Below are 115343 nucleotides of genomic sequence, written 5' to 3'. Positions count from 1 at the left end.
TCGTCAGGGTTGATTGAGTGGTCTGGTTCCTTCCCAGTAAGTTCCTTAACCATTTCTTGAACTGCTGGGATACGAGTAGAACCACCGTTTAAGATAACCTTGTCAATGTCGCCAAAGCTCAAGTCAGCATCGCTCAAGGCGTTCATGACTGGTTGCTTTGTCTTTTCAACCAGGTCGTTAGTCAGCTGGTTGAACTTAGCACGGGTCAAAGTGGTATTCAGGTGAACGGGACCTTGAGTAGCCGGATCCTGGGCAATAAATGGCAGACTAATATCGGCTTGCTGAGAACTTGACAGTTCCTTCTTAGCCTTTTCAGCAGCGTCCTTCAACCGTTGCAGGGCCATCTTGTCCTTGCTCAGGTCAATGTTGTGTTCCTGCTTAAAGTCGTCCATCAGCCAGTTCATAATCTTCTGGTCAAAGTCGTCACCACCAAGGTGGGTGTCACCGTTGGTTGACAGTACTTGGAAGACACCATCGCCGAGTTCAAGGATGGAAACATCGAAAGTCCCACCGCCAAGGTCGTAAACCAAGATCTTTTCGTCAGTGTCATCCTTATCCAGACCATAAGCCAATGAAGATGCCGTTGGTTCGTTGATAATCCGCTTGACATCCAGACCAGCAATCTTGCCGGCGTCCTTAGTAGCTTGACGCTGTGCATCGTTAAAGTAGGCTGGGACGGTAATAACCGCCTTGTCCACTGTGTCACCAATGTAGTCTTCAGCGTACTTCTTCAGATATTGAAGAATCAGTGCCGAGATTTCTTGTGGCGTGTACTTCTTACCTTCAACTTCAACCGTGTAACCTGCTTCGCCCATGTGGCTCTTGATAGAAGTAATGGTGTTAGGGTTAGTAATTGCCTGACGCTTTGCCACGTCACCAACTTGAGTTTCGCCATTCTTGAACGAAACTACTGACGGTGTCGTCCGTCCACCATCGGGGTTGGTAATGATTTTCGGTTCGTTGCCTTCCATTACAGCAACAGCAGAGTTCGTAGTCCCTAAGTCAATCCCAATAATCTTATTGCTTGCCATATTAATCCCTCTTTTTTAATTAATTAACTGTCTTTATTATTGCGCAACAACAACCATCGCTGGTCGTAAGACGCGATCCTTCAGCTGATAACCAGCCTGGTAAACCTGAACAACGGTGTCCGGCTTTTGATCTCCAGTCACCGCAGTTGTAGAAACTGCTTGGTGAACGGTCGGATCAAACGGCTTATTCAATGCTTCAATTTCACTGACACCGTGGCTGGCCAAGGCTTTTTCCAGGTGATCATGAACCATTTGGATACCGTCGTGCAGCTGCTTGCCCTGGTCGTCCTCTACCTTAATTGACAACGCCCGCTTTAAGTTATCGAGGACCGGTAAGATCTCCTTGATCAAATCCTGACCCTCGTACTTTAACAAGTCGCCGCGTTCCTTCTTAAAGTGGTTGGTCATATTTTGAATTTCTGCTTCAGCTCGTAAGTACTGGTCATCCTTCTTGGCTAACTGTTCTTTTAAGTCAGCCACCTGCTTAGTCAAAGCAGCCACTTGATCGTCCTTAGCCGGCTTTTTTTGTACGTCAGCTGCAGGTTTATTAGGTTGCTTCGCTGCATCCTGCTTGGCCTTTTTTTCTTCAGCCATTCCGGTTCCTCCTTTACTGGTTATAGAATCTGTGGTAATAATCCAACAACCGCTGCGCAAGTTCACGGCGAAAGGCATCAACAATGCCGATTGTCCGTGAATATGGCATCCGCGTTGGCCCCAGAACGGCGATAATTCCCTTACCGTACTGGTCCACATCATAAGTGGCAGTAATTAAACTGTAGTTCTTCATCAAATCGCTGTCAGCAATTTCATTGCCAATCTTGACGCTAATCCCGTTTTTTGGCGAATCAGCATCCAGCAGACTCGACAGACGATCATTTGCGTCAAGCAAACTATACAGCGACTTCATCGCATTCGGGTTTTGGTTGACCGAGTAACCGAGAAGGTTCATCCGGCCACCAACGAAAAAGTGTTCCTGCTTAGCATTGGCGAGGACACTGTCGAACAGGTCTAAGAACCCGTCGGCTCTTTCCAAATACTGGGTAACCTTGGCTGGAATATCAGTTTTCAGTCGACCGACAACTTCCGGCAGTGTTAACCCTGTCAACTGGTCGTTAATCAACCGCACCACCGTTTCCAGACCTTCCGGATCCATCGAACGCGGAATATCAAAGGTCTGACTCTCCACGTTTCCGGAATCCGTCACTAAGATTGCCATCACCTTTTGGTTGCCCAATGGAACCAACCGGAACCCGCTCAAATGCACTTCTGCCTGCTCTGGTTTTAGTGTAAAGGCGGTAAAGGTAGTCAACTGCGACAAGATCTCCGCCGAGTGTGATATCAGTTCGTCGATCTTGCGGAACCCCATTCCTAGCGAGTGCTGAATAACCAACAAGTCGTTATCAGTAACTGCCGCCGGGTTAAGCAGGTGGTCAACGTAGAAACGGTAGCCCCTTTTAGATGGGAGTCGACCAGAAGAAGAATGTTCCTTTTCAATCAGTCCGGCTTTCTCCAGTACCGCCATTTCGTTACGCACGGTCGCTGAACTCACACGATGCGGTAGCTTGTTAACCAGTGCTTTTGACCCGACTGGTTGACCAGTTGCCGTATATTGCCTTACAATTTGTTGCAAAATGTCTTTTTGGCGCTGGGTGAGCATCGATCACCACTTCCTTTTTAGCACTCACCCTTGTTAAGTGCTAAATACATTTTCTAATATAACAATCAACCCCTGAAAAGTCAAGAAACGTCAAACTATTTTTGAAAGGATTCATTATGCCCACTTCAAAACACCGTTACGTCCAACCAACTGGCCCGCTCGACGCCATGAAAATTGTGCAAAAGTTGTTTAATCAATATCGCAACGCCCCGTTGACCGCCGAGTTGATGTCTTACCACCAAGACTTGGTAACCCGCTTGCAAAGCGACATCAAAGAAGCGGTAGAACAAGCAGACGATCCGAACTTAAGCAAGAATTTGGCTTCCATGACCGCCCTTATGCAGAGCTGGACTGCCATCCGTCTCTCTGGACGACCATTCCCTGGTAAAATGCACCACTTTAAGCTCGATACCCAAACAGGTCCCCGCTACAAGGTCAAAAACCATAAGATTGGTCGCGCTGGTGCTCACCGCTCATCTAGACACTAAGAATGAATAACCAGCCTGCTTTTCCGGCTGGTTTTTTATTGATTACCCAATTCCCAAAACGCTAGGGCCGACGCAGCTGCAACGTTCAGCGAGTCAACTCCGGCAGTCATCGGAATTTTAATGGTGAAGTCGCTCTGGTCAATCGTCTTTGCTCTTAAACCAGGGCCTTCTGATCCCAGGATAATTGCCAGCTTGTCGACTCGTGACAGTCGGGGGTTATCGATGGCAATGGTGTTATGACGAAGCGCCATTGCTGCCGTTTGATAACCAAGCTCGTGTAGAAGCTTAATTCCCTTATCCTGCCAGACATGACAATCTAAATAGGTCCAGGGAACTTGAAAGACGGTTCCCATCGAAACACGCGAAGAACGACGGTAAAGCGGGTCAGCAGAATCGCTAGTCACAATGACACCATCGATCCCCAATGCCGCTGCCGACCGAAAAATGGCACCGACATTGGCCGGGTTAACAACGTTTTCCAAGACAGCAATTCGCGGGTGTTCACTAGAAAGCGACGCTAAAAAAGCGGATAACCCGGGCCGTTTTACCCGGTGCATTGCTGCAAGCGCACCCTTTAAGAGGTTGTAGCCAGCCAAGTGCCGGATTAACCCGCTTTTCAGAACGTAAACGGGCGTCTGCTCCCACCGGTGGGTATTATTATTTGTCATTTCTTGATCCAATGCGGTCAAATCATGATCGAGCGCCTTTTCTTCTACTAAAAAGGATGCTGGACGATAACCCGCTCGTAAAGCCCGCTCGATGACCTTTGGACTTTCGGCAATAAAAAGTCCTGGTTGGGATGCATTTGTCTGAACAAGCTGTGCCTCGCTCATCCGTACATAAGGATCCAGGACAGCGTCTGATAAGTCTGTTGGAAAAATTAAGTTATGCATAATACTGAATCGCCTTTTGTGAATTTAACCCTTGCTTGTAAACAGATAGAAGTTAAACGGCCTGGTCAGAAAACCAAGCCGTTTTAGATTTGATATCATTCCCAAAACTCTAACACCATGTAGTATTGGCCATTTTCCGCGGGTGACTAGCCAGGTATGCCTTTGCCGCTTGCTGGTCGACCCTCATCTGGGTCACTAGTTCTTCCACGGAAGCAAACTTTACCCCATCACGTAGGCGGCTGTACCACTCAACAACCACTTCTTCACCATAAACCAGCTGGTGAAAATCAAAGAGGTTAATTTCCACCGTGCGCGGCGCACCGTCGCCAAAGGTTTCGTTGTGACCAATATTTGCCATCCCCCCGTACCAGTGATGGCCAACTTTAACACGGGTAACGTAAACACCCAGGGCCGGGATAACCGTTGAGGATGGTGAATCGATATTGATCGTCGGAAAGCCAATCTGCCTGCCGCGGGCGAAGCCGTGAACCACTAACCCTGTCGTCTGGTAAGGTCGTCCCAACCCCTGGGTGGCTAAGTCTAATTCACCAGCCATAATTTGTCGTCGAATTCGACTGGTCCCAATTTTGCTCAAACCGTTCTCCATGGTGGGTACAGCCACAACCTGGAACCGTTCATTGGCTAAGGACGGTAGGTTGCTCATTGTGGCAGCGACTCCACGACCAAATGTGTGGTCCTCACCTGCCACCGCAACTTCCGGATGAAAGGCCATTAAATAGTTGTCAACAAACTGCTGTGGTGACTGTGCCCCGTACTGGGAAGTGAAGTCAACGACATACATCACACTGACTCCCAGCCGGCTCATCAGCTCGGCCTTCTGGTTAATTGTCGTCAGGTACTTCGCGCCACCTGGAAGGCGGTGATAAACTACTGCCGGACTGTGGTTGTATGTCAGCACTGCAAGGGGCAATCCCCGCTGGTCAGCAATCTTTTTGGCAGTCTTAATAACCAGCTGGTGACCAAGATGTACTCCGTCGAAAAAACCCATTGCCAGCACCACAGGCTGATCAGCAATCAGCTGTTTATTTAGTGGATGATGAATCCGTATTACTTGCACAATGATCCTCCTAGTTAACCGCCAACATTTTCAGTGGTTTATAGTGCTGCTTATCAGCGTGGTAGTAGAGCGCCTTAATCTCGTTATTATAAAAAAGGGCCACTCTTTTTTGACTATCGGCTGGTAATTCATTGATTGTCAACCAACCACCGTTTTTGACAGCGGGCCACTGGTTTGCGGTTAATTCGATCCGTTGCCAATCTTCAAAAGCCACTTCCATGGGCAAAACATAATGACCAATCATTTGATTAGCAACCAGGTCATCAACATCGTGCAAGCTAATAGTCTGGTCAATGGTGAAACCACCACTGGCCACCCGGGTTAGCGAACTCATCACCCCCGGGTATCCCAGCCGCTTGGCCAAATCAACCGCCAGGGTACGGACGTAGGTCCCCTTACTGCACTGAACTTTAAACCGGACGCGTTGTCGACGACTTTGGGCGTCGTACGATGATGACACTAGGCTAAAGTTGCTGATCGTTACCAACCGCTTCGGTCGTTCAACCGTCTCGCCCGCTCGCGCGTATTCGTAAAGATGCTTCCCTTGAACCCTGACCGCTGAATACATGGGCGGGATCTGGGTTAATTTGCCAGTCATTTCTCCCATTATTTTCTGCAAAACATCACCGGTGATGGGCGCAGGTACTTCTTTTTCAGCAATCACTTTGCCGTCAAGGTCTTCGGTCTCCGTTGCTTCACCAATCAATAACTCGCCAACGTAGGTCTTGGGTTGTTCATGAAGAAAGTCTACTACCTTTGTCGCCTTGCCGATACAAATGGGCAAAACACCATCTACATTGGGGTCCAGCGTTCCCGCGTGGCCAATCCGTTTCTCGTGAAGAACGTGACGTAAACGGTTGACGCAGGCAAAACTAGTCATCCCCCGGTCCTTATATAATGCAATAATTCCGTCCATTTCGTCCTCCTTTATTTGTCATGCTTATTATACAGCAAACGGCTCCTGAACTTCGGGTTAGCCGAATTCCAGGAGCCGTTTTTTTGACGAATTTTTAACTTAAAATTCGTGGTCTTTTTTATGCAATTCGTTGAGCAGCTGGTCAATCCGACTACCGTAGGCGATCGATGGGTCCCGTTTAAACGAGATTTCAGGAGTCTTGAAAATATTCAACCGAGCTCCCAGCAAGCTCCGAATCAGACCAGTAGCCTTATCCAAACCGGCTTGCGCCTTTTCACCGTCAGAAGCCTTTTCTGACAAAATACTGTAGTAGATTGTTGCCTGCTGCAAATCGCCAGTGACGTCAACGTCAGTAATTGTGACGCCCTGGACCCGTGGGTCGCGAACACGTTTTAACAAAATGTCGTCGACCTCACGCTTAATCTCTTGTGCCAACCGGTCAACCCGGTAACGTTTGTTTGGCATGGCGTCCTCCTTTGCTTACTTTTGCGGAACAGCCTTCATCTTATAGGCTTCAATGACGTCGCGTTCCTTAATGTCGTTGTAGTTAGCAATCGTCAAACCACATTCGTAGCCCTGCTTAACTTCCTTCACGTCATCCTTGAAGCGCTTCAGTGATCCCAGCTCACCTTCGTAGATAACCACGCCGTCACGGATTAACCGTACTTGAGAATCACGAGTAATCTTGCCGCTCGTGACCATCCCGCCGGCGATCGTGCCGACCTTAGAAGCGCGGTAAAGCTGACGAACTTCAACTTGTCCCAGTACTTCTTCCTTGTAGACTGGCTCAAGCATCCCTTTCATCGCGTCTTCAACTTCTTCAATGGCGTTGTAGATAACCCGGTGCAGACGGATATCGATGTTGTTAGCGTGGGCTTCGGACTGCGCAATTGGCGTTGGCCGAACGTTAAAGCCGATGATGACCGCGTTGGAAGCTTCAGCCAGGGTCACATCGGATTCGGAAATAGCCCCAACGGCCTTGTGAATGATATCAACCCGGACACCATCAACCTTGATCTTTTGCAGTGACTGTGCAAGGGCTTCAACGGATCCCTGGACATCCGCCTTAATGATGATCGGCAGGGTCTTCATTTCACCCTTCTTCATCGTCGCAAAGAGATTATCAAGGGTCACGTGAGAAGTTCGCTGACGTTCTTCTTCCAGTGCTCTCTTGGCACGTTCTTCACCAGCGGCACGGGCCGTCTTTTCATCTTGGAAGACAACGAACCGGTCCCCGGCTTCTGGAACGTCATTGAGCCCTGTGATTTCAACTGGGGTTGATGGTGTTGCCGCTTCAATGGCCTGGCCGTTTTCGTTATTCATTGTCCGGACACGACCAAAGGTATTGCCGACAACAACCGGGTCGCCGACGTGCATGGTGCCTTGCTGAATCAACAATGTTGCCACAGGACCCTTCCCCTGATCAAGCCGTGCTTCAACAACTGAACCGGCAGCGCGTTGGTCAGGGTTGGCCTTCAGTTCCATCATTTCAGCCTGGAGAAGGATCATGTCCAACAGTTCGTCGATGTTCTTACCGAACTTAGCCGAAATTTGGACGTAGATCGTGTCGCCACCCCAGTCTTCCGGAATTAAACCGTATTCTGTCAGTTGCTGGGTAACGTGGTCGGGGTTAGCCCCCGGCTTATCAATCTTGTTCACCGCCACGATAATCGGCGTTTTAGCAGCCTTCGCGTGGTTGATCGCTTCAATCGTCTGTGGCATTACCCCGTCATCGGCGGCAACAACCAAGACCGTGATATCGGTGATGTTAGCACCACGTGCCCGCATTTCGGTAAAGGCCGCGTGCCCTGGCGTGTCCAAGAAAGTAATCATCTTGTCGTTGTACTTTACCTGGTAAGCACCGATGGCCTGAGTAATCCCCCCAGCTTCGTGGGCCGTCACGTGAGAGTGCCGAATCTTATCCAGCAGTGTCGTCTTACCGTGGTCAACGTGTCCCATGACCGTCACTACTGGTGGCCGCGGAACCTGCTTTTCGGTATTTTCTTCACTTTCCTTGAAGAACTGGTCGATGTCAGCTACGTCGACTTGGACCTTTTCCTTTGCTTCAATCCCGTAGTCGGCAGCCAGAATTTCAATCGTGTCCTTGTCGAGTGCCTGGTTCTGGTTAACCATAACCCCGAGCATAAAGAGCTTCTTCACGATTTCGGCAGTTGAACGGTGCAAAATCTTTGAAAGGTCTTGAGCGTTCATGCCGTCCGTGTATTCCAGAACGTCTGGCAGCGGACGGTCCTTCCGCGCTGTTGGTTGCTTGTGCTCAACCTGACGCAAGCGGTGGTTGTTATTGTGTCGGTTCTTTCGCCGATCACGACGGTTTTGCCGACGATTCTTTTTCTTGTTCTTGCCGTTGTTCAGGCTTCCGCCAAAGCGGCCATTACCATTTTGCTGGTTTCCTTGGTGGTTATTCTTTTGCTGATTACGGTTGCTTTGCTGACCATTATTGTTCTGGCCATTATGCTGTTTTTCAGCACGACGTTCCCGCCGTCGTTCAGAGCGGCTTTCGTGTTTTTTCTTGTCAGCAGGACGTTGACGTTGGTTATTTGAACCCTTCTGCTGCTGTTTATGCTTAGTAGTCTGTCCCTGCTTCTTCGCCTTAGCATTGGCAGACTGGTGTTGCTGACCCTGCTTCTTGTCAGCAGCTTGGTGTTGCTTGTTGCCCTGCTTTTTCTGTGACTGCTTGTTTTGCGATTGCCCCTTGGCAATTTTTCTCAACTGAGCCGCCTGGTCGGGTGTAACTGATGACATGTGGCTCTTAATTTTCAAGCCCTGTTCGTTGGCCAGCTTGACCAGTGCCTTACTCGGCATTGATAATTCTTTTGCTAGTTGGTAAATTCGTTCTTTGGCCATACGTCCACGCTCCTTATCTCGGTTAATTAGTTATTTAGTAATGAAGTCATTTTCTTAGCAAACCCTGCTTGGGTAACCGCCAATACCTTTCGTGAAGCCCCAACCGCAATACTGATTTCGTTTGCAGTAAACGCAGTTGTGATTGTCACCTGGTAGTAGCGACACTTGTCGGTAACCTTTTTTGCCGTTGCCGCACCAGCGTCGCTGGCTAACACGACCAATCGTGCTTCATCATTACGAATCGCCTTGACAACGGACGGCTCCCCACTAGTGAGTTGCCCAGCACGTTTAGCAAGCCCCAGTAATTGGAGAACTTGCTGGTGACTATTTCTCATCTTTGAACAGCTCACGACGAGCCTGCTGGTGGTCAGCATACTTAATCAATTCATCATAAAAACTGTCATCCAGTTTTACCTTGAAGACCTGATCAAAGGTGTGCTCAGCCTTCGCCTTTTCTGCGACCGCGACGTCGACTGCGACGTATGCTCCACGACCCGGTTTCTTGCCGGTTGGGTCAAGGCTAACTTCATTTTCCTTGTTGCGAACAACCCGAATTAGCTCACGCTTCGGACGCATCTGGCCGGTCACAACATCTTTCCGCATCGGTATTTTTTTCTTTTTCACTTGTTTCACCCCGCTGCAAATTTATTTTAATTATTCTTCGTCGTCAACATCAGAATCGGCTGACAAATCATCGTCGGCTGCCATTTCACTATCTGGTTTAATATCAATCTTGTAACCCGTCAAGTTGGCAGCTAGCCGTGCATTTTGGCCGTGCTTACCAATTGCCAGTGATAATTGATCGTCAGGAACCACAACGGTGCAAGCCCGCCGTGGACGTTCTTCTGTTTCATCCTCTTCGTTAGGTGTTTCAGCGGCATCACTTGCAGGCACCTCTTCTACCGGTTGTTCATCAAAAATAACGTCTTCAACGTCCGCCGGATTCAGAGCGTTAGCGATAAAGTTGGCGGGGTTTTCGTCGTATTCCACAATATCGATGTTTTCCCCACCTAACTGGTTAACGATGGCTTGTACACGTGAACCGCGTGGTCCAACGCAGGTCCCAACAGCATCCACGTTCGGGTCCGTTGAGTAAACTGCCACCTTCGCGCGGTCGCCGGGTTCTCTGACGATCTTCTTAATCTCTACCGGACCGTCAGCAAATTCCGGCACTTCTTTTTCAAACAGCCGCCGCAGCAAGTCAGGGGCAGTTCGGGAAACAAAGACCTGTGGTCCCCGCATCCGTTCGCCTTCCTTAACGTCCTTGACCCGGGTAATGTAAACCTGTAGGTGGTCATGAACGTGGTACTCTTCATTTGGCATCCGGTCATGCTTATTCATTGCGGCTTCGGTCCCGTCCGGCAGTTCCACGTATACGTAACGGCTGTCTTCTCGAGAAACGATGGCATCAACAATGTCGTTTTCCAACTTGTGATAACGGTCAGCAACCACTTGCCGTTCCGCATTCTTAAGTTGCTGGAGAACAACACCCTTCCCCGCCTGGGCAGCAATCCGACCAAAGTTAGCAGGGGTTACTTCCTGGTCAATCTCGTCGCCCAGCTCATAACCATGGCTAATCTGGTAAGCATCTTTCAGACTGATTTCTTCTTGAGGATTGGTAACCTCATCGACAACCGTCTTCTTAGCATAAACCTTGAAGGCCCCGGTGTCGGGGTCAATAGAAACCTTAACGTTGGCCTTGTTCTGCTTGTAGTTATTCTTATAAGCAGTGGCCAGGGCGTCGGTCAGGACCTTAATAATCGTGTCCTTTTTTACGCCCTTTTCCTTCTCCAACACATTCATTGCAGAAAGAAGTTCCTGGTTTTGTTTTTTGGTACTCATTGGCAGATACTCCTTTAAAACTTAATTGCTAAGCGCGCCTGGGCCACCTGCTTGCGAGGCAGTTCAATCGTTTTCTTTCTTGTCTTATCCATGTACTCAACGGTCAGGGTGTCCTCATCCACGTTAGTTAGCGTTCCTTCGTAAACCTTCTTCCCGTGTTGGCCCTTGAGGGGCGCGTACAGTGAAACATGAACGTACTGATTGATTGCTCGCTGGTAGTCCTTGGCTTTCTTCAGTGGACGTTCTGCTCCTGGTGATGAAACTTCCAGGAAGTACTGCTGCGGGATTGGATCCTCTGGTAGTGCATCCAACTTTTCACTAAGTGCGTCGCTAACGTTAGCACAATCCTCAAGGGTAATGCCGCCGTCCTTGTCAATGTAAACGCGCAGGTACCAACTGCCGCCTTCCCGGACAAACTCAACGTCATACAGTTCAAAATGGTATTCATCTAAAATTGGGGCAACCAGCTCGGTCACCGTTTCAACTACTGTCGCCACAATGTCACCTCCGTGTCTCAATTGATTGCAAGAAAAAGAGCGAGCATTGCTGCTCACTCCACGACGAGTTATTAGACATTAGCATTATAACATCACAACCATTGCCGCGCAACAGCTACCACAACCACCTAAAAATCAAAGAGAGAAAGTTGGTTTTGATCCGGCAGTCCATCTAGAACATGTTGATCCGTCATAAAGTCAATCAACGTCTGCGAAACGTGGCCCCGTTTAGCCAGGTCTTCTTTTGATAAGAATTCCTGCTCTTCACGAGCGGCCACAATCTGCTTTGCAGCATTAATTCCCAATCCCGGGATTGCCGAGAACGGAGCAATTAACGAATTGCCATCAATCAGCCACTTCGTCGCATCCGAACGATTGAGGTCAACCATCTTAAAATTAAAACCGCGCTCTAGCATTTCGTTAGCCAAATCGAGCACCGTCTCAAGATTCTTATCCTTGGCCGTTGCGTCATGGTTGCGCTCTTTTTCGACCAGCTCGTTAATCTTGCCCTTAACGGCGTTTTTCCCTTGTGACATGGCAACGACATCGAAATCACTAGCCCGAACGGAGAAGAAGGCGCAGTAATAGATCAACGGGCAGTAAACCTTAAAGTAGGCAATCCGCAACGCCATCAGCACGTAGGCAGCGGCGTGGGCCCGCGGAAACATGTACTTAATCTTACTACACGAATCCATGTACCACTGGGGGACCTTGACCTTCTTCATTTCCGGGAGGTACTTCTCAGGAATCCCCCGGCCGTGACGAACAGATTCCATTACCTGAAAGGCACTTTCTGATTTCAACCCATAGTTAATCAAGTCGGTCATGATGTTATCACGACAACCAATCACGTTAGCAATCGTTGCCACGTGGTTATTAATCAGATCTTCAGCGTTGTTATTCCAAACGTCCGTCCCGTGTGACAGGCCAGAAATCTGCAAGAGTTGTGAATAATTTTGCGGATGAGTTTCTTCCAGCATCCCGCGAACAAACCGCGTCCCAAATTCTGGCAAGCCAAGGGTTCCGGTTTGCGAGTTAATCTGTTCCGGCGTTACTCCTAGTGCTTCTGGGCTAGAAAAGAGGCTCATGACCCCTGGGTCATCCATTGGGATTGTCTTCGGGTCAACCCCTGATAAGTCCTGGAGTTCCCGAATCATGGTCGGGTCATCGTGCCCCAGAATATCCATCTTCAGCAAGTTATCATGAATTGAGTGGAAGTCAAAGTGGGTGGTTTCCCAATCAGCGCTCTGATCGTCGGCTGGGTACTGCACCGGAGTAAAGTCATAGATCTCTTTATCGTCAGGAACAATGATAATTCCGGCAGGGTGTTGCCCGGTAGTCCGTTTAACACCCGTCGCCCCTTTTGCAAGACGGTCTTCTTCCGCTTTTCGGAATTCGCGATCGTTTTCTCGCTCGTAGGCCTTCACGTAGCCGTATGCCGTTTTATCAGCAATCGTCCCGATCGTCCCGGCCCGGTAAACGTTTTTCGAGCCGAAGAGCACTTTCATGTAGTTGTGGGCAATTGGCTGGTAGTCACCAGAAAAGTTCAAGTCGATGTCGGGAACCTTATTCCCTTCAAAGCCTAAAAAGGTTTGGAACGGAATGTTTTGTCCGTCCTTAACCATTAAAGTGCCACATTTTGGACAGTCCTTGTCGGGCAGGTCATAACCGGAACTATATTCCCCCTTAGTGAAGAACTGACTATATTGACACTTTGGACAGCGGTAATGCGGCGGTAGCGGGTTGACTTCGGTAACCCCCGATAAAGTGGCCACCACGCTGGAGCCAACCGACCCCCGTGAACCAACCAGGTACCCATCCTTGTTAGATTTAGCCACTAACCGTTGAGCAATCAGATAGTGGACGGCGAACCCGTTTTTGATAATGGCATCCAGTTCCAACTTGATCCGGTCAGCAACAATTTTCGGCAGCGGGTCTCCATACCATGCCTTTGCCGTGTCGTAAGTCCGTTTGGTAATTTCGTCGTTAGCGCCTTCCATATGAGGCGGGTAAGTTCCTGGTGCCACCGGCGAAATTTTCTCAATCGAATCAGCAATCTCCTGGGTGTTATCGACTACGATCTCTTGCGCCGTTTTCTCGCCGAGAAAAGCAAAATCAGCCAGCATTTCATCGGTAGTGCGGAAGTGGACGTCCGGCCGCTGCGTATGGTTTAGCGGGTTGGCCCCACCCTGCGAGGCAATCAGCACCCGCCGGTAGTCCGCATCTTCTGGGTTAAGGTAGTGAACATCACCCGTGGCCACTACCGGCTTTTTAAGGTCATCACCTAGTTTGACCATGTTCTTGATGATCTCTTCTAGCTTGGCCTGGTCGCTGATTAGTCCTTCTTCGATTAATGGTGCATAGTTGGCCTTGGGTTGCACTTCGATGTAGTCATAGTACTTGGCCTTTTGCTTAGCTGCTTCGTAGCCCTTTTGCATCATCGCGGTGAAAACTTCACCACGGTGGCAAGCCGTTCCCACTAAGATTCCGTCACGTAATTTATCCAGCTGGCGACGTGGAATCCGTGGTACCCGGGAAAAGTAGCGAACGTTTGATAAGGAAATCAGCTTGTAAAGATTCTTCAAGCCTGCCTGGGTCTGCGCCATTAAGATCGCGTGGGATGGCCGTGTGTGACGGTAGGCATCATTATCGCCCATGTGGCTATTCAACTGGCTAGCTTTCGTTACGCCCCACTGCTTTTCTGCATCTTTTAAGAAGAGGTGTAGCAGGTGACCCGTGGCTTCCGCGTCATAGTTGGCACGGTGGTGGTGTTCTAGGGCCACCCCAAACTTCTTACTCAGGGTGTTCAACCGGTAAGACCGCAGGTGGGGGTACAAGACCCGTGCCAGCGGCAAGGTATCAATTACCGGCACATCAATCTCTTTTTCCCCATGACGCCGGTAACCGGTATTCATGAAGCCAAGGTCAAAGGAGACGTTATGTCCGGCAATGAGCGATCCCTTGCAGAATTCCCGAAACAAGTCAAATACTTCTTTTTCGCTTTTGGAACCGCGGACCATATCATCAGTAATGCTGGTAAGGTCAATCGTTTGCTTGGACAGCGGAAATCCTGGGTCGATGAACTCGTCAAAGTGATCTAACACTTCACCGTGGTGCATCTTTGTTGCCGACAATTCGATCACTTTGTCATAAATCGCGGACAGCCCCGTTGTTTCCACGTCAAAGATAACGTAATCAGCATCAAGGAGGTCATGATCGTCCGGGTTATAGACGATTGGCATCCCCTCATCAACCAGGTTGGCTTCCACGCCATAGAGCATCTTGAAATCATCGAGTCCCTTAGCAGCACGAGCGGCTTCCGGGAAGGCTTGAACGTCAGTGTGGTCGGTAATTGCCAAAGCCGGCATCCCCCACTGATGTGCCTGGTTGACGTAATCAGTGATGGTGTTAGTTGCATCCATCTGACTCATCTTGGAATGAAGGTGTAGTTCAACCCGTTTCTTTCCTGCTGGCGCCTTGTCTTCTCGCGAGCGGTGACTAACCTGGTTGATGTCAAAGGCCATCATCGTCAGGTCATGCATATAGGCATCTTCCTGGATTGGTCCCCGAACTTTCACCCAGTCACCCTCAGCCAACTTGGCAAACAGTGCCTTGTCTGTGTCACTGTTAGAAAACTTCTTAATAACAAACGATGAGGTATAGTCCGTCACTTCTAAAACAAGGATCTGCCGGCCGCTCTTGATATCCGTTACTTCCTTGCTAAAGACATATCCTTCCAGGACAACGTTCCGCTCTTCGTCAGTAATGTCTCCCATTCGGGTAACTGGTATTTTGGGATTAATTGGCTTGCCAAGAACTACTGGCCCGGCAGGAGCCGCGCTTTGGTGTTTGGCAGGTTTTTTCGCCAATTCAGCCATTGCTTTTTTGACCAGGTCCTGGTCCTTGGCTGCTTGTTTTTTACGAACCTCTGCCACCCGTTTTTGAGAGGCCTCCTGGTTGACCTTGACCGTCAGCTTAAAGGACGGGAAACCGACACGGGTATACGCATCGCCGAGCTGCTGAACTAGCTTATCTGCAAAGAAATTAGCCGCTTGTTGGCTGCTAACAGTAAGAATAACATGATGTCCATTAACGGTCGGAATACTCTGGGCCGTCATTTCGGCACCAACTGGGGAATCCCCCACTACCTGGTTAGCAACGAGTGGCCAATAGTCAACCAATAATTTTTCGTCTAGCTCATCCGTTGGCGTTGCAATCGTCAGTCGGACTTCTTTAACAATTCCATCAAAGGAATTTTCCAATGCCTCACGAAGTCGCCGGTAAACAGCTACCGGTAGTATCTTGTTAAAGGTCAACTGAAACTCCCAGCTTGAAGACTGCTGATGGACAACTACCGCTTGAATCCGACCATCAGCTAGTGCTGGTTCGTTGGCATCGGCCAGTTGAACCTGCTCTAGTAACTTTTGAAATAATTCCTGCCGACTTAATTCCACGTGGCTCCTCCTTTTCCGCAAAAACTTACTAAGAAAAAGAGACCGTGGCACTAACTTTGTCACAGTCTGTTCTTCGTCTTTCGTTCACTAGTCTTTTTGTTGCTGGTCACTAGCCGCTTGTTTTAAGAGGATGTGAACGTTGTTAACAACTTCTTCCTGCTTAACCTCAATGGTTTCACCGGTCCGGCGAAGTTTAATCTCAACAATTCCGTCCTTGGCCTTCTTGCCGACAGTAATCCGCAGCGGCAGCCCAATCAAGTCGGAATCAGCAAACTTAACGCCTGCCCGTTCTTTCCGGTCATCAATCAAAACTTCATAACCTTCATCTTCTAGGGCAGCTGTAATTTCATTGGCCATCTTCATTTGTTCATCATTCTTAACGTTAACTGGAATAACGTGAACATCAAATGGTGCAATTGATGTTGGCCAAATCAACCCGCGGTCGTCGTTATTCTGCTCGGCAATCGCTGACAGAAGCCGAGAAACACCGATCCCGTAGCAGCCCATCACAATGTCGGTAGCCTTCCCCTGCTTGTTGAGAACCTGGGCCTTGAAAGCACGCGAATAGAGGGTCCCAAGCTTGAAGATATGACCGACTTCAATCCCGTTAGTAAACTTCAATGGGAAGCCATCCGGACCAATCTCGCCTTCCTTGACGTTTCGAACGTCAGCAAATTGGTCAACTGTGAAGTCGCGGTCAAAGTTGGCGTTAATGTAGTGGTAACCATCCTCGTTGGCACCACAGGCCATGTTAACCATCCCTTTGATGTGCTGGTCAGCAATCACCTTCAGCTTCCCTGCAGTACCAACCGGGCCGAGTGAGCCGGCGTGTGCTGGTAAAACGGCCGCAATTTCTTCATCGTTAGCCAGCCGCACGCTATCAACGTCCAACACATCTGTCAGCTTAACCTCATTAACTTCGTCGTTACCACGCATTAAGACCATCACTGGCGACTCGTCCTGACCATCCTTGGCAATGTAAACCATCGCTTTAAGAATCTGGTCCGCGTCAATTTCCAGGCTTTCAGCTGCTTCGTCGACGCTATGAGCACCCGGTGTTCCCTTCTTGGTCAACTCACCTGGCTTACCCAGTTGTTGCTTTTCAGTAAACTTACTGGTTGCCTTCTCCAGGTTGGCAGCATAGCCACCGTCAGTATAAACAATTGTGTCTTCACCAATTGCTGCTGGTGCAGAGAATTCTTGTGACCCCTTGCCACCGATCGTCCCTGAATCAGCCAGGATAACCTTGTAGTTTAAACCGACTTCGTCAAAGATCGCACGGAGAGCCTTTGCCATATGATCGTATTCCACATCGAGGCCTTCGCGGTCAACAGTAAAGGAATAACCATCCCACATAATGAACTCTTTACCACGAAGGAGTCCAAAACGAGGCCGTTCCTCATCACGAAACTTATCAGTAATTTGGTATAGCAGGAGGGGCAGTTTCTTGTACGACTTCAGACTATCGCGAACGATCGTCGTAAAGGTTTCTTCGTGAGTTGGTCCCAGAAGGAAAGGACGCTTTTTGCGGTCTTCAAGCTTGAACAGGTTATCACCGTAAGATTCATAGCGACCTGACTTCTGCCACAAATCAGCTGGCAACAAAATAGGAGCTGTCATTTCAACCCCGTCATACTTGTCCATTTGCTGACGAATTAGTCGGTTGATCTTCGCCAAAATTCGTTGTGCCAGTGGCAAATACGCCCACACACCGGCAGACACCTGGTAGATGTAACCACCACGGACCAGCATTTGATGGCTGATCGCTTCCGCATCGCTTGGTGCTTCCTTCAGCGTTGGAATTAACATTCGTGATTGTTTCATTTTAATTATTTACTCCTCAAATATATTTCACAGTTAGTGAACAAAATAGCGTTGAATGTCATTATATGTGACAAGGATCATCAACAATAGCAGGATGGTGAAACCAATTAATGTCACAACGACTTCGACTTTTTCCGGAATTGGCCGGCGAATAATGGCCTCAACAATGTTTAACAACAGCTTACCACCGTCAAGTGCCGGAATTGGCAAAAGATTGACGATCCCCAGGTTGATTGACAGAGCGGCCAGAAATGCTAATACGCCATTGACACCGTAGTGCGTTGCCTGCGAAGTCCCTGCATACATTGCGACCGGACCCCCAAAGTCGTTCAAGTTAAAGCCGTGGGTAACCATATGTCCCAACACACTAAAGATCAGTGTCCCCGATTGAACGAAGGCATTCCAGCCATATTTTACCCGGGCAGCTGGTGATTTAGACAGTTCTTCTTCAATACCAATCCGTCCCACCTTCTGCTTATTAACAGTGGCAGTGGTCGTCTTTAAGCTAACCGTTTTTTTTCGGTTGCCATGCTCGTATGTCACTTTTACCAACTTGCCAGGCTTGGCACTAACCTGTTGGGAAAGCTCTTGCCAATTTTCTACCCGATGATGGTCGACACTAATAATTCGGTCACCAGTAACTAATCCAGCGCGCGCTGCCGGTCCAGCCGACTGAACATTTCCTAACCGGTTACTCCCAGTCGGTATTCCCGGAAGAGTAAAGCCCAGAATAACAAAGACAACCAACGAGAGTATGAAGTTGTTAAGCGGTCCAGCAAAATTGGTTAACATCCGGTGCCCCAAGCTCGCTGATTGAAAAAGCACATCACGCGGCGCAATTCGTACACTAGTGCCGTCCGGTTCAACAATCACCGCATCATGGTCAACGGAAAAGCGCTTCACTTCAGACTCGTCGCCATTGACATAACCAGCAATAAACAAATCATCCGTCAAGTCGTGATCCACTACCTGCACCGGAATTCCTTGTAGTAACTGGTTATTTTGATTAACATCGATCGTTTTAACTAGTTGGTTGTCATTTAAAGTAATGCTGACAGTGGATCCAGGGCGAAGGTACTCTTCATCGTCATCATCGTCACCAGCGAAACGAACATAGCCCCCCACCGGCAAAATTCTCACCGTGAAGGTGGTCCCGTTTTTTCCCCGGCGCCACCATACCTTGGGTCCCATCCCAATGGAAAATTCGCGAACGAGGATTCCAGCACGAACGGCAAAGTAGTAGTGACCAAATTCGTGAACAAGAACGATCAACCCAAAAACGAGGATGAACGTAATAATTGTGATTAGCAAAAAACCGCCTCACTCAATAGGTATTAGATAATCGCTAGTATTTGCATCAGCGGCATTACCAGCAGCATACTGTCAAACCGGTCCAAAATACCACCGTGTCCCGGGAGAATTTTACCCGAATCTTTAACGCCGTAGTAGCGTTTTAACGATGATTCAATGAGGTCGCCAAACTGCCCCATAATTGATAAGAACAGGGTTGCTAAAAGCATCAGTGGGTAGTTGTCGTACCCTACTGGGAAGAAATAGAGATAAACCGCTGCGATAATGACCGCTGACAGTGTCCCCCCGATAGAACCTTCCCAGGTTTTATTGGGACTTACCTTAGGAGCCAACTTATGCTTGCCGATCTTACGGCCAATAAGGTAGGCGCCACTATCAGTAATCCAAACGATCAGCATTCCATAAAGCAAGGTAGTAAACCCAACACCTCGTGCAGTAATAAAGGCATTAAAGCCAAATCCAATGTACAACATTCCCAGTGTCAGCACACCAGCATCATCGAAGCTAAAGCGTTGCTTAGCAATAACCGTGTATAGCAGCAGGAAGATCACCAGGATGTAAAATGCCTCCCAGCGACTAATTCCCGTTGGTAACCAGGAAAGCCAATTGCTCGGAGCAATCACTAAACAAACACCCAAAAAGCTAACCAAGGCCGGGAACGAAGTGACGAACATCTTTTTCATTGTCGTGATTTCGCCCATCGCAACTACCCCTAAGGCCAGCGCGGCAACAGTTAATGGCCATCCACCAATCAAAATTAGCGGAATGAAAATAGCCAATGCCACAACGGCAGTAATAACACGCGTTTTCAATTCTATTCTCCAATCATTTATTTATTCACCAGGCCGCCAAAACGACGGTGACGGTGTTGGAAAGTACTAATAGCAGCGCGAAGGCTGTCACCATCAAAATCAGGCCAAGCTTGGTCCACAAAAACTAACTCACTGTAAGCAATCTGCCAGAGTAAGAAATTGCTGACCCGTTCCTCACCACTGGTCCGAATCAGTAAGTCTGGATCACTAGCTGACCCCAACGGTGCAGTCATCAAGTGCTGATCAATCAACTGTTCATCAACCTGGCGGGGAGAAATTTCTCCGTCTTTAACGGACTGTGCAATCGATTTCATGGCACAAACTAACTCGTCACGCCCACCATAATTCAAAGCGAAGTTAAGAATCATCCCGTCACATTCAGCCGTATCTGCCATTGCCTTTTTAACAGCCTTCTGAGTCGCAGCGGGCAAACCATCAATGTGCCCCATTACCATCACCCGGACGTTGTGTTTCACTAAGTTAGGGACGAAAGTATTGAAAAAACGAATCGGCAACTTCATCAGATAGCTAACTTCTGATTCCGGACGCTTCCAATTCTCAGTGGAAAAGGCATACAGTGTTAGCACTTTAATTCCTAAGTCACTCGCTGCAATCGCGATCTTTTTGACGGTATTCATCCCGGCTTTGTGACCAGCAATCCGTGGCAGGTGCTGTCTTGTCGCCCACCGGCCGTTACCATCCATTATGATGGCAACATGGGCAGGAATTTTATCCATTTCTAGTTGCGGTGTTGTGTGGCTATTACTTGCTTGTTCCATAAACAGACCGCCTCCCAACTAGCCGGCATCCTACCGGCAGTAATTATGCACAAAATATATTTTAACAGATTTTAACAGAAAAAAAAGCAAGTACAAAACTGACTGTCGTCGTTTGCCTTGCCTTATAAACATCTTATTCGGTCATTAATTCTTTTTCCTTAGCGGATGATATTTCTTCTAGATTCTTAATTCCCGCGTCGGTTTCTTTTTGGACTTGATCTTCCAGGTCATGGAACTGGTCATCATTAAAATCACCATTCTTATGCCCGTCTTTCAACTGGTCCATGGCGTCGCGCCGAACGTTGCGAATGGCCACCTTTGCTTTTTCAGTTTCCGCCTTAACGTTCTTGACCAATTCCTTCCGACGGTCTTCCGTCAGCTGTGGAATCAGGATTCGAATAGCAGCACCCTCGTTTTGCGGGTTCAGGCCAAGGTTGGCCTCGTAGATAGCCCGCTCAATTTCCTCCAGGATACTCTTGTCATACGGAGTAACCAGCAATTGACGCGCTTCTGGGATAGTGATTGAAGCTACTTGGTTAAGCGGCGTCGGAGCACCATAGTAATCAACCTTTACCGGGTTCAGCAGGCTGGCATTAGCCCTTCCCGCACGAATTTCAGCTAGTCGGCGTGATAAAGCTTCGCCAGTTTTCTTCATTTTATCCTTGGCTTCTGCCAAGATCTGTTTTGAACTTGCCATAATTAATCTCCTTCGATTGTCGTCCCGATAGATTCACCCGAGACTGCTTTTAAAATGTTGCCCGCCTTATTAAAGTTAAAGACAACCAGTGGAATATGATTATCCATTGACAATGAACTAGCGGTTGAATCCATTACGTGAAGGTGTTTTTCCAAAACATCCATGTGGGTCAGATGGTCAAACTTCACTGCGGATGCATCCTTGTTCGGGTCTGCTGAGTAGACACCGTCAACCCCGTTCTTACCCATCAGGATTGCATCAGCATTAATCTCAGCAGCTCGCAAGGCAGCAGTTGTATCAGTCGAGAAGTATGGACTCCCAGTCCCACCGGCAAAGATCACAACCCGTCCTTTTTCAAGGTGACGGATTGCACGCCGCCGGATGTATGGTTCAGCAATTTGCCGCATCTCAATCGACGTTTGTACGCGCGTTGGAACACCAACAGATTCAAGGGCATCCTGCAATGAAAGAGCGTTCATAATGGTCCCCAGCATCCCGATATAATCAGCCTGGGCCCGTTCCATACCCAGTTGCTCACCAGTAACACCACGCCACATATTGCCACCGCCAACAACAATGGCTACCTGAACGCCAGATTCATAAACCTGTTTTAGTTCCTTAGCCACCAGCTTGATTTCTGGTGGGTTAATCCCAAACTTCTGATCGCCAGCAAGTGCTTCACCACTCAGTTTAAGAACAATCCGGTGATACTTAACATCAGACATAAGTTGTTCCTCCTTTGCTTATGATCCAGCAAAGGGCGCACCACTTGCTGGTACGCCCCCCCCTTCAAAAATGAACTACTTCAGCTGATCTTGCACTTCTTGTGCGATGTCAGACTGCTTCTTTTCGATCCCTTCACCAACTTCGTAGCGAACGAATGACTTCAGCTTACCATCCTTAGAAGCAACGTATTCAGCAACAGTCTTGTCAGAATCCTTAACAAAGTCCTGATCGGCTAAGCAGATTTCAGACAGAAACTTGTTGAGCCGGCCTTCAACAATCCGGTCAACAATCTTTTCAGGCTTGCCTTCATTCAGCGTTTCCTGCTTGAAGACTTCCTTTTCGTGAGCCAACCGATCAGCTGGCACGTCATCCTTAGTCATGAATTCTGGGTTGATTGCAGCAACGTGCATTGCAACGTCCTTTGCAGTGGCATCATCAGCACCTTCCAAAACAACCAGTGATGCAATCCGGCCACCCTGGTGCAGGTAAGGACCAAAGTGATCCCCATCGTTCTTCTTAACGATTTCAAAGCGGCGAATGCTAATCTTTTCACCAGTTTGTTGGGTCGTGGTTGCCAGTGCCTGCTTAACAGAAGTGCCATCATCAAATGACAGTTCTTCAGCTGTGGCAACGTCAGCCGGTTGCTTTTCCACCAGCAACTTAGCCAGCTTGCTCAGTAACTGCTTGAACGGATCAGATGCAGCTACGAAGTCGGTTTCAGAGTTCAATTCAACGATAACTGCGTTGTTACCCTCAACTTCAATGGCAGTCAGCCCTTCAGCAGCAACCTTGCCACTCTTCTTGGCCGCCTTAGCCATCCCCTTTTCACGCAACAGGTCCATGGCCTTGTCCATGTCGCCATCACTTTCAACAAGGGCCTTCTTAGCAGCCATGATCCCGACACCTGACTTATCACGCAATTGCATTACCAATTTGGCACTAATTTTTGCCATCTTCAATCACTCCTCGTGTTAATTTTAAATTCAGCTAGTAAAAAAGCTGCTTTGCACTCAGGCCCAAAAGGTCATCCTGCAAAACAGCCCAAGCGTTAACTATTTATTCTTAGTCCTTGCCTTCAGCGTGCTTCTTCAGATCCTTCAGTGAATCTTCAGAAACGGTTTGATCAGCATCATCAGCTGCTTCTTCCTTAGCAGCCTTTTGTTCATCCTGACCCTGCTTACCTTCGATGACGGCATCAGCCATCTTTGAAGTAATCAGACGAACGGCACGAATAGCGTCGTCGTTTGATGGGATGATGACATCGATGTCATCTGGATCGGTGTTGGTGTCCACCATGGCAACGATCGGAATATTAAGCTTCTTTGCTTCGTTAACGGCAATTTGTTCCTTGTGTGGGTCTACGATGTAGATCACATCAGGAATCCGTGGCATGTCTTCAATCCCGCCCAGGAAGTGTTCAAGCTTTTCGCGTTGCTTAGTCAGTACCGCAACTTCCTTCTTTGGCAGAACATCGAAAGTGCCATCAGTGGTCATCTTCTTCAGTTCCTTGAGGCGGGCAATCCGTGACTGGATAGTCTTCCAGTTAGTCAGCGTCCCACCAAGCCAACGGTGGTTGACGTAGTAAACGCCGGCACGGGTAGCTTCTTCTTCGATGGAATCCTGAGCCTGCTTCTTCGTTCCAACAAAAAGGATAACACCGTCGTTTGCGGCAACATCCTTCATGTAGTTGTAAGCAGTACCGATCATCTTGACCGTCTTCTGCAGGTCAATGATGTAAATGCCGTTACGTTCAGTAAAGATGTACGGCTTCATCTTTGGGTTCCAACGACGAGTCTGGTGACCGAAGTGAACACCGGCCTCCAGTAATTGCTTCATAGTAACAACAGCCATAATATACCTCCAAATAGTTTATCCTCCCTACCGTTCAGCTGAAACAGGCACCAATTGGCACTTCCCGTTTCATCGCGGTGGGTGTGTGTTTTGTGCAGTAAAGCACCGATTAATAGTATACAAAAACTCCCCGGGCTTCTCAAGTTCTTTTTAACTTTTCGCCCGAAGTTTTTGCAGTTGCCGACGCAAAGTTGCTAGCTTCACACCATGATGACGTAAAAAGGCTAATTTTCGCGTCCGCTGCTGGTGTTTGAAGTGGTACTCGGCGCTTAAGGCATCATGCTTGCTAGCAAATTCTTGGTAATATGCCAACTGAAGCGGGTGCCGGCTCCTTACCCGGGTATACTTTGCCCCCTTATATAGCTGGTGAGTTGCGAAGCGGCGCTGGACGTCATCGGTGAACCCGCCATATAGAGAATCATCAGCACAATATAAAACGTAAAAATAGTATTTCTTAGCCATAGAGCATCTCTTTTACTGCTGGCGAATAACCTTGTCCCTGGTGAACAATCAACGGTGCGTTAACCTTGAGTCCACCTGGTTTGCCGTCCTTAATTGCTTCAATAACAACCATGTTCGCATCACGACCCATTCGCGGGTGAATAAATTGTAACCGTTTCGCAACCAGTCGAGCAGCGGCCAATTTCTCCAGTATTTCCGCTAAGCGACTTGGTCGGTGCACCAGGTAACCATGACCGTTCATCTTAAGCAGACCGCTCATTCTGTTCACAACCGTGCTCAGATTAGTTTTAATTTCATGACGTGCCACCGCTAGATAAGGGTTAGGATTCTTCTCACTTTGTGGTAGGTTGGTAAAGTATGGCGGGTTGCAAACAACAATGTCTGCTGAATCCTTGGGGACTTCCTGGTAAACATTTGCTAAGTCGTCAGTTACTACACGATAACGATCGTCGAGTCCGTTTAAGGTGATGCTTCGCCGGGCCATATCTGCCAGCCGCGGCTGAATTTCAACCTCCGTGAAATGACCCCCGAGCTTTTCATGAAGAAACAAGCCGACCGCGCCATTACCAGCACAGAGATCCACAATCTTCAGCTGATGGCGGTGGTTTGATCGGACAAAGTGCGATAAAATAACCGCGTCAAGCGAAAAGGCAAAGACCTGGTCGCTTTGAATGATCTTAATACCAACAGCAGGGAGTTCATCAATTCGCTCACCGGCTTTTAACAATGTTGATTCCTTTGTCATATATCCCTCCGGGGTTGAAACTTAGGTTAAGATTCGTCATACTGTTGAAAACAATTATTAGGGGAAAAAGAATGTATCGTTTTTTAATCCACTTGGTAAATCCTATTTTAACGCTGATTAATGGACGTGCCCAAATCACGCACAAAGAAAACCTACCGGACGGCAACTACATCTTGGTTGCCCCGCACCGGACATGGATGGACCCGGTTTTACTAGCCATTGCGGCCTACCCAAAAGAGTTTAGTTTTATGGCCAAGGAAGAGCTTTTTGAGAACAAGTTTAACAACTGGTTTCTTCGCAAACTGCATGCCTTCCCAGTCAACCGTAAGCACCCTGGCATGTCCGCCATCAAAAAGCCGGTAAAGTTGCTCAAAGATAGCAACCTCTCAACAATCATCTTTCCGACTGGTTCCCGGTATTCTGCCCAGTTAAAAGGTGGCGCGCTACTAATTGCCAAACTAGCGAACGTGCCGCTCGTTCCCGCCGTTTATCAGGGACCGCTGTCTTTTGGTCAGCTTTGGTCAAGAAAAAAACGACGCATCGCTTTTGGTCAGCCAATCATCCTAGACAGTCACCAGCGACTAACTGATGATTATCAACAGCAGATAGAGCGGCAATTGCAGCAGGCGTTCGACGATTTAGACCACGAACTAGACCCATCATTTAAGTATGTAATGCCACCTAAGCCAAAAGATGATGATTTCTAAAACAGAGCAGAAAGAAAGGAGCCGCAGCAGCGACTCCCTATTTTTTACTTGTTAGCCTTTTTTGCTTGAACCTTCATCATCTGCATCATTTGGTGCAGTTTACGGTTCGATGGCTTTTGGCCCATCTGCATCATCATTGAACGTAACATTTCTTCAGTAATTGGTGGATTGTTGCGCAGGTAGTTTTCCATGTAACGACGTGCGCCAAAAAAGCCAATAACTACCCCGATAATTAGGGCAATGATAATGAAAAGAATTGTTAAACCGGACACTATCTTTTTCCTCCTTGAAATTACGATTCACTCAACTATCTTACACAATCTCTGCGTCATTGAAAAGCCTAATTATCAACTTAGTCCTTTCTTAAACCGCTTTTCCGTTGTGCTTGTCGTAATTTTTCAGGGGTAACCTCTTTCCCTTCTTGGTTGTAAAACTTCGTATGTTCGAGATTACTGCGAAAAGCTGCACGGAAGTTAGCTAGGTACTGTTGACGAAGCTGCTCACGTTCCTTTTTTTCGTCAGCTGTCAGTCCCTCTGCCTTATTTTTCTTTGCTAACTCGTTAATCCGTTTAAGTAGCTTATCCTGTTCATTTTCCTTTGCCATAAGTGCACCTCGTTCATTCATCTAATACCCTAAGTGTACAGAAACGGCTAATTTTTATCAAGAAAACGGACTATCTCTGCGAACATACGTTTGAAGATCGTTTTTTTTATGCTAAAATAAGATTATCAATAAATGAACAACTACGGAGGTTATTATGGCAAAGTCAGGACAAAACAAACAGATGGCAGTGCTGAGTTTTATCTACCAGCAAGTAGAAAACCAGGGCTATCCGCCAACAGTACGTGAAATTTGTGCCGCAGTTGGCCTTTCGTCCACTTCGACGGTGCACGGCCACATTAACCGTCTCATTGCCAAAGGATTTCTCCGTCGTGATCCCGCTAAACCACGTGCGCTCGAAATCACTTCAACCGGGCGGCAAATATTGGGTGTAAAAGCCCATCCAGACAAAATGCCATTACTGGGAACAGTCGCTGCGGGGCAACCAATCCTTGCCGACCAAAATATTACTGACTACTACCCTGTCCCACCAACAATGAACGACCATGACGATCTTTTCATGCTGGAAATTCACGGTAACAGTATGATTAATATGGGAATTCTTAACGGTGACAAAGTTATTGTTAGACGGCAAGAAACCGCGGAAAATGGTGAAGTCGTCATTGCAATGACAGAAGATAATGAAGCCACCTGCAAGCGATTTTTCAAGGAGGATGGTCATTACCGTTTACAACCAGAAAATGATGACATGGCCCCCATTATGCTGAACCACGTTAGCATCCTTGGCAAGGTCATTGGCCTAATGCGTGACACGATTGATTAAGTATCAGCTTGGTCCTTGGATTCAAAAACACCCCGATTCACAACAGAATTAATTTTTTCACAGTAGTTTGCATGAATAAAAGCTGCGAACCTTTCATTATGATGAAGGTTGGCAGCTTTTTGATTTTTACCACCTGACCTATACACAAATTGGTCGTGTCGTTAAAAACAAAAATGAACGAAGCAATGTCAAAATAATGGAATCGCTTCGTCCGATGGTTTTACTTATTAACTTGATACTGCCGCTGGTGACCCACTTGCCCACTTAGCAAGAACGGCGATGGGTCTTTACTGGTTTCAAAACTGACATCACTCTCCGTCAATCCTAACTGACTGTCAAACATCTTTTCGTATTCATCAACAGTCACTTGCTGGCGACTTGCTAGGTCTACAGAAACGTCATTAAGTTGATTGGCAAATCCCGGTTTTAAGACCCCGCTGTAGAATTCACCTTCGGCCCCAGAGCCGTAACTAAACAAACCGAGTCGCTGGCCAGCACTGGCCTGGCCATTCTGCAAGAATGACAGAAGACTCAGGTACAAAGATCCAGTGTAAAGGTTACCGACTTGCCGACAATACAACTGACTGGCAGTTAACGCCGACCGTAAACGACGACTATTTACATCGTTGCAATCCCCTAACAATGCGTCGAGAGCCTTCTTCCCCATCTTGGTAAACGGCAAGTGGAAAAGCAAAGCATCAAAGTCTGCCAAGCGACGGCCGGTCATCTCCTGGTAACGTCTAAAGGTCTGCAAGAAAAAGTCGATGTAGATCTGAGTTGAGTACTTTCCCTCAACCATGGCGTTTTCAGAATAAAGGGGGCGCCAAAAATCCATAATGTCGTCACTAGCCGCCACACTGACCTGGTCTAGTTCTAACAGGCGGGGGTTAGCAGTAATGGTCATTGCGACCGCCCCAGCTCCTTGAGTCACTTCACCCGGGGTGTTAATGCCATAGCGGGCAATATCCGTCCCGATAACTAATATGGCAGACTGTGGATCCATCGCAACCAGTCCCTTGGCCATCATCACACCGGCAGTTGCAGCATAGCAAGCTTCTTTGAGTTCCACCACCCGGGTAAACTTAGGGAGGCCCAGCAGCCGTTTAATGTAAATTGCCGTGGCCTTCGAGTTGTCCACTCCCGACTCAGTCGCAACCAGGACGGTGCTGATCCGCTTTTTTAATTCCGGAGTCATTAGCTTTAAAGCCGCTGCCGCTCCTAAAGTAACCGCATCCTGCGTTGGGGGAACAACAGCCTGCTTTTCCTGACCAATACCAATCAAATACTTATTTGGGTCAACACCACGTTCCTGGGCTAATTCAACCATGTCCAAATAAAACGGCGTTGTTGCAAAACTTAGTTTGTCAATTCCAATCTGCATTTTCATTCACCCTCTGATAAAAAATGTGAAAACCCCGTCGAAGCAAAGCTTGACGGGGTTTAATAACTGTTAATCTTCAACAGTAAGAAAGGAGAGTACAGGAATCGAACCTGCGCGCCGGTTTTACCCGGTTCGTCGGATTTCGAGTCCGATGCATTACCGCTCTGCCAACTCTCCAAAATTGAACAATCCATATTATACCAACAACTTTACTGAAGGTAAAGGCCCATCTGCCAAATGATTGTCACAAAACCCCTTGCTGCGAGAACACTACTGATTAGCGATGTCAAAGGTGGTTTTACCATCCTTCGCGGTATAAAGGGCCTTCGCCTCATCACTTGGGTTAACGAGGGTAATGGAGTACCCGTTGCCCAGGACATTAACCAATTGTGATGACGTTTGCTGGATGGACTTAGTAAACTTTGGCCAGCCCATCTGGTCGGCTTGGTCCGGACTTTGTGCCAGCTGGCTCAGTGCTTGTTTCATCTCGTCGTTTGTTGGTGTCACCTTAAAGGTCTTGTCAGAAGAATCAAACGATACCGTGCCAAGCTTACTGTAAGCCTTCTGCAATTGACGTAAAACTGCCGATTCCTTTTGGTCCTGACTAGCAGTGTTACCACCAGCAATTGACATTTGGTTAGCAAACTGCTGCAAGCTTCCAGAATTAGCAGCTGCACGCTGTTTAGCCGAAGTAGACTGGCTACTGGAAGCAGCATTGTTGCTAGAATGGTGCCAGTACGGCAGCTTAACCACCCCGACCACCGTCATCGCCAAGCTAACGATGACTAGCAGGGTCGCCCACTTCCATTCGTGATATTCCATCCACGAATTAGCTAGGTAAAACCCGCTTAAAATGAGCATGAGGCCACCAAATAATGCAAGAAAAATCATAACGTTCCCCTTCTCTTTCCTGTGTAAACTACTTTAATTATTGTGCTTCATTTCCGGCTTGGATACAATAGGAATAGTCATTTTTTAATAAATCAGTGAAGGGAAATGAATTATGAGTGTATCATCAGCTGCCGTCTACATTATCGGTGCGGCAAGAACCCCTATTGGTAAAATGAACGGCACCCTCGCCGGCCTCTCTGCTGTCCAACTGGGAACCATCGCCTCCAAGGCCGCGATTATGCGTTCAGGAATCAAGCCCGAGCTCATTGATCAAGTCTACTTTGGCAACGCAATTCAGGCCGGCAATGGGCAAAACCCAGCGCGACAAGTCGCGATCAACTCCGGACTCAGCCAGTCCGTTCCGGCAACCACCATAAATGATGTTTGTGCCTCCGGACTGCACAGCATTAACTTGGCTGCACAGCTTATTCGTGCTGGTGAAATGTCCGTTGCTCTCGCTGGCGGCATGGAGAGCATGAGTAACGCCCCCTACCTGTTGCGAAATGCTCGTCGTGGGTACCGTTTGGGTAACGGCAAACTCGTGGATGCACTGCAAAATGATGGGCTAATCGACGCCTTTCATCATTACCATATGGGGCAAACAGCCGAAAACGTTGCCAAGCGATACCAACTGACCAGACAAGAACTCGACCAGTTCGCCCAGAGCAGTCAGAAAAAAGCGGTGGCGGCACAACGAGCCGGTCGCTTTGATGATGAAATTGTTCCGGTAACCGTGCCAATGAAACACGGTCAAACTAAGACCATTACTCTCGATGAAGGGCCCCGCCCTGATTCCTCACTGGACAAACTAGCCCATCTTAAGCCGGCATTTACTCAAAATGGGGTGGTCACTGCCGGCAATTCTTCGGGAATCAACGACGGCGCAGCAGCACTCGTTTTAGCCAGTCAACAACTAGTCGACCAACTAGGAATTGTTCCCCTAGCCCGCTGGGATGAAGGTTCGCTGGTCGGCCTTGATCCTGCTGTGATGGGCTTAGGCCCCATCCCTGCCATCCGTCAACTATTAGCCAAGAGCCGAGTACCTCTTGACCAGGTGGACCTTTTTGAAATTAACGAAGCTTTTGCCGCCCAGTCACTGGCGGTTATCCGTGAGTTAGGGTTGCCAAGTTCGCGGGTCAATCCGAACGGTGGCGCAGTTGCCCTTGGCCATCCCCTAGCAGCATCCGGTGCGCGCATCGCTGTTACACTAGCTTATGAAATGAGTCGGCGTCATAGCAAGTACGGAGTTGCCTCCCTTTGTGTTGGCGGCGGCATGGGGGTTGCGGCATTACTCCATGGCGTCAATAACAGTTAAGACGAATCTTATTTAATTTTATTGCGATAATGTTCGTGATCGTGTAAGATAATGACATCAAGGAGGAATGAATCATGGCACGTATTTACCTTGCTGGACCTTTCTTTAGCGACCAGCAAATTGACCGTATTCACCGCGTTGAAGCAGCATTAAAAGCCAATCCATCTGTCGATAGTTTCTTCTCCCCAATGGAAACAAATACTACCGACGATAATGGACAACAATTTACACCAGAGTGGGCAAAACGCGTCTTTAAGCTGGATACCGAAGAAATTGACAAAGCCGACGTGGTCTGCGCCGTTACCGACTTTGTGCACCAGAATATGGACTCCGGGACCGCTTTTGAAGTTGGTTATGCCTTCTCATCACATACCCCGGTTGTTTGTCTGCAGGAACTTGACGAACCACTCAACCTAATGATTGGCCAGGCACTATGCTTCTACACTAAAGACGTCGAAGAACTGGCAACGTATGACTTTGATAAACTGCCAAAAAGACCTTACACTGGCAAGACCTTTTAGCTGAAAAATAACCATTAATAAGACAATCCCCATCGTACTTGGTCAAGCCAAGTATGACGGGGATTTTTTAGTATTGCATCAGTGTTTTGACATCGTAGCCGGTCAGCTTATCACGACCATGCAGGTCTTTTAACTCAATGATGAAGGCACAACCGACAACTTCACCACCCAACTGGTGAACGAGGTCGATCGTCGCCCCGATCGTCCCGCCCGTGGCTAGCAAGTCGTCAACAACCAGGACCCGCTGTCCTGGTTTGATTGCATCCTTTTCCATCTGCAGTGTTGCTGTCCCGTATTCTAAATTATACGAAGCACTAACTGCTTCACGTGGTAGTTTCCCTTTTTTACGGGCGGCAGCAAAACCAGCGCCTAGTTCATAGGCAATTGGACAGCCAACGATAAATCCACGAGCTTCAGGACCAACGACCATGTCAACCTGCTTATCTTTTGCGTAGTTAACAATCTCGCCAATTGCCTGGTGAAAAGCCTCGCCATTAGCCATCAACGGCATAATGTCGCGGTAAATAATTCCTTTCTCCGGAAAGTCCGGAATACTATCGACAATCTTGTAATAATCAACGGTCATTCGTTCTAAACTCCTTTAATCCATGTGTTTGTCAACTGTTCATAAACCCAGTTAGTCAACCGTCGCTGGTCGCTCTTCAGTAACAGTTTTTCCGCCTGAAGACGGGCCAACCGACGTTGATAAGTTGGCAGCGAACTGAGCGCGACCTTATCAGGTGACGGGTTGAAACTCAGCAAACCATCTTTTATTGTAACAAATCCCCCGTCATAAAACACCTGAATCATAAATTTTAAAGTTGCTGGGGCAATCGTTAACTCAACCGCGAGCTGTTTGATACCTGCAGGCCAGGTGATTTGACGGTGGTTCTTTAACAAGCGGTAAAGAGCCGCAAAATGCTGGCGGTCAGGCACTTCTGCTCTTCCATGGCTCTGCTGTGGCCACAACAGCAGTCGTAGCTTAGCTGGTTGCTGCGAGCTCATCATGTCAGCTGCCAATTCGCCTAAGCTCGGTGGGCAGTCGACAATCGTCACGTTTTGACCAGCAAAGTCTGTTTGGCGGGCCTCCTCGGGACTCAGGACTTTTCCGTTGGCGTTTCCCGCAACATTTTCGCGTAGCTGTTCACCATAGATTATGTAATTGCTCTCTTCACTAAACATCGCTGGCGTCAGGTAACTAGTTCGTGAATCAACTACCTCTGCCGCCGTAAATTGAAGGTCTTTCAGCATGAGTTGAACACTCTGCTTGCCTTTCCACTGGTTAATGTTAAGGGTAACAGCAAAATTGACACTCCCTGCGGGGGCCGCTGTTAACACCGGTGCGAGTTGTCCCTGGTTAAAGGCCACAATGGTCTGACGGCCACTATTTCCAGCAATATTAACCCGGAGATGGTTACCCTCCTTGCCCATGGTCGACACACTAGTAATCTGCGGCTGCTTAATTTCAAAGACTGGTGTTTCGTTACCAGGGCCAAAGGGATCTAAGCGGCGAATCTGCTTAGCCAGGAGAAGATTAATTTCTTCTGGCGATAGCTGGCCGCTAATCATTAATTTTGCCGGCCCCTTGTCTGCCAAGTGCTGGTTAGCGGCCGCCTCTTCCAACGCACTTTGCAGCTTGTCCCCTGCGTCCTGTTGAAAAGACAACCCACAGGCTTGACTGTGTCCTCCAAAGGCAGTCATTAGGTCACGATGACCATCCAATGCCTGGAAGAGGTTGAATCCCGCCGAGCTACGACCGGACCCCTTGTAAAGCTGTCCGCCGTCCGTGCTAGCAACAATGGTTGGTTTACCAGTCGCTTCTACGAGCCGTGAAGCCACGATCCCTAACACGCCCTGGTGCCAGCCATGACCACAGATGAGCAGGGTTTGTCGTTGACAATTAGCCTCTGACTGTGCCTGTTGCGTTGCCTGGGTAGTAATTTGATCAACTAACTGCCGCCGTTGCTGGTTATCATGGTCAACCTTTTCCGCCAATGATTGAGCCTCGGCCGGGTTAAGAGTCGTTAGCAGCCGGACACCATCATTAGCGTTAGCAACACGACCAAGGGCATTCAAACGCGGCGCGATCTGGAACCCGATGTCTTCAGTCGTGACGTTATCTTCGTCAACCCCGGATAGCTGGGCCAGGGCATGCAGTCCCAACCGCTGTTTTTGTTGCATTTTTTGTAATCCCAGACTAATAAGTGTCCTATTCTCACCAGCCACTGAAACCACGTCAGCAATTTCGCCGATCGCGACCAAGTCTAATAGTTCCTCTGGAAATTCTTCCAGTAGTGCCCAGGCCACTTTAAAGGCAACACCAACCCCAGATAGGTCGCCACCGGGATAGTCAACCCCCGGATACTGCGGGTGAACGATTGCGGCTGCCGGTGGCAACTGGTCAGCAAACTGGTGGTGGTCTGTGACTACCACGTCTACTCCCCGTTCATGAGCCAGCGTTAACGCCTCCAAACCTGCCACCCCGTTGTCAACGGTCACGATCAACTTTGTTCCGTCATCAATTAAACGCTGATAAACCGTCGGGTTAGGTCCATAACCATCCTGAAAACGATCAGGAATGTAGTAGTCAGCATTTGCTCCCAGCGTCAACAGCGTTTCATACATCAACGACGTACTCGTGATGCCATCAGCATCGTAGTCCCCATAAACCGTAATCTTTTCGCCAGTTTCTACAGCTTGTTCAATCCGTGTCACTGCCTTGTCCATGTCATGAAGAGCGTCTGGCTTAACAATTGTCGTCAGATCGTCGGGATGAAGGAAGGCCTCCGCTTCTTCTACCGACTGACAACCACGTTGGACCAGGATATTTGCGACCGCTGCGGGTAATTCGTCAGCCTGTTGAATTTGCTTGACCAAAGCAGGATCCACTGCATCCGGATACTGCCACTGGTAATGTGACTTGGCCATTGATTTTCACACTCTTTCTTAAAATAATCGCGGCTGCACCAGCTAACCTGTTGCAGCCACTTTGTTTTTCATTAGCAGTAATAAACGGGAGATTACAGCAGTTCCTTATGCTGTTGAAAATTAAAGAACCGTTTAATCGCCCAGTCACCAAGTCCCGGGATAATCTGGTAAATCCAGCTGAGTGTTCCGGTGTAGCCAGGAACATTGATTTCCCGAGTCTTGTAACCGACATTATCCCAGACCGTCGATGCCAGCTTATCTGCTGAAATCATCATATTATCCGGCAGGTGTGACAGGTAATCACCGCTAGGGTCTGCTCTGTCAAAGAAAGCAGTGTCAACCGGCCCCGGGTTAACCGTTAAGACCTGCACACCATAATCGGCCACTTCCATCCGCAGGACATTACTGAATTGAATAACGCCCGCTTTCGTTGCCGAATAAGCTGCCGCATGGGGTGTTGGAATTTTTCCGGCTAAGGAACCAATATTAATGATTGCTCCGTAGCCCTGATCCATCATCTGCTTGGCAACACAACGACTCAAATACATGGTGGCCAGGAGATTAACGTTCACCATCCGGCTCATCATTGATAACGATTCTTTGACAGCCGCGGTCATATCACCCAACCCAGCAGCGTTGATCAAAACGTCAATGTCGCCAACCTCGTGTCTAATCTTGGTCAGAACCTGGTCAGTCTGGTCAGGATCAGTGACGTCTAGTTGGTAAGCAAACGACGGCCGGCCCGACAACACGAGACAGCGTCGCGACACCTGCTGTAAGAGGTCCAAGTTGCGAGCACAAACGACCACGATTGCTCCCCGGCGAGCAGCTTCCAGTGCTAAAGCCTTCCCAATTCCCTGGGAACCACCAGTAATCAAGACAACTTTATTTTTTAACTTTCGTAGTGATTTCATTCGACTCATCATTTTGTCTGCTCCTCTCCCACAAATGGGATCTTAACCACATCAAGGTCATTGACAACCCACGTCCGCGGGAAAACATCGCGTACCTGGTAAGCGAGCTGATAAGCGGCCTTGCCAACATAACGCGCTGAAATATGTGTCAACAATAATTTGCCAACTCCCGCCTTTTTGGCAATTTTGGCAGCCTGTTCCGAAGTTGAATGATAGTATTTTTTGGCCATGCGTGACTCGCTTTTATCAAATGTTGCCTCGTGAACGAGCACATCTGCATTGTGTGCCAGCTTAACCGTATTGTCTGTTGGCCGCGTGTCACCCATGATAGCAACAATTCGCCCTGGTTGGGCGGGACCTATATAGTGATGACCATCTAGTGTCCGCCCATCCGGAAGGGTGACCGTTTTCCCAGCTTTTAGCTGACCATAGATCGGACCAGAAGGAACATTATCAGCTCGCAGCTTGTCAACTAGTAGTTCTCCTTGGTGATCAGCTTCGACAATGCGGTACCCAAAACAGGCGATGTTATGGTCCAGCTTAGCAGCCGTTACCGTAAAAGTCTTGTCCTGGAAAATAATCCCGCCACGGGTGAGCTCAACAAAGTGCAATGAGTAAGCAAGTCGCGTCCCGCTCACTCGCAGAGCAGTCAAAACAAATTCCCTAATTCCTGCCGGGCCATAAATTGTTAACGGACCACTGCCCCCTTGAAAAGAGCGGGAAGACAGAAGTCCAGGTAAGCCGTAAATGTGGTCACCATGGAGGTGGGTAATAAAAATTTTCTCAATTTTCCGTGGACGGATTGTCGTTTTTAAGATCTGATGCTGGGTTGCTTCACCAACGTCAAACAGCCAAACCGCATTTCGTTCGTCCAGTAACTTCAGGGCCGTGCTGCTAACGTTCCGCAGTTTACTGGGTGAGCCCGCACCCGTTCCCAAAAATTCAAGTTCCATCTAATCGTCAGCCTTTCTGCTTCTCTACTATTGAACAAATTCAAAGGCAAAGTCGCCAATCTGAACCGTTTCTCCGTCCTTGATCCCACGCTTACGAAGTGCCGCATCAACACCCATTCGCCGCAGCTGGCGGGCAAAACGCAACTGGCTGTCCTGGTGGGTTAAGTCGGTCATCGCCAACAAGCGTTCTAATTTCTCTCCGCTGACCAACCAGGTTCCCGCACTATCACGGGTAATCTTAAAGTCCACAGCACGCTTCTGTTGTGGACGGTATTCTACTGTCTCTTCTTCCTGCTCGTCATGACTATTGGCATCAAATGACGGCGTCTTGTCCAGCAAGTCCGCTGCCGCCAGCATCAACTCACGTGTTCCCTGATGGGTCAAGGCGGAAATGGCCATCAGTTGGGGTGTCTCAGGCAAGGTTTCATCAGCCGCCAGTTGTTCCTTAAAGTGTGCAAAGTTATCAGCACTATTCGGCATATCCATCTTCGTTGCCACAACAATTTGTGGTCGCTTCAGCAATTCAGGATCGTATGAAGCTAACTCGTGGTTAATCACGTGGAAACGGGACAGGGCCTGCTCCGGATCTTCACTGCTCATATCAACCAGGTGCAGGAGCACACGAGTCCGTTCGATATGTCGGAGGAACTTCAATCCTAGACCAACACCCTTGGCTGCACCACTAATCAACCCTGGCATATCAGCCATGGCAAAGTCGCGGCCATCGTCAAGCATTACCATCCCCAAGTTTGGAACCAGGGTAGTAAACTCGTAAGCTGCCACTTTAGGCCGAGCACCAGTGACCACCGAGAGGAGTGTGGATTTACCAACAGATGGGAAGCCAACCAGTCCCACGTCAGCAAGCATTTTCAGCTCTAACTCCAGGTAAGAGTCTTCCCCAGGTTCACCATTCTCGGCAATTTCTGGCGCTGGGTTTTTCGGCGTTGCAAAGTGGATATTACCACGTCCACCACGTCCACCATGGGCAATAATTAACTCCTGGCCATCTTCAACCAGATCGCCAATGACCTGACCACTATCAAGGTCCTTAACAGTAGTCCCGGCAGGTACCGCAACAACCGTGTCTTGTGCTGATGCCCCCGTCTTTTGTTTACTACCACCGGCCATTCCGTTCGCTGCCTTAAAAATGCGGTGATAACGAAAATCCATCAGGGTTCGTAAACCGGGATCAACCTTTAAAATAATGCTACCGCCACGGCCACCATCACCGCCTGCGGGGCCCCCATTCGGGACGTATTTTTCGCGGCGGAAAGCAACCATTCCGTTGCCACCCCGACCGGCGTGGGCCTCAATCTTAATTTGATCGACAAAAGTATTCATCTATCTCGTTCCTTTTCCTTGATATTGCTAGTATATTCGATTGTTCGGTAACCGTCAAAATCAATCGTGACTACTTCCGCGGTTAACCTCCGCGTGTTTTTGCAGCGATACTTTAATCAATTGTGCAGTCTTTTGGGGGATCCCAAGCTGGTGGATTTGTTCAACTGGTGCATCGGCAATCGCGTTAATCGACCCAAAGTTCTTCAAGAGCTTATTACGCGTCTTTGAACCAACCCCTTGAATCTGATCCAACCTTGAACTTAGTGAGTGCTTGGTATGTGTCTTCCGGTGGAAGGTAATGGCAAAACGGTGCACTTCGTCTTGAATTCGCTGGACTAGGTAAAAGCCCTGACTGCGTGGGTTTAGGTGAACATGTTGGTCGCCACTGCCATATAACAAGTCCGCCGTCTTGTGCTTGTCATGTTTGACCATCCCCACTACCGGGATATCTAAGTCTAATTCGTTAACCAGCACGTCCTTGACCGCATCCATTTGAATTTCACCACCATCCATGAAAATCATGTCTGGCATTGGCTGCCCCTCTTTGAGCAGCCGTGAATACCGTCGGCGAATCACTTCCCGGGTGCTAGCAGCTTCATCTGCATGGTTGATAACTGTTTTCAACTTATACTTCCGGTAAAGCTTTTTGGCTGGCTTGCCGTCAACGAACACCACCATCGCGCTAACCGGGTCGGCTCCCTGGATATGAGAATGGTCAAATGCTTCAATCTTATGACCAGCTGGCAAGCCAAGCGCATCAGTGATCTCCTTCATTGCACCGGTAGTCTTTTCCGTATCTATCGCCATCAGCCGGAACTTATCATTTAGCGCCAATTCAGCATTTTCTCCAGCTAATTTCATCAACCGCCGTTTTTCACCACGTTGTGGAGTCCGGACAGGCACGCCCAAAATGTCACTGATTTCCTGGTTAGGCAGCCCCGCAGGCAAAAGGATTTCCTTAGGGAGGAGGTTGTTTTTTCGCTGATAGAACTGCAGGATAAAGCTGGTCATTTCTTCTTCAGCAGTGTCGACTACCGGGAAGAGTCTTTTTTCACGCTTCATTAACCGTGCTTGTCGGATAAAAAAGACCTGGATAGACAGCCATCCCTTGTCCAGGTAAAAGTTGATAATGTCACGCGGCGTCTTATCATTACTTATGATTTTCTGTTTTTCGACTGTCACGTCAATGTAGTGCAACTGGTCGCGAATCTCGGCTGCCCGCTCGTACTCCATTTGAGCAGAAGCCGTCTTCATCTTCGCTACCAGGTGTTTTTTAACTTCCCCCGTGTTGCCATTCAAAAACGACTTAATTCGTTCAATTTGCCGGTCATAAGTTTCTTTCGGCACATCCTGAAAACAAGCGCCAAGGCACTGACCAAGGTGATAGTAAAGACATGGTCGCCCCTGGTAACCATTACACCGGCGGAGAGGGTAGACCTTTTGGATAAAACTAACCGTCCCTTCAGCAGCCGTAACGTTTGGGTACGGGCCAAAATAATAGGCCCCATCATGTTCTACCTGGCCGGTGATTTTTATCTGCGGGTCTCGTTCATTAGTAATCTTGATGTACGGGTAACCCGTGGTATGCAGCAGTTTTATATTGTAATACGGTTGGTGTTCCTGGATAAGCGTAATCTCTAGCAGGAATGATTCCTTGTTCGAGTCAGTAACAATGATGTCAAAGTCATGAACCTGAGATACCATTGCCGCCACTTTACCCGTATGACTACTCTTAAAATAGGATCGTACCCGGTTTTTTAAGTTTTTTGCCTTGCCAACGTAGATAATCTTCCCGTTAATGTCTTTCATCATGTAACAGCCTGGCCGATCAGGCAGGAGAGCCAACTTTCGCTCAAGGTGTTCACTGACCATTAGATCTCCTCCTTCCCACAATAATTCAGTATAATATTCTATCTCATTTCAAGCAGCCAGGGCAAAGAAAAAGAAACACCAGTCCTGCAATAAAGACAAGTGTTTCTTGTTAGTTAACATTAAGCCTCTAAAATCTTTTTCATGAACTCCTGTGCCCGCTTGGTTTGCTGGTGGGCAAAAAATTCCTCAGGCGTTCCCGTTTCCTGAATATAGCCATCTGCCATGAACCAGATCTGGTCGGCAACGCTTTTGGCAAATCCCATTTCGTGCGTTACCACCACCATGGTCATCCCGTCGTTAGCCAGCTGCTGCATTACTTTCAGCACTTCCCCCACCATTTCGGGGTCCAACGCACTGGTTGGCTCGTCAAACAGCATTACTTCTGGTTTCATAGCCAGACTCCGAGCAATTGCCACCCGCTGTTGCTGACCACCTGACAGGCTCATCGGGTAAGCATTAGCTTTGTCCCCCATGCCAACCTGTTCCAGCAGTTTCTTGGCCTCGGCCTGTGCCTCTTCTTCTGAAATGTTTTTGACCTTCATTGGTGCTAGTTTGACGTTGTCAATAACCGTCATGTTAGGGAAGAGGTTGAAGCTTTGGAAAACCATTCCCATCTTGGCACGCATCTTTTGAACATCCGCTGCTCCCAGCTTTGTCAGATCGGTTCCTTCAAACAAAATTTTCCCACTCGTGGGTTTTTCCAACAGGTTGAGGCAACGCAAAAAAGTTGACTTCCCAGCCCCAGATGGTCCAATTACGCAAATCACCTGTCCCTTGTTAACCTTCTCACTGATATTTTCCAGAATAACGTTGTCCCCAAAGGCTTTCTTTAACTGTTGGATTTCAATCATAGTCTGTGCTGGCATTTGTGTTCCTCCCGCAATCTTTAATTAATAGCACTATTATAACCTACATGATTTATTATGCAACAGTTTGGCCTAATATTGTTTAATTATTCATCAAATTGAATAATTGCCTCGCTTTTTAATCCATGTTAGCATTAAGAAAAAAACGGAGGTGGCAAAGATGGGACTAGTAACTCGCCAGTCAAAAAAACTCGACGATTTATTTGCCAAACTGGCCAAGGAACCAGCAACCAAGCCGAAAAAGCCTGCTCAAGACGATAAAGAGGAGCAGGACAAGGAAGCCTAAGCGGGTGAACCAACACCAACGATAAAATAGCCGGCAGTGTTTCTGGAAGAAGCGCTGTCGGCTTTTATTGATCCTATTGAATTCCAGTTTGTTTGCTAATCCATTGCCAGGCTTGCTCACTACCCTGCTGCTTAACTGCGGAGAAGGTCAGCAAACTATCGCCATCCTGCAATTGGAGTTTTTTGATAATTGCTCGCTTCATCTTTGTCCGCTGGCTAGCCTTAACCTTATCAATCTTCGTCGCCACTACCAATGTCGGTAGTTGATAATAGTGAAGGTACTGGTACATCATAACATCATCCTCTGTCGGCTGGTGTCGAGCATCAACCAGCATGATGACTCCCCGTAGCTGTTCTCTGCTGGTAAGGTATTGTTCAATCATCTGTCCAAAGCGTTCACGTTCCTTCTTAGACACCTTGGCAAAACCGTACCCTGGAACGTCCACGAAAAACAGCCGGTTGTTAACATGATAAAAATTCAACGTTTGCGTCTTGCCGGGCTGGCTAGAAGTATGAGCAAAGTTGCGACGGTTAATTAAAACATTGGTCAGTGAGGACTTACCAACGTTTGAGCGTCCCACCAGAGCAATTTCTGGATCATTACCCTGGGGGTACTGGGCAGCTTCAACTGCGCTAATAGTTAATTCAACATGGTTTACTTGCATATCATTTCCTCCAAAAAACGGGGCAGTTATCGCTAGCTGCCCCGTTATTGCTATGAAACTTCGTCTTTCAGGATATAACGCGGCTCGGTGTGGTTAGTAACACAGCGCTTATCGATTTCTACCATCGCAACGTCTTGCCGACTTGGCAAGTCGAACATCACGTCACGCATGACATCTTCAATGATGGAACGCAGACCCCGAGCACCTGTGTTGCGCGCAATCGCCTGTTGAGCCATCGCGCGGAGTGCACCAGCAGTGAAGTGCAATTCACTCCCGTCAAGTTTAATTAACTGCTGATACTGCTTAACCAGGGCGTTTTTTGGCTCAGTCAAGATACGGATCAAGTCATCCTCATCAAGCTTTTGTAGAGCCGTTAAAACTGGCAGTCGGCCGATGAACTCAGGAATTAACCCAAATTTGAGCAGGTCTTCCGGAATAACGTGCTGCAGAATATTCTTCTCGGTGACCTTCACAGCATCCTTCGAGTCCGTACCGAAGCCGATTGTCTTGTCACCCAGACGCTCTTTGACAATACTTTCAATGCCGTCAAAGGCCCCGCCAACGATGAAGAGAATATTGGTGGTATCAACCTGGATAAATTGCTGTTGTGGATGTTTACGTCCGCCCTGCGGTGGAACGTTAGCCACTGTCCCTTCCAGAATTTTGAGGAGGGCTTGTTGAACCCCTTCACCAGAAACGTCCCGCGTAATAGAGACGTTTTCACTCTTCTTGGCAATCTTGTCAATTTCATCGATGTAAATAATCCCGTGTTCTGCCCGGTTAACATCAAAATCAGCCGCTTGCAAAAGCTTCAGGATAATATTTTCGACGTCTTCACCGACATAACCTGCTTCGGTTAGCGTGGTTGCGTCGGCAATGGCGAACGGTACATCAAGAATGTGTGCTAGTGACTGTGCCAAATATGTCTTCCCCGAACCGGTCGGCCCAATAATCGCAATATTGCTCTTCTGAAGCTCGGTATCGTTATTTTCTTTTTTGGCCATTGCTGTTACTCGCTTGTAGTGGTTATAAACCGCCACTGCCAAAGTCTTTTTGGCATCTTCCTGACCAATGACGTAGTCATCAAGTTGGTCAACGATTTCCTGCGGAGTTGGCACCTTCATATCCGCAACGGCTGGTGACTCCTGTTCCATTTCCGTGTCAATGATCCGCTTACAGAGGTCGACACACTCGTTACAAATGTATACGCCCGGGCCGGCGACAATCTTTTCGACTTCGTCTTCTGACTTGCCGCAGAAAGAACAGCGAATAACACCATTCATCCCGTTTCCATTGTCATTATCCAATCTGAATCGTCCTCCTGTAGTTAATTGTGTTCATATTTTAGCAGAAAGCCACTCAATTTTAAATTAATTGCTTTCGCCATAAAAAAAGCGGGCCTCTCAAGCGAGAGCCCTGCTTTACGAAACACAGTAACTTAATTACTTGTCACTGTCTTCCTTTTTGTCATCATCGTTGTCAGCAGCCTGCTTTGGTTCCAGAACCTGCTTTGCAGAATCAGCAACCAAGTCAACGGCCTTCTTGATTTCGATGTCGTGAGTCAGCATGTCGCGGCTCAGAACCTTCTTCACTTCATCAGCCTTCATCTGATATTGTTCTGCCAGGTCCTTGATTTCGTTTTCAATGTCTTCATCTGAAGCAGCCAGCTTAGCATCCTTAACGATGGCTTCCAGTACCAAGTTAGTCTTAACCCGGTGCTCAGCTTCGTCGGCAAACTGCTTGCGCAGGTCATCTTCGGTGCTGCCAGTAATCTGGAAGTACATCTTCGGGCTAATCCCTTGTTGCTGCATCCCAGCCAAGTATTGCTGTACCTGACGATTGGTGTCATCATCCATCATTGACTGCGGAATGTCACCAATTTCGGCGTTAGCAACTGCCTTGTCGATCGCTTCTTGTTCAACTTGTGAACGAACGGAATCATCACGCTGCTTTTGCAGTTGCTTCTTAGTCTTTTCCTTTAATTCATCGAGGGTGTCAACATCTTCGTCAACATCCTTAGCGAAGTCATCATCAAGGTCTGGCAACTGCTTTTCCTTAATTTCGTGAATGGTAACAGCAAAGTTAGCATCCTTACCAGCCAGTTCCTTAGCATGGTAGTCTTCTGGGAAAGTAACCTTTACGTCAACCTTGTCGTCAGCATTGTGTCCAACCAACTGGTCTTCAAAGCCAGGAATGAAGGAGTTGGAGCCCAATTCGAGGGAGTAGTTGTCGGCTGACCCGCCATCAAACTTCTTACCATCAACGGTACCAACGTAGTCAATAACGACGGTGTCACCCTTGGCTGCTGGCTTGTCTTCCTTCAGAACCAGCTCAGCTTGTTGCTGCCGCTTGTCTTCCAGTTCACTGTCAACTTCTGCGTCAGAAATCTCAGTGCTGTGCTTGGTAACTTCAAGACCCTTGTAGTCACCCAGCTTAACGTCAGGTTCGATGTTAACAGTAGCCGAAAGCTTCCACGGCTTGCCCTTTTCAAGGCTTTCAATGTTTAACTGTGGCTGGTCAACTGGCTTAATGCCGGCTTCCTTGACAGCTGCTTGGTAAGCTTCCGGAAGAACTTCATTCAATGCATCCTGGTACAGTGATTCTTCACCATACATCTGGTTAAAGATTTGGCGCGGTACGTGACCCTTCCGGAATCCTGGTACCGTAATCTTCTTCTTTGTTTCTTCAAAGGCCTTGTCGATACCCTTTTGAGCAGTTTCGACATCAATTTCAAACGTTAATTTACCGCGGCTCTTGTCGCCTTCGCGTTCCCATTTTGCCATGTTGTTTCCTCCAATATGAGTCATTTTAACGGTCGCCTGCAAAGGGATTTACAGACTTCCACATACTTTAATAGTCTACATTACTGGCAGCCTTATTTCAACCATTTGGGCGAAAACAAACAGCCGGGACGGTCGATTCCGCCCCGGCTAAGATAAAATTCCTACTTATTTTTCATGACTGGTTGGTAAATGAGGTCAATCACTACCGCGACGATTAGTGCAACAACAATCGTCAGTCCCAGGTTAACCAAGCTGATCTGCGTCATTGCCAAACCTAGCAAGGCCAGCACAAAAGTTAAGACAACGTCAATTATCTGAACAAGGCCGACCAATTGCGACGGCATGGACTGCCAGAAGTACTTCTTGGTCCTTGTGATAAGAACAATTAGCATTGCACTGAGCACCAGGTAAACGTAAACCATGGTTGAGACAGTTCCCTGACTCCACCCGTGCAACGTCAAGTAAGCGACGAAAGCAAAACCGGCAAGCGTCCAGCCAAAGGCCAGCGAAAAGGCAATTTTGGCCAGTTTTTTCATGTCCCAGCTTTCCGGTTTGTAGGTAATGTGAGTGTTGTCAGTCCCGATCATCATCGTTACCATGTTGTTCATAATGGTGTAAATAACCATCGCGTTCAAGGCCATTGGCAAGTAGTGAAAGCAAAGATATCCTGCCGTTAGAAGCATTGTTAACTCAGCAGTTCGCGATAGTTTAGTCAGCGACCAGGTGGTCATCCGTTGGTAAACCCGGTGCCCAGCATCAAGAATATGGATGATCGGCGTGAGCCCGTCATCTAACAAAACCATCTTTCCACTACGCTTGGCAACATCGGCTGCATTCGACATGGCAATCCCGACTTCCGCCTGCTTAAGCGCCGGGGCATCGTTGACACCGTCACCGGTCATTCCTACGATATATCCCTTTTTCTGAAAAAATTTTACCATTTGCAGTTTATCTTCTGGTAAAACATCCGCAATCCCAGCCAGTGATTCAACAGGTGTTTGGTCATCAAACGAAGAGTAAGAAATTACCTGCCCAACTAAGCCACCCTGTTTGGCTACTGCTGCAGCGGTTCGCTGGTTATCCCCCGTCAACATAACTGGACGGACTCCCCGCCGTTTCAGCTCGGCCAAGGCCTCTGCAGAATCATCGCGCACCATATCTTGGAGAATAAAAATTCCCGCAAGTCGGTCATCAATCAGTACTGCTACCGACCGGCCAGCAGTAAAGTCCACCTGGTTGGCAGCATCAACTGCTTGTTGGTCAATCTTTGACAACTGTTTAAAGGACCCGAGCTTGACATTATGCGTCCCGCTCGTTGCCATCGAGTAACCAGTATCGGAAGTAAACGGCGTAAACTGGTCCACCTTTGCTGACTTCACCTGTCGTTGCTTTAGATAATGCTCAATTGCCCGGTCAATGATCCCGGAATTTCGCCGATCAATGGCGGCCCCAATAAGTGCTAAGACTTCCTGTTCGTCTAGCTCACCAAAAGCGTTCCAGGAAGCAACTGCCGTCTCATTCTTAGTAATGGTCCCCGTTTTGTCTAACAGTAAAAGGTTCAGGTTAGCTGCGTCTTGGATGCCAGTCAAATCGGACGTCAAAATACCTTCCTTGCTGAGGCGAGTAGCCTCAAACGAGTTGGAAAGCGCAAACGTTGAGGGCATTGCCACCGGAATGGACGCGATAAACATCATCGCTAAAAACGGCAGCATCTCAATGACGTTATCGTGGTAAATGAAGGCCGCAATAACCACAATGAGTGTCAACACAGCGTCCAATAAACACAAGTAATAAATAATTCTCGTCAGCAACTGTTGAAGGTGCCCAGGTGCAGCAGACTTATTAATTAAGTTAATCGTTTTTCCGGACCGCGAATTACGCCCAGTTGCACTAACTTGTGCCAGTGCGTGTCCTTGCTCAACAGTGGTGCCGGAGTATGCAGTTGCCCCTTCCGTTTTGGCAATTGCCTTGGATTCACCAGTAATCGAGCTTTCGTCAAGAGTTAATTGACCGCTGATTAATTTGACATCAGCCGCTAATACGTCGCCCCGCTTGAGGCTAACAACGTCGCCAACCACAATATATTTAGAATTGACTGTTTGCCATTTTCCATCACGCTTAACTGAAACGTTTGGGGTCAATTCATGAGAAATATTGTTGAGCACCCGTCGTGACTTTTTCTTTTGCAGTGCCCCGTTGAATGCTGCAAACAACAACATCAGCAAGACAAAGAGCGACTGGATCCACTTTCCCAGGATGCACTCTAGTAATAAAGCCCCTTCCAAAATCCACGCTGAAAGGTTCCATAGTTTCCCAAGGAACTCCTTACCAAAATTAAATGGGGGCTCAGGAACTTCATTAGGACCATCAACCTTCAGCTGAGCTGCAGCTTGCTTGCTGGTGAGTCCCTTTACTTGCTCGTCCACACCTAACACCTCTTCAATTAATTAATAAAGTTAGTGTACCGCAAAAAAAGTGCAAAAAAAAGAAGCTCGGGAAATCCCGAGCTTCTATCCTTACTTGAAAGTAAGTTAAGTGAGTGACGCTATTAGTCCAGCACGTCAGAAACGACACCAGCACCAACAGTGTGGCCACCTTCACGAATAGTGAACTTCAGACCCTTTTCAAGGGCAACTGGCTTTTGCAGTTCAACAGTGAAGGTAACGTTGTCACCAGGCATAACCATTTCTACACCATCTGGCAATTCGATCGTACCAGTAACGTCAGTAGTGTGGAAGTAGAATTGTGGACGGTAGTTGGAGAAGAATGGCGTGTGACGGCCCCCTTCTTCCTTCGTCATGACATAAACTTCACCCTTGAACTTCTTGTGAGTCTTGATTGAACCTGGTTCAGCCAAAACTTGACCACGTTCAACTTGGTCGTGGTTAATACCACGAAGCAGAACACCAACGTTGTCCCCAGCTTCACCAAGGTCAAGAGTCTTGTGGAACATTTCCAGACCAGTTACGGTTGACTTCAGAACATCTTCAGTCAAACCAACGATTTCAACTTCGTCACCGATCTTAACAGTACCACGGTCGATACGACCAGAAGCAACAGTACCACGACCAGTGATAGTGAAGACGTCTTCGACAGGCATCATGAATGGCTTGTCAGTAGGACGCTTTGGAGTTGGGATGTAGTCGTCAACAACGTCCATCAGGTGCAGAACAACTTTTTCTTGTTCTGGGTCACCCTGAAGAGCCTTCAGAGCTGAACCACGGATAACTGGAACATCGTCACCAGGGAACCCGTATTCGGACAGCAGGTCACGAACTTCCATTTCAACCAAGTCAACCAGTTCGTCATCGTCAACCAGGTCGCACTTGTTCAGGAATACAACGATGTATTCAACACCAACCTGACGAGCAAGCAGAATGTGTTCACGTGTTTGTGGCATAGGACCGTCGTCAGCGGCAACAACCAGGATGGCACCATCCATTTGAGCGGCACCAGTGATCATGTTCTTAACGTAGTCGGCGTGGCCAGGAGCGTCCATGTGTGCGTAGTGGCGCTTCTCAGTTTCGTATTCAACGTGAGCAGTGTTGATAGTGATACCACGTTCCTTTTCTTCTGGAGCAGCATCGATATCTTCAAACTTTTCCTGCTTAGCCAGACCCTTGTCAGCCAGCACCTTAGTGATAGCTGCGGTCAGAGTAGTCTTACCGTGGTCAACGTGACCAATAGTCCCAATGTTTACATGGGGCTTAGTACGTTCATAATGTTCTTTTTCTGCCATTAATGAAACCCTCCTGAAAAATTACAAGTACATGCCAGACAGCGCATTACGCCAGCTGACACACCTTTAAAGAAATTGTACTACTTCGCCAGCGCAAAGAAAAGTAAAACTTTCCGCCAACAAAGAATTCTTAATCATGGTATCAGATGGACCGTTTTTTGTAAATATTTTTGTGCTAACTTTATTGTTTCATTTCCGTTAAAACAACCTTATTAACGCATTTGGTCAACTAACCGTTGAATTTTTTGCTGCCATTTCTGAGCTTTCCCAACTGACTCAGAAGGAGTAACCAGCGTGCCAAAACTAGTCAATGCAGTTACCCAGTCCCGTGGTGAAGTTACTGCTTTACTAATAAAGGGGTATAGAAAAATCATCTGTAACTGCAGTTCATCGGTCATCGCCGCTAACGTAGACGGGTCTGATTGACCGTACTTATCGTTGAGCATTTTCTGCATCGTCGCTACCTCTGCCACCTTTGTCAACGGTTGTAAGTCGCGTAAGTTAAAAGAATACTCGCGCTGATCTATCCATAACATCGTTGCCTGTTGGTTAATCTGGAGCGGTTGCAGTGTTTCTAAAATACTTGATTTAATTAAAGGTTTTGCAAATGGGTCCCTCAGTAAGAAAAGCGCACCGGTAAGGTACATTTTCAGTGGCAACTGTTCAGCATCGATTAGCCGCTGACGCTGTTCTTCGAAAGAACCGTCGCCTAAGTGGTAAAAACTTTTAAGCTGGGCTCTTAACGTCGCCGCCGTTGCAGATTCTGCCTGTTTTTCAGCCTGAGTAATTTCAGCAGTGAGTTGTTGTCCCCACTGAGGGACAAAGGCCGCCTGCCGCCGAGCAGTAATGAACTGCTGACCAGCTATTTCAAGTAAAATGAGCTGCCGTGCCCCGTCCTTACTTCCCAGATAATCGTCGACGTGATCTTCGGCAACTTTAATAGCCAGCTGAACTTGTCCATCATGCTGCAGCGCCTTGACTAACAACCGGTTCACTTCATAATCACCAGTTTCCTCGTTCAATGGTGTTAGTTGACGAACCGCCTGGTGATATTTGTCCTGCCGGATAAGCTGCCGTGCCTTATCCAATTGCCTGATTTGCTCTTCGTTCAACGTGTTCCCTCCCAAGGTAAGAAAACGGTGCGCCGCTAAGCGACCCACCGTTTGATAGTTATGTTTTGCTACTCGTTGTTCTTATTTGACTGATGCTTACGGCCCCGACCACGACCACGGTGTTGGTGCTTACGGTGGTGTTGCTTGGTGTCATTTTCAGTCTGTTTATTATTAACGCTTTTACCGGTCTTTTTCCGTCCCTTGTGCTTTGCATGCTGATTAATTTCCATGATCACCGGCAAGATCACTGGGTGGCGTTTCGTGTGGTCAAACAGGAAGCGGTTGAGTTTTTCCCGTACGTCCTGTTTGAGGTGTGACCAGTCAAATTCCTTTTCATCCAGGTTGCTTTGGACGACCCGTTCAACCAGTTCAGCACTTTGTTCCATTAGTTTGTGATTGGTTTTAACGAACACGAATCCGCGGGACGTGATTTGCGGCTTAGCAACAATCTTCTTTTTCTTACGGTCAATTGTTGCTACTACCACAAAGATCCCGTCTTCGGACAGGACACGCCGGTCACGGAGGACAATATTACCAATGTCTCCTACCCCAATTCCATCGATCATGGTGTTCGACACATCAAGGTGCTCACCCAGGTGGAATTTGCCATGTTCATAGCTTAAAACATCACCCTTGGCGGGGATAAAGATGTGATCAGCTGGAATCCCAACCTCTTCCGCCAGTTCAGCGTGCTTGGCAAGCAAGCGGTATTCACCTTGTACGGGGATGAAGTACTTTGGCTTCATGAAGTTAAGCATCAGTTGCTCATCATTTTGGTTAGCATGGCCCGATGGGTTTAAGTCATCTGAAATAAACTTTACATCAGCTCCCGTCCGGAAGAGCATATCCTTAGTCTTTTGGACTTCTGTTTCCATCGCGTATGACGGGGTCGTAGTAACAAAGACCAGGTCATTATCAGTAAACTTCAGGTGTTTTTCATCACCATTGGCGATTTGCTGGAGGGTCTTAATCGGCTCTCCCATTCGACCAGTAACCAGGATTACCACCTGACTCGGGTCAAGCTGGTTAGCTTCCTTCAGACTGATACGCAATCCCTTTGGCACCTGCAATTGATGTTGCTTAACAGCAGTTTCAATGATCTGTTCGAGGTCTTTGCCAAAGACCACCACCTTCCGTTCAGTCAGTTCCGCTGCACGAAGGATCTGCTGAATTCTCATGATATTAGAAGCAACACTGGCCACGACGATACGACCACTCGTGTAAAGGAACGTTTGGCTAATATAGGCCCCAATATCTTTTTCGCGGGTGCTGACCCCGGTAATAGCTGAGCCAGCGGAATCGCTAAGTAATGCGAGCACACCTTGCTGACCAAGTGCGGCAAGCCGGGCAAGATCAGTCCGGTAACCATCGACAGCCGTTTGGTCGAACTTAAAGTCACCGGTGTAGACAATATTACCCTCATCCGTTTCCAAAACAATTCCCAGCGTGTCCGGCACGGTGTGAGTTGTCGGGAAGAAGGAAACCGTCACGTCATCAAAGTCAATCTCCGTGTTGGCATCGACAACGTGGTAGTCGTTAAACTTCTTCACCTGCTTATTGTTCTTAACGGCCAGCTCAGCCAGTGCGATCGTCATTTCGCTCCCGAAGACAGGAACCCGGAAGTCCATTAAGAAGTACGGAAGCGCACCAATGGCGTCAGCATGCCCGTGTGTCAGGAAAACTCCCACAATTTTATCACTATTCTTTTTCAGGTATTCCCAGTCAGGGATAACCACGTCGATCCCCATTAATTCGTTTTCAGGGTACTTCAGTCCACAATCAAGAATGAAAATCTGATCATTAACTTCAACTGCATACATATTTTTGGCATTCTCCCGAACACCACCAAATGGAATAATCTTAATTTTACTCATAATACTCCCTTACTTGATATTTAGATTTTGACTGCCCGGCAACGGCGTCACCGGCAAATTTGATTACGAGCTTTGTCAATTAGCAATATCTTACCACATTCTACAATTAGAATGCTATCTTCAGGGTATAAGAAAAGCCCTCCCTAACTGGGAAGGCTTTATGTAGACGCTCAGCAAATTAACGACGAAGGTTCAGCCGTTGAATCAGTTCACGGTATGCCGGAAGGTCAGTGCGCCGCAGGTAAGCCAGAAGGTTACGACGGTGACCTATCTTCTTCATCAGACCACGTTGTGAGTGGTAGTCGTGCTTGTGAGTCCGAAGGTGCTTGTTCAGTTCGTTGATGTCTGCAGTTAAGACAGCAACTTGAACCTGGGTTGAACCAGTGTCTCCTTCGTGAGTCGCAAATTCCTTAATGATTTCGTTTTTGCGTTCTTTTGAGATAGCCATGCTATTTCCCACCTTTCATATATTAATTGAACCTAGTTCTAGGTGAAGCGTTGGTGAGGATCGCTAAACCGAGAAGAGGCAGTGGCTAATTAGCCTTGAAACACTATACACGATTTTATGTTGAAATGCAAATTATGAACAGACTTATTATTGCAAAGGGCCTGTCGGTCTAGTATAATATCAAATGTTGAATTTAAAAGGTCAATGAATATTGACGGCGACGGAGGTGAATCTGATGCCAATTATCAAGTCAGCAATCAAGCGTGTGAAGACTAACGAAAAGGCTGCTGCCAAAAACGCTGCACAAATGAGCGCAATGCGGACTGCCATCAAGAAGTTTGATAACGCCAAAGTTGCAGGTGCCGATAACCTTGATGAATTATACCGCGGTGCTATTTCCGCAATCGACCACGCCGCAGCTAAGGGTCTGATCAAGGCTAACAAGGCTGCTCGTGATAAGTCACGTTTGGCTGCCCGTTACAACAAGTAACCAGCAAACTAACAAAAAGCCCGGGAGTTTTCTCCCGGGTTTTTTATTTACCCAAACGCAGCATGAATAATTGAAAGAGTAATTCTGGTGGCTGTGAAGTCGTTTTAAGTTGGTAGTCAACATCAACCAAGCCTAAGAAAGCAGCGCTGAGGGTCGTCATTGAAAACTGGCGTGCCGTCTGTACTCCTAGCTTGACCCGGTACGGGTGAACTTTTAACTTATTAGCCAATCCCACCTGTGATAGTCCACGGGCTGCTAAGACTTTTAATTGAATCAGTAGTCGAAACTGGTTAACCAAGGTCGCATTGATTACCAACGGTGCTGTTTGCGATTCAATCAACTGGTGGTATAAGTCTAACGCTGTCCGCTGGTCCCTTTTCAATACAGCATTGACCAAATGAAAAACGTTATCGTCCAATGACTGTGGCACTAACCCGGCTACCTGCCCGGCAGTAACTTCATTTTTAGGGTAAGCAAGTAATACCAACTGTTTAACACGGGCACTCATCAAGCCATAGTCAGCATTCGTTCGCTGTACCAATTCATCTAGCGCTGCCGGCGCAAGTTTAACGTTCTCTTTGGCAAAACGCTCCTGAATGGCTTTGCGGGCAGCCCGTTCGTCCAGCGGCGAAGCATCAACAATCACTGCCACTTTCTTTAATTTTTTCACAACTGCCTTGCGTCCATCCAGTTTGTCATATGGTGCCAGAAAAACCAACACAGTCGTCGGTTGCGGGTTGGTTAAGTATTTACTCAAGCCCTCAGTATCATGGTCAACCTTGCCTTTTTCACGTTTACCTGTCAGAAAAAAGGGCTTATTGATAATTACTAGTCGCCGCTCGCCAAAAAACGGTACTGACATCGCATCATCGATTGCGACGCTCACCGGTGTTTCTTCCATGTCGTAAGCACCCACATTCATTACCTTTTCTTCTGCGGGCACTAACCGTTCAAAGGCTTCCCGCGCTTGTCGCTGCAAAGCCTGCTGAGTTCCTAAAATCAAGTAAACCGGGGCCACTTTTCCCCCCGTCAACTGTTGCTGTAAGGCGGCAACATCCATTTTAATTCGTCTCCTCTAAGGGTCGTTGACCAACGACCATTCCTACCAAAATATCGGTACCTAATCATACCATATTGCTGTGTCGACATTGTACGAATTCCAAGCCTTTGTAGCCGACGAACCGTCACATTATGCGGGTGACCATAACGATTAAATCGACCAGCAGAAATAATACCGACTACTGGATGAACTGACAACAGAAAATCTTTACCGCTTGCCGTACGACTGCCATGATGGCCTAACTTTAAAACATCTACCCGCAGTTGCGGATATTTCCGGATAACTTCCCGTTCGCCATCGAGATCTAAGTCCCCGGTAAACAAAAAATTGCGGTCACCAAAACGACCAAAAAGCGTTAGCGAATCACCATTCTTCCCCTGGCCACGATAATCGGGGTGTACTACTTGTAACATCCCCTCGCAATAGTCGCCACTCCTGGTCGGAAGAACCGTGACCGTTGAATTAGCGGGGATCCGCCGCCGAAGTTTATCCATCTTCTCCATCCCTGCTGGAACATAAAGCCGTTTAACACGAAGTTTCGTCAACACCGCAGGCAGGTCACCAATGTGATCTGCATCACTGTGTGATAAAAAAACTGCGTCAAGTCGGTTAACGCCAACACTCTTGAGATAATTGATCGTCGTTTTCTCTGCCTGCATCCGGCCAGGTTGTCCTTGTGCCCAGCGCGGGCGGTGAAAGCCGAGCCGACCGCCAGTATCAATCATAATCACTCGCCGGTTCAGCGGGGTTTTGATAATAATAGAATCCCCCTGCCCCACGTCAGCAAAGATCACCTCACCATGTAACGGAAAGTGAAGCTGGCAAAAAACTATAAAATAAACTCCTGCTAGCCGGAGTTGACCACGACGATTTGCCGGTTGGTCAAGTAAGAGTAATGACAAACCAAGGAGCAGCCAAACGGCCCATACCGGCGGTTTACCAAAGCACACCATTCCTGGCAGACGTGAGCAGGAGAAAAGCAAGCCATGGGTTAATTTCAGCAGGTTATTAAAGGACTCTGCTGGTAGTGACCACCATGGCCAGAGCAAAACCGTGATAATCGTTCCAGGAAAAAGCAATAAAGAAAACAGTGGTGACACCAAATACGACATGATGAAGCTTAGTAGGTGGAATTCAAAAACTTTATTGACAATAAGCGGAACAGCTGTGAGATTCAACAACAGCGATTTGACCAATTCTCCTTGTTCCAGCATGTGAAGCAATAAAGACAGTAAGTATGATAACTGCCCACCCAATTGCGTTAACACCAGCGGATCTATCCAGCAACCAATTATTAAGCTCCATGCCCACCCGTCAATAGCCGGTAATTTTAAACGGGCAGGAAATAATCGACACTCTGCCATTATTATCGATCGGGTAAGGCTGGCAGAACCACCACCTAAAATTAAGTACGCGGGCAAAAACATTGCTAGTAAATTATCAACGGTTTCCCGCGTTAAACGGCAAGAAACCAACACGCGTCGTAACAGCTCAGTTAGTAACACAACGTGCATCCCTGATAAGCAAAAAAGATGGATTATTCCTAACCGTTTGACCGTTTCCTGCCAGCCCGTTTGTTCGCCCTGGTAGCCAATTACCAGCTGATCAGCATATTGACTCAGCGGTGACGGCAAGTGGCTAAAGTACTGGTGAGCTGCTGCGCGCCAGTAATGACAATAGGCAATTAGCGAAGCTGGTGGTTGTCTTTTTAGAACCTGGATTTGGTCTACACGGACCTCGCTGCATATTCGTCGGACATAATAATACTGCTGGGCATCAAATTGGTGCCCATTAGTAGCGGGTAAGATCGGCTGTTGATTGCCCTGGACAAAAACAACAACCGGGGTCATCATCTTTTGCCAATAATTCTTTTCCGCTAGGGATTTAACACGGAAACGCATATTACTATACCGATGAGTACCTACCTGGCGACCATCGGCAAAAACCATGTCTCCCTGAACCCGAATGTGGTCCGGCCATAATACATACTGTTGAGCCACTTTTCGTGGCTGAGCAGGTGTTTCTTTGCTCCGCACGTAAACAAAACTAGTAGCACAAACAATCCCAACAAAAACGACAAACACTGTTTTAATCAGCAACCGTCTATCTTTTGCTGACAACATCCTAATGATCCAATAAATACCAACCGCTAACAAGGTCCAGCTAAAACTAGCGATCAACGAAACAACCAGCGCTACGGAGAACGCCGGTAATAGCCAGCTATCTTTGATGTTGCTGTTGTGCCGGGTGGATATACTGGTCCAACCGGGCTTCTTCCATAATATTTTCCTTGAGGGTAATGTGACGAAGGGTAACGCCCTTGAGCTTAATCAACCGCATAGCATATTCATCATTGTGGTAGGTTCGCAAGTAGTTAATCTGCTGAATCCCGGCCTGTAACAGGCTCTTAGTACACTGCAGGCACGGAAAATCCGTTACATAGAGAGTTGCCCCGTCCGTTGAGACGCCAAACCGCGCGCACTGTAACATGGCATTCATTTCTGCGTGAATAGTTCGCACACAGTGGCCGTCACGAAGCTCGCATCCCGCATCAATACAATGCACATCCCCAGAAACAGACCCGTTATAGCCACCTGCAATAATGCGTTTATCACGTACCAAAACCGCGCCCACGGATAACCGTTCACAGGTGCTTCGGGAGGCCAATAGTGCAGCCTGCAACATAAAATATTGATCCCAGTCCATTCGTTTTCTCAAAATCATCACCATCCTTTTGTGATTTAATCATACACCCTCAATTCATTAAACTGACAGCTGGTCCTTGATTTTTGCGATCGTTTTATCCCCAAAACCGGTAATATTTTTAAGATCTTCTACCCTCCTAAACTGGCCATGCTGTTGACGGTAAGCGAGGATGAGGTCGGCCTTTTTATCACCAATGCCGGTAATCGTCGTCAACTGTTCCTTGGTCGCGGTATTAAGGTTGATCACCTTACTCTCGGCTTGCTGAGAACCAGCCACTGGCGTGTTTTCCTGAGAAACCTGTTCGCCTTTCATGGGAATATAAATCATTTGCTGGTCACTTACCTGCTTAGCCAGGTTAACCTGGTTACTATCAGCATCCGGCCGAAAGCCGCCCGCCTGGTTAACTGCCTCGGTAATCCGCGAACCATAGCTTAGTTCATAGACACCCGGTTTATTGACCGCCCCTTTCACATCAACAAATAATTTGCCATTTTTGCGGCCCGTCTTGGTTGGCTGTTTAACCTGCGTTGCCGTTTTTTCAACCGGCATCCCTGTCGACTGGTGTCGTCCAGTCCATGCCAACAATACTATTACTGCCAGGATACCAGCCAGACCGATAATTATTTCTCGTTTATAGGTTTCGTATAAATCCAACAACCGCTGTTTCAAAAAAACACCTCCTAACGTAAAAATACGTAAAGAGGTGTTCATTAAACTAATGGTTTGCTAAGTATTTCACGGCTTCATTAAAACTCTTAACCGGCACTACTTTCATTCCTGGCGCATATTTTTTGGCGGTGCTTTTGGCAAGCTGGTAGTTAGTTTGATGGTGTTCCTCGTACCTTAAAAGTAACTTGCTAGGCTTGACATAAGGTGCTAAGAAGACCTTAGCGCCAGCACGGTGAGCTGCCACTACCTTCTTGTCAATTCCACCAATTTCACCGACTGATCCATCAGGGTTGATTGTTCCCGTCCCGGCAATTTTGCGACCATGACGGAGGTTTTTGTTTGTGAGCTGTTCGTAAATTTGCAGGCTAAACATCAACCCACCAGAAGGTCCCCCTAATTGGCCAGGATTAACCTTAACTGGAATCTTAGTATGAACCTTCACGTTATCCGTCAGCATGATTCCAATGCCCGACCGGTTTACTCCCGGCAACTTAACCAGTTTTCTGGTCACCTGGTGCTGCTTCTTGTCATGGAGGTAGGAAACCGTCAGTTTACTGCCAACTGGACGCTTGCCAATAAACTTTTGGTAGCCCTGGGCAGTATTAAAATGTCGACCGTTGACTCTGGTGATCGTATCACCGACCTGAATTTTCCCCCGAAACTTTGAATTTCGTTGGACCGACAAAACGTAAATCCCCAGATACTGTTTGGCAAACTGCTGACCTGCGGCCTGGTAAGCGGTGGCGATTGCCTCATTAATAGCACTTTGCATATAGAAGTTCTGGACTTTATCGTAAGTTTTGCCGTTTTGACCGCCAGTAACGTCATTTGCGTTTTCAATCGTCGCGTGGGGGTCAAAATGGGCCCACACCCAGGTAACTGGCCGCGCCTGTTGAAGATACACGGAGGTAATCATAAAGCTTCCAGAACGCTTATCAGGGTGTCCTTTTACCGTTACGTAACTCTTTAAGCTATCAGCGGTGCCTGGCGTTTCGATATACTTGTTTAGCGGCCAAAATAATGCCCACCCAACAAAAAGAACAACGCACAGTCCCCAAACAATTCGCTTGAGAATCCGCCGGTCTTGCTGACTACTCTGTTGATAATGGTTGTCTAATTTACCCATCTTAATCGTCCGTTGCCCGCTTAAGTTGGCGTTCCTTCAGTCGTTGTTCCAGGGCTTCATTAATTTTTCCAGGCAAATAGGCCGAAATATCCCCACCGCTTATGGCAACTTCTTTTAAAAGACTACTCGATAAGTGCTGGTACTGTGGATCCGCCAGGAAAAAGACCGTTTCAACGTCGTGATCAAGAAACTTGTTCATTGTGGCAATGTCTCGTTCGTACTGGAAATCCGTAGTATTCCGGAGTCCTCGCATTAAATAGTCTGCCCCGATTTTATTCATCAGCTTAACGGTGAGACCAGAGGTAGTGATCACTGAGACATTATCCATCCCTGCCGTAGCTTCGCGGATCTGCTCGACCCGTTCTTGAATAGTAAACAATGGCGTCTTGCTCGTATTTGTCATTACGGCTACTGCAAGCTGGTCAAAGAGGGCCCGCCCACGTTTAATTAAGTCAATATGTCCGAGAGTCAACGGGTCAAAGGTACCCGGGAAAATAGCGATCTTCATTTGTGCTGCTCCTTTCCGTGAAAACGGTAAATGGTTACGACGGTAATTCCATAGTGGTGCTGACGGAGAAAGTCAAAACCACTAATGTTGGCGGGCAAGTCTGCCTCCTGGTTAGTTTCCGCCACAACCAAAGCATTAGGATTTAACAGCTGTGCTGTCGCAAGCGTTGTCATATTCTTAACAATCTGCTGCTTTGCATAGGGTGGGTCCAGAAACACCAAGTCAAAGCCGGCCTTTTGTTTTGCTAATGCTTTGATGGCCCGGTTAGCATTATTTTTGATAACGGTAAACTTCTCCGGATGCTTCGTCACCGCGACATTTTTCTTAATTACCTGAACTGCGGCGTACTGGCGGTCAACCATCACCGCATGGTCAATTCCTCGGCTGACCGCTTCGATACTAAGCCCACCACTTCCGGCAAAAAGATCAAGACTGCTGCCACCAGCAAAATAGGGGCCAATACTGCTAAAAAGTGCTTCTTTGACCTTATCAGTTGTCGGACGGGTTTTCCGCCCGGGAACGGCATTGAGGCGCCGCCCACCATATTCTCCTGCCACCACTCTCATGAAAACTCATCCTCTTCATCTTTGTGAAAATCCATCATCGACTTTAAGTCGGTCAGCTCCGGATCAATTTCCGGTCGTGGAGAGGGCTTGACCGCTGTTACCTGCCGTAATGCTAACAATTTTTCAGTTTGGTCAGCTGCTTTGGCATCGTCAACGTATAACACCGCATAATGCATATGCTTTGACACATAAATTAACCTTCCATAATGACGGATCGCGCGAATTGCCCGCCGAGAACGAAAGTAGACCGCCAATGCCCGGCGATGGTTAATTTCCATGACTACCATTCCTCCTGTCCTGAGTGTTGTCGTTGCTGATGCCGGCGAATCGCAATGTTTTCAACCAGACCTAAGCTAGCACAGAGAATGATCATACTCGAACCACCATAACTAATAAATGGGAAGGTCACCCCGGTGATTGGCAAAATGCCTGTTACCCCACCAACATTGAACAATGTTTCTACCGTGATAAAAGTTGCTGTCCCATAACAAGTAAGTGTTTCGTACATTGATTGCGATTGGACTCCCAATCGAACGGTCCGCAAAATAATCATTGCCAGCAAGGCGAGGACTGCCAAGACGCCAAGAAAACCAAACTCCTCTGCTAAGATAGACATAATAAAGTCAGTATTCGGCTCGGGAAGAAAGCCCATCTTCTGGATAGAGTTGCCTAATCCCACCCCGTGTAGTCCACCGTTGCTAATTGCGTAATATGAGTTAACTAACTGGCTTCCGATACCACGGGAATTTTGGAACGGGTCAAGGTAGGCTAAGAAACGGGCGGCCTGATATCCGTGAATCATGTTGACCGCCAGATGTGATAGCAGCGGAATCCCAAAACCGATCAGGAACACCGAAATTCCCAAAAAAGCAACAATGACGTAGACAGGCATCCCCGAAGCCACAATGATAACAATCACAATGGCGGAATTGATTGCAAAGCCCCCAATATCAGGCTGAATTATGATCAACACCAACAATACTGCCACAATCAAAATGGCACCCCATTGTTCTTTAAAATGGAGATCCATTCCGCGTTCAGCCAAATGGGCAAAGCGGTTGCTCAAGTATAAAATCAGAAACAGTTTGCACATTTCCGCAGGCTGGATATTAATCGGTCCGATGTGCAGCCAGCCACGCGCCCCGTTGATTTCCTGACCGCGAAGACGGACGTAAACCAGCATGACAAACAAAATCAGAAAGAAGATACCCAGAAAACGCGGACTTCGCAAGAACTGCCTAGAAAAAGAGCTAAAGATAATAAAGCAGATCAAACCGGCTAGCACATAAAAGAGCTGTTTAATAAAATAAGCTCGCGGGTTCACACCGTTTTGCATTTTCATCCCCGCACTCGCAGAATACACCATGACCGTGCCAAAGAAAGCCAGAATTAAATAAGGACCGGCAATTACCCAATCCAGCAAACCAAGTTTTTTTGAAATCTTTTTAAACACTTGTCTTCCCTCCGAGCAAAATCTTTTTCATTATACCATCGACCGCCTCAGTCAGGGTAAAACAAAAAGACTTCAGCGTAATAATTGCCGAAGTCTTAACCAATGAACTAGTAATTACTTCTTGGACTGTGCACGGCGACGCTTAGCAGCCTTTTCACGAGCATTAGTGTTGAGAATCTTCTTCCGCAGACGAATATTCTCTGGAGTAACTTCACAAAGTTCATCTTCGTTCAGGAATTCCAGCGACTGTTCCAGTGAGAAGTGCGTTGGCGTGTTGATCCAGGCCTTTTCATCAGAACCAGCGGCACGGACGTTAGTAAGGTTCTTACCCTTAGTAATGTTAACGGTGATGTCGTTTGTCCGTGAATTCTCACCAATAATCATCCCTTCGTACACTTCTGTACCCGGGTCGATTAAGAGTGTCCCCCGGCTTTCGATACCCATCATAGCGTACGTCGTGGCCTTGCCAGAGTTCATCGAAACCAATGCACCCTTCTGACGACCTGGATTCCAGTTCTTAATGACTGGTGCGTATTCTTTGAAGGTGTGGTTCATAATCCCGTAACCACGAGTTTGGGTCATAAATTCAGTGGAGTAACCGATCAGTCCCCGTGATGGCACTTCAAAGATTAACCGTGTCTGACCGTTGCGGGAAGGTTCCATGTTCTTCATCTGGCCCTTCCGCTTAGCCATACTGTCGATAATGCCACCAGTGTATTCATCTGGCGTATCGATCTGAACTTCTTCAAACGGTTCACACTGCTTGCCATCGATTTCACGGTAAATAACTTCTGGACGAGAAACAGCCAGTTCATAACCTTCACGACGCATCGTTTCAATCAGAATTGACAGGTGCAGTTCACCACGGCCAGAAACGGTCCAAGCACCCGCTTCCTCAGTGTCTTCTACCCGGAGAGAAACATCAGTTTGCAATTCACGCTTGAGCCGCGTTGACAGCTGACGGGCCGTCACAAACTTACCTTCCCGCCCGGCAAATGGCGAATCATTTGTCCGGAAAGTCATTTGCAAGGTAGGCGGGTCAATCCGCAACAGTGGCAGCGCTTCTGGGTGTTGCGAGTCACAAACGGTTTCACCGACGTTAATGTCGTTCATCCCGGAAACGGCAATCAAGTCACCCGCTTCGGCTTCCTTAATTTCCAGCCGCTTCAAACCGAAGAACCCAAATAACTTCGTAACCCGGAAGTTTTCTTTGGAACCATCGAGCTTCATAACAGTAACGTTGTCACCAACCTTGATCTTACCGCGGAAAACACGGCCAATCCCGATCCGACCAACGTAGTCGTTGTAATCCAGCATGGCAACTTGGAACTGCAGTGGTTCGTCAGAGTTGTCAATCGGTGCCGGAATAGTCTTTACAATCGTGTCAAAGAGTGGCTTCATCGTATGTTCCTGAGTTGAGATGTCAGAATCGTAACTGGAAGTCCCATTCATTGCTGACGTGTAGATAACTGGGAAGTCAAGCTGATCTTCGTCGGCCCCTAATTCGATAAAGAGGTCCAGAACCTCATCAACAACTTCTTCTGGACGGGCACCCTTCCGGTCAACCTTGTTGATAACAACAATCGGTACCAGGTGCTGTTCCAGCGCCTTTTGCAAAACGAAACGAGTCTGTGGCATCGTCCCTTCAAAGGCATCAACAACCAGCAGACAGCCATCAACCATCTTCATAACCCGTTCAACTTCCCCACCAAAGTCAGCGTGGCCTGGGGTGTCGAGGATATTGATCTGGTATTTACCGTACTTGACCGCCGTGTTCTTCGAGAGAATGGTAATCCCCCGTTCACGTTCAATTGCGTTAGTGTCCATTGCCCGGTCCTCGATTGAGAAGTGTTCGGGCAGGGTGTCTGATTGCTTCAGCATTTCGTTAACCAGCGTCGTCTTACCGTGGTCGACGTGGGCGATGATGGCAATGTTTCTAATATCGTCGCGTGATTTCAAAATGATGCTCCCTTTCTCCATTTATTTCCATTGTTAGCAGCCGACCACTGTGACAGGCGAAATCAGCTCGTTATTTTCATAAAAAAACTGTGACCGCGGTCACAGTCGATCCGTTCATTTAACGAGCTGCAAGATTTCCCTGGCAGCATTGTTCGTCGCTATTAATACGCTGTTAGATGATAGCACATCAGCTGGCGTGCCGTCAATCTTAACAAAGGTTAAATTCAGAGCTGCTGCCATAATCCGGCCAGCAGCCGCGTCCCAGGGCTTCAACCAGGAAATATACGCTCCCAGCCGGCCTGTCAACACGTCAGTAATTTCTAACCCTGCGCTGCCATACATCCGGAGTCCGCGAGCTGTCAAAGCAACTTGCCGCAGGTTATGTTGTCCCTTGAGGATCATCATGCTGTTGACAGAAACTAGTGAATCATGTAAGCCCTTATTCGCTGGTGGCTGTAAACGAGTGATGGCTGTCGGTGTTTGCAGAAAAACTCCACTCTGCGGCCCACCATGATAAAGGGTGGCGGTGTCAACGTCCATGATATAACCAGCTGTCGGCTGACCATCAATAAATAGTCCCAACATGATTGCATAACGATGCTGTTGCATCACAAAATTCATCGTACCATCTAGCGGGTCAACGATCCACACGTGCCCGCTCAGGTCAGCTACCTGGTCGCCAAAACCCTCTTCACTGATGATTCTGCAACCAGGGTCAATTTCCTTTAAGCGGCGATCAAGCCATTGCTCATTTCGTTTATCAACCGTCGTCACCAGGTCCTTATAACTCGTCTTTTCAGCCACTTGGAAGGCTGCTCCTACGTCACTGACGGTTTTTTTACGAACCTCAAAAAGGAGGTGGATGACCTGCTGATCAATTTGATCAATCATTTTTTGTTCACTTCCAGTTTTACCTTTTTACTACTTGACTTCTTGGCTGCTTGAATAACGTCATAGAGTTGATAACCAGAAAGTTTGGCAAACTGACGACCAAGCTGCTTTTCTCCCGCTTTGGTCGGGACAACCTGCTTAAATTGACGATAATCAGTCAGCACCTGATCAGCACTGACACCAACCTCATAGGCATCCTCAACCGTTCTTAGCATTTTCATGACCGTCACAATTTCTGCCGTTGACCATGAAGGATCTAACGGATATGAATAATTACGCTCCATCGTGCAATCCCCCCGCTTTTGTCTTTGACCTATTCTAACATTTCTTTGTTCGCCCGGTCAGCTCTTCCAACCGTAGCAATCGAATGTGTTAAACTAAAAGAGCATTAATGAACTAATTGGAGGAAGTAACCGTGTATTTAATGAAAGATATTACCCGTGACGGCAATCCCGTTCTCCGCAAACGAGCCGCAAAAGTTGAATTTCCGCTGTCGGCCGCGGACCAGCAGCTGGCTCATGATATGATGGAGTACTTAATCGTGAGTCAAGATGAAAAACTCTGTAAGAAATATGGACTCCGCGCCGGTGTCGGCCTAGCAGCCCCACAAGTTGACGTTTCCAAGCAAATGGCGGCAGTGCTGGTTCCACAAATTGACCCTGATGCTGAAACTGACAAGCCAATGTTTAAGGACGTCATTATCAACCCGGTCATCGTTAGCGAGTCGGTCCAATATGGTGCACTCACTGAAGGTGAAGGGTGCTTGTCTGTGGACAAGGATGTTCCCGGTTATGTTCCCCGTCATGACCGGATTACCCTACGCTACCAAAATACTGACGGCCAAACCATTAAGGTCCGTTTAAAAGGCTATCCGGCGATCGTGTGCCAGCACGAAATTGACCACCTTCATGGCGTTCTCTTCTACGACCATATCAATAAGGAACATCCTTTTGAAGCACCACATGACACCATCATGATTGACTAGGAGCACGCTAATAATAAAAACGACATTCCTCACGAGCCATCTGTTGATAACAACTAACGGCTGGACGTGTTGAATGTCTTTTTTTACAGTTTTTCTCCTTGTGACTTAGCTACCTTTTTCAAATCATCAACGTATTCGCGTGTTGCTTCGTTCATCAAATAAGCTACATCAATATGCAAGCGGTGTTCATACTCCCACCAGTCAGTAACCCGAAATGTTTCAGCAGCACCCTCGATGTGGGGAGTTTGTTGACGTTTGGCATATTCAGCTAACTTTCCATTTAAGGCTGAACTAGAAAGATTATTAGTCAGGGCATCGCTTAGTACCTGTCCCTCTAAAACGTATTCAAAAGCCATTACCCCGCGACCCCACACGTCAGCAACCGTCTCCGAACGAAGATTAAGTTGACGGTTCAATACCTCGCTAAGAACCGTATTCACAGCCGCATCCGTGATCTCAGCCGCTCGATTACGCACAATTAAAGTTGCCCGGTTAATCAACATCCGGTGGATTGCCAGGTAAATGATTGCCACAATAGCCAGTGCCGTGATGAAAAAAATCAGCATTGTCATATCTTGCTCCCCCGTTTCTTCACGCTACAAGCATACCACACGCCAATTTTGACGACAATCACAACAAGATGTGTTAAAATACTTAGATGATTATGTGACAAATAGATTGTGAGGAATAGTAAAATGACTTTTAAGGTATACTACCAACCAACAAAGACTGCAACGCCGCGACGGGAAAATACTCACGCGCTCTACATTGAAGCAGCTTCCGAACCAGAAGCATTGTCACTGGTAGAGGAAAACACTAACTACAATATTGAATTTGTCGAACTACTGGACGAAAAAGCATTGGAATTCGAAAAAAAAGGCCCGAACTTCAAGCTCACTACGTTTTAATTAAGTAGTCATTTCTATTTTCCGGGTGAGTGCGATCACCCGTTTTTTTTAACTAGTCAGAAAGGAGGAGCGTTGTGCACTACTCAGTAATTGTTAACCCTGTTGCTGGGGATGGTAAGACCCGTCAGGTGTGGAAACAAGCAGCTCCTTTAATTACCAGCCACGGGGATGACTTTACGGTCATGTTTACCAAACGTCCCGGACATGCTACCTACCTGGCCGGTCAGCTCGCGCGGCGCCTACGGGGGCAAAAGCAACAGGTCGTCCTGGCGATTGGCGGAGATGGCACCCTGAACCAGGTGCTTAACGGACTAATGGAAAACGGTATTCCGAAAAATGAACGGGTACCACTTGCCTACTTACCAGCAGGCACCGGTAACGATTTTGCCCGTGGTTTTGGGCTAAGCCAGAATCCGCTGGAAGCACTGGAACAAGTCCTCAGTGCAAAGAAAGCTGTTCGTATCACAATTGGTGAATATAACGAGGCCATCAAGCATGAACACCGCTACTTTTTGAATAACATTGGTATCGGGTTTGATGCCGCGATCGTTAGTCGCACAAATGCTTCAAACAGCAAGAAAAAACTCAACCGGATTAAGCTGGGATCCTTTTCTTACCTAGCTAACGCTTTGGCAGTGCTTTACAACATCAGTTCTTTTCCACTATCGGTAGACACTGGACGCTTTCACGATCACTACTCACAAGCAATGATCGTTATCAGTAGCAACCACCCTTACATTGGTGGCGGATACAGGATTGCTCCAGAAGTGTCCGTCTTTGACGATAATTTAGAGCTAGTAGTTGCCGAACGGCGCAACTGGCTGTTAACCTTCTGGGAATGTCTGCAACTGGCCCGCGGCAAGTTATCTCAGTCGCGCTTTGCCCACGTTTACCGTGGCCAACGCTTGCACTATTCCACCACTTCACTTGAATTTGGTCAATATGATGGTGAAGAAATGGGGAATCGCTTTGTTGACTTAACAGTCTCGCTGGACCATTATCCTTTCTGGGCTATTCCTCATCAGTAATAAAGTAACTCCCTGGCAACCGCTCGGTCGTCAGGGAGTTATTGTTAATAAAATAATAATTGCAATAGTAATCAGTTAACGGTCCCGGCAAAACTTGGCATGAAGTAAGAACTAATTGTTTGTACTTCAACGTTTTGACCCGGTTGTGGTGCAGCAACATACTGGTTGTTACCAATATAAATTGCAACGTGATAAGTTGAACCGTGGTTGCCCCAGAAAAGCAGGTCCCCTGGCTGTGCCTGTGAAACTGCCTTTTGGCTAACACAGCTTTCCAGTGAAACCGTATAATGAGGCAGCTGTTTACCAGTGCTGTGGGCGTAAACATAGTCAACAAGGCCTGAACAATCCATCCCACTAAGGCTGTTTCCACCATAAACATACGGAATATTGCTATTAGCCAGCTTAACAGCTAGGCTGACAACAGAACCCGTCTGCAAGTCAGCGTTGTTATTCTGCTGAGAACTGTTGGCCTGGTTGTCATTTGCTGGTGCTGCTTGTTGCGAATGACTAGCAGGCGTTGTCTGCTGGTTAGCAGCCGGCATTTCAGCTTGATTGTTCGTTGCCGGGGCAGACGGTGCTGCTTGTTCTTGACTTTGAACCGCTGCAGACTGTGCCCACTGCTGAACAGCCGCCGGTTGGTTCGTCTGTTGTATAGTCATCGTCTGTGTTGTTGCAGTGTCGTTAGCTAACTGACCAGATTGTTCTTGGTGTTGGTCAACGCCCGCTTGGCTGGTAGCATTCTCATTTTGACTCGTTGCCTGGTTTGCTGGACGAACCGGTTGATTGTTCTGCTGCGTCTCAGTATTTGCAGAACTGCTTGCTGCCTGACTCGCCATTGCCTGCGATGATTCCTGATCTTGTTCGTCAGCTGAAGCGGCCTGCACTGGTGACTGCGTTTGAGCAACAGGAGCCGTCTGAGATGGCAACTGCTGTTGTCCGCTAGTCGGCGGCGCAACCACCTTGCTTGGCCCCTGGTTAATTTGAGAACCTGTACTGTTTGCTGGTTGCTCACTAGCAACCCCGCCCTTAACTACCAGGCGTTGGCCCACATAAATTAAATCCTGGTTGCTTAAGTGGTTCCAGGAGACGAGCTGAGCTACCGTCACGTGATAACGCTGGGCAATCTTACTCAACGTATCACCATCTTGCACAACATAACCATCATGGCTAGCTGGCAGGTGCAGCGTTTGACCAGCATAGATTAGATCCACACTATTGCTCAGTCGTGTAACCGCTGGGTTAGCTTGCTCTAACGCATCAACGGACAAGCCTTCCTGCCGGGCTAATTGCCAAACTGTGTCACCTTGCTTCACCGTGATGGTCTTGGCACTTGCAGTTGAAGCGGCAGCAGCCAGCACACCTAATGTACTGACCGTTCCCAGCATTACATGGCAAACAGCTAACCGATGACCAGCCGGTTTAGCAACTTTTTTCATCATCTAACACCTTCCCATAAATTAATGGCGACCCACTAGTCAAAATAGATCACGTTATAACTAGCGTATCATTCGCTATTTACTTCCGATAGCGAACGTATGGTCAGGCAGAAGCTTGAAGGTCTTTTATGCCTTTTTAATCGCGTCATAACAACAATCTACGTGGTGCTATCGCTTGATTAAGATTTGTTTAAAATCCTCAAGGAATAATTAATAACCACCCGGACTTTAAAGAATTTATTAACAATGATTTGATATTCTAACACCTGCTGAATTGCTTGCTACAATGAAACTAGCAGCTTGTGTTAAGGAAGTGATGAAATGGTCAACCTGTATTTTCACACCAACGACCCGTCAAAAAGAAAGGCCGTCAGGTGGCTAACCGACCACGATATCGCAGTCGTTCAACGAAACTTGGAAAAGGAACCGTTAACTAAAGAGGAGGTTACTCGCTTGTTAACCCTCTGCCTCAACGGGACCGACGAATTGATTTCAAAACGCTCACGTGAAACAAAGTCCCTAAAGATGGACCGCGATAGCGTTACTATTAATCAATTAACTTCAGCAATCCACAAGAATCCGCATATCCTGAAAAATCCCATTATCTTTAATAGCCACAAGCTGATTACCGGTTTCGATCAGGAAAAGATGGGCGTCTTCATTACTCCCCACCAGCGACGGATGGAATTATCAGCCCTGTTTGCAAAGTTAACGAACCAAACTGGTGGCAGTTTCAAAATGGCTTGATCATCCAAAATTGCTACCAACATAAAAACGTCAGTCGGGAAATGTCCTGACTGGCGTTTTAACTTTTTAGTTAGTTCTTCTTCCGCAACTGGGCTAATTTAGCTTGCCGCTCTTTCTCCTTCTCTTCATCTTTTTCAATAAAGATGTAGGCAATAGCGGCTAATACCGCTACAATCACTCCCACCATAATAGTTTTAACGGTGAAATTAGTTACCATGTAAAGCGAGATTAACAGCGCCAATGCCGGGATAATATATTTACCTGGCAGTTTAAACCCATGAGTAGGAAATTCATTCGTGTGGAGGAAGCGAATATCAGCAAAGATTGTTGGTACATACTGAACAAATGAAGCTAGGACAATGCAGGAAACCAGAAAAAGGTATGACTGAGTGACCAGTAGTAATGAAACCACGGCCGTCAAGATGATACTAATCCATGGTGCATTATAGCGATTCTTTTTGCCCACCACTTTTGGCAACATCCCGTGTTCATTTGCTAGCGAAGCAATTAGCGATGGCGTATTAAAGGAAGCAGTAAATGCGACCCCAAAGATACTAATCAGCATCCCGACAATTACCAAGAAATAACCCCAGGTACCAACACCATCACGAAAAGCAATAGCGATCGGTGTACTGTAGTCACTCATGCGTGTTCCCAGAATCCCGATGGCAACTAGCATCATCAGTGAATAAAGGATAGAGACGCTAATCATCACGGCAATGAGTACTCGCGGGATGTTTTTTTCTGGATTATTCATTTGCTTAGCCGCAATCGGCAAGAAAGAAAAACCAGTAAACAAGTAAAAGACGACACTAAAAGCAGCTCCAAAGTGGTGGAAAAATCCCGTAAAGCTATTAGCTGCGGCAGTCGGAATTACCGGCTTAAAGTGACTAAAATGAATCACAAAGGCGCCCACAACGATAAAAATGATGATTGTAATCATCTTGGCAGCCGAAGAAGTGTTGTCGACGAGTTTGACAAGTGTCCGACCAAAGAAGTTAATAATAGCAAACAAAATGATTAATCCAAAGACTGAAGAATAATAGACTACCGGATTATTAAATACCGGAAGAAAACTTTTTAAAGTCGTTAACAGTGCGACGACTTCCGCCGACAACGTACAACAACCTAAGAACCAGATAAAAATGCCGAGTTCAAAACCAGTAAAACGGCCAAATGCATTGTAAGAGTAAATCCAAGCCGCTCCGGACTCCTTAAACCGGCTTGCTAAGTCAGCATAGCAAAGTGCCACCATACTGACGGTCAGTGCTGCAAAGAGAAGCACGAGCACACTCATGAGGTTCATATCACGATAAATCACTTGCAGTAACAGGAACGCACCGGAGCCAATTACCGCGTTAATCCCTAGAAAGTAAATGGATAGAAATGATAGCTTCTTCCCACCGTCTTTGACTGTTTTCATCAATAACACCCTCAAACTAAGAAAGCCAAAGAAACAATCAACCATTAACTATACTCCACATCTAAGATAACGCAAAACGCTTTCAACTTCAAATTAGCCCTTTGATTTCGTACATTTAAGGCTTATCGATAGATTTATAGGTTATGAACTTTTTGCTGGTTTGTCCTAACATTGAAGGGCAACAAAAAAGATGCGAATTAATCGCATCCAAAACTGTTTATTAGTCTTTTTCTGGTAATGGTTGGAAAAGTGAATCAATCGACTGGTGTTGGTGAATCCGCATTAAGGCAGCCGCCAACAAGTTAGCTACCGAAATGATCGTTAACTTATCAATATGTTTCTGCTCTGGCACAGCAATTGAATTAGAAACGATCAGTTCTTTGATTGGCGAATGCTCCAATATTTCAGGTGCATTGCCCGACAAAACGGGGTGAGTAGCGATCCCGTAAATATTTTTAGCCCCAAATTTCTTCAGTACTTCTGCTGACATTGCCATCCGCCGGCCCGTATCAACAATGTCATCAATAATAATCGCGTTTTTTCCTTTAACATCCCCGATTACAAAATCAGCACTGATTTTCGTCAATGAGGCTTCGTGTTTTACGTCTTCACGATTATCAACGATAGCAATTGGTGCGTTAATAAACTCAGCAAAGCGACGCGTCATCGTAACCCCCGCATGATCAGGTGCCACCAGAACAACATTTTCATCGAGGTGTTTGTCCTTAACATACTTTGCAAACAGCGGGGCCGCAATCAAATGATCTACCGGAATGTCAAAGAATCCTTGTACCTGAGCCGCATGCAAGTCAATCGTCACCAGACGACTAATCTTATCCATTTCCAACAAGTCAGCCACCAATTTAGCCGTAATTGGTTCCCGCGACCGTGCTTTCCTATCCTGACGAGCATAGCCATAGTATGGCATCACAACACAAATCGACGCTGCACTAGCCCGTCGCAAGGCATCAACCATAATTAGCAGTTCCATCAAATTCGTGTTCACGGGGTCAGAAATTGATTGGATAACATAAACCTCACAACCCCGGACGCTTTCCTCAATTTCAACAGAAATTTCACCATCAGCAAAGTGACTAATCTTCGCCTTGCTAAGCGGTACACCCACCCCATCAGCAATTTTACTTGCCAATTGCGGGTTGGAATTTAAGCTGAATAGCCGTACGTTCGCGATCTTGTCTGTTGCGTTCATTTGCAAACTCCTATCATCTCAATCAATATTTTGTTATACAGCTGTATTGTATCATTTTTCACTAAATCCGCGTAGTCAATCAGGTATTATTACTTCTTTTTAAAGGAATCAGGGGTAACTCCATCCATCCCGATCATCGGCGAGATTTCTTCGTTCGCAATCAGTTGTGCAGTCAGGAGATGTGACTGCGTAGTGGTTGTCGTTTTATGCTGGTTTGCCTCCTGCTTCTTTGATGGAGTTTCGGTATCCTTTGCAGGTCGTTCTTCAGTCTTTTTATTGTCCTGGTGGAAGGCAGCCGTTAACCGCTCCTGCATCATGGTTTGCCGAGCTGACATGGCGTTGGCAACACTGGTTTCAAACGCCTGCTGTTCGCCAACCATTAACAAAAAGCCTGACGCCCGTGTTACTGCAGTATAAAACAGGTTACGTTTTAGCATAATTGAATCGGCATTGACTAGTGCGACGATCACTACAGGAAACTGGCTCCCTTGTGACTTGTGAATCGAAATGCAATAAGCTAGTGTCAGTTGTTCTTTCCATTCCAGTGGGTTATATGATACTTCTCGCTGGTCAAATTTGACCGTTATCTTTGCATTTTTCCCACGCGCAACTGGATCAGTATCGCGGCTCTCGATTGTCTTAACAATTCCAATATCACCATTAAACACACCTTTATCGGGGTTATTTACCCGCTGCATCACCTTGTCGCCAACCCGGTAAGTATGGTTGTTTTCTCGTCCAAAGACAACACTCGCCTTTCCACCGGATTGCGGGTTTTGCTGCGATTGAACAAAGGCGTTAATTTCGTTAATACCACCAACTTTTTTGTACATTGGTGCCATTACTTGAATATCCGACAATGAATAACCTTGCTGTTTTGCCCAGTCAATTAGCTTGTTAACGAAGATGGCAACTTGGTTAGGAGCACAAATAACTACTGAACGGTCAGCTTGGTTATGCTGCCAATTAGCGGGCAAGCGTCCCTGGTTAACCTGGTGTGCAAAGGTCACAATCGTTGAGTCCTGGTCTTGACGATAAATCCGCTCTAATTTAACTGTTGGCAAGACCGCACTGGATAACAAGTTAGAAAAAACCTGTCCAGGGCCAACAGATGGTAATTGATCCGCATCCCCCACTAAGACGAGACGGGTGCCCGGATTAACTGCGTCGATCAGCGCCCGACATAAAAGGGTGTCAACCATGGACATTTCGTCAACGATGACCATCTCGGCATCAAAGGTTTTCGACGCCCGGATTTGCGCCGGCATTTCCCGACCAGTTAATCCTAAACAATGGTGAATTGTGTAGGCGTTGATTCCGGTGGCTTCACTCATCCGTTTAGCCGCCCGACCAGTCGGTGCAGTCAGGACTAAGTCAGTGCTTTGAGCTCCCGTTAACCCCAAAAAGGTTTCGATTATCCCCTTGATAATTGTTGTTTTACCGGTTCCTGGTCCACCAGTAATTAAGCTAACTGGCGACTGAACCGCTAGCCTGATTGCCGCGGTCTGTTCGTGATCTAATTGAATGCCATTGCGGCTCTCATACTGGTCAACCTGTTTTTTCAGTTCCTGGTCATCAAATGAGCTTAGGTGTCCTTCATTGAGCAAATTCAGGTCACGAGTGATCTCTTGTTCTGCCTGGTCCAATTCAGCTGGAAAGACTCGTTGCCCGTCCAACAAACTAATTAGTTGCTGTTTTTTACTATCCAGCCGTTGTTCCAATTTTCGCGCTAGCTGGCGGTCTGCTAACAGACGGCTTGCTCTTTCAATAACTTCTTGCCGTCCACAGTAAGTGTTGCCACTTTCACGTGTCAATTCTTCGGCGGCTTCCAATAAAGCAGCATCCAACCGTAATGGCGAATCCGCTTGCCATCCTAACTTATCAGCTAGTTTATCCACCAACGGGAAAGTTATCCCACTCACTTCACGAACTAGTTGATACGGGTCTTCTTTGATAACCTTGCTAGCGTTGGTGCCAAATTTTTGAAAAATATCTTGGCTCTGGTTTCCGGTAAAGCCAAGCTGGCCTAGCCGTTGTAATAAAACATCCTTTGTTTTGCCCAGCCGGAGCGCACCAAAGAGCTGCTCCTGCTGTTCATTTGTGGGATCACATCGTTCAATTATTTCCGGATTATTAACTAGTTCATTGAGCGCGTTCTCACCAAGTGTATCGACGATTTTTCTGGCAAAGTCGTCATCAACGTTAAGGTTGCGAAGATACTGGAAGGCTGTTTCTTTACCCGGCTCGACGTCAATAACTCGCTTATAGCTCGCTACCCGAAATTGCTGACCATACTTGGGGTGGTTGACCCACTTACCGGTAAAGGCATAGTCGACATCGTGACTTAAGTCACCAAAATCGCCAACAATGGTGTAAGTATGTTTTTTTGTAATTAGCGGCATAACTTTGTAGTAGCTATCAGGGGACGAAAAAAAAGGCTCCTGCGGTTTCCCCGTAATGGTTTCTTGCCCCGCAGTCGTCTTTTTTTTCTTAGTCATTTGTCAAACCGCCCTGCCGCTCTAAGAAGTCTTTAATATCGGCAATCCGTTTTTCACTCTTTTTATAGAAATCCGGATCGAGTTGCTGAGCCTGAGTCAAGTATGAATGGTAATCTTCACCTAACACCATCGCGACCAAACCACGGTTAAACTGTGTATCCGCCCGTCCCGGGTGGTGTTTCAAAATCGTGTCATAGTAACCGCGTGCTTGTTCAAACTCACCAAGAGCGAGGAATGAATCACCTAGCACCTGATTAATTGCTGCATCATCAGGACGGAGTTCGAGGGCAGTCAACCCATAAGCCACCGCCTGTTTGTAATGCTTTTCCTTCATGTAACTCTGGGCCAGCATTAGGTAAGAATCCGCCTTGAGTTTCGGGTCATCAATCTTATTGTAATAATCAATGGCGCTCTTGGCTTTACCAACAGTATAGTAGAGATTCCCGAGTCCGTAGTTTAGAAGGTTAACGGCATCACCATCATCCTTCTGTTCAAAAATTCCCAGCGCCTTCATAAATAACTCTTCAGCTTGCTCATACGACTGCAACCGTGTCAATAGTGATCCAAGGTCATAATAATTGTTAACTTTTTCCGGTTGCTGATCAATTGCAGCTATCAACCGGTGAACCAGTTGATTCGTCTGCTCTTGATTAGCCTTTGATGAATCTTTTGTTGTCATTATTCAATCTCCTCATCAAATTGTGTCAGTGGGGTCTACCGTTGTTTTATGAAGATAATCCGTCTCGTTCCATTTTTTTAACTGAAAATTCTTACCGTCCGCCGTTTGTAAAATCGTCGTTGAGGTGTTCGACAAGCCACCACGGTCCTTCAGGTGTGCCAATGGAACATTCAATGAACCGTTAATTCCCGCATTCAGTGCCGCACCGTGTGAGACAACCAGGACGTTTTGTGATCCGGGATAAGCAGCAGCATATTCCTCAATTGCCGCCCGAAAACGATCGATAACCGCCGAAAAACTTTCACTGTCAATTAAGCGGTTGTCAAACTTATCGGCGTGAAAATGGAAACTATCCACCACTTGTGGCCACCGGGCCTTCACTTCGTCGAACCGTCGTCCTTCCATTTTTCCAAGGTTGAACTCGCGCAAACGGCTGTCAACTGTTAAAGGGATGTTTGATGGAAGCTCACTAATCAGGGTACGCGCTGTTGTTAGTGCCCTTGGGAGCGGGCTCGCATAAGCATGAACAAAATTGATTGCCGCCAAGTGTTTGGCTAGTAGTTTGATTTCTTGGTAACTTTCGGGTAACAGCGGGGAATCACCATGAGCCCCCTGATAACGGGACGCCTTGTTCCATTCCGTTTTCCCGTGACGAATAAAGTAAAAAACAGTCATCGCACACCTTGGTCCTTTCCAAACCTTTCCCTACTATCTTAACAGAGTTTTCTCTCCAATGAAGAATGCTTTAAGAAAAAAGTGACGAATTTAATCCGTCACTTCTTTCTTAAACATACTGCAACTGGTGATCATCCTGGTAAGCACGGTCAATGATCGCGCTACCAAGACACTCGTCACCATCATAAAAGACAACCGCCTGTCCCGGAGTAATCGCCCGCGCCGGATCATCAAAATAAACCGTCAGGCTGTCCCTGTTTTCTTTGAGTTCAACTGTTACCGGAACATCCTTTTGCCGGTAGCGAAACTTTGCCGTACAACGGAAACGGTCACCATACCTGCTGATAATGTCATCAACCCAGTGAATATCGCTTGCTTCCAGGTGCGTCGCATAAAGCGCCGGGTTCTCATAACCCTGACCCACGTATAAAATATTTTTCTTGATATCCTTACCAACGACAAACCATGGCGCATTGCTTTTCGCGTTGCCGCCCAAGCCGAGGCCGCGACGTTGACCAATAGTGTAGTACATTAACCCAGTATGCTCGCCCACTTTCTGACCGTCAAGGGTCATCATTGGCCCCGGTTGAGCAGGTAGGTAATGACTCAGAAATTCCCGAAAATGGCCATCTTCACCAATAAAGCAAATACCCACTGAGTCCTTCTTATTAGCTGTCGCCAGTCCTGCCTGCCGCGCAATCTCCCGAACCTGGGGCTTGGTATACTTGGCTAACGGGAAGATCACGTCATCCAGCTGGTCGTGGTCAAGCTGACTCAGGAAGTATGTTTGGTCCTTATTTTGGTCGGTCGCCCTCATTAGGTGCATATTACCATCTTCATCGCGATGAAGGTCTGCATAATGCCCCATCGCAATATAATCTGCACCTAACTGGTGAGCATAATCAGTAAAGGCCCGGAACTTAATCTCCTTGTTGCATAAAACATCGGGATTAGGTGTCCGGCCCTTTTTATACTCATCAATAAAGTACGTAAAGACCCGGTCCCAGTACTCCTTTTCAAAGTTGACCGAATAGTACGGGATGCCGATCTTGCTTGCCACTTTGGCAACGTCACGGTAATCGGTGGTTGCCGTGCAGACACCATTCTCATCCGTATCATCCCAGTTTTTCATAAAAACACCAACAACGTCATACCCTGCCCGCTTCAGCAAGAGAGCTGAGACAGAAGAATCGACGCCACCGCTCATGCCGACAACGACACGGGTGTGACTATGGTCTTGGTTCATTTAGTTCACCATCATTTCGTCTAAGATTCTGGTCGTCAACGATTGAAGGTCGTGATTCCAGTAGGAGCTATTGTACCAAATGACACGCCCGGTTGACCAGCCTAAGCTATTGCCGGTCGAAAACGTGGCGTTTCACCATTTCATCAAGAATAAAGTGGTACTGCAAAACGAATTCCTTGGACCGGCTTCCCCGAAAAATGTTAATCTTGCTCATCCCGTTACCGTTAACGGTTTCCATTTTAAAAGCATCCATTTCCGGAGATACCCAAATTTTTAACTTAGCAGCCGAGTGAAATGGCGAAGTTCGGTCGAGACTTCCTTCATAAGTAAAAGTTCCCCGCCGTGAGCGCTCAAAACCCAGGTCATTAAGTGTGTACTCCTTAATCTCCGGGCTAATGGTGTAAGTTTGCGTATCACCACTAACCTTTACTGACTTACTGTATGGCATCCTTATTCTCCTTTCACCCGCTTGACGATTTTAACAATATTAGTTGCCAACGCATCGACCTGCTCGATAGTATTCATGACGCCAAAGCTGACACGAATCGATTCAGTAATGCGGGGACTAACTGGACCAAACATTGCCACTAAGACATGAGATGGTTCCACATTGCCTGCCGTGCAGGCTGAGCCACCAGAAACTGCAAACCCCGCCAAGTCTAAGCCGTTTTGCATCACCTGTGTTGGCACTCCCTTAATCCACAAGTTGATAATTTGTGGCATTGCTTCATCAATTGGGGAGCCATTCACAGCAAAATCAATTCCGTGCTTGGTCAACTGGCGAACCAGCTCATGTTTAAAGCCAAGAAATTTTTGCCCCCTATGGTCCTTTTCTGCAGGGGTCAGCAAACTCACCGCCTTTGCGAATGCGGCTGCTGCTGGAACATTTTCGGTTCCCGCGCGCCGCTTTGTTTCCTGCTCGCCACCCTTAATCAAGCTCGAAAAGTTCAAGCCTTCTCGGCGGTACAAAAAGCCCATCATCTTAGGGCCGTTAATCTTGTGGGCAGACGTCGACAAGAGGTCAATATGATCACGGTTAACATCGATATCCTCCAGCCCATAAGCTTGCACCGCGTCCGTATGGAACCAGGCCTGATGATCAACCAGAAGCTCACCAATTTGCCGAATGGGCATTTTGGTGCCGACCTCGTTATTAGCCATCATCACTGACACGAGCGTCGTCTGATCATCCAGTGCTTCTTTTAAATCCGTTAATGAAATCATTCCACGTTCATCAACCGGCAAGTAGGTAACACGAAATCCCTCTGCTTCCAGCGCCTGACAACTTTTCAGCACTGCATCATGTTCAATAGCGGTAGTAATGATATGCTTGCCCAGCTTTGCCCGCGCGTGAGCCACCTGAATGATGGCGGTATTATCACCTTCAGAACCACCACTGGTGAACACAATTTCGTCATCACGGGCTCCAATACTTTGAGCAATCACGTGCCTGCTGTCTTCCAATACACGCTTTGCATCACGTCCGTAACCATAACCGGTTGAGGCGTTTCCCCAGTGATGATTGAGCTGATCTACTAAGACATCAATGACTGGTTGCACCATTGGTGTCGTCGCTGCGTTATCGAGATAAACTTCAGCCACCCTTAATCCTCCTCTGATAATTGCTGAATCATGGTCAGTAACATCCTAGCCGACCGTTTTCCAGCATCAATTATAAACTTATCAAAGCTAACTCCGGCATCTTCGTCACCAGTGTCTGACATCGCACGTAAGACAACGTAAGGTACCTGGTGATCAGTTGCAACCTGGCCAACCGCCGCCCCCTCCATTTCTGCTGCTAGTGCTTGAGGGAAATGGTGCTTAATCCTGGCAATCGCTTCGCTGCTGGAGACAAATTGGTCGCCCGTGACAATCAAGCCGCGAACAGTGTGAAGCCCAGTTTTTTCGCTAGCCCGGGCCAACCGGTCTGCCCACAACTCAGATGCCGGAAATGTTGCCGGCTGTTGTGGCAGCTGGCCATAAACGTAGTCAAAGGCACGAGCATCCACATCATGATAGGCCGTTTCGGTGGAGATCACCACATCACCAACGCGCAGTCCATCACCAATTCCGCCGGCCGAACCAGAGTTAATAACCACGTCGGCCCCAAACTCGCTAATAAGGTGTTCAGTGGTAATTCCAGCCTCCACTTTACCAATCCCCGATTCTACCAACACTACTGGCTGGCCACTTAACCGACCAAGGTGATAATCCTTGCCACTTAAGCGATGAACCTCATCTTTGTCCATGGCCGCCAACAATTCCTTAATTTCTTCTTGCATCGCACAAATAATTCCGATTTTTGTCATCGTCGTTGCTCCTTATCCCACAAAAAATAAAACTAAATAAACAACCACAATTAGCACCACCAAGACCGCGATCGCAATGTTGAGTCTCTTCGCTAACCGTTGACTCTTTTCCTCAGCCAGTGTTTCTTTGTCCATCGCTAAGCTGGCTGCACGGTTAGGGAACGCCGATTGAGCATTCGTTTGCTCAGTTGCCGGAGTTGGTTCAGGAATCGGCTGCGGCTCTGGGTTGCCATGTGAGGCCTGTTGATTTTTGTCTGTTGTCTCTTCATTTTGGTGATGACCAAATAATCCCCGCTTATGCTTGATCTGACTACGATATTGCGCACGCGTGAGGTGTTCGTCAACCCCGGCTTGATTATTATCGTTGTTCATTACAATGCCCTTTCAGATAGTAGATTGCCATAATCGTTTTTGCATCGGTTATCTGCCCACTTTCAATCATTTGCAGTCCCTGATCGACTGTCAACCATTGCAGGCTTAACTGCTCATCAGGATCCTGGGGGAGCTGTTTTTTGACTGGCGAGAGGCCTTCAGCTAGGTACATGGTCAAGTATTCATCAGAAAAACCGACCGAACTATGAAACCCACAGATACGATTAAGGTGTTTTGCACTTAAGCGTGTTTCCTCATTTAGCTCCCGCTTGGCAGCGTGTAGTGAGGAACCATCATCCCGATCGTCCACCTTACCAGCGGGAATTTCCAAGGTTGTCATCGCAATTGGCTCGCGCCACTGCTTCACCACGGCAAATTTTCCGTCGTCGTTAACTGCCAGTAAGCATACCGCCTTGGCATGGCGGACAATTTCTCGTTGAGCAAGCTGGCCGGCAGGTGTTTTAACCCGCTCGACTTCCACATCAATCAGATGACCATGAAAAACGTTTTTGCAACTAACTGGAACTTCTTTAAATTCCATCAGAATCACTCCCTCTTAGCGCATAATCCGAACGCGTGCCGCTTGCGGCCCACGTTGTCCTTGAATTACTACCAGGGAAACCTGATCACCCGTCCGTAATTGTTCACGGTCAGCGGGCATAATCCCCCGGGCGTGAACGTACACTTCTTCTTCATGTGGGATCGTGATAAATCCCCAGCCTTTTTGTTGGTCATACTGCTTAACGGTTCCAACTAACATTTTTCTACCTCCCACAACAATATCGTCTTATTTTACACCGTGTTAGTGGCTCATGTCATTTCTGGCCAACTCAAAAAACGGTTCTACACTATTCGGTACTGATGTAATATTTCATCAGTGCCTTTTTTTATTTATGATAGCCATATAAAAAATGGACAATCACCCCACAACCCTAAAGCGTGGTGATTGTCCTCCAGAAAGGAAATTAATCCTCGTGACTAATAATATCAACTTTTTAACCGGAATCCAAGACCCAGGACTTCAACTAGATAAAGAAGGTACCGAGACGATTGCCGATAAGTTCAAAGTTATTCATCTAGTCAAGACTGGCAAGTGCCTTTGTCCAATCTGTGGTCGACCGATGCTAAAAAATGGGTTTCGCCAACGCCCAGTAGTCGTTACCGCCCTGTCGGTCGCTGGTGTAAAGACCTTTCTGATGATTAGAAAACAACAGTATATTTGTAAGCCAACAGCTGAGTGTCCGGAAACGGTAACGAAAGTCGCCACGATTCACGGGATTAGCCGTGGCTGTCGGATCGCCAATAACGTTAAACAGTACATTACTAAAGACCTTCATCGTAATATTTCACAGAAAGAGTTGGCTAAGGACTACTACGTTTCTGCCAGTACCGTGGCCAGAACAATCGACTCGCTAGAGGATACGTTCACACCAGAAAAAAACTGGCTACCGGCCACAATTGCTTTGGATGACTTTAAGTCCGGAAAGTTTGCGACGAGTGGGATGAGTATGCTCTTAATGAATCCCGTCAACCATCGCACCATTGATATTATCCAATCGCGCAATTCTCGCTTTCTCAAACAATACTTTTATCGTCACTTTACCCGTCAAGCACGGTTGGCAGTCCGGCTAATTGTGGTCGATCTCTACCAACCTTACCGAGGCCTAATTAAAGAATTGTTTCCCAATGCGAGCATCATTGCCGATCATTTTCACATCGTCGCCCAGGCTTATCGAGCCTTTCAAGCTGTCCGGATCAAAGTAATGAATCATTATGGTCATGAAACTCATGAGTATCGCGCCTTGAAGCGTTTCTGGAAGTTGCTTTTACAGAAAGTTAGTTCCTTAGATAGTGTTCATCACCGTCCAAGGCGCAACTTTCGTGGCGCCTGGTTGTCCAATAGCGAAGTCGTGGACCGTCTGCTAGCTATGTCAGAGGATTTACAAAAAGCTTATGACTACTACCAGACCCTGGTTGATGCAGTCGATCATGGCCAGGAGGACGAGCTAACGACGCTTTTAAAACGCAAACTCACTAGTCTGCCACATCGATTTCAGAAAGTTCAGCGGACTTTGCGCCAACACCAGGAAGAAATCATCAGGAGTTTTCGATACCAGTTAACTAATGGTCCAATCGAAGGCACTAACAACAAGATCAAAGTGATTAAACGGACAGCTTATGGTTTTCGCAACTTTTTTCGTTTTAGAATCCGAATTCTAATAGCGTTGAAAAATTCGCACATCATGATTAAGGACCCCTTAAACACTAGAAAAACCAGTCCAAGCAAACTAGTTGCTTGAACTGGTCAAAATTAGCTATCAGTACCGATTGACAAAGAGCCCAAAAAACGACTACCTTCTCCTTAAGAAAGCAGCCGTTACCTATTAAGCAGACAATTTTAATGTCCACTAACTATTTTTCTAATCCTTCATTCACGGTTTCTGGAAAGTTATCGCGAACAATCTTCGCGCAACGAGCACACAGTTGTGGGTATGCTGAGTCACTACCTACATCTTCTGTCGTCATCCGGCAGCGCTGGCAAACCTCACCTGGTGCAGCAGTAATCTTCACTGCTACTTGGTCACTAAATTCAACCGCATCGGCTGGCTTATCATCGACACCGTGAATAGTCAGCGCGGAAACACCAAGAACTTGCTTGATGTTAGCGTTAAGCTTCTTCAGCAACTCCTGTTGGTTATTGGTTAAGTACAGGTCTGCTTTGGCCTCCAGTGACTTACCAATAACCTTATTATTCCGCGCTTCTTCCAGACCCTTGAGAACGTGTGAACGAATTGCCATGAACTGATCCCAGTTAGCAACTAGTTCTTCTTCGCCAGCAAAATGTTGTGGATCTGGGATTTCAGTCAACTGAACGAATTCCTGTTCAGTTCCGCCCATGTATTGCCAAACCTCTTCTGTCGTGTGTGGCAAAATCGGTGTCAGCAATTTCACTAAGCCGTCCAGAATATCGTGGAAGACCGTCTGCATCGAACGCCGTACTGGTGAGTCCTCGGCTTCAATGTAGAGAACGTCCTTCGCAACATTCATGTAGAAAGCGGACAATTCGTTGTTAACAAAGTTGATTAACATCTTGTACGCACTTAAGAAGTCATAATCATCCATCTTCTTCCGCATGTCAGCCAAGAAGTGGTTGAAAGTAACCTCCATGTACTGGTCGATAGCTTCCATATTGGCGTAATCAACATGATCAGTAGTGGCATTAAAGTCGCCAACGTTGGCTAACAAGAAACGGAAAGTGTTACGGATTTTCCGGTAAGCTTCTGAGATCTGCTGGAAGCTACCCATTGATACCCGGACGTCAGCACTAGTATCAACACTCATGACCCACAGACGGATAATTTCGGCCCCCATCTGGTCAACGACCTTGGCCGGGTCGATGACGTTCCCCATTGACTTACTCATCTTGTTACCGCGCTTGTCAAGAGTGAATCCCTGACTGACAATTTGCTTGTATGGTGCGTGACCATCAACGACGACACTCGTGATCAGACTGGAGTTGAACCAACCCCGGTACTGGTCGGATCCTTCAAGGTAGAGGTCAGCTGGGTAGGTTAATTCAGGCCGTTCTGCCAAGACCCCCTGGTGGGACGAACCAGAGTCAAACCAAACGTCCATGATGTCTGTTTCCTTGGTAAATTTGCCATTTGGCGAATGCTCATTAGTATAACCTTTTGGCAAGAGGTCCTTCGCGTCGCGTTCAAACCAGACGTTAGAACCGTATTTCCGGAAGAGGTCAGAAACGTGGTTGATCGTTTCTTCTTCCATAATCGGCGTCCCGTCTTCCGCATAAAAGATTGGCAACGGTACACCCCAGACACGTTGCCGAGAGATAACCCAGTCGCCACGGTCTTTCAGCATATTGTACAGACGGACCTTTCCCCAGTCCGGCTTATACTTCACTTCGTCCACCGCATTGAGAATCTGATCGCGCATCTTGTCAATGGAAACGAACCACTGATCAGTTGCCCGGAAAACAATCGGCTTCTTCGTCCGCCAGTCAAACGGGTAAGAGTGCTTCAGTGGCTCTTGTAGTAAGAGCGCATCATGTTCCTTCAACAGTTTGAGTGAAATGTCATCAGCCTTTTGGTAGAAGACCCCATCAAATTCAGGGCCATTTTCCTTAGTCAGGATCCCCTGGTCATTCATTGGCGCAAAGATCGGCAGCTTATACTTCAGCCCAAAGTGGTAGTCGTCATCCCCATAGCCAGGTGCAGTGTGAACAAGCCCAGTCCCGGTATCTGCGGTAACGTAGTCCGCGAGTCCCACAAGCAATTCGCGATCCAGGTACGGGTGGGTAGTGGTAATCCCCTCCAGGTCTTTACCAGCGACGTGTTTAACTACGTCATAACTTTCCCAGCCGAACTTTTCGGCAAGTTTATCCAGCAACGTTGCCGCCATCACGAATTGCCGGTCATCACTTGCTGGCTTGACCACGACATAGTCAAAGTCGGCATTGACAGCAACGGCTTCAGATGCCGGAATCGTCCATGGTGTGGTCGTCCAAACAACAAGATAAGTATTGTTGTCCAAGACACCCTTGCCGTCCTTCACTTGTTCAACAAAAAAGGCCGTCTTTGCTACCACGTCATGGTATTCGACTTCAGCTTCTGCCAGGGCGGATTCAGATGACCATGACCAGTAAACCGGCTTCTTTGCTTGGTACAAGAGTCCCTTCTTCGCAAAGGCACCAAAAACCTTAATTTGAGCAGCTTCAAACTCCTTGTTCAACGTCAGGTAGGGGTGGTCCCAGTCACCAGAAACACCAAGACGCTTAAAGCCAGCCATCTGTTTTTGAACCTGTTCCAAGGCGTACTGCCGACAAAGATCCCGGAATTCCGTCGTCGACATTTTCTTCCGGTCATAACCAGCCTTTGTTAACTGGTGTTCAATTGGCAACCCGTGAGTATCCCAGCCAGGGACATACGGTGCGCGGTAACCAGTCATCGACTTAAACCGCACGATGAAGTCCTTACTGATCTTGTTCATCGCGTGACCAACGTGAATATTACCGTTGGCGTATGGAGGACCATCATGGAGCACAAAGCTCGGTTTCCCCTGGTTTAATTTCTGCCGTTGCTCATAGACCTTGTTTTCTTCCCACACTTTTTCGCGGTTGCCCTCTGTTTTGGGCAGTTTGCCACGCATGGGGAACTTGGTTTTACCAAGATTCAAAGTATCTTTAACCCGCATAGCCATCTTCCTTTCTAATCTTTTCTCTGCACCTCGTTAACAAAAAACTCCGTCCAACATAGGACGAAGTATTCGTGGTACCACCTAATTTTAGGAGGGCAAGCCCTCCCCTTGGGCATTTAATAACGGTCATGAACCGGCCGGCCTTTTACTGAACCGACACTCAGGGATGATCTAGCATTGAAACCCACTGCTAACCTCACACCAACCGTTAGCTCGCTGAAGGGGCACTTCAACACCCGCTTTTCCCGTCATCGTTTTGTTAACGAAAATGCTACCAGCTACTTGGCTTGGTCGTCATCCGGGAAGATGACCACCGTTTCCCCCGCATCAGCCGACTGTGCCGGTTGACTAGCGGTCGTCGAAGTCGAAGCAGCCGGTGTTTTTTCCTCACTGCTGGGCTGTGCATCTGCCACTGACTTATTGTCGGCCGTTGGCTGGCTTGATGGAGATGATTGTACACTGCTTGAAGAATCCTTGTCAAGACGGCTGCCAAGAATCTTCTGGATTTCGTCATACTTACTCAGATCGTCATTGGCTAGTAATGTATCCCAATCCTTACTCTTGACAACTTCCAGCTGTGATTCCAACATCACTTGAAGTCGTTGACGGAAGATCCGCGTCTGCTTTTTGAGGTCGTTAGTCTCAGTAGTCAGTTTTCTCGTGTCGTCAGCACTGGTTTCGATTACCTGGTTAGCCTTGCTATTTGCTTCAGCAACAATGTCAGTTGCCTGCTTCTGGGCCTCACGAACCATGATTTCAGCTTCACGTTTAGCGTTAGTTTTAACTTTATCGGCTGCTTCTTGGGCCACCAGGATTGACTTATTTAGTGAATCCTTCATCTCAGTAAAGTAACGCAGTTGTTCCTTAGCCGTCTGGTTTTCTTCAGCCAGTTGACGGTTCTGATCGGTTAATGCCGTGATTGACTCGCTAACCGACTTCAAAAAATCATCGACTTCGCTGCGGTCATAACCTCGCATCTTACTATCAAACTGTTTGTTCTTAATATCATCTGCCGTTAACGTCATTTTAACCCTCCATATTACTTACCGGCCTTGATCACGTTCAGGACCGTTTTAATTTTACCTTTTCTTGTTATCCCGTTGACCGCGTTAACCCGAATTCGTCCTGCATGACGGACGGACAACTGATCATGAATTGCCAGCGAATAATCAGGTCGTTGTACTTCTTCCCAGTTAACCCGGACAAATCCTCGTTCAATGGCCGTTTTAGCTCGGTTACGGGAGTAATTAAACGCTGCCGCCACAATACTATCGACCCGAAGCGAAGAGACTGTCGTTGTTAGTTCTTCCCAATCATCTTCTGGCTGGACAATGTCGTCAAACGAAATGGGCAACAACTTCACGTGGACCCGCCCAATGGTAGTTACCTGTTGTCTGAGGTAATTAGTCATCTTACTATCCACCAGTAGTTGCCAACTTTCCTGTTGGTGCAAAATGTCGCCAAAAGTTGTTCGCTTTATTCCTGCACTCATCAGCGTGCCCAGAACCTGGCGGTGGTGGAGCTCCGTAAATTTGACCGGGTAGCTAATCGTCAACAATTGAATATCAAAATCAGCTGACAGGGGTTGATAATAGCGCGGATAAAACAAAAGGCGACGCATTTCTGCCCCATTCCATCCACCATTACTGGCCATGTTGACCTCATCCTGTCGATTAGTTAATGTCTGGGCAATATAGCATTGACGCGGATTCATAAAGTCTGTCAGCACTGGTCGATACTCATTCGTTGCTGTTGCTAACCATCCTTGTACTTGATCGATAAATGGTGCTTCGTCAGGACGAAAATGCTGTTTAACGTTATCCGAATCCACACCAAACACCTCTCCTTCTTAGAACTGGTGGAGCACTGCTCCCAGTGCCCGAACGCCATACTGAACCAAGTATAAGACACCGATAGCAACAACTGGCGAGAAACTGACCCCGCCAAGGGGCGGAATAAAGTCAAAAAAGTCCATATATGGACGAACCAGTCGATCCAACAACCCACCTAAACTCGAACTGCGAGCACCAGGAAACCACGATAGTAAGCACCAAATAATAATCGCCCAAATATACAAGTTAATTAATTGATTAATTGTCCAGACAATAAATCCAATCACGGCGTTACTCTCCCCGCTTTCTCTTACTTAAGGTTGTCGCTTTCGTTTGCAGAATTATTAAACTTGATGGAACCTTCCACTTCAAAATTGTGCGGAGTGCAGAGAAAAATTTGTTCCCCCACACGCTTAATCTCGCCATCAATAGCATAAACAGTCCCATTAAGAAAATCGATCACCTTATTAGCAGTTGCGACATCCATTTGACTAAAATTAACCACTGCTGCCCGGTGGGACAGTAATTCATCAGCAATTTCTTGAACATCACTGTACAGTCGCGGTTGATAAATCGCAATTTTACTGCTAGTAATCGCTGCCTGGTGCCCATTCATGGAAATAACCTTATCACTATTGTTTGTCGGAACCTGCGCTGCTGGTTCATCATAAGCGGCATCATCGGTCCCGAAGAAATTACTTAAAAAACCTGCCATCATAAAGCCTCCTTAAATCAATAGGAGCGTGACAGTAGCCCTTCTTAAGCCTTACTGTCACGCTCTACAAGCAACTATCGCTGATCAAACTAGTTATTACGATGCTTGAAGAACGGTGGTGTTGACAAGTTGTCATCACTGTCACCACCATCAACACTACTGGAATCGCCGTTAAAGACATTGAATTCAGGCTTTTCAACATGTTTGAATTCATTATCATCATTGTGGTCTTCTGCAGTTGGGTCAGTCCAACCCGCAAACGGATCAGTATGTTGTTCTTCTGGCTGTGCATCTTCAGAATTGTGAGCAGCTTGCTGGTCACTATCAGTAGACTGGGTAACTGGGGCAGTTTCCACATGACGCTGCTTCTTACCATCAATCCCAGTGGCAATAACCGTAACCTTGACCTCATCACCCATGTCTTCATTAATCGTGGTACCAAAGGTAATATCAACATCTGAACTAGCAGCCTGCTGAATAACCATTGAAGCTTCCTGTCCTTCGTACAGCCCAAGGTTCTTGCCCCCGGTGATGTTCATCAAGACATGCTGCGCACCATCAATTGATACCTCAAGCAGTGGCGAGGAAATAGCCTTCTTTGTTGCTTCCGCTGCACGGTTTTCACCACTAGCAGAACCAATTCCCATTAAGGCACTACCCTGGTTAGCCATCGTATGGCGAATGTCAGCGAAGTCAGAATTGATGTATCCAGGGTTGGTAATCAAATCTGAAATTCCTTCAACACCCTGACGCAGAACATTATCGGCTTCCTTAAAGGCATCCATCATTGATGTCTTTTTATCAATGGTTTCTAAAAGCCGGTTATTGTCCACGACGATCATGGTATCAACGTTCTTCTTCAGCTTTTCCAACCCTTCACTTGCCAGCCGTTGACGACGGCGTCCTTCAAATGCAAACGGCCGGGTAACGACACCAACTGTCAATGCCCCGGAATCCTTGGCGATTTTTGCCACTACAGGAGCAGCACCAGTACCGGTACCACCACCCATACCAGCAGTGACGAAAACCATGTCAGCACCATCCAGAACCTTGGTGATTTCTGATTCGCTTTCTTCTGCAGCCTTTGTCCCCACTTCCGGGTTAGAACCAGCACCAAGTCCCTTAGTCAGCTTAGGTCCTAACTGGATCTTGGTTGCAGCCTTTGAGCCATCCAGTGCTTGGATATCAGTATTAGCGACAATGAAGCCAACACCTGAAACCTTCTCGGTAATCATTCGGTTGACGGCGTTGCCACCACCGCCACCAACACCGATAACTTTCAGTTGAGCACCTTTAATCTCGTCTGCTTTGTTACTTGCTTCGTAATCCATCAAAAATTCCCTCCACGATTCCTAATCAAAGAAGTTGCTAAAGAACGACTTAAGGCCGCCCTCTTTTTTGCGATTTGATGACTTTGGTGAGTCACTATCGGCTTGTACTGTTTCGCTCTTTTGCGTTGTTTCTGAACGATGTGGCATTGATAAACGGTGCTTTCGGTGATGTGGTTGACCGCTTGCCGGCTTCTGACTAGCAGCCACTGCTCGGCGCTGGTGACTGCCAGATTCGCCTTGTTGGACAGTCTGCTTAATCAGCTGCTCAACATCGCTCAACCGGCTTTCGTAAAGTGCCAGTGATAATGCCGTTGCAAAACCGGGATGACGAACCCCCATCAATTTTGGCCGGTAAACTTTTACCTTGCCAGAGAAGTACTCGCTAGCGAGTTCAGCTACTCCCGGCATCACGGCTGCACCACCAAGCAGAACCACTCCGCCTGGCAGCTTTGGTGCCCGAATAGAGTCAAGGCGGTCACTAATGCGCTGGAAGATCTGACGAACACGGGCTTCGATAACCTCTGCTAAGTACTTTTCGCTGTATTCAACGGGGTTATCTTTACCGACAACCGTAACATCCAGCATCATATTCTCATCAGCTCGTGAACTATCCGCGAACCCATGATCCTTTTTCAGTTTTTCAGCATCACGTAGTGAAGTGTTCAAAACCGTCGAAATATCCTTAGTAATATAGTAACCACCTTCTGGATCAACAGAAGTGTACTTCAATTGGTGGTCGTGGATAATGCTGGCGGTCGTTTGGCCGCCACCCATATCAATTACCAGGGTCCCAAAATCCTGTTCACCGTCAGTCAGCAAGTTAAACCCAGTGGCAATTGGACCCACAACCAAGTCTTCAATCTTCAAACCAGCCTGTTCTACGGCTTTCTTGGTGTTATGAACAACAGTGGTCGGGCCACTATACAGGAGGGCCTGCATTTCAAGACGTGACCCTACCATTCCCCGCGGATCCTTAATGCCGTCAAAACCATCAACGGTAAATTCGCGTGGAACCAAACCGATGATTTCACGATCAGTTGGGACGTTTTGCAACAGGGTTGACTTTGCCACGTCAATGACATCCTGGTTGATAATCTCGTGTGATTGCCCCTTCTCGGCAATCGTAATCATGCCATGAACGTCCTTCATCTGCAAGTAGTTAGCCGGTAAACCCACCACCACACTACTTACTTTGACATCAGACTGGGATGCCGCCTTGTCAACCGCTCGGGAAATTGCCCTTGCAGTCTGATCAATATCAACAATGACACCGCGGCTGAGTCCACTTGATGGTTCTACACCAGCACCAACAACTTTCAGCTGGCCCTTAACGTTCTCACAAATAATAACTTTAACCGAGGTGGTTCCAATATCTAACCCAACGTAGATTTTCGAATTGTCCATCCGGAACCCTCCTAAAATAACAAATAATTGTTCACCAACACCAATATATGAATGCGTTTGATAAACTTAATTTTAATTTTACCACAAATACTGAGCTGAAAAGTGCCCAATTCATTCATTTTATGTGACGATTATTTGGCCTTATCGCCATAACCATAAGAATAGGCACCAACCTGCAAATCAACCACCCCATTACCACTCATCTGTGAAGCAATGGAAGGATAATAATTCATCTTTTCCGCTAAGCTGCTACGTTTTACCAACACGGTATTACCATCGTTCATGTAAAGCTTAATTCGTTGTGGATTAACCTTCGTTGGTGAATACCTGACAGCAGAGATACTATGCCGAATGGGATTTGGCAGGCGGCCAAGCTGACGAGCTGTCTGCTGCAGTGCCGTCACGTGTCCGGTAAAGTTCTCGTAGGTAACATCATTTGGTACCGTTCCACTAACGGGTGCCCAGGAACCATTTGTCAGAAGGTAACGTTGTTTGCCATTGATAGTTACCAAACCAAGAATCTTATTTTCGGTAACGGTAACACGCAACTTCCGCCATCCGACAAGTCTGATCTTGACACTCGCAAGCTGATGGTTAGCTTTTTTGGCCTCATTTTCCACTTTCTGTTGCTGGTCAATTAACCCATACATATAACGACCTGGACGAACGCCCGTTGCCTTCATTACCGCTTCCTTCGTCAATTCATCATTACCAACCACTTGCACGGTTTTCGCCTGGCTCAGTGGCGAAACAATGTAAATTGCAAAAATCAGAACGATAGAAAACGGGATCAAGATACTCAACAAGCGGTGCCGGTTGGTAATTCGTCTAACCTTGTTTAGCTGGGTTGCTTCCGCACTAATGTGCTGCTGCGCATGTTCCTCAATGTGCTGTGCACTCTTAACACCACGCGCCGCTAGTTCAGAGAGCCGGCGAGAAAAACGCTGGTTATCGTCTTGTTGTTTACTCACCGGAAACTCCTCCTTTTAATGTTGGTGGTCTGCAATGGCTTTTTTCAAAACAGCAATTAACTCATCACTCGCCTGCGGGTGCCCCAACTTCCTGCTGGCCTCCGCCATTTGCTGACGCAGCTCCTCGTTATTCATCAGTCGGTCAGCCTGGACGAGTAAGGACCGACCATCGAGTTGATCTTCTGTAATCATCAGCGCTGCCTTTTTCTTGACCAACGCCTGAGCATTTTTAAACTGGTGGTTAGCGGTAACGTAGGGGCTCGGAATCATAATTGTCGGAACACCAAGAGCAGTGACTTCCGCAATTGTCGTGGCTCCTGCTCGTGAAACTAGGACAGCCACCTTTGGCAGCTTGTGTGGCATCTGGTCGATGTAGGGCACGACCTTGACATTATCACCCACTTTGATCCCAGCAAGCTGCTTGGCAACATCCTGGTACCGTTTTTGCCCCGTTGCAAAGACCACCTGATAATCGCGTTTGCTAAATTCTGGAATGGCTTGGACAACACTCTTGTTGATCTTCGGAGCACCCTGGGAGCCACCAAAAATCATCATTGTTGGCCGGTCGTCGGACAAGCCCATTTCAGTCCAAGAGTAGTCACTGTCGCGGTTAGCAGCGACCTGCTGGGCCCGCGGGTTACCAGTCAAAGTAATTCTTTGATGTTTAAACTGAGTGCGTGCTGCTTCAAAGGCAATCGCAATCTCATCCACGTAGCGGCTTAAGAACTTGTTAGTAATCCCAACAACGCTGTTCTGTTCGTGGATAACGGTGGGAATCCCCATCTTTGCTGCAGCATACAGCACCGCCCCGCTAACGTAGCCGCCAGTGCCGAGAATCACGTCAGGTTGAAAGTCACGAATTAATTTTTTGGCGTGGCTCACTGCCTTAAGAAACAGGTAGACAGTTTTAAAATTGTACAATGAAATTTTTCGCTGAAACCCTTGCATTGGCATTGTTTCCAGTTTGATGCCAGCAGCCGGAACTATTTTATTTTCCAACCCCCTCGTAGTCCCCACGTACAAAACCTCGGTTGTGGGGTCAACCTGCTTGAGCCTTTCAATCAGGGCAAGGGCCGGATAAATATGTCCACCGGTACCCCCACCGGAAACCATTAACTTCATCTTATTGCTGCTCCTTTTGTCCAGTTAGTTTTTCCACTGCTTTGATAAACTTATCGCCGCGTACCTCAAAACTTGGGAACTGGTCCCAACTAGCATTGGCTGGCGACAGTAAAATAACATCTCCAGGCTGGCTCAGGTCCCAGGCAATTGGAACGGCAGTAATACAATTCTCAGTACGCTTAATCACCGGAATATGAGCCTGGTTAGCGGCGTCTACCATTTTGTCAGCCGACTGCCCAAAGACAATGATTGCTTTCACGTGTTCTTTAAAGTCAGGTACCAGCCGTTCAAATGTATACCCACGATCGAGACCACCAGCGAGCAGAATAACTGGCTTGTCAAACCCACGAAGGGCCACTTGAGTCGCCTCAATATCCGTCGACTTGGAGTCGTTATAAAACAGCCGTTGATCGTGTTCCATCACAAACTGTAAGCGGTGGCGAACACCGCTAAAGGTGGTTAAGACTTCCTGAATGCTATGGTTGTCAACACCACTAAGTTTAGCAGCAGCAACTGCCGCCAAAGCATTCTCCACGTTTTGGGGACCAATCAGTCTGATGTCTTTAACTTCCATTACCCGTTCAGAACGCCAGTAAATCCAGCCATCTTTAACGTAGCTCCCGCGCTGACTCTTGTTTTCTCGTGAGAACGGAATGACCGTTGCTGGCGAACGACGCGCAATTTGCTGCCATTCTTCTCGGTCCCAGTTGATTATCAGATAGTCGTCAGCTGTCTGGTTACGGGTGATATTGAGTTTTGCATTAATGTAGTTTTCACGCGTCTTGTGGTAATCCAAGTGATTGGAAAAGATATTAGTAATTACCGCAATATGGGGATGAATATGTGGTGCTCCCAGCAGCTGGAAACTAGAAAGTTCCGCAACGATTGTTGACTGATCACCACTTTGTTCAGCCACCTTACTAAAAGGAACACCAATATTTCCGGCATAGTGGACTTCACCACCGTGGGCTTGTTTGATCATTTTCGCGATCAGCGTCGTGGTCGTCGTCTTCCCATTACTTCCGGTAACGCCAATTAAGTGACCAGCAAAAATCTCACTGGCAACTTCCACTTCCGTAATAATCGGGGTTTGCTGTTGAACAAAGCGGGCGATTAACGGATTATCATAGGGAATCCCGGGGTTCTTAACTACCAGATCAAAATTTTCATCAGCAAGGCTCAGCGGGTTGCTGCCAACGATCGTTTTAACACCCATTTGCTGAAGCTTTTCGGCCGTCTTCTGATCATCCTTCTGGTCATTGGCAGTAACCTGAGCACCCAATTTCACTAATAACTGGGCAACGTTAATTCCACTAATACCAAACCCAACAACAAGGACTTTTTTGCCCTGATATTTATCAACTTGCTGCAATTTATAAGCCTCCATCATTTAACCCAAACAGATAACCGCAACCGTAATTGCCGAACTGATAAACGTAATAGTCCAGAAAGTAATGTCGATCTTCCACTCACTCCAACCAAGTAATTCAAAGTGGTGGTGAATAGGTGTCATTTTAAAGATCCGTTTGCCAGTGGTCTTAAACGAGATCACCTGAAGAATTACACTTGCCGTTTCAATCACGTAAATAATTCCGATAAACAACAGTGACCATTCGTGGTGAAGTAAAAGAGCAACTGCTGCCAAACTAGCACCAAGGGCCAAGGAACCCATGTCACCCATAAAAATCTTAGCAGGCTTGTGGTTATAGCGCATAAAGGCTAATAATCCACCAATGATCGAAAAACAGAACAGAGCAACTTCTTTTTGCCCGTTGACTAAGGCAATCACCAGGTAAGCCGCAAATGAAATAATTGCACAACCGGTTACCAGTCCATCAAGGCCATCAGTCAGGTTTACCGCGTTGGAGAAACCAACCATCCAAAAGATGATGAACAAACCATACCACCAGCCAAGCTGCATATTACCAAAACCCATTTGAAAGCCTTCATGCTGGTAAATGACAGTAAAGACACAAGCAGCAATTAGCTGACAAAGTGCCTTTTGTCGTGGAGTAAAACCTTCGTTACGGTGCTCAAAAATTTTAATGCTGTCGTCAACCATCCCGATAAGGCCAAATGCCACCAGGGTAAAAATCAGTGCCCAAGCTGTGTTATTCACTAACCCCATCAAGGCTCCAAAGATTAGGTTGGCAACAACTGCCGCGATAATAAAGAGAATGCCACCCATTGTTGGTGTCCCTGCTTTTTTGGCGTGCCAGGTAGGGCCGTCTTCCCTAATCTGCTGGCCTTCCTTTTTTGACCTGAAATACCTAATCAGCGATGGCATCGCCAAGTAGGTAATCAAAAAGGCAGCGACCATTGCTAAAATTGCTAACATTGTTCTCCTCCTCTTACCAAATTGAATTACGAATTATTTAACGTGGCTTGCATGTCACCGTCAGCGTCTGTCCCAGGTGGACAGTATTATTCTCCTTAATGCTCTGCTCACTAACAAAACCACTACCATGAACCTTAACTTTGATTCCCAGTAAACGTCCGAGCCGGACGACATCAGCCTGCGACCAGTTGGTCAGCGATGGCATCTTCACCGTCCCACCAGTATAAAGGATTATCCGTGAGTTGACCATTACCTTTTCGTCCGCAGAAAGTGACTGTTTTTTCACATGTTTACCAGTGCCAATTACTACTGGCTGCAAGTGCTTACCAGATAATTCATTTTGCACGTCAGTAGCATTTCTTCCTTGATAATTGCTGATCTTGACCAGACCCTGTCGAGCAGAACTACCAACCTGTTGCCGTTGAATCAGGTAAGACATCAGTGGTTTGAAAATAGTTGCCAGTTCTGATTCGGCTGGTTGTGGCAATTTTTGTGGTTGACGCATTACCAGGTAAACGACGTAGCGGGGCTTGTTAACTGGCGCCATACCAACAACGGAATAAACATAACTAGTTGGTCCGTTTGCGTAACCATGGGCTGTCCCAATCTGTGCCGTCCCGGTTTTGACCGCAACGTGTTGTCCATCAATCTTGTAAGCCTGTCCAGTACCGTGTTTATCCTCGACGACACCGACCATCATCTTGCGGACCTGCTTTGCCGTGCTGGCCTTGATAGGGTGGCCAACTTCCTTTGGCTTCCCCTTATCAACCACTTTACCATTAGCTTCCGTCACGGATTTAATAAAGTACGGCTTCATCATTTTACCGTTGTTAGCAACCGCGGAGAAGGCCTGCATCATTTGCATGGCATTGACCGTAATCCCCTGACCATAAGCGGTATTGGCCTGGGTTAACGCACCCTTAAACGTGGTAAACCCGTTGCTTTCCTGATTCATTCCCCTGACGTTGACGGGCTTCAGCAAACCAAATTTATGGATATAAGAATGCCAAACTTTGCTTCCCATATTTTGTTCAATATGAGCGAAACCAACGTTACTGGAACGGTAGAAAGCATCCCGGTAGGTAATAGCGCCCCAACCAGTTTGCACCCAGTCAGTAATCTTACCGCCACCAAGTGTCCATTCCCCAGAGTTATAAGTTGCATCGGGGTTAAAATGGCCTGAGTCAATCGCTGCGGCAAGAGTTAAGACCTTCATTGTCGACCCAGGTTCATATGTGTCCTGAACCATCATATTCCGCCAAACCGGGTTGCCAGAATACATATCAGGTCGTTGTGTCGCAGCGATGATCTTCCCCGTCCGGGCATCCATCACAATTCCCATCATAGACAAGGACTTCGTCTGCTTTTCAACATTATTTAGCTGGGTTTCTAGCATCTGTTGCGGGTGAGCTTGCAGTGTTAAGTGGATATCACCACCATTTTTAGCAGGAATTCCGCCACGGTTCTGGTTAACACGGTAGCCATAAACATCGTGCTTAGCTGTCCGGTAACCATTTTCACCTGTTAGATGCTTATTAAATACCTTTTCAATCCCTAGTTGACCGGTTAAAGTAGTTTGACCCGTTTGTTTATTTTCTTTTGCCGTAGCCAGTCCCACTAGTTGACTCGCAAATTCTCCCTGCGGGTACTGACGAGCAGGCATCGCGACAAAATGAAGACCATTTACGTGGGCCGCCTTAATTTGCTTCATCTTACGGATAGAAAGATTAGCGCCGTCATTGCCAAATTCAACTTGAAAAACTTTTTTATGAGGATTCAACGTTTGATATGCGTGGTCTTCAGAAATATGCAAGTACTTGCTCAATACCCGAGCCGCCTTAGCTTTATCGGTCACGTAGAGCGGCTTGCCACTAGTTGTCTTTTGCTTGTGATCCAGGACCGCATAAACTGTGTAGCGGTTAGTGTCCTGTGCTAAGGCATTACCATTGGCATCATAGATTACACCCCGTTTTGCCCGGATTAGCTGTTTTTGGCTGTAAATCTTTGCGGCCCGTGAACGCAGGTTAACGTGATTGACGTGTTTCACTAAGCCAATTTGCGCAAAACGGACGGCAAACCAGATAAACATCAACGCAATTAGGAAGTAAAAGATCATCCCAAAGAGTCTTCCGTTGGCCTGCTTATCATTGTTTGTCGTCCGTCGAGGTTGTTTTTTCATTACTTATTAACGTTCCTTACACTAGTATTAGTATCGCTGAACCCATACTTTTTTGCGGCCTGGTTAAGGTGCGATTCACTAGTCAGCTCAGCAATTTCCTGACGCTCACTAGCATTTTCATTGCTCACTCGACTAACCCGGGCTTGAACGTCCTGAAGATGGTGGTTGGCATTGGTAACTGCAATTTTCATTGAAACCACTGCCCCCATCATTCCCAGGAGCACTACCCCACAAGCAACACATAAACGAATTTCTTGTCGCCACGAGACTACCGGGGTCGCCGGTTGTACGGTCGTTGCTTGCCATTCTTCCTGTTGTGGAGCTGTTTGATTAACCAAGTCTTTTGCCGCGTTCGAAGCCATCTTAACCACTTTCCTTACTAAATGCTGGCCTAATTTATTTTTTCAATAATTCTTAACTTTGCGCTGTGCGACCGGTGATTGCCGTGAAGTTCCTCTTCACCCGGTACAATCGGCTTTTTATTGACCAACTTGAAATGAGGTTCCATCCCTGCTGGGATAACCGGTAATCCCGGTGGAAGTTCCGGCATTGACGCTCGTTCCCTGAACATCGTTTTAACTAGCCGGTCCTCCAGGGACTGAAACGTAATTACCGCAATTCTTCCACCAACAGTCAAAAGAGAGAATGCCTGCTCTAAGGATTCTTCCAATGCTCCTAGTTCATCATTGACAGCGATACGAATTGCCTGAAAGCTCTTTTTTGCTGGATGACCGCCGTGACGACGGGCAGCTGCCGGGATTGCTTCCTTAATAATCTCAACCAATTCACCAGTCGTAGCGATTTCCTGTGACTTGCGGTGCCGCTCAATTGCTCTAGCAATCGACTTAGAAAAATGTTCTTCACCATAACGTGAAAGAATCTTAACTAATTTTTGGTACGGCCACTGGTTAACAATCACCTTGGCTGTTAAACTTTGCTGCTGATTCATTCGCATGTCTAGCGGGGCATCCGACCGATAAGAAAAGCCGCGATCTGCGTCATCAAACTGTGGCGACGAAACACCGAGATCATACACAATCCCGTTTAGTTGGGTAACACCACGAGCTAATAATGCGGTTTTTAAGTGGCGAAAATTATCCTTTACCAAGACAATTTTTTTTGCCGCAATCTCTTCTTTAAGGTGCTCCCGGTTATAGTCAATAGCGGTTTGGTCCTGGTCAAATGAATACAGATGGCCATTTGACAAGTGGCTAGCAATTAGTGAACTATGACCCCCACCTCCTAAGGTGGCGTCAACATAAGTGCCATCAGGGTGAATATTTAACCCCTTCACTGCTTCGTGAAGGAGTACTGTTACATGGTTAAACTCCGTCATCCTAATTACCACCCATATTGCTAAAAGTCAAAGTCCATTTCTTCTGCTATTTCGTCAAAGTTGGCGGCTGCCTTCTCAGCAAACTTGGCCCACCGCTCGGCACTCCAAATTTCAAACCGGTCGCTAACACCAACGACCACACATTTCTTATTAATTGCCGCATGATCAATCAGAGTCTCAGGAAGGTTTACCCGTCCCTGCTTATCAAGTTCGCATTCAGTTGCTGCAGAATAGAAAAAACGGACAAATGCTCGACTATCTTTTTTATTCATCGGCAACTGATCAAGCTTTTTTTCCATTTTTGTCCAGGATGATTGAGGATAACCAAAAAGGCACCCATCCATCCCGCGGGTCAGTACGAAGTGATCGCCCAACTGTGAACGAAACTTAGCGGGAATAATGAGCCGGCCTTTGCTATCGATTGAATGTTTAAATTCGCCCATAAACAAGGCCAACTCCCCCTTTCTGACCTTCGATATGTCTATACTACCACAATCCCCCACCTTCCACCACGCCATTTCAATAAATCCCCACGTTTGAAACGAAAATGAAACAAAAAGGGCGACCATCCGTTCGCTAGATGGTCGCCAATAATGAAATAGACGGTCTTTTTCTTATAATTAAACTTGTGGCAGTTGGTGGGAGAAGAAAGACATCAGATAAGCAAGTGCACCAATCCAGAGACTCCCCCGCCAGAAAAGTGGCCAATATTGGTGGTAAATAATTTGGTGATCAGCCCAAAAAAGATAAAGCGCCAACCCTATTCCAGTGATCATCCAAACAATTAGGACGTAGCAGAACCAATAGAGTCCAACATTCCAAAAAGTAAAGATCATTAGCAACGCGGCCATCATCCATAACCGATGAGCCTGTATATGATGACGTGGCCCGCTCAAGCGTTGGACAATCGATTCACTGACCACCCAGATGACGATAATCAACAACTGTAAGATGAGACGTTTCAGCACGCTTACTTCTCCCGTTCTTTAGTATTTGATAATCTTAGTTTACCATGTTTAATATTATTGACCAGTAGATTTGAAACCAATCGCCAGGTGCGTTAGACTTATTTAGTTAGAAAAGAAAATGGAGTGAGCAACCACTATGCAACATAAAAAGAGGACGCGGTTTCAAAAGATTACGATGGTTGTCGTGTGGCTAATGCTGATTGCGATGCTTGGTTCACTGATCTTTGGGGCTGTCGCTGCCCTTGGCCTGGAATAAGCAATAAGTCTACTTATCAGTTACAATGGACAAATGATTAATAACAAAAAGCCATTGTGTCAGTAAATAATATTCCCCAGCGTTCGAACTTACTAGAACGCTGGGGAATTTTTTGTCTCAATTTATTCAATTTAGCAAGGATCATCAACAGTTATTGCTGCTGGTCAGTCGAATCTGTTGCCGGTTTCTTGTAAACTTCACGTGGCTTCGAGCCATTAGCCGGCCCGACAATCCCGCGGTTTTCCATCTCATCAACAATTCTTGCTGCCCGGTTGTAGCCAATCCGGAAGCGGCGCTGCAAAAGAGAGGTTGAAGCTCGTTGTGCTCCCGTCACAAACTTAACTGCCTCATCAAATAGCTCGTCAGTTTCATCATCGCTTTCTTCCTGCTTAATTTCCGCATCACTAACCACCATCTTTTGATCATACTCAGCTGGTCGCTCCTTTTTAATAAAGTCGATAACCACTTCCACATCATGATCAGAAATAAAAGCTCCCTGGATACGTACCGGCTTATTCTTGTCGATCGGTTGAAAAAGCATATCACCACGGCCAAGCAGCTTTTCAGCACCGTTACTATCAAGAATAGTCCGTGAATCAACACCACTGGATACGGCAAAAGCCATCCTTGATGGCACGTTAGCCTTAATTAAACCGGTGATGACGTCAACCGATGGTCGCTGGGTTGCCAAAATCATGTGAATACCGGCTGCTCGTCCCATTTGAGCAATACGAACAATAGCATCCTCCACATCATGACTGACCGTCATCATCAAATCTGACAATTCATCAACCACTACCAGGATTAGCGGCAAGTATGGCTGCGGTTTTTGTGGATCCTGAGTATTTTGCTGTTTGACCAGGCCGTTATAGCCCTTAATGTTGCGGACACCGAAGTTGGAGAATAGTTCATAACGCCTCTCCATTTCACTAACCACTTTGCCAAGCGCGCGCGCCGCTTTCTTGGGGTCGGAAACTACAGGCGTCAATAAGTGTGGAATGTCATTGTAAACACTGAGTTCAACCTTTTTCGGATCAATCAACAATAGCTTTACCTGGTGAGGTTTAGCCTTCATCAAGATACTGGTTAAAATCACGTTAATTGCTACCGACTTACCACTCCCGGTCGCACCAGCGATGAGCAAGTGTGGCATCTTTGTTAAATCAGCCGTCATCACGTCACCAGCGACTGTCCGTCCTAACGGAACATCCAAAGGCCTGTCATCATGCGGCGCACTTTCCAACATATTACGAAAGCCGACCGTGGCCACATTTTTATTTGGCACCTCAATTCCAATTAACGATTTACCCGGAATAGGTGCTTCAATTCGAATATCACGAGCAGCTAACGCTAGTGCCAGGTCATCTGCCAAGTGTGTAATCCGGCTCACCTTAACCCCGACTGCGGGACGCAACTCATACTTGGTGACTGACGGACCAAGGTTAACATTTTCGACCGTTGCATCCACCCCGAACGATTTCAAGGTGTCCTGGAGTTTTTTAGTATTGGCTTTAATTAACTTCAAATCGGAGCTTTGGTCTGTCGGTGGGGTCTTCGTTAACAAACTCAGTGGCGGCAGTTGATAATCATCATCAGCCTGCTCTTCAGTATCGGCCATTGGCAAATCTTCGTCTTTGTCCTCCTGTTTTTCCGCTCCCGCATTAGCTGTAGCTTGATCTTGCGCCTGGCTCATTGTTGGCTGGGCTATCCTAATTTGCGGTTCTGGGTGAGGATTAGCTCCCTCAGCTGGCAAACTAGCAGCTGTCCGCGTTGTGCTAATTTTCTGATCAATTGCTGATGGCTGCGATAGTTTTCGCTTGGCCGTTTTTTCTGTATCTTGCCGGAGTTTGGGCTGACGTTGTTGACGGGCCTTTTTCATTTGTCCAACTTTTTGCCGAACCCAACCAAAGAACTGACGCAAAACGACAGCCAGCTTGTCCACTGGGAGGGCAAAAAAGATAACGATACCGGCAATCATCAACAACCAGGCTAAAACCTTCGTCCCCGTTCTAGCGATCAGATAGTTGCTAGCAGTATAAAGGTACGCTCCTAACATTCCTCCACCAGTGTTGACAGTAGAGTCACCATTAAACAGGGCCCGGTTAATGTTGTCCCAACTAATTCGGATAAAATCATTGTGCCGGCCGAGCTCATCAAACATTTGTCCGTGACAAAATAACAGCAAGCCGCAATAAGCAACAACCACACCAGCAATGAATCGACCCTTAATTCGGGGAAAGCGACCAGTCAGCATCATCGCTACTGCAAAAAATAAACAGATAACCATCAACACTGGTGCAGTCTGCCCCACCAGAATGCTAAAAGCAGCGGTAACAAACGTGCCCAGCGCGCCGAGATGAAAAAGTCCCACTAGCAATAGGAGCGTCACTAACGCCGCAACGAGATTTGCCAAGTGCTGTTCAGCAAAACTTTGCTTCTGTCGCCTTGGTTTCCTTCTTGTCGTTGTCTTTCTTCTTCGTCTTGCCATGAACATTCGTCCCCGTTTCTAAAATCTTAATTATCCTTTAGCTTATCATGTTGGTAGTGATGAACCCGTGCTAAATTCGGGAATCCCTGCTGACGCAGCGCTTCATAAATCACAATCGCAACACTATTCGAAAGATTCAACGCCCGAATATGCTGGTCATCTTGTGGAATTCGAATCGCTTGTTGCTGATACTTCAACATAAATTTTTCTGGGAGACCAGTCGTCTCTTTGCCGAACAAAAAGTAGTGGTCCCGGCGGTCATCATAATTAACGTCAGTGTAATCACGACTAGCAAACTTGGAAACTACCGCTAAACAATCCAGCGACGGCAAGGTTGCCATAAACTCTGCCAGGTCTTCATGGGTCGTAATCTTGACCTTGTCCCAGTAGTCGAGGCCCGCTCGCTTCATATGTTTATCGTCAATTGAAAAGCCGAGTGGTTTAATCAAGTGTAGTTCAGTGTCAGTACCGGCACATGTCCGAGCAATATTACCAGTGTTAGCAGGAAAAAGCGGCTCAAATAAAACAACGTGATTGGTCATAATTCCTCCGTATTTAAGCAACAAAAAAAGCAGGGTCTCGGTGTGGGCACGGCGAAACGCTGCTTTAGTGAAGTTCTCCTCAGCAAGTACCAACGACGTTGATCGATGTCACTCACCAAACGATTTCTAAATAAGAATATACCACTACCTTAAGAAAAAAACAAGAAAGAAGTCCACAAAATTTCCCCCCGTGTTATGATAGTGTTAACTATTTCACAAGGGGGTTTCTTCATGTCTGAAGATTTTCTAATTGGTACCTACACAAAGAAAAGCAGCAAGGGGATCTACGCAGTTACCCTTAATCGCCAAAAAGAACAACTCCGCGATGTCCGCCTCATTGTCAGTTCGCAAAAGCCGGCTTACCTGCAGACCGCTTCACACAACCGGCTCTTCGCCATCCGGCAAGAAGATAGCCACGCCGGGGTTGCGGCTTACCACCTTAACAATGGTGTTGCACACCTGGTTGATAAGTCGCTTACTCCTGGCCCTGCTCCAGCCTACGTTGGTGTTGACGAACAACGCCACTTTCTATTTGCCGCTAACTACCACAAAGCGACAATCGAAGTCTACCGCTTTGACTTGCAAGGAAAGTTAACGAAAACGGATGAGGTTACCCACCAAGGGATTCCCGGTCCGCGTCCGGAACAAGCGGATGGTGCCCACTGCCATTATGCCGACCTCACTCCGGATAAACGGTTAATTGTCTGCGACTTGGGATTAGACCTAGTGGTAGTCTACAACATTAACCGTGATGGCCAGCTCTTAGCAACCAACCGTTTTCAAACTCCTGCCGGTTTTGGACCCCGTCATTTAACTTTCTCTCCTGACGGTCACTTCTGCTACCTTCTTGGGGAACTGAGCAGCAAGCTACTAGTGCTGAAATATGATCATCCAACAGCTCAGCTCACTCCATTGCAGACCACCAGCACCATCCCCGCTGACTGGACAAGCCATAACGGTGCCGCGGCTATCCACCTATCTGCTGATGGTCGTTTCCTTTATTGCTCTAACCGGGGCGAAAATACATTAGCTGTCTTCGCTGTCCAGCCAGATGGAACATTAAAGCATACCCAATCCATTACCACTGCTGGTGACTTCCCTCGTGACTTTGAGCTCAGCGCTGACGGAGAATACGTCGTTGCCAGCAACCAAAATACTGATAACCTGACCCTCTATCGTCGCGATACTCAAACGGGTCGTCTTACTCTTCTCCAAGAAAATGTTACCTGTCCAGAACCCGTTTGTGTCAAACGTTGGCACTATTAATAAGTACCACAAGGGTAATTTTCAAAGGGAGCGTAACAAACCGTGAAACAGAAATCAGAATGATTTCGTTTTTGAACGGTTCTAACGCGGAAGTCATTTATGACTTCGTCGTCACGACGCGCAGCTAGGCTATCCGCCGCCCCCGCGAGCAACAATAGGCCTCTAGCGTTCGGCTTTGCCAAAACGTTAGAGGCCATTGTTGTACCGCCGGTTAACTTTTAGTATAGATAGGAGCGATTATGCCACGACCCCTTCTTTTTGCCTAATTATTTCTGTAAACGGTTCATTAATCGCTGCATATCCTCCGGCACTGGTGCCGTTACAGTAATCCGCTTTTCCTGAAAGGGACTATAGAAGCTAATAAGTCGACAATGTAATCCTTGCCGACTCATCGACAGCGGTCCGCCATACATCTCATCCCCCACTAACGGGTGACCCAGATAGGCAAAATGAACTCGAATCTGATGCGTCCGTCCAGTGTGAAGAGCAATTTTTACTAGCGAATATTTGTCATTGGCAAGCAGTGTCCAATACTCAGTGATTGCTGGCTTACCATCGGCAGCCACTAACCGTTTGACAAATGACTGGGGATCACGTCGCTGAGCAGCGTCAATATACCCATGCTTAACCGTCATCCTCCCCTGGGGAAGTGCGAGGTAACGTTTAACTACCTGGTGTCTTTTAAGTTGACGGTCGAGAACTGCGTGAGCAAAACGGTGTTTGGGAAAGATAACCAAACCGCTTGTGTCCTTATCTAACCGTGTAGCAACATGGGTCACCTGATTTTCATAATGGTGTTGCTGATAGTAATACTTCACCCTGTTCACCAAGCTATCCTGGACGGCAACGTTATGTGCTGGAACCGTTGCAACGCCTGCTGGCTTGTTAATCACCAAGTAGTCTGCGTCTTCGTAGGCGATCTGAAGGGGTGCAGAACAGGCGTCTACCTGTTCATTAGCCTTTTCTGCCGGCAAAACAAGGCTAACTTGTTGACCAGGTTCAACCGGATCAACCAGCCATGCCGATTGACCATCGATCGCCATTGAACCACCATGGTAAACCGCCACTTTTAACAAGGAATTAGTCGCCCCAAAACCACGAAGGACGGTGCGTAACTTCGCAGTTTGTGTTCCCCGATAACGCCATTCAAACTTCATTGGACATCTCCAATAAAGGATTCGTGAACCCGGTCCCAAAAGTTAGTATGTCGGTACTTGGCAAAGCTGATACGCCGGTCGTCAACTCGGTAAGTAATGTCAGCCAAGTGCTTTTCATTGCGATTCCAATGAAGCGTCTGACGATCGCAAGTCATTATGCAATCACTATCATCATGAAGACGAACCGTTAACTTGGTTTCCTTGCCCAAAATAATTGGTGCACCCAACGAACGGAAAACCCGGTTATTAATTGATGCCATTTCTGCCGCCTGAAATCCAGTAATGGTCGGATCCATTACAGCTCCGCCAACTGATTTGTTATAAGCAGTCGAACCCGTGGGAGTGGAAACGCAGAGCCCATCACCACGAAACCCCTCAAAAAGTCGGTTATTGAGGTAAACATCACAAACCATCGTCCGTGTCTTCTGTTGGATAGTCGATTCATTAAGGGCAACATACTGCGAGGTACTCCCGTCGCTGAAGCGCTGAGTAATATTCAACAAGGGGTACGAAACAGCTTGCCCCTGGTCTTTTTGTAAGCTGTGGATTAGATCTTCTAACTCAAAGTTACGCCAGTCAGTATAAAAACCAAGGTGACCTGTATGGATGCCGACAAAACGAACTTTATCTAGTACCTGCTCGTACATGTGAAAAGCTGATAAAAGCGTCCCATCCCCGCCAATCGAGATTACTAGGTCGGGGTGCTGCTGGTCGTACGTAAAACCGGCTGTTGCTAATCGTTTAAGCATAATTTTACGTACCCGCACGGCTTCCGGTGCGTTATAGTTAACGACAGCAATTTTCATAGCGAGCCTCCCTGGTGTCCAGCCTGGTCGTTATCATTTTCCTGATCGTGGCTTTCATGTTTCTCCCACGTTGATTGTTTACGATAGGAGAACATATTTTGGGCTTCCTGAATTTCTTCACGAATTTCCGACATTTCCTCATCAAGCTTGAAAGCAGCCTCACCAGCTCGTTGAAGTCGCGCAGATAGTTCTTCTGGAAACCCGCCCTGATACTTGTAATTGAGAGAGTGTTCAACTGTTGCCCAGAAATTCATCGCTAGTGTTCGAACCTGGATCTCCGCCAGGAGCTTCTTTTCACCACTCACCAGCTGAACCGGGTATTCAATAACAATATGATAGGAGCGGTAACCACTTGGTTTCGCGTTAGTCACATAGTCACGTTCCTCAAGGATTTGCATATCCGTTCGTTGGCGCAGGAGATCAACCACTACGTAGATATCTTCGACAAATTGGCACATTATTCGCACACCAGCAATGTCTTGCATATCTTTTTCCAACCGGTCTTCGCTCACGTGTCGCCTAACCATTTTCTCCTTAATAGAGTCGACTGGTTTTACCCGGCCGGTGACAAATTCAATTGGCGAATGGCGTGCCTGGTCCTGAAACTGCTTGCGCATTCCCCGCAGCTTCACTTTAAGTTCATTTACCGCCTGCTCATATGGCAGTAAAAAGCGTTGCCAATTTTCAACCAAATCAACCACTCCCTATCATTAATCGGTCTTATTTTAACATATTCCTTCCCTTAGAACTTCGTTCAGTATCCGATGCAGTTTGCTTGAAAAGGTACAAAGAATTTGGCAGAATGACATTGAAGATTAATCCGAAACAAATATTCATTGTTGAGAGGTGCAGTCCGTGCTTGAAATTCATTTGTTTGTCAACCCTCTTGGGCTAGGGTGTATCAACCGTGAGCAGAGCTTACTGACAATTGATCATGATATCAGTACCAAAATTAACTATCAGTTTATCCCCCTACTGAATATGCAGACTATTTCGGAGACAATGAGCCTTTACCAGGAAAGCAAGTGTGGCCTGGCCCTGCGAAACCATACTGCCCAAGTATTAATGCAAGTGACAATGGACTATGAGGCAGCCCTCTTTCAAGGACGACGCCGGGCCCGGTTATACTTGCTGCAGTTGCAAAAGGCGCTGCTCAATAACTCTCGACACTATAGCAGTGAACTTGCTCAGAAAACGGCTGTTAAAGCCAAGCTAGATATTGACATGTTTCTTGAGGATCGACAGTCGGCGTTAGCTAAGCGATCTTTCAAACGCCACCAGCAATTTGCGAGTGGGTTGGGTGTGTTCTCCCCGTCAACCGCAGTGGTGGTGGATACTGATAACCCTAAATACAGTCTCCTAGTAGATAATTTTGATATGAGAACGCTTATCGATGCCTACCGTAATCACCAACTGGATAATCAGGTTAGTCCAGCCAGCCTAGCAAAACAACTAAGCTTATTCACCTGTGTTCGTAATAAAAAGAACTGATTATTAATTAAACTAACTAAACGCCAGCGTTATTTCAGCGCTGGCGTTTAGTTGTTTCTTCAGCTTTCCATAGTCATCTGACCATCAATAATCTGATAAACGTGGTCGGCAAAGCTCCGTAAACGTTCGTCATGTGTGACCACAATAACAGTTTCACCACGTTGGTGAGCGAGGTTAGTCAATAATTTACCAACCACCTGAACTCGCTGAGAATCCAATGCAGCGGTAGGCTCGTCAGCGAGAATAACCGCTGGCTTTTGATATAGCGCCCGCGCAATAGCAACCCGCTGCATCTGTCCCCCGGATAGTTGTGGTGGGTATTTGTTAACTAGTTGGTCAATACCCAGCTCTTTCAGCAGTTTCTTTAATTCTTGCTGACTGATTGTTTGCGAACTCACCCGTTGAATCAGTTGAAACTGTTCTTTAACAGTTAGGTAGGGTAATAAGTCGTAATTTTGCAAAACGAAACCAACTTTATTCAACCGGAGTCGGTCTCTTTCCTTGGCGGATAAGGAGCCGACATCGATTCCACCAATTTTGACCGTTCCGCTCGTTGGTTTCTGCAACCCACCAGCAATGGTCAGAAAAGTACTTTTCCCAGAACCAGAAGGGCCTAAAACAAGGCTTAGTTCGCCGCTTTTCGCCGCAAAGCTAATATCTTTGATTGCTTGAACACGACCGACACCATTACCGAAAATCTTATTCACATGATCTAATTCAATCATTTTCATCTTGATTTCCTCATTTCAACGCATCAAGCGGATCAATCCGGACGATCATCAGCGCCGGAACGAGCGCTCCTAAAACACCAATTGCTACCATCCCTATTCCCATCAAAATCATGTTATTTATCTTAAACATAATCGGAACTCCCGCGGGGAGCAAATGAACGGTCAGCACTGTCAAACCAGTCGAAATAACTAACCCCGTTATTATGAGCAACAGTGACTGACTGATGGTCGCCATTACCAATGTCTTAGCTGGAATGCCCTGCGCACGCAAGAGTGCGTACTGCTGTTTCTTTTGCATGGTCAAAATGTAGAGAAAAACCGCAATGACTACCAACGAGATCACCAGCAGAAATGCAATCATCAGTTGCAATGTCGCATTTTGTGCCGTATATCCTGGAAGCTTATTAATAAACTGCTGAACCGAATATCGTTTCAACTCATATCCACTATCATGCGATTTGCGGTCGCTAATAACCGCACTAGCAGCAAAATTGCCACCTCGCAGTTGTTGCCACGCTTTTAATGTTCCGTAGGCAACCGGTGAAATATTAATCTTAGCGTTACGAGCAAAACCCACTATGCGAAACTTCTTAGTCCCGCCATTCAAAACGACCCAGTCTCCCAGCCGATAACCTTTTTGTTTCAGGGAATTATCTAAAACCAACTGTTGACTATTTCTGACTTGGTGTCCGCTAGTCAACATTACCCTCTTTTGCGCAATAAACTCTGTTGAATTCAGTCCGATAAACTGAAGAGTTTGAGCATGACGGTGATGTTGACGGTCTAATTCCATTTTTACTGGTTGGTCACCAATCAGTGAAAAGTGGTCGGTTTGTGGCAAGCTAGCAACTTGCTGGTATGTCAATACCGATTCTGCTAAGCGATCGTTACTCCCCTTATTCAACCAAACGGTTTCTGTCCGCCACTCTTCAATAGCAGCAGTATTTTCATTCTTCAGCCCGTCCATCAGCCCTACTAGCATAAATAACAGGTAACTTATCAGCACGATCATTGCAATAACAAGGCCATAACGGACCTTTTCCCGCTTAATTTCATGCCATGCTAAAAACACTTTAAGCTCCCCCCCTCCAGCAGATTTAAGACCACTTTCAGCTTTCGTAAAATTTGTTCTTCTGCTCTTGGATTTAAAATTGCTTCCCTGATTGCCTGATGGATAAGTGTCTTGGTTGCCCATTGACGTGGCGTTGCTTCTTTTTCCGGAGGAAGCCACCGTTGCCCACCTTTAATTTGCCGCAGTAAACCAGCATTTGTTTGGTAGTGAAAAATAAGAAGTTGACGTAATTTTTGTCGATTAACACTTTTTAAAAAAAGGGTCGTTTGCTGAAGATAATCGTCAGCCGAAAGCTGTCGTTTATGATTCAACCACAGGGGCTGATGAACTTCTTTCATCTCGTGCGCAAACAAATATGAATAAGCATCCTCGAGGTCAGCAAAGTAATTATAAAAAGCGCCTCTTGCGATACCAGCATCCTTGACAATCCGCGCCACCTGGGCATTTGCAAGTGAGTAATGAGTAAATTCGTGAAATAATGCTGACAGGACCTTATCCTGCTTGACAGCTGGCAACCGTAAAAACTGTGGTGATGGCAAAGTAGTTCCTCCTTTATCATGACACCGTGTCAACTTATTGTCTTAAATAATAGCGTCGAAATGACACCGTGTCAACATAATACTATCTACATCCTTCAAGAAGTTTCTTTACCTTAACAGTATCGTCGTCAAACCACTGCGGCTGTCTCATCAAACAGATATTGGCATTTTCTTGTCGAACCACTCCCGCGTCAAGCAATTCACTAGTAAATTGGTCGACGATTTTGTGAATTAACCGTTGCCGACTTTTCCGTGTCAAACAAGGAGTTGGCCACCACCGCCCTTGTTGAATCAACCAATGATTCCATTCCGAACGTCGCCAAATCATCCCCACCTGGCAAATAGTCAACTTTAAAATGATCCTTAAGCGCCAATATAGTTCTCCCTGGTCTAGTAAGGGCCACTGTGGTACTAACGGGTGAACCACGAGTGGGCAAGCACTTAGTTGGTGACCATTCACGTAAGCCTGGTTAATCAGTGAACGCCACCGACGATCCCGATAATGCATGTAACGCTGAAGCGATTGTGTTTGACGTAAAATCAAGTCTCTGGTGCTAACCATCTTTCTACTCAAAAAAGGACGATAATAGTTCTGGCGAAATTCAATCTCCTGTCGATCAAGTCGCCAAAAGGCCAGGTGAGGACTCCCCGCATGAAGTTGGGTAAACTGTGAGATCATTCCCGCGCGTAAATGACGAAGATAGGTCGGTCCCAATAACCAGTACACAGCAATGCCCAACCGATGATAGCCATCATTTCTTTCTTGTAAGCGTTGTGCCGACAGAGAACTACATTGAAATTCCAATGCCATTGGCCGTCCATTAATGTGAACCAACACATCCGGTCGCTGAGCAATTTCACTAAGATAAACTTCCATTTGTGGCTGCCACCCTTGTGCTTGTGCCCAGTTAAAAATTTGTTGCTTACCGCGGGCGTGGTTAGGGTGTTTCTCCATCACTGCTACCACAATCATCACGCCTGTGATGAGCAAAATAAGCAACTTTTTTCGTTCCACGGCATAAAATCATTTGCTGCCCGCAATCAGTACAACGATAGTCTGCGCTTTTAAAACACAACTCTGCTCGTACTGGACGTTCATGTAATAAAGCAACTTTCATTTTATCTCCTCCCAGTTATTAATTACGTAAAGGTTCTGCCAAAAGCACGAAAAAAAATGGCATTGCCATTGGCAACACCAGAAATTAGTTAGTATTTAACTTAAAAATAGTATCGTACTCGTTCAAGCGCCGAATGTGACATTAGTATCTTCCCGTGTTCCTCAATAATATCGGCTGTAATGGCAGTTTGCAGAGCATATTCACTTAACATTGCCAGCACGTCATCAATAATCCCTTCAGCAAGTGCACCATCATTAAAGAAGGTCAAAATAAGAAAGTACTGCTCATCAAGACTATAAAGATCACTACTCATTTGATCTACTGGCTCAATCATGTGACTAGCACTAATTACGTCTTCAAAGTTATTAAACTTAACCACCCTGGTTATCATCGGTTCCTCACCAAATTCATCTTGTGGTGCGTCAGCAGAACCCTTTTCTTGCCCAGTGGGATTAGTATTGATTACTTGCTGATCTTTGCCGACCATTTCTCGCTTAATGTAACGAGAAATAGCATCATTATTTACGTTGCCATCTTCACTATCTGGGTCGACCTTACTAATAAATAATTCGAGACCCGTTCGTGTCGGCAAGACCTGAAACGTTACTGTTTCATTATCACGAAATTCATGGTTCGTATCAACCTCATCAAGGATACTGTAGAAAAAGTCCTGAATCTGTTTGCGATTTCCTAAAAGGTCAAGAACTGTAATCCCGCGGGCGCTGAGGTCGTCACTGCCGAGCAGGACGCGAATCGTGTTTTCGTTGATGTGTTCCATCTTCATGACAAGCGCCTCCGTTCATTATGTCAATACGTTAATTTTACAGGTTTGCCAAAAAAAGTAAAGAATATGCCTTTACACAAAAAGCGGCGAATAATCGCCGCTCTTTAATAATTTAATTAACCTAAGTTAGCTCGTCGTTGCGCTTCTTGCAGTTCTAAACGCCGTACCTGACGCGGCAAAAATCGGCGGATTTCATCTTCATTGTAACCCACTTGAAGCCGCCGGTCATCAACAATGATGGGTCGGCGAAGCAGTCCAGGATTTTGGTGAAGTAAAACATAAAGCTTTTTTAGTGGCAACTCGTCTAAATTAACCTTCAGTTGCTTATATGCTTTGGAACGCTTTGAAATGATATCTTCCGTTCCGTTTTCAGTCATCTGCAAAATTCCCTTGATTTCATCCATTGACATCGGTTCTGCAAAAACATTACGTTCAACGAACGGAATATTATGCTCTTTTAACCATGCACGAGCCTTGCGGCAAGAAGTGCAACTTGGAGACGTATATAAAGTAATCATCAAATGCCTCCCTTTCACTTTTCAGTTGAATAACTTTATGTATATATTATACGACGATCAGCAGTCGAATAAAATAGTTCCCAGTGAATTTATTTACTTTTTGTAAGGAAGATTCTGTGAATTTTTTGTGAATTCAAATAAAAAAGCACGTCGATTATGACAAATTCCGATTTTTGTTAGATATTGCACTCGTGGTAGTGTATCATGGAAATGAAAACGATTAATAATGTGAGGAAGTAATCTCAATGACTAATAAAATCATTTTGACCTTTGGTTCCCCGGACAATTTAAAGCAACTGATGGCTGATAACACCGACCGTCAGTTTGCCTACCTTCAAGAAGTCAAACATGAAGACAAATTTGCCCTGTTTGACCTGTCCGGTAAAGACAGTATTTTTGACTACGGCATTACCTTACGTCCATTCAAAAAAACTGGTAACATTGAATTTCGCGGTTTGATCCGTTACGAGTCATTCCGTTTGGGTAAGCACGACGAAGAACTTTTCCGTAAAAAAGCATCTCAAGTACTGGATAATAGTCAAAAAGACGGAATGATTGGCGGCCTTCTTTGTTCAAGAGATGACGTTAAGCAACGCACTATCCTCATTACAATATGGTTCGATCGCGATAAGATGAACGCTTGGCGTGACGGTGACGACTATAATGAAATTGTCGAATTTGCTGCTCGTAGTGCTTGTAACGACCACTTTACTGAAGTCTACCGTCTGGCTGACGATTAAACACTGCCATCAATTAAGTTAACACCGGTGTTCTTAATCACCGGTGTTTTTATTTAAAACAGGTGTTGACATTTTATCGACTTCCAGGTATCCTAATTTCTACCAAGATTTTCTCATTATTTTTTAATTTTGCAAGGAGGTTAAACCGATGGAGAACTCACTATTTAGCAACAATAATAACATTATTAGTGCTGTCATTATTATCTAATAATGCGGGCACTAAATTTTATGTTGCCCGTAATCAACAATAAAACGGGCAGCAATTGGGAGATCCCATCACCTTCTGGAGGGCCAAAAAGCTGTCATAGCTTTTTGGCCTTTTTCTTTTAGAAGGTGATAACACCACTAAGTAATTTAAAAACTGTCTTGTTCAGATGATTAGAAAGGAATGATTAAAATGAACAATACTTTAGCTTCACAAGTTGTGAAACTGGTAGGCGGACCAGCAAATGTGGTTAGCGTCATGCACTGTACTACCCGCCTTCGCTTCGTCCTCCACGATTTTTCTGCAGCTGATCTCAAAGCTGTCCAGCAACTACCAGGAGTTATCGGAGCCACAACGAGCAACGGACAATTTCAAGTAGTCGTCGGAAACAAAGTAGATGATTTATTTGAAGCTGTTCAGCACGAACTAAAAACTGCTAGTCGAAAACAGCAAAATCAGGCTACCTCATCACGTACGAAGAAAAAATGGTATCAAGTCGTACTTGATTTTATGGTATCTGTCTTTCAGCCACTTATCCCAGCCATTGCTGGTGGTGGGGTCTTACGCTCGCTGCTAATGCTTCTAGTCCTTTGTGGTTGGTTAAGTAGCAAAAGCACCCTTTACCAGGTTCTGAACTTCGCTGGTACCGCCCCAATTTATTTTCTACCACTCCTTGTTGCCGTCACTAGTGCACGCAAGCTCAAAGTCAATGAATTGGTTGCTACATCAGTAGTCGGTGTTCTGGTTCTTCCACCAATGGTGAAATCCTTAGCTGGTGGTCTTAGTCTATTTGGCATGAAGTTAACAAATGTTGATTATTCCTCACAGGTTTTCCCTGCTATTTTAACAGTCCTTTTCTACGCTTTTGTAGAAAAGCAGTTGATGAAATATAGTCCTCGCGCTGTCCGCGTTTTCTTTGTCCCAATGGTGGCAATGGCCCTCAGCGTCCCGGTCTCTCTGCTTTTTCTAGGACCTGTCGGCTTCGTAGCTGGTCAAGAATTCACTACCGGGATCCTCTGGCTTTTTCATCACGTGGGCTGGGTGGCAACCGCCGTACTAGCTGGTGTTTTGCCACTACTTGTTGCTACGGGAATGCATAAACCATTAGTTCCATACGTTATCACCACACTCGGTACTATGAAACGTGAAATGCTCTACTTGCCTGCATCGTTAGCTCATAATACGGCTGAAGCTGGTACTTGTCTGGCAATCGCACTGAAAACAAAGGACAAACGGCTTCGGGCTACTGCCATTTCTGGTGCTGTCTCAGCCATGTGTGGAATTACTGAACCAGCAATCTACGGTGTAACACTCCAAAATAAGCGTGCTCTTGCCAGCGTAATGGGTTCCTCACTAGTCGGTGGTGCTTTTATCGGCCTAATTGGGTTGAATGGTTTTGCACCGGTAGGACCGGGCCTTACCACTTTGACGATTTTCGTGGATAAAAACAATTCTGCTAATCTTGTTCACGCAGTTTGGGGATTATTATTTTCCTTCGTTCTTTCCTTCTTTGTCAGTCTCGTTGTTTGGAAGGATACAGATAGTACAGAGGTAGCGTGGGATCAAAAAGCAAAGAGTACGAAGGTTGGAGTTGAAGGCCTCCAATTAACTAGCCCGGTTGCTGGACAAGTTATGCCCCTTCAAGATGTTAATGATGAGGTCTTTGCCAAAGGGCTGATGGGTAAAGGTTTTGCAGTGGATCCAACAGATGATCTGGTGCGGGTACCGATAAGCGGAACTATCAAAATGGTTTACCCAACCGGTCACGCCTTTGGAGTTCAAACAGCAGACGGTAGTGAAGTGTTAGTGCACGTGGGCGTTGATACGGTTAAACTAAATGGCAAATACTTCGAATCACTGTTAAAAGAGGGACAGCAGGTACAGGACGGAGACCCTGCCGTAAAGGTTGACTTTACTAAAGTTAAAAACGCTGGCTACCAAACGCCCGTGATGGTTGTTGTTACTCAAACTAGTAAAGAAAATCTTCGTATGCCATTAGCAACTGAATAGAAATGGTGGTGATAAAATGGGCTTTCGAAAAGATTTTCTCTGGGGTGGTGCGGTAGCCGCCAACCAAGTTGAAGGTGCGTGGAATGTCGATGGGAAAGGACTATCTGTTGCCGATGTTGCCCGTCTTAAAACTACAGCAAGAAACAATTACCGCCAGCAGGTAGCCATCAATTCTAGTGAAATTAGCAAAGCCATCGCCGATCCCACAAGCAATAATTATCCTAAGCGTCGTGGTATTGATATGTACCACCATTTTCAGGAAGATATTAAATTATTTGCCGGAATGGGATTCAAAGTTTTTAGATTTTCTATCGCCTGGACACGTCTGTTTCCCACCGGTGAAGAGAAAACGCCTAACGCAGCTGGGCTTCACTACTATCATCGATTTATTGCTGAATTGAGGAAGTACCACATTGAACCGTTAATAACTCTTTCTCACTACGAAATGCCCCTGTCTTTAGCAGTTAAGTATAACGGTTGGGCTAACAAACGAGTCATCGATGATTTTGTTCGTTTCGCTCAAGTCTGCTTTGATAATTTTCCCGAGGTAAAATACTGGCTTACCTTTAACGAAATTGATAGTGTCACCAGACATCCTTTTACCTCAGCCGGAATTGTTCCAGATAAAAGCAATAACTTACTGCAAGATGAGTTTCAAGCCCTTCATAATCAATTTGTGGCATCTTCGATGGTTACTAAACTATGCCATCAAATGATTCCACACAGCATGATCGGTTGTATGCTGACAAAGCTGACAACTTATCCGGCAACTGCTAAGCCCATTGATATCCTCGCTGCTTTTAATAAAAATACGATGAACTATTTCTGTAGTGATGTTCAGGTAAAAGGGTATTATCCGCCCTTGATTCGCCAATATTTTAAACATAATTCGATTCATTTAGATGTCACCAAAAGAGAATTAGCTCTTATTGCCAATAATACGGTCGACTTTGTTTCTTTTAGTTATTACATGTCCCTTTTAACAGCAAGTGATAAAAGCGGCTTAGAATTAACTAGCGGTAATACAATCGTTGGCGGTAAAAACCCTTACTTGCCAACCACTGACTGGGGGTGGACAATCGATCCAGTTGGACTTCGTCTGTCACTACTTCAGTTATTTGACCGTTATCATAAGCCATTGTTTGTGGCTGAAAATGGTGTGGGCGCAACTGATCAGTTAAATAGCGACGGCTCAATCAATGATGAATACCGGATTAATTATTTTAGACAACACTTTCGGGAAATGAAAAAAGCCGTTAATAACGGTGTTGACTTACTTGGCTACACTAGTTGGGCTCCCATTGACTTAGTTAGTGCCTCAACATCACAAATGTCAAAACGTTATGGTTTTATCTATGTTGACCTCGACGATCATGGTCGAGGTACCAATAAAAGATACAAAAAAGATTCTTATTACTGGTATCGCGATGTAATTCTCAGTAATGGCGAAAAGTTATAAAAAGAGTTTCTTAACTATTCAAATTAGCAACCTAATTCCTCTGCATATGATAATCCTCCTCTACCTAACAGTGGTATTTGTTGGTTGTACACTATTCGGTACCGATGGTATTTCCATCGGTGCCGCTTTGTATTTATGATGAGAATAAAACATAATAATTTAACGATAGGCCGAGTTTTGATGGGATTACAATTCATCCTTTTCAGTTAACAAAAGAGGACAAGATTAAAATGCCCTGGCCCTTTAACAAATTGACGTCATAGATAAAGCTTCCGATGTTGTTATTACACAAAAGCTTCTCCCTATGGTATTGGCACAATGACACTGTCGATTATTTTAGAAATTGGCATAAATAGCCCTTTTGTAAGACTGCCCAAGACAAGCTCTTTAAAGTGACGAAAGCAGTAATACTCAAGGACAAACGCAATAATTCAAACGTGTTGACTCAAAAGCCAGAAGTCGTTGTTGAAGCAAACGGTGTTTATCCAGCACAACTTCAGTTGTTCCTAAATGCTCATCAATTTAATCATTATCGTATTAATCCCCTTAAAAAAGTCATAATTAATAATATTTCAGGTAAATAAAACTAATAGACATAATGCATCTGGCTAATTCCCAATGTATCCCTTCAGCGTTAACAAACAATGGCTCTACACTAAATCCTGTTGATGGATTGCCAACGTGGTAATCTGTTAACGGGATTTTTTCGTACAAAAAGGGAGCCATCACTGACTCCCTTCAGGAAAAATCTACGACCAAATAGCTTCTATCGAAAGGATGATTCAGGATGACTCCTAATAATGATTCTATCTGTTTTGCACTAGNATCTGTTAACGGGATTTTTTCGTACAAAAAGGGAGCCATCACTGACTCCCTTCAGGAAAAATCTACGACCAAAT

At 46.8% G+C, this 115343-nt stretch carries 115 protein-coding genes, 1 tRNA gene and 1 other annotated feature (1 of these 117 cut by a window edge); of the genes, 19 read left to right on the top strand and 97 right to left on the bottom strand.

Annotated elements, in window-relative coordinates:
• The 3 genes in view from dnaK to hrcA are tightly spaced (at most 36 nt apart) and all read right to left on the bottom strand, a layout consistent with a single transcriptional unit that may run on beyond the window.
• Positions 1-1031, bottom strand: partial view of a molecular chaperone DnaK gene (gene dnaK, locus C1710_RS07030; RefSeq protein ID WP_102281371.1) — the 5' portion only. It extends 847 nt beyond the left edge of the window; the window shows 1031 of its 1878 coding nt (coding positions 1-1031); the start codon lies at positions 1029-1031; its stop codon lies off the left edge, out of view.
• 36 nt (positions 1032-1067) lie between these two features.
• A complete protein-coding gene (grpE, locus tag C1710_RS07025) occupies positions 1068-1625 on the bottom strand; it encodes a nucleotide exchange factor GrpE (protein WP_102281370.1) in 558 nt (185 codons plus the stop codon).
• Positions 1626-1638: 13 nt separating this feature from the next.
• Positions 1639-2688 (bottom strand): heat-inducible transcriptional repressor HrcA, encoded by a 1050-nt coding sequence (gene hrcA, locus C1710_RS07020; protein WP_102281368.1) that lies wholly within the window; start codon positions 2686-2688, stop codon positions 1639-1641.
• Positions 2689-2804: 116 nt separating this feature from the next.
• On the opposite strand from hrcA, the gene C1710_RS07015 reads away from it, so the two are divergent.
• The gene (locus C1710_RS07015) at positions 2805-3176 is read left to right on the top strand and encodes a hypothetical protein (RefSeq protein WP_102281367.1); all 372 of its coding nucleotides are present in this window, start codon (positions 2805-2807) and stop codon (positions 3174-3176) included.
• A 35-nt stretch (positions 3177-3211) separates the two neighbouring features.
• On the opposite strand, the gene C1710_RS07010 is transcribed toward C1710_RS07015, so the two are convergent.
• The 20 genes from C1710_RS07010 to C1710_RS06915 form a co-directional block, all read right to left on the bottom strand.
• Positions 3212-4069: a TrmH family RNA methyltransferase gene (locus C1710_RS07010; protein WP_102281366.1), complete on the bottom strand. Its 858-nt coding sequence runs from the start codon at positions 4067-4069 to the stop codon at positions 3212-3214.
• 109 nt (positions 4070-4178) lie between these two features.
• A complete protein-coding gene (gene ribF, locus C1710_RS07005; RefSeq protein WP_102281364.1) occupies positions 4179-5147 on the bottom strand; it encodes a riboflavin biosynthesis protein RibF in 969 nt (322 codons plus the stop codon).
• A 10-nt stretch (positions 5148-5157) separates the two neighbouring features.
• Positions 5158-6063 carry a tRNA pseudouridine(55) synthase TruB gene (truB, locus tag C1710_RS07000; RefSeq protein ID WP_102281363.1) on the bottom strand — a complete coding sequence of 302 codons (906 nt, stop codon included), beginning with the start codon at positions 6061-6063 and terminating at the stop codon, positions 5158-5160.
• Positions 6064-6162: 99 nt separating this feature from the next.
• Positions 6163-6528, bottom strand: a complete 366-nt coding sequence (gene rbfA, locus C1710_RS06995) for a 30S ribosome-binding factor RbfA (RefSeq protein ID WP_102281362.1) — start codon at positions 6526-6528, stop codon at positions 6163-6165.
• 15 nt (positions 6529-6543) lie between these two features.
• The gene (infB, locus tag C1710_RS06990) at positions 6544-8928 is read right to left on the bottom strand and encodes a translation initiation factor IF-2 (RefSeq protein WP_102281360.1); all 2385 of its coding nucleotides are present in this window, start codon (positions 8926-8928) and stop codon (positions 6544-6546) included.
• A 26-nt stretch (positions 8929-8954) separates the two neighbouring features.
• Complete coding sequence (locus C1710_RS06985; protein WP_102281359.1) at positions 8955-9263, bottom strand: YlxQ-related RNA-binding protein; 309 nt, start codon at positions 9261-9263, stop codon at positions 8955-8957.
• Positions 9253-9552 carry an RNase P modulator RnpM gene (rnpM, locus tag C1710_RS06980; protein ID WP_102281358.1) on the bottom strand — a complete coding sequence of 100 codons (300 nt, stop codon included), beginning with the start codon at positions 9550-9552 and terminating at the stop codon, positions 9253-9255. Before rnpM ends, C1710_RS06985 begins: the two co-directional genes overlap by 11 nt.
• Before the next feature lie 30 nt (positions 9553-9582).
• Positions 9583-10770 (bottom strand): transcription termination factor NusA, encoded by a 1188-nt coding sequence (gene nusA / locus C1710_RS06975; RefSeq protein WP_102281356.1) that lies wholly within the window; start codon positions 10768-10770, stop codon positions 9583-9585.
• A 14-nt stretch (positions 10771-10784) separates the two neighbouring features.
• A complete protein-coding gene (rimP, locus tag C1710_RS06970; RefSeq protein WP_102281354.1) occupies positions 10785-11267 on the bottom strand; it encodes a ribosome maturation factor RimP in 483 nt (160 codons plus the stop codon).
• 128 nt (positions 11268-11395) lie between these two features.
• A complete protein-coding gene (locus C1710_RS06965; RefSeq protein WP_102281352.1) occupies positions 11396-15721 on the bottom strand; it encodes a PolC-type DNA polymerase III in 4326 nt (1441 codons plus the stop codon).
• Positions 15722-15808: 87 nt separating this feature from the next.
• Positions 15809-17545: a proline--tRNA ligase gene (locus tag C1710_RS06960; protein WP_102281349.1), complete on the bottom strand. Its 1737-nt coding sequence runs from the start codon at positions 17543-17545 to the stop codon at positions 15809-15811.
• 33 nt (positions 17546-17578) lie between these two features.
• Positions 17579-18856 carry an RIP metalloprotease RseP gene (gene rseP, locus C1710_RS06955; RefSeq protein WP_102281348.1) on the bottom strand — a complete coding sequence of 426 codons (1278 nt, stop codon included), beginning with the start codon at positions 18854-18856 and terminating at the stop codon, positions 17579-17581.
• 23 nt (positions 18857-18879) lie between these two features.
• Positions 18880-19668, bottom strand: a complete 789-nt coding sequence (locus C1710_RS06950) for a phosphatidate cytidylyltransferase (RefSeq protein ID WP_102281346.1) — start codon at positions 19666-19668, stop codon at positions 18880-18882.
• A 17-nt stretch (positions 19669-19685) separates the two neighbouring features.
• Entirely contained in the window at positions 19686-20447 is a 762-nt protein-coding gene (locus C1710_RS06945) for an isoprenyl transferase (RefSeq protein WP_102281345.1), read from the bottom strand.
• A 133-nt stretch (positions 20448-20580) separates the two neighbouring features.
• Positions 20581-21144 (bottom strand): ribosome recycling factor, encoded by a 564-nt coding sequence (gene frr / locus C1710_RS06940; RefSeq protein ID WP_102281343.1) that lies wholly within the window; start codon positions 21142-21144, stop codon positions 20581-20583.
• Between the two features lie 2 nt (positions 21145-21146).
• Positions 21147-21869 (bottom strand): UMP kinase, encoded by a 723-nt coding sequence (gene pyrH, locus C1710_RS06935; protein ID WP_102281341.1) that lies wholly within the window; start codon positions 21867-21869, stop codon positions 21147-21149.
• A gap of 75 nt (positions 21870-21944) precedes the next feature.
• Positions 21945-22823, bottom strand: coding sequence for a translation elongation factor Ts (gene tsf / locus C1710_RS06930; protein ID WP_102281339.1), 879 nt, complete (start codon positions 22821-22823; stop codon positions 21945-21947).
• Between the two features lie 109 nt (positions 22824-22932).
• Entirely contained in the window at positions 22933-23721 is a 789-nt protein-coding gene (rpsB, locus tag C1710_RS06925; protein ID WP_102281338.1) for a 30S ribosomal protein S2, read from the bottom strand.
• A 150-nt stretch (positions 23722-23871) separates the two neighbouring features.
• Complete coding sequence (locus C1710_RS06920) at positions 23872-24183, bottom strand: GIY-YIG nuclease family protein (protein ID WP_102281336.1); 312 nt, start codon at positions 24181-24183, stop codon at positions 23872-23874.
• A complete protein-coding gene (locus tag C1710_RS06915) occupies positions 24176-24928 on the bottom strand; it encodes a tRNA1(Val) (adenine(37)-N6)-methyltransferase (RefSeq protein ID WP_102281335.1) in 753 nt (250 codons plus the stop codon). The genes C1710_RS06920 and C1710_RS06915 overlap by 8 nt, the downstream gene beginning before the upstream one ends.
• 71 nt (positions 24929-24999) lie before the next feature.
• On the opposite strand from C1710_RS06915, the gene C1710_RS06910 reads away from it, so the two are divergent.
• Positions 25000-25635, top strand: a complete 636-nt coding sequence (locus C1710_RS06910; protein WP_102281333.1) for a lysophospholipid acyltransferase family protein — start codon at positions 25000-25002, stop codon at positions 25633-25635.
• A gap of 44 nt (positions 25636-25679) precedes the next feature.
• On the opposite strand, the gene C1710_RS06905 is transcribed toward C1710_RS06910, so the two are convergent.
• A complete protein-coding gene (locus tag C1710_RS06905) occupies positions 25680-25910 on the bottom strand; it encodes a YneF family protein (RefSeq protein WP_146002381.1) in 231 nt (76 codons plus the stop codon).
• Positions 25911-25987: 77 nt separating this feature from the next.
• Positions 25988-26239 carry a DUF896 domain-containing protein gene (locus tag C1710_RS06900; RefSeq protein ID WP_102281330.1) on the bottom strand — a complete coding sequence of 84 codons (252 nt, stop codon included), beginning with the start codon at positions 26237-26239 and terminating at the stop codon, positions 25988-25990.
• 154 nt (positions 26240-26393) lie between these two features.
• Between C1710_RS06900 and lexA the strand changes: the two genes are divergently transcribed.
• Positions 26394-27020, top strand: a complete 627-nt coding sequence (gene lexA / locus C1710_RS06895) for a transcriptional repressor LexA (RefSeq protein ID WP_102281329.1) — start codon at positions 26394-26396, stop codon at positions 27018-27020.
• 220 nt (positions 27021-27240) lie between these two features.
• Here the strand turns inward: lexA and C1710_RS06890 are convergent, their stop codons facing one another.
• The 3 genes from C1710_RS06890 to C1710_RS06880 form a co-directional block, all read right to left on the bottom strand.
• Entirely contained in the window at positions 27241-28401 is a 1161-nt protein-coding gene (locus C1710_RS06890) for a hydroxymethylglutaryl-CoA synthase (protein ID WP_102281327.1), read from the bottom strand.
• Between the two features lie 89 nt (positions 28402-28490).
• Positions 28491-28578: transfer RNA gene (locus tag C1710_RS06885), tRNA-Ser, on the bottom strand.
• 93 nt (positions 28579-28671) lie between these two features.
• Positions 28672-29292 (bottom strand): hypothetical protein, encoded by a 621-nt coding sequence (locus tag C1710_RS06880; protein WP_102281326.1) that lies wholly within the window; start codon positions 29290-29292, stop codon positions 28672-28674.
• 112 nt (positions 29293-29404) lie between these two features.
• Here C1710_RS06880 and C1710_RS06875 point away from each other — a divergent pair, with 112 nt between their 5' ends.
• Both C1710_RS06875 and C1710_RS06870 read left to right on the top strand, forming a co-directional pair.
• Positions 29405-30607, top strand: a complete 1203-nt coding sequence (locus tag C1710_RS06875) for an acetyl-CoA C-acetyltransferase (protein ID WP_102281325.1) — start codon at positions 29405-29407, stop codon at positions 30605-30607.
• Positions 30608-30681: 74 nt separating this feature from the next.
• Positions 30682-31128, top strand: a complete 447-nt coding sequence (locus C1710_RS06870) for a nucleoside 2-deoxyribosyltransferase (RefSeq protein WP_102281323.1) — start codon at positions 30682-30684, stop codon at positions 31126-31128.
• Positions 31129-31195: 67 nt separating this feature from the next.
• Here the strand turns inward: C1710_RS06870 and C1710_RS06865 are convergent, their stop codons facing one another.
• The 7 genes from C1710_RS06865 to C1710_RS06835 all read right to left on the bottom strand — a co-directional run bounded on the left by C1710_RS06865 (position 31196) and on the right by C1710_RS06835 (position 40002).
• Positions 31196-31714, bottom strand: coding sequence for an adenine phosphoribosyltransferase (locus C1710_RS06865; RefSeq protein ID WP_102281322.1), 519 nt, complete (start codon positions 31712-31714; stop codon positions 31196-31198).
• A gap of 5 nt (positions 31715-31719) precedes the next feature.
• The gene (recJ, locus tag C1710_RS06860) at positions 31720-34056 is read right to left on the bottom strand and encodes a single-stranded-DNA-specific exonuclease RecJ (RefSeq protein ID WP_180961327.1); all 2337 of its coding nucleotides are present in this window, start codon (positions 34054-34056) and stop codon (positions 31720-31722) included.
• Between the two features lie 92 nt (positions 34057-34148).
• Positions 34149-34982 carry an SDR family NAD(P)-dependent oxidoreductase gene (locus C1710_RS06855; protein ID WP_102281320.1) on the bottom strand — a complete coding sequence of 278 codons (834 nt, stop codon included), beginning with the start codon at positions 34980-34982 and terminating at the stop codon, positions 34149-34151.
• Positions 34979-35923: a ribonuclease Z gene (gene rnz, locus C1710_RS06850; protein ID WP_102281319.1), complete on the bottom strand. Its 945-nt coding sequence runs from the start codon at positions 35921-35923 to the stop codon at positions 34979-34981. Before rnz ends, C1710_RS06855 begins: the two co-directional genes overlap by 4 nt.
• Before the next feature lie 27 nt (positions 35924-35950).
• Positions 35951-37264, bottom strand: coding sequence for a GTPase ObgE (gene obgE / locus C1710_RS06845; RefSeq protein ID WP_102281318.1), 1314 nt, complete (start codon positions 37262-37264; stop codon positions 35951-35953).
• 60 nt (positions 37265-37324) lie between these two features.
• Positions 37325-39136, bottom strand: coding sequence for an excinuclease ABC subunit UvrC (uvrC, locus tag C1710_RS06840; RefSeq protein WP_102281316.1), 1812 nt, complete (start codon positions 39134-39136; stop codon positions 37325-37327).
• 119 nt (positions 39137-39255) lie between these two features.
• Complete coding sequence (locus C1710_RS06835; RefSeq protein WP_102281315.1) at positions 39256-40002, bottom strand: amino acid ABC transporter ATP-binding protein; 747 nt, start codon at positions 40000-40002, stop codon at positions 39256-39258.
• Between the two features lie 160 nt (positions 40003-40162).
• Between C1710_RS06835 and C1710_RS08460 the strand changes: the two genes are divergently transcribed.
• The gene (locus C1710_RS08460; protein WP_268874832.1) at positions 40163-40288 is read left to right on the top strand and encodes a hypothetical protein; all 126 of its coding nucleotides are present in this window, start codon (positions 40163-40165) and stop codon (positions 40286-40288) included.
• Positions 40289-40361: 73 nt separating this feature from the next.
• Here C1710_RS08460 and yihA read toward each other — a convergent pair whose 3' ends face one another.
• From yihA to rpsO, 8 genes are all read right to left on the bottom strand, one after another.
• Positions 40362-40952, bottom strand: coding sequence for a ribosome biogenesis GTP-binding protein YihA/YsxC (yihA, locus tag C1710_RS06830; RefSeq protein ID WP_102281313.1), 591 nt, complete (start codon positions 40950-40952; stop codon positions 40362-40364).
• A 50-nt stretch (positions 40953-41002) separates the two neighbouring features.
• Positions 41003-42235, bottom strand: a complete 1233-nt coding sequence (clpX, locus tag C1710_RS06825) for an ATP-dependent Clp protease ATP-binding subunit ClpX (protein ID WP_102281807.1) — start codon at positions 42233-42235, stop codon at positions 41003-41005.
• Between the two features lie 159 nt (positions 42236-42394).
• Positions 42395-43735 (bottom strand): trigger factor, encoded by a 1341-nt coding sequence (tig, locus tag C1710_RS06820; protein ID WP_102281312.1) that lies wholly within the window; start codon positions 43733-43735, stop codon positions 42395-42397.
• Between the two features lie 161 nt (positions 43736-43896).
• A complete protein-coding gene (locus tag C1710_RS06815; protein ID WP_102281311.1) occupies positions 43897-46161 on the bottom strand; it encodes an HAD-IC family P-type ATPase in 2265 nt (754 codons plus the stop codon).
• 122 nt (positions 46162-46283) lie between these two features.
• A complete protein-coding gene (gene tuf, locus C1710_RS06810; RefSeq protein WP_102281310.1) occupies positions 46284-47474 on the bottom strand; it encodes an elongation factor Tu in 1191 nt (396 codons plus the stop codon).
• A 212-nt stretch (positions 47475-47686) separates the two neighbouring features.
• On the bottom strand, positions 47687-48586 hold the full coding sequence (locus tag C1710_RS06805) for a hypothetical protein (protein ID WP_102281308.1): 900 nt from the start codon (positions 48584-48586) through the stop codon (positions 47687-47689).
• A 68-nt stretch (positions 48587-48654) separates the two neighbouring features.
• Entirely contained in the window at positions 48655-50460 is a 1806-nt protein-coding gene (locus C1710_RS06800; protein ID WP_102281307.1) for a ribonuclease J, read from the bottom strand.
• A gap of 178 nt (positions 50461-50638) precedes the next feature.
• A complete protein-coding gene (gene rpsO / locus C1710_RS06795) occupies positions 50639-50908 on the bottom strand; it encodes a 30S ribosomal protein S15 (RefSeq protein WP_102281305.1) in 270 nt (89 codons plus the stop codon).
• A gap of 235 nt (positions 50909-51143) precedes the next feature.
• Here rpsO and rpsT point away from each other — a divergent pair, with 235 nt between their 5' ends.
• Positions 51144-51398, top strand: coding sequence for a 30S ribosomal protein S20 (gene rpsT, locus C1710_RS06790; protein WP_102281303.1), 255 nt, complete (start codon positions 51144-51146; stop codon positions 51396-51398).
• A gap of 43 nt (positions 51399-51441) precedes the next feature.
• Here the strand turns inward: rpsT and holA are convergent, their stop codons facing one another.
• From holA to C1710_RS06730, 12 genes are all read right to left on the bottom strand, one after another.
• On the bottom strand, positions 51442-52458 hold the full coding sequence (gene holA / locus C1710_RS06785; protein ID WP_102281301.1) for a DNA polymerase III subunit delta: 1017 nt from the start codon (positions 52456-52458) through the stop codon (positions 51442-51444).
• The gene (locus C1710_RS06780; protein WP_102281298.1) at positions 52428-54581 is read right to left on the bottom strand and encodes a DNA internalization-related competence protein ComEC/Rec2; all 2154 of its coding nucleotides are present in this window, start codon (positions 54579-54581) and stop codon (positions 52428-52430) included. Before C1710_RS06780 ends, holA begins: the two co-directional genes overlap by 31 nt.
• 97 nt (positions 54582-54678) lie before the next feature.
• Positions 54679-55176, bottom strand: a complete 498-nt coding sequence (locus C1710_RS06775; RefSeq protein WP_102281804.1) for a ComE operon protein 2 — start codon at positions 55174-55176, stop codon at positions 54679-54681.
• 45 nt (positions 55177-55221) lie between these two features.
• Entirely contained in the window at positions 55222-55833 is a 612-nt protein-coding gene (locus C1710_RS06770) for a helix-hairpin-helix domain-containing protein (RefSeq protein ID WP_235857987.1), read from the bottom strand.
• Positions 55834-55879: 46 nt separating this feature from the next.
• Positions 55880-56959, bottom strand: coding sequence for a SepM family pheromone-processing serine protease (locus C1710_RS06765; RefSeq protein ID WP_102281293.1), 1080 nt, complete (start codon positions 56957-56959; stop codon positions 55880-55882).
• A 1-nt stretch (position 56960) separates the two neighbouring features.
• The gene (coaD, locus tag C1710_RS06760) at positions 56961-57467 is read right to left on the bottom strand and encodes a pantetheine-phosphate adenylyltransferase (RefSeq protein WP_102281291.1); all 507 of its coding nucleotides are present in this window, start codon (positions 57465-57467) and stop codon (positions 56961-56963) included.
• Positions 57464-58033 carry a 16S rRNA (guanine(966)-N(2))-methyltransferase RsmD gene (rsmD, locus tag C1710_RS06755; RefSeq protein ID WP_102281290.1) on the bottom strand — a complete coding sequence of 190 codons (570 nt, stop codon included), beginning with the start codon at positions 58031-58033 and terminating at the stop codon, positions 57464-57466. Before rsmD ends, coaD begins: the two co-directional genes overlap by 4 nt.
• Positions 58030-58311, bottom strand: coding sequence for a DUF2129 domain-containing protein (locus C1710_RS06750; protein WP_102281288.1), 282 nt, complete (start codon positions 58309-58311; stop codon positions 58030-58032). The genes rsmD and C1710_RS06750 overlap by 4 nt, the downstream gene beginning before the upstream one ends.
• Before the next feature lie 2 nt (positions 58312-58313).
• The gene (locus tag C1710_RS06745) at positions 58314-59486 is read right to left on the bottom strand and encodes an FtsW/RodA/SpoVE family cell cycle protein (protein WP_268874831.1); all 1173 of its coding nucleotides are present in this window, start codon (positions 59484-59486) and stop codon (positions 58314-58316) included.
• Between the two features lie 114 nt (positions 59487-59600).
• Complete coding sequence (typA, locus tag C1710_RS06740; protein ID WP_102281287.1) at positions 59601-61445, bottom strand: translational GTPase TypA; 1845 nt, start codon at positions 61443-61445, stop codon at positions 59601-59603.
• A 114-nt stretch (positions 61446-61559) separates the two neighbouring features.
• Entirely contained in the window at positions 61560-62336 is a 777-nt protein-coding gene (locus tag C1710_RS06735) for an inositol monophosphatase family protein (protein ID WP_102281285.1), read from the bottom strand.
• Positions 62333-62620 carry a UPF0223 family protein gene (locus tag C1710_RS06730; protein WP_102281284.1) on the bottom strand — a complete coding sequence of 96 codons (288 nt, stop codon included), beginning with the start codon at positions 62618-62620 and terminating at the stop codon, positions 62333-62335. Before C1710_RS06730 ends, C1710_RS06735 begins: the two co-directional genes overlap by 4 nt.
• A 131-nt stretch (positions 62621-62751) precedes the next feature.
• Here C1710_RS06730 and def point away from each other — a divergent pair, with 131 nt between their 5' ends.
• A complete protein-coding gene (gene def, locus C1710_RS06725) occupies positions 62752-63321 on the top strand; it encodes a peptide deformylase (protein WP_102281283.1) in 570 nt (189 codons plus the stop codon).
• A gap of 83 nt (positions 63322-63404) precedes the next feature.
• Here the strand turns inward: def and C1710_RS06720 are convergent, their stop codons facing one another.
• Entirely contained in the window at positions 63405-63893 is a 489-nt protein-coding gene (locus C1710_RS06720) for a hypothetical protein (protein WP_102281281.1), read from the bottom strand.
• A gap of 123 nt (positions 63894-64016) precedes the next feature.
• On the opposite strand from C1710_RS06720, the gene C1710_RS06715 reads away from it, so the two are divergent.
• Positions 64017-64229, top strand: coding sequence for a DNA-directed RNA polymerase subunit epsilon (locus C1710_RS06715; RefSeq protein WP_102281280.1), 213 nt, complete (start codon positions 64017-64019; stop codon positions 64227-64229).
• A gap of 74 nt (positions 64230-64303) precedes the next feature.
• Positions 64304-65257 carry a diacylglycerol/lipid kinase family protein gene (locus tag C1710_RS06710; RefSeq protein ID WP_102281278.1) on the top strand — a complete coding sequence of 318 codons (954 nt, stop codon included), beginning with the start codon at positions 64304-64306 and terminating at the stop codon, positions 65255-65257.
• A 71-nt stretch (positions 65258-65328) separates the two neighbouring features.
• On the opposite strand, the gene C1710_RS06705 is transcribed toward C1710_RS06710, so the two are convergent.
• Positions 65329-66696: a C40 family peptidase gene (locus tag C1710_RS06705; protein WP_102281277.1), complete on the bottom strand. Its 1368-nt coding sequence runs from the start codon at positions 66694-66696 to the stop codon at positions 65329-65331.
• 318 nt (positions 66697-67014) lie between these two features.
• Here C1710_RS06705 and C1710_RS06700 point away from each other — a divergent pair, with 318 nt between their 5' ends.
• A complete protein-coding gene (locus tag C1710_RS06700; RefSeq protein WP_102281275.1) occupies positions 67015-67440 on the top strand; it encodes an ArsC/Spx/MgsR family protein in 426 nt (141 codons plus the stop codon).
• A gap of 70 nt (positions 67441-67510) precedes the next feature.
• Here C1710_RS06700 and C1710_RS06695 read toward each other — a convergent pair whose 3' ends face one another.
• From C1710_RS06695 to C1710_RS06640, 12 genes are all read right to left on the bottom strand, one after another.
• Positions 67511-68863, bottom strand: a complete 1353-nt coding sequence (locus C1710_RS06695) for an APC family permease (protein ID WP_102281800.1) — start codon at positions 68861-68863, stop codon at positions 67511-67513.
• A gap of 220 nt (positions 68864-69083) precedes the next feature.
• Positions 69084-70073, bottom strand: a complete 990-nt coding sequence (locus tag C1710_RS06690; RefSeq protein WP_102281274.1) for a ribose-phosphate diphosphokinase — start codon at positions 70071-70073, stop codon at positions 69084-69086.
• 89 nt (positions 70074-70162) lie between these two features.
• On the bottom strand, positions 70163-72571 hold the full coding sequence (recD2, locus tag C1710_RS06685; protein WP_102281273.1) for an SF1B family DNA helicase RecD2: 2409 nt from the start codon (positions 72569-72571) through the stop codon (positions 70163-70165).
• Positions 72564-73250: a tetratricopeptide repeat protein gene (locus C1710_RS06680; protein WP_102281272.1), complete on the bottom strand. Its 687-nt coding sequence runs from the start codon at positions 73248-73250 to the stop codon at positions 72564-72566. Before C1710_RS06680 ends, recD2 begins: the two co-directional genes overlap by 8 nt.
• A 15-nt stretch (positions 73251-73265) precedes the next feature.
• Entirely contained in the window at positions 73266-73925 is a 660-nt protein-coding gene (locus C1710_RS06675; RefSeq protein ID WP_102281270.1) for a histidine phosphatase family protein, read from the bottom strand.
• Positions 73926-74034: 109 nt separating this feature from the next.
• On the bottom strand, positions 74035-75171 hold the full coding sequence (gene mnmA / locus C1710_RS06670; protein WP_102281269.1) for a tRNA 2-thiouridine(34) synthase MnmA: 1137 nt from the start codon (positions 75169-75171) through the stop codon (positions 74035-74037).
• A gap of 106 nt (positions 75172-75277) precedes the next feature.
• Positions 75278-75619, bottom strand: coding sequence for a cysteine desulfurase (locus C1710_RS06665; protein ID WP_102281267.1), 342 nt, complete (start codon positions 75617-75619; stop codon positions 75278-75280).
• A gap of 2 nt (positions 75620-75621) precedes the next feature.
• Positions 75622-76773: a cysteine desulfurase family protein gene (locus C1710_RS06660; protein ID WP_102281266.1), complete on the bottom strand. Its 1152-nt coding sequence runs from the start codon at positions 76771-76773 to the stop codon at positions 75622-75624.
• A gap of 2 nt (positions 76774-76775) precedes the next feature.
• Positions 76776-77480: a 5'-methylthioadenosine/adenosylhomocysteine nucleosidase gene (locus tag C1710_RS06655; RefSeq protein ID WP_102281265.1), complete on the bottom strand. Its 705-nt coding sequence runs from the start codon at positions 77478-77480 to the stop codon at positions 76776-76778.
• Positions 77481-77492: 12 nt separating this feature from the next.
• Positions 77493-77852: a hypothetical protein gene (locus C1710_RS08360; RefSeq protein ID WP_235857986.1), complete on the bottom strand. Its 360-nt coding sequence runs from the start codon at positions 77850-77852 to the stop codon at positions 77493-77495.
• Entirely contained in the window at positions 77839-78393 is a 555-nt protein-coding gene (locus C1710_RS06645) for an NUDIX hydrolase (RefSeq protein ID WP_102281263.1), read from the bottom strand. Before C1710_RS06645 ends, C1710_RS08360 begins: the two co-directional genes overlap by 14 nt.
• A 15-nt stretch (positions 78394-78408) precedes the next feature.
• The gene (locus C1710_RS06640) at positions 78409-78612 is read right to left on the bottom strand and encodes a cold-shock protein (RefSeq protein WP_102281262.1); all 204 of its coding nucleotides are present in this window, start codon (positions 78610-78612) and stop codon (positions 78409-78411) included.
• A 214-nt stretch (positions 78613-78826) separates the two neighbouring features.
• Between C1710_RS06640 and C1710_RS06635 the strand changes: the two genes are divergently transcribed.
• Positions 78827-80152 carry an ISL3 family transposase gene (locus C1710_RS06635; protein WP_102281261.1) on the top strand — a complete coding sequence of 442 codons (1326 nt, stop codon included), beginning with the start codon at positions 78827-78829 and terminating at the stop codon, positions 80150-80152.
• Between the two features lie 112 nt (positions 80153-80264).
• Here the strand turns inward: C1710_RS06635 and ileS are convergent, their stop codons facing one another.
• The 16 genes from ileS to C1710_RS06555 all read right to left on the bottom strand — a co-directional run bounded on the left by ileS (position 80265) and on the right by C1710_RS06555 (position 97262).
• Positions 80265-83063, bottom strand: coding sequence for an isoleucine--tRNA ligase (gene ileS, locus C1710_RS06630; RefSeq protein ID WP_102281259.1), 2799 nt, complete (start codon positions 83061-83063; stop codon positions 80265-80267).
• A gap of 56 nt (positions 83064-83119) precedes the next feature.
• Positions 83120-83327, bottom strand: a binding site (T-box leader).
• 17 nt (positions 83328-83344) lie between these two features.
• Positions 83345-84091, bottom strand: a complete 747-nt coding sequence (locus C1710_RS06625; protein ID WP_102281258.1) for a DivIVA domain-containing protein — start codon at positions 84089-84091, stop codon at positions 83345-83347.
• A gap of 14 nt (positions 84092-84105) precedes the next feature.
• Entirely contained in the window at positions 84106-84897 is a 792-nt protein-coding gene (locus tag C1710_RS06620) for a YlmH family RNA-binding protein (protein ID WP_102281256.1), read from the bottom strand.
• Between the two features lie 18 nt (positions 84898-84915).
• Positions 84916-85185, bottom strand: a complete 270-nt coding sequence (locus tag C1710_RS06615; RefSeq protein WP_180961325.1) for a YggT family protein — start codon at positions 85183-85185, stop codon at positions 84916-84918.
• A gap of 23 nt (positions 85186-85208) precedes the next feature.
• Positions 85209-85616, bottom strand: coding sequence for a cell division protein SepF (locus tag C1710_RS06610; protein WP_102281255.1), 408 nt, complete (start codon positions 85614-85616; stop codon positions 85209-85211).
• A gap of 86 nt (positions 85617-85702) precedes the next feature.
• Complete coding sequence (gene ftsZ, locus C1710_RS06605) at positions 85703-86944, bottom strand: cell division protein FtsZ (protein ID WP_102281252.1); 1242 nt, start codon at positions 86942-86944, stop codon at positions 85703-85705.
• A 21-nt stretch (positions 86945-86965) separates the two neighbouring features.
• Entirely contained in the window at positions 86966-88348 is a 1383-nt protein-coding gene (gene ftsA / locus C1710_RS06600) for a cell division protein FtsA (protein ID WP_102281251.1), read from the bottom strand.
• Between the two features lie 131 nt (positions 88349-88479).
• Positions 88480-89319, bottom strand: coding sequence for a cell division protein FtsQ/DivIB (locus tag C1710_RS06595; RefSeq protein WP_102281249.1), 840 nt, complete (start codon positions 89317-89319; stop codon positions 88480-88482).
• A 15-nt stretch (positions 89320-89334) separates the two neighbouring features.
• Positions 89335-90441: an undecaprenyldiphospho-muramoylpentapeptide beta-N-acetylglucosaminyltransferase gene (murG, locus tag C1710_RS06590; RefSeq protein WP_102281248.1), complete on the bottom strand. Its 1107-nt coding sequence runs from the start codon at positions 90439-90441 to the stop codon at positions 89335-89337.
• Position 90442: 1 nt separating this feature from the next.
• Positions 90443-91813, bottom strand: coding sequence for a UDP-N-acetylmuramoyl-L-alanine--D-glutamate ligase (gene murD / locus C1710_RS06585; RefSeq protein ID WP_102281246.1), 1371 nt, complete (start codon positions 91811-91813; stop codon positions 90443-90445).
• Positions 91814-91831: 18 nt separating this feature from the next.
• Positions 91832-92779 (bottom strand): phospho-N-acetylmuramoyl-pentapeptide-transferase, encoded by a 948-nt coding sequence (gene mraY / locus C1710_RS06580; protein WP_102281245.1) that lies wholly within the window; start codon positions 92777-92779, stop codon positions 91832-91834.
• A gap of 37 nt (positions 92780-92816) precedes the next feature.
• Positions 92817-94958 carry a penicillin-binding protein gene (locus tag C1710_RS06575; protein ID WP_102281243.1) on the bottom strand — a complete coding sequence of 714 codons (2142 nt, stop codon included), beginning with the start codon at positions 94956-94958 and terminating at the stop codon, positions 92817-92819.
• Positions 94958-95320 (bottom strand): FtsB/FtsL family cell division protein, encoded by a 363-nt coding sequence (locus C1710_RS06570; RefSeq protein WP_102281242.1) that lies wholly within the window; start codon positions 95318-95320, stop codon positions 94958-94960. The genes C1710_RS06575 and C1710_RS06570 overlap by 1 nt, the downstream gene beginning before the upstream one ends.
• Before the next feature lie 29 nt (positions 95321-95349).
• Entirely contained in the window at positions 95350-96294 is a 945-nt protein-coding gene (gene rsmH / locus C1710_RS06565; protein ID WP_102281241.1) for a 16S rRNA (cytosine(1402)-N(4))-methyltransferase RsmH, read from the bottom strand.
• A gap of 20 nt (positions 96295-96314) precedes the next feature.
• A complete protein-coding gene (gene mraZ, locus C1710_RS06560) occupies positions 96315-96743 on the bottom strand; it encodes a division/cell wall cluster transcriptional repressor MraZ (protein ID WP_102281238.1) in 429 nt (142 codons plus the stop codon).
• A gap of 171 nt (positions 96744-96914) precedes the next feature.
• On the bottom strand, positions 96915-97262 hold the full coding sequence (locus C1710_RS06555) for a hypothetical protein (RefSeq protein ID WP_102281234.1): 348 nt from the start codon (positions 97260-97262) through the stop codon (positions 96915-96917).
• Positions 97263-97398: 136 nt separating this feature from the next.
• Between C1710_RS06555 and C1710_RS06550 the strand changes: the two genes are divergently transcribed.
• Positions 97399-97518, top strand: coding sequence for a DUF4044 domain-containing protein (locus C1710_RS06550; protein ID WP_102281229.1), 120 nt, complete (start codon positions 97399-97401; stop codon positions 97516-97518).
• Positions 97519-97669: 151 nt separating this feature from the next.
• On the opposite strand, the gene C1710_RS06545 is transcribed toward C1710_RS06550, so the two are convergent.
• Positions 97670-100006: a DNA translocase FtsK gene (locus tag C1710_RS06545; protein WP_102281226.1), complete on the bottom strand. Its 2337-nt coding sequence runs from the start codon at positions 100004-100006 to the stop codon at positions 97670-97672.
• 26 nt (positions 100007-100032) lie between these two features.
• The gene (locus C1710_RS06540) at positions 100033-100548 is read right to left on the bottom strand and encodes a tRNA (cytidine(34)-2'-O)-methyltransferase (protein ID WP_102281223.1); all 516 of its coding nucleotides are present in this window, start codon (positions 100546-100548) and stop codon (positions 100033-100035) included.
• 231 nt (positions 100549-100779) lie between these two features.
• Between C1710_RS06540 and C1710_RS06535 the strand changes: the two genes are divergently transcribed.
• Positions 100780-101814, top strand: coding sequence for a lactonase family protein (locus tag C1710_RS06535; RefSeq protein WP_102281221.1), 1035 nt, complete (start codon positions 100780-100782; stop codon positions 101812-101814).
• Between the two features lie 266 nt (positions 101815-102080).
• Here the strand turns inward: C1710_RS06535 and C1710_RS06530 are convergent, their stop codons facing one another.
• From C1710_RS06530 to C1710_RS06520, 3 genes are read right to left on the bottom strand one after another with little or no spacing between them, the layout of a single operon-like run.
• Positions 102081-102971 carry an RluA family pseudouridine synthase gene (locus C1710_RS06530; protein ID WP_102281219.1) on the bottom strand — a complete coding sequence of 297 codons (891 nt, stop codon included), beginning with the start codon at positions 102969-102971 and terminating at the stop codon, positions 102081-102083.
• Positions 102968-103777 carry an NAD kinase gene (locus tag C1710_RS06525; RefSeq protein ID WP_102281218.1) on the bottom strand — a complete coding sequence of 270 codons (810 nt, stop codon included), beginning with the start codon at positions 103775-103777 and terminating at the stop codon, positions 102968-102970. The genes C1710_RS06530 and C1710_RS06525 overlap by 4 nt, the downstream gene beginning before the upstream one ends.
• Positions 103774-104469, bottom strand: a complete 696-nt coding sequence (locus C1710_RS06520) for a GTP pyrophosphokinase (protein WP_102281216.1) — start codon at positions 104467-104469, stop codon at positions 103774-103776. Before C1710_RS06520 ends, C1710_RS06525 begins: the two co-directional genes overlap by 4 nt.
• Before the next feature lie 163 nt (positions 104470-104632).
• On the opposite strand from C1710_RS06520, the gene C1710_RS06515 reads away from it, so the two are divergent.
• Positions 104633-105268: a DsbA family protein gene (locus C1710_RS06515; protein WP_180961324.1), complete on the top strand. Its 636-nt coding sequence runs from the start codon at positions 104633-104635 to the stop codon at positions 105266-105268.
• Between the two features lie 59 nt (positions 105269-105327).
• Here the strand turns inward: C1710_RS06515 and C1710_RS06510 are convergent, their stop codons facing one another.
• The 7 genes from C1710_RS06510 to C1710_RS06485 form a co-directional block, all read right to left on the bottom strand.
• Complete coding sequence (locus C1710_RS06510; RefSeq protein ID WP_102281213.1) at positions 105328-105999, bottom strand: ABC transporter ATP-binding protein; 672 nt, start codon at positions 105997-105999, stop codon at positions 105328-105330.
• Positions 106000-106009: 10 nt separating this feature from the next.
• Positions 106010-107071: an ABC transporter permease gene (locus C1710_RS06505; protein WP_102281212.1), complete on the bottom strand. Its 1062-nt coding sequence runs from the start codon at positions 107069-107071 to the stop codon at positions 106010-106012.
• Positions 107062-107610, bottom strand: coding sequence for a TetR/AcrR family transcriptional regulator (locus C1710_RS06500; protein ID WP_180961323.1), 549 nt, complete (start codon positions 107608-107610; stop codon positions 107062-107064). Before C1710_RS06500 ends, C1710_RS06505 begins: the two co-directional genes overlap by 10 nt.
• An 82-nt stretch (positions 107611-107692) precedes the next feature.
• Positions 107693-108577 carry a competence protein CoiA gene (locus tag C1710_RS06495; protein WP_180961322.1) on the bottom strand — a complete coding sequence of 295 codons (885 nt, stop codon included), beginning with the start codon at positions 108575-108577 and terminating at the stop codon, positions 107693-107695.
• Positions 108549-108728, bottom strand: coding sequence for a competence protein CoiA family protein (locus tag C1710_RS08210; protein WP_146002379.1), 180 nt, complete (start codon positions 108726-108728; stop codon positions 108549-108551). Before C1710_RS08210 ends, C1710_RS06495 begins: the two co-directional genes overlap by 29 nt.
• 100 nt (positions 108729-108828) lie before the next feature.
• On the bottom strand, positions 108829-109512 hold the full coding sequence (locus C1710_RS06490) for an adaptor protein MecA (RefSeq protein WP_102281208.1): 684 nt from the start codon (positions 109510-109512) through the stop codon (positions 108829-108831).
• A gap of 116 nt (positions 109513-109628) precedes the next feature.
• On the bottom strand, positions 109629-110030 hold the full coding sequence (locus C1710_RS06485; RefSeq protein ID WP_102281207.1) for a Spx/MgsR family RNA polymerase-binding regulatory protein: 402 nt from the start codon (positions 110028-110030) through the stop codon (positions 109629-109631).
• 245 nt (positions 110031-110275) lie between these two features.
• Between C1710_RS06485 and C1710_RS06480 the strand changes: the two genes are divergently transcribed.
• From C1710_RS06480 to C1710_RS08205, 4 genes are all read left to right on the top strand, one after another.
• Complete coding sequence (locus C1710_RS06480) at positions 110276-110770, top strand: hypothetical protein (RefSeq protein WP_102281205.1); 495 nt, start codon at positions 110276-110278, stop codon at positions 110768-110770.
• Positions 110771-111167: 397 nt separating this feature from the next.
• Positions 111168-112985, top strand: a complete 1818-nt coding sequence (locus tag C1710_RS06475; protein ID WP_235857985.1) for a beta-glucoside-specific PTS transporter subunit IIABC — start codon at positions 111168-111170, stop codon at positions 112983-112985.
• Positions 112986-113001: 16 nt separating this feature from the next.
• Positions 113002-114444: a glycoside hydrolase family 1 protein gene (locus tag C1710_RS06470; protein WP_102281203.1), complete on the top strand. Its 1443-nt coding sequence runs from the start codon at positions 113002-113004 to the stop codon at positions 114442-114444.
• 392 nt (positions 114445-114836) lie between these two features.
• Positions 114837-115028, top strand: coding sequence for a hypothetical protein (locus tag C1710_RS08205; protein WP_146002378.1), 192 nt, complete (start codon positions 114837-114839; stop codon positions 115026-115028).
• The last annotated feature ends 315 nt before the right edge of the window (positions 115029-115343 follow it).

Origin of the sequence: [Lactobacillus] timonensis (assembly GCF_900240275.1) — a bacterium.
Classification (GTDB): Bacteria; Bacillota; Bacilli; order Lactobacillales; family Lactobacillaceae; genus Limosilactobacillus; species Limosilactobacillus timonensis.
This window is presented reverse-complemented; position numbering and strand designations above follow the sequence as displayed.

What these genes read in the sequence shown, in the direction of transcription:
- C1710_RS06665 (WP_102281267.1), bottom strand. Translation starts at nt 75,619, where the DNA reads ATGCCATACAGTAAGTCAGTAAAGGTTAGTGGTGATACGCAAACTTAC.
- rsmH (WP_102281241.1), bottom strand. Translation starts at nt 96,294, where the DNA reads ATGACGGAGTTTAACCATGTAACAGTACTCCTTCACGAAGCAGTGAAG.
- C1710_RS06880 (WP_102281326.1), bottom strand. Translation starts at nt 29,292, where the DNA reads ATGATTTTTCTTGCATTATTTGGTGGCCTCATGCTCATTTTAAGCGGG.
- pyrH (WP_102281341.1), bottom strand. Translation starts at nt 21,869, where the DNA reads ATGTCTGATGTTAAGTATCACCGGATTGTTCTTAAACTGAGTGGTGAA.
- yihA (WP_102281313.1), bottom strand. Translation starts at nt 40,952, where the DNA reads ATGCAAGTAAACCATGTTGAATTAACTATTAGCGCAGTTGAAGCTGCC.
- C1710_RS06550 (WP_102281229.1), top strand. Translation starts at nt 97,399, where the DNA reads ATGCAACATAAAAAGAGGACGCGGTTTCAAAAGATTACGATGGTTGTC.
- holA (WP_102281301.1), bottom strand. Translation starts at nt 52,458, where the DNA reads ATGGATGTTGCCGCCTTACAGCAACAGTTGACGGGGGGAAAAGTGGCC.
- C1710_RS06920 (WP_102281336.1), bottom strand. Translation starts at nt 24,183, where the DNA reads ATGGCTAAGAAATACTATTTTTACGTTTTATATTGTGCTGATGATTCT.
- C1710_RS06690 (WP_102281274.1), bottom strand. Translation starts at nt 70,073, where the DNA reads ATGAACGCAACAGACAAGATCGCGAACGTACGGCTATTCAGCTTAAAT.
- rpsT (WP_102281303.1), top strand. Translation starts at nt 51,144, where the DNA reads ATGCCAATTATCAAGTCAGCAATCAAGCGTGTGAAGACTAACGAAAAG.
- C1710_RS06765 (WP_102281293.1), bottom strand. Translation starts at nt 56,959, where the DNA reads ATGGGTAAATTAGACAACCATTATCAACAGAGTAGTCAGCAAGACCGG.
- coaD (WP_102281291.1), bottom strand. Translation starts at nt 57,467, where the DNA reads ATGAAGATCGCTATTTTCCCGGGTACCTTTGACCCGTTGACTCTCGGA.
- C1710_RS06530 (WP_102281219.1), bottom strand. Translation starts at nt 102,971, where the DNA reads ATGAAGTTTGAATGGCGTTATCGGGGAACACAAACTGCGAAGTTACGC.
- ftsZ (WP_102281252.1), bottom strand. Translation starts at nt 86,944, where the DNA reads ATGGATTACGAAGCAAGTAACAAAGCAGACGAGATTAAAGGTGCTCAA.
- obgE (WP_102281318.1), bottom strand. Translation starts at nt 37,264, where the DNA reads ATGAATACTTTTGTCGATCAAATTAAGATTGAGGCCCACGCCGGTCGG.
- C1710_RS06715 (WP_102281280.1), top strand. Translation starts at nt 64,017, where the DNA reads ATGACTTTTAAGGTATACTACCAACCAACAAAGACTGCAACGCCGCGA.
- rnz (WP_102281319.1), bottom strand. Translation starts at nt 35,923, where the DNA reads ATGGAACTTGAATTTTTGGGAACGGGTGCGGGCTCACCCAGTAAACTG.
- C1710_RS06525 (WP_102281218.1), bottom strand. Translation starts at nt 103,777, where the DNA reads ATGAAAATTGCTGTCGTTAACTATAACGCACCGGAAGCCGTGCGGGTA.
- C1710_RS06870 (WP_102281323.1), top strand. Translation starts at nt 30,682, where the DNA reads ATGGCACGTATTTACCTTGCTGGACCTTTCTTTAGCGACCAGCAAATT.
- C1710_RS06475 (WP_235857985.1), top strand. Translation starts at nt 111,168, where the DNA reads ATGAACAATACTTTAGCTTCACAAGTTGTGAAACTGGTAGGCGGACCA.
- C1710_RS06915 (WP_102281335.1), bottom strand. Translation starts at nt 24,928, where the DNA reads ATGACAAAGGAATCAACATTGTTAAAAGCCGGTGAGCGAATTGATGAA.
- tig (WP_102281312.1), bottom strand. Translation starts at nt 43,735, where the DNA reads ATGGCAAAATGGGAACGCGAAGGCGACAAGAGCCGCGGTAAATTAACG.
- C1710_RS06700 (WP_102281275.1), top strand. Translation starts at nt 67,015, where the DNA reads ATGGTCAACCTGTATTTTCACACCAACGACCCGTCAAAAAGAAAGGCC.
- murG (WP_102281248.1), bottom strand. Translation starts at nt 90,441, where the DNA reads ATGAAGTTAATGGTTTCCGGTGGGGGTACCGGTGGACATATTTATCCG.
- grpE (WP_102281370.1), bottom strand. Translation starts at nt 1,625, where the DNA reads ATGGCTGAAGAAAAAAAGGCCAAGCAGGATGCAGCGAAGCAACCTAAT.
- tsf (WP_102281339.1), bottom strand. Translation starts at nt 22,823, where the DNA reads ATGGCAAAAATTAGTGCCAAATTGGTAATGCAATTGCGTGATAAGTCA.
- C1710_RS06680 (WP_102281272.1), bottom strand. Translation starts at nt 73,250, where the DNA reads ATGACAACAAAAGATTCATCAAAGGCTAATCAAGAGCAGACGAATCAA.
- C1710_RS06545 (WP_102281226.1), bottom strand. Translation starts at nt 100,006, where the DNA reads ATGGCAAGACGAAGAAGAAAGACAACGACAAGAAGGAAACCAAGGCGA.
- C1710_RS06875 (WP_102281325.1), top strand. Translation starts at nt 29,405, where the DNA reads ATGAGTGTATCATCAGCTGCCGTCTACATTATCGGTGCGGCAAGAACC.
- C1710_RS06750 (WP_102281288.1), bottom strand. Translation starts at nt 58,311, where the DNA reads ATGGAAATTAACCATCGCCGGGCATTGGCGGTCTACTTTCGTTCTCGG.
- C1710_RS06540 (WP_102281223.1), bottom strand. Translation starts at nt 100,548, where the DNA reads ATGACCAATCACGTTGTTTTATTTGAGCCGCTTTTTCCTGCTAACACT.
- recD2 (WP_102281273.1), bottom strand. Translation starts at nt 72,571, where the DNA reads ATGACTAAGAAAAAAAAGACGACTGCGGGGCAAGAAACCATTACGGGG.
- recJ (WP_180961327.1), bottom strand. Translation starts at nt 34,056, where the DNA reads ATGGCCAAGTCACATTACCAGTGGCAGTATCCGGATGCAGTGGATCCT.
- tuf (WP_102281310.1), bottom strand. Translation starts at nt 47,474, where the DNA reads ATGGCAGAAAAAGAACATTATGAACGTACTAAGCCCCATGTAAACATT.
- C1710_RS08360 (WP_235857986.1), bottom strand. Translation starts at nt 77,852, where the DNA reads ATGAACAACGATAATAATCAAGCCGGGGTTGACGAACACCTCACGCGT.
- C1710_RS06510 (WP_102281213.1), bottom strand. Translation starts at nt 105,999, where the DNA reads ATGAAAATGATTGAATTAGATCATGTGAATAAGATTTTCGGTAATGGT.
- rsmD (WP_102281290.1), bottom strand. Translation starts at nt 58,033, where the DNA reads ATGAGAGTGGTGGCAGGAGAATATGGTGGGCGGCGCCTCAATGCCGTT.
- frr (WP_102281343.1), bottom strand. Translation starts at nt 21,144, where the DNA reads ATGGCAAGTTCAAAACAGATCTTGGCAGAAGCCAAGGATAAAATGAAG.
- C1710_RS06575 (WP_102281243.1), bottom strand. Translation starts at nt 94,958, where the DNA reads ATGAAAAAACAACCTCGACGGACGACAAACAATGATAAGCAGGCCAAC.
- C1710_RS06720 (WP_102281281.1), bottom strand. Translation starts at nt 63,893, where the DNA reads ATGACAATGCTGATTTTTTTCATCACGGCACTGGCTATTGTGGCAATC.
- rpsO (WP_102281305.1), bottom strand. Translation starts at nt 50,908, where the DNA reads ATGGCTATCTCAAAAGAACGCAAAAACGAAATCATTAAGGAATTTGCG.
- C1710_RS06695 (WP_102281800.1), bottom strand. Translation starts at nt 68,863, where the DNA reads ATGAAAACAGTCAAAGACGGTGGGAAGAAGCTATCATTTCTATCCATT.
- clpX (WP_102281807.1), bottom strand. Translation starts at nt 42,235, where the DNA reads ATGAATGGTGTTATTCGCTGTTCTTTCTGCGGCAAGTCAGAAGACGAA.
- C1710_RS06535 (WP_102281221.1), top strand. Translation starts at nt 100,780, where the DNA reads ATGTCTGAAGATTTTCTAATTGGTACCTACACAAAGAAAAGCAGCAAG.
- rpsB (WP_102281338.1), bottom strand. Translation starts at nt 23,721, where the DNA reads ATGGCTGTTGTTACTATGAAGCAATTACTGGAGGCCGGTGTTCACTTC.
- C1710_RS06470 (WP_102281203.1), top strand. Translation starts at nt 113,002, where the DNA reads ATGGGCTTTCGAAAAGATTTTCTCTGGGGTGGTGCGGTAGCCGCCAAC.
- C1710_RS06610 (WP_102281255.1), bottom strand. Translation starts at nt 85,616, where the DNA reads ATGATGGCAGGTTTTTTAAGTAATTTCTTCGGGACCGATGATGCCGCT.
- mraY (WP_102281245.1), bottom strand. Translation starts at nt 92,779, where the DNA reads ATGTTAGCAATTTTAGCAATGGTCGCTGCCTTTTTGATTACCTACTTG.
- C1710_RS06910 (WP_102281333.1), top strand. Translation starts at nt 25,000, where the DNA reads ATGTATCGTTTTTTAATCCACTTGGTAAATCCTATTTTAACGCTGATT.
- C1710_RS06480 (WP_102281205.1), top strand. Translation starts at nt 110,276, where the DNA reads ATGACTAATAAAATCATTTTGACCTTTGGTTCCCCGGACAATTTAAAG.
- C1710_RS06640 (WP_102281262.1), bottom strand. Translation starts at nt 78,612, where the DNA reads ATGTTAGTTGGAACCGTTAAGCAGTATGACCAACAAAAAGGCTGGGGA.
- C1710_RS06835 (WP_102281315.1), bottom strand. Translation starts at nt 40,002, where the DNA reads ATGCCAGCACAGACTATGATTGAAATCCAACAGTTAAAGAAAGCCTTT.
- uvrC (WP_102281316.1), bottom strand. Translation starts at nt 39,136, where the DNA reads ATGGTCAGTGAACACCTTGAGCGAAAGTTGGCTCTCCTGCCTGATCGG.
- C1710_RS06570 (WP_102281242.1), bottom strand. Translation starts at nt 95,320, where the DNA reads ATGGCTTCGAACGCGGCAAAAGACTTGGTTAATCAAACAGCTCCACAA.
- C1710_RS06730 (WP_102281284.1), bottom strand. Translation starts at nt 62,620, where the DNA reads ATGGAGCGTAATTATTCATATCCGTTAGATCCTTCATGGTCAACGGCA.
- ftsA (WP_102281251.1), bottom strand. Translation starts at nt 88,348, where the DNA reads ATGGACAATTCGAAAATCTACGTTGGGTTAGATATTGGAACCACCTCG.
- C1710_RS06705 (WP_102281277.1), bottom strand. Translation starts at nt 66,696, where the DNA reads ATGATGAAAAAAGTTGCTAAACCGGCTGGTCATCGGTTAGCTGTTTGC.
- C1710_RS07015 (WP_102281367.1), top strand. Translation starts at nt 2,805, where the DNA reads ATGCCCACTTCAAAACACCGTTACGTCCAACCAACTGGCCCGCTCGAC.
- hrcA (WP_102281368.1), bottom strand. Translation starts at nt 2,688, where the DNA reads ATGCTCACCCAGCGCCAAAAAGACATTTTGCAACAAATTGTAAGGCAA.
- C1710_RS06890 (WP_102281327.1), bottom strand. Translation starts at nt 28,401, where the DNA reads ATGCAGATTGGAATTGACAAACTAAGTTTTGCAACAACGCCGTTTTAT.
- C1710_RS06645 (WP_102281263.1), bottom strand. Translation starts at nt 78,393, where the DNA reads ATGGAATTTAAAGAAGTTCCAGTTAGTTGCAAAAACGTTTTTCATGGT.
- lexA (WP_102281329.1), top strand. Translation starts at nt 26,394, where the DNA reads ATGGCAAAGTCAGGACAAAACAAACAGATGGCAGTGCTGAGTTTTATC.
- C1710_RS06985 (WP_102281359.1), bottom strand. Translation starts at nt 9,263, where the DNA reads ATGAGAAATAGTCACCAGCAAGTTCTCCAATTACTGGGGCTTGCTAAA.
- C1710_RS08460 (WP_268874832.1), top strand. Translation starts at nt 40,163, where the DNA reads ATGGGACTAGTAACTCGCCAGTCAAAAAAACTCGACGATTTATTTGCC.
- C1710_RS06855 (WP_102281320.1), bottom strand. Translation starts at nt 34,982, where the DNA reads ATGATGAGTCGAATGAAATCACTACGAAAGTTAAAAAATAAAGTTGTC.
- mnmA (WP_102281269.1), bottom strand. Translation starts at nt 75,171, where the DNA reads ATGAACCAAGACCATAGTCACACCCGTGTCGTTGTCGGCATGAGCGGT.
- C1710_RS06960 (WP_102281349.1), bottom strand. Translation starts at nt 17,545, where the DNA reads ATGAAACAATCACGAATGTTAATTCCAACGCTGAAGGAAGCACCAAGC.
- C1710_RS06900 (WP_102281330.1), bottom strand. Translation starts at nt 26,239, where the DNA reads ATGGCAAAGGAAAATGAACAGGATAAGCTACTTAAACGGATTAACGAG.
- C1710_RS08210 (WP_146002379.1), bottom strand. Translation starts at nt 108,728, where the DNA reads ATGAAAGTTGCTTTATTACATGAACGTCCAGTACGAGCAGAGTTGTGT.
- infB (WP_102281360.1), bottom strand. Translation starts at nt 8,928, where the DNA reads ATGGCCAAAGAACGAATTTACCAACTAGCAAAAGAATTATCAATGCCG.
- C1710_RS06490 (WP_102281208.1), bottom strand. Translation starts at nt 109,512, where the DNA reads ATGAAGATGGAACACATCAACGAAAACACGATTCGCGTCCTGCTCGGC.
- C1710_RS07010 (WP_102281366.1), bottom strand. Translation starts at nt 4,069, where the DNA reads ATGCATAACTTAATTTTTCCAACAGACTTATCAGACGCTGTCCTGGAT.
- C1710_RS06655 (WP_102281265.1), bottom strand. Translation starts at nt 77,480, where the DNA reads ATGACAAAAATCGGAATTATTTGTGCGATGCAAGAAGAAATTAAGGAA.
- C1710_RS06945 (WP_102281345.1), bottom strand. Translation starts at nt 20,447, where the DNA reads ATGGAACAAGCAAGTAATAGCCACACAACACCGCAACTAGAAATGGAT.
- C1710_RS06625 (WP_102281258.1), bottom strand. Translation starts at nt 84,091, where the DNA reads ATGACGTTAACGGCAGATGATATTAAGAACAAACAGTTTGATAGTAAG.
- C1710_RS06800 (WP_102281307.1), bottom strand. Translation starts at nt 50,460, where the DNA reads ATGAGTAAAATTAAGATTATTCCATTTGGTGGTGTTCGGGAGAATGCC.
- ileS (WP_102281259.1), bottom strand. Translation starts at nt 83,063, where the DNA reads ATGCGGGTTAAAGATACTTTGAATCTTGGTAAAACCAAGTTCCCCATG.
- C1710_RS06735 (WP_102281285.1), bottom strand. Translation starts at nt 62,336, where the DNA reads ATGATTGATCAAATTGATCAGCAGGTCATCCACCTCCTTTTTGAGGTT.
- C1710_RS06780 (WP_102281298.1), bottom strand. Translation starts at nt 54,581, where the DNA reads ATGTTGTCAGCAAAAGATAGACGGTTGCTGATTAAAACAGTGTTTGTC.
- truB (WP_102281363.1), bottom strand. Translation starts at nt 6,063, where the DNA reads ATGGACGGAATTATTGCATTATATAAGGACCGGGGGATGACTAGTTTT.
- rbfA (WP_102281362.1), bottom strand. Translation starts at nt 6,528, where the DNA reads ATGCCAAACAAACGTTACCGGGTTGACCGGTTGGCACAAGAGATTAAG.
- nusA (WP_102281356.1), bottom strand. Translation starts at nt 10,770, where the DNA reads ATGAGTACCAAAAAACAAAACCAGGAACTTCTTTCTGCAATGAATGTG.
- C1710_RS06485 (WP_102281207.1), bottom strand. Translation starts at nt 110,030, where the DNA reads ATGATTACTTTATATACGTCTCCAAGTTGCACTTCTTGCCGCAAGGCT.
- C1710_RS06675 (WP_102281270.1), bottom strand. Translation starts at nt 73,925, where the DNA reads ATGACTGTTTTTTACTTTATTCGTCACGGGAAAACGGAATGGAACAAG.
- C1710_RS06865 (WP_102281322.1), bottom strand. Translation starts at nt 31,714, where the DNA reads ATGACCGTTGATTATTACAAGATTGTCGATAGTATTCCGGACTTTCCG.